This is a genomic window from Sinomonas humi (assembly GCF_000802235.1).
GTDB classification, from domain to species: Bacteria; Actinomycetota; Actinomycetes; order Actinomycetales; family Micrococcaceae; genus Sinomonas; species Sinomonas humi.
The window spans coordinates 54,739-147,627 of record NZ_JTDL01000098.1 but is presented as its reverse complement, the minus strand read 5'-3'; the positions used below and the strand labels follow the sequence as shown (position 1 = coordinate 147,627).

The following is a 92,889-nucleotide window of genomic DNA, read 5'->3' as shown; positions in this document are numbered from 1 at the left end:
CCTCAACGCACGCTACCGGCGCGCAGTCAGGGCCCGAGGCCACTTCCCCAACGACGCGGCGGCCCTGAAGTGCCTGTACCTCGTCACCCGGTCCCTTGACCCCACTGGGCGCGGCAGGGCACGCTGGGCCACACGCTGGAAGCCGGCACTGAACGCCTTCGCGATCGCCTTCGAAGGCCGCATCAACTAACCATGGGCCAAACCGAACCCACCGTTATTCGGACAGTCCCGACCCTGACGGTGAGGTCGGAATTGAGGGCTTTCTCCTCGGTCGGGGTTCTGCGGCTTTCCATGTTGTTGTGACCTACCGCGGGGCTCCCTTGGAGGGCGCAGAGGGCGGGCTCATCGGAACGATGGAGCACTCCGTGCTGGGCACCCGCTGGGTGTACGACGGACTGGCCGACCCAGTTGCCCTCGCTGCTCTGGCACGTGCGGTCAGGGGGCAGCAGGACCAAGCGGTGCTTGAGCTGCATTCCGGTGGAAAGGCCGTCGGCCGCCGGGAGCCGGATGTGCGGTTGCGCTCGTCGGCGGCGGGGATGCAGGCTGACCGCGCTGCCGCCTCGTCCGACGACGGTGCTGCCGCAGAGGTGTCCGTCGACGGCGCCACGCTGCGCATCGCGCGGGAACTCGGCGCCGAGATGCCGGAGGGCCCCTCGCTCATCGCCGAATGGGCGGGCGGCGAGGCCGTGCTCGCATGCCTCATGTAGTTCGTGTGGCTCGTTAGAGGGTCTGCTTGCCCGAGCCGCTTCTCGCGAGGAATTTGGTGAGGCGGAGTTGGCATACCCGTGTTGCTGGTGAGGCGGAGTTGGCGTACCCGTGTTGCTGGTGAGGCGGAGTTGGCGTACCCGTGTTGCTGGTGAGGCGGAGTTTCTGTACCCGAAACGGAAAGAGCGGGGGCGGGGGAGGCCCGGGGGCTGGGGGAGCGGGGGCGTCAGGTGGTCAGGGGTTCAGGCGGAGGGCCGTGCGCACTTCTTGGAGCACGTCCCGCATCGACGATTCGGCGCGGGCGGCGTCCCCGTCTCCGATCGCCTCGGCCACGTGCCGGTGCGCATCCAGCGCCTCGTTCCGCGGGTGGAACGGCATGAGTCCTTGGCGGGTCCGGCTCGTGAGCACCTCGGAGACCATTCCGTCGAGCGCCGCGAACATTTCGTTGCCGCTGCTGCGCAGGATGAGCCGGTGGAAAGCTATATCGGCCGCGAGGAAGGCCTCGAGGTCCCCGGCCGCGCCGAGCCGCTCGAGTTCGGCCGCCAAGCGTAGGAGCTCCATGCGCTGGTCGCCGCTCCCGCGACGCGCAGCACCTGCCGCCGCCACCGGTTCGACGGCGATGCGGAGCTCAGTCAACGAGGCGTACTGCTCGTCGCGCCGCTCCGAAGCCAGCCGCCACCGCACGAGCTGGGGATCGTAGACGTTCCACTTCGCCGCCTCCTGCACCACGATCCCGACCCGGCGCCGCGAGGTAACGAGGTTCATCGTCTCGAGCGCGCGCATCGTGTCGCGGGCCACGGTGCGGGAGACGCCGTGCTCGCGTTGGAGTTCCTCGAGGGTGAGCCGATGGCCGGGCGCGTAGCGGCCCGAGGCGATGGCTTCGCCAATGGAGTCGAGCATCCGGCGGTGGAGGCCGACGGCGTCGGGGGAAGCTGACGACGGCGGGGCGAGCCGCGCGTCGTCGACCGCGGCGTCCAGGACGGGTGCGCCGTCGTCGTTCGCCTGGGGAGTCGTCATCGGTCTCGACCTTTCGCGTGAGTAGCCTCACCTAAAAGTATTACCTATTTCACTCAATGGTGCTATCTTTGAAAGGCGGCGTTTGCCGCATTGGCGCTTCTTCGGAAGCCAACGACGTCTTCTGCGGAGGTAGCAATGGAATCCCTGCATGTCGTGGTCATGGGCGTGGCTGGAGCGGGCAAGACGACTGTCTCGGCCGCGCTCGCCGATCGTCTGGGCTGGGTCCTCGCCGAGGCCGATGAGTTCCACCCCCGGGCGAACGTCGAGAAGATGGCGAGCGGGGTTCCCCTCACCGACGAGGACCGCTGGCCCTGGCTCCGGAGCATCCGGGACTGGATGACCGCGCAGGCCGCCGTGGGCCGGAGCACGGTCCTGACCTGCTCCGCTCTCAAGCGCAGCTACCGCAGGCTCCTCACTCAAGCCGACGGGCACGTCGTCTTCGCGCATCTCGATGGCTCGCCCGAGCTTCTTGCGGAGCGCATGGCCAGCCGGAGCGGACACTTCATGCCGACCGGCCTTCTGCCGAGCCAGCTCGCCACGCTCGAGCCCCTCACTGCAGACGAGTACGCGAACGGAAGCCTCCGCCTCGACATCTCACACTCTCCTGAGAGCCTCGTCAAGGCGATCCAGGCAACGCTGCATGTGCCAGTCGGGTGAGAAGTCGCCACTGGTCCGGTGAGAAGTGCCACTCGTCGCTTAGTGGATGAGTTTTCGCGGAGGGACGCTGGGGTCGGCGAGAGCAGCCGGGTCCGGTGCGAGGCCGCGGTCCATGATGCGGCGTGCGGCGCGGATCAGGAGCGGGAAGCCGACGGCGGCCGCGCCGAGCAAGCGCCCGTCGTCGGCGAGGAGAAACGCTGCCTGGGGGAGCCCGTCGGCCTCCCGGAGGACGATGCGGCCCGCTGAGCGGGCGTCGAGCGTCCCTACCGCCTCGACGTGAGCGCCGTAGCGATCTGACCAGAACCAGGGTGCCCCGAACTCGGGAGCGGGCTCGCCCAGCATTCCCGCCGCAGCCGCCTGCCCGGACCGCACGGCCGCCTCCCAGTGCTCGGCTCGGCGAGCGAGTGCTCCGTCGGGATGCCGGAGGCGTGAGACGTCGCCCGCCGCGAACACCCCGGGGTTCGAGGTTGCGCCGGAGGCGTCGACGAGCACTCCGTCGTCGACCTCGATCCCGGCGTCAGCCGCGAGGGCTGAGTTGGGCACGATCCCGATCCCGGCCACGATGGCGTCGGCGGCCACGGCGGAACCGCCGGCGAGACGCACAAGGCACGCTCCGCCGTCGGACGCTGCAATCTCGACGGGCACCGAAGCGACGGTGCGCACACCATGCTCGCCGTGCATTTCGTGGAGCCGCCGCGCGAGCGCCTCGCCCACGGCGGGCACGAGTGGGGGGTCGATGGGGTCGACGAGCGTCACCTCTGCGCCGAAGCCGACGGCGGCCGAGGTCACCTCGGCGCCTATGAGCCCGGCGCCGACGACGACGACGCGCGCTCCCGGAGCGAGGGCCGCCCGGAGTGCGTCTGCATCCGCGCGGTCCCGGAGCGTGAGCGCCGCCTCCCCACCTGGAACGGCGAGGGGGCGAGGCCGAGCGCCCGTGGCGATCAGGACACGGTCAGCTCCCAGAGTCCTGCCGTTGCCCAGCTCCACGGAGGCCTCCGACGGCCGAAGCGCGGCCGCCCGCTCCGTGAGAACCTCGACCCCGTGCTCGGCGTACCAGTCCTCGGGAGCGAGGACGATCTTCGCGGCGTCCTCGCTGCCGAGCAGATACCCCTTGCTGAGGGGCGGCCTGTCGTAGGGAAGGCCTTCGGGGGAGAGGAGCGTCAGTGCGCCGTCGTACCCGCGGGCCCGAAGCTCGCTCGCGGCGCTGAAGGCGGCCACGCCTCCGCCGACGACCACTATCCGACGCGGGGCGCCAAGGTCCGGGCTCACGCCTCAGTCTGCGGTGCGGGCCGCGTCATCGGCGGGGACGCCCGGGTAGAGGACGACCCGCCCGTTCTCAACGGTGACTTTGTGCGTGGGCTCGTCGACGGTGGCCGGAAGGCAGAGCACCTTCCCAGTGCGGAGGTCGAAGCTCGAGGAGTGGAGGGGGCACTCGACGGTGTCACCCTCGATCCAGCCCTCGGCGAGCGATGCCTCCTCATGCGTGCACGTATCGTTGAGTGCGAAGAAGCAGCCGGACTCCGTGTGGAAGACGGCAATCGGTTCATCGACCCCTGAATCCTCAGGCTCAACGACCTTGGCCGTGCCCTCCTCGATCTCGTCCGGGCTGCCGACGTCGATTCCCTCACTCATGCAGTCCACTCTACCGACGGCAGGTCGGGCACGTCGGCGAAGGAGAACGGGGGCCACGGGCCCAGAAAGGTCACACGAACGCCAGGCTCCTCGGCCTCGATGTCCCCGAGCTCGGCGCCGATCGGGGTGATGCCCGCCTCGTCTGCGAGGACGGCGACGTTCAGCACGGTCACGCAGCCCTCCGGGGGGTGGCCCCGGACGTTCTCGGTGAGATCACGAGAGAGTCGGGCGAGCCGGCGCCGGTACTCGGGGTAGAGGCGGTCGGCAGTCTCCTCCGCAGTAGCCCTACGGAGCGACTCGAGCCGCCTCCGGAGCAGGCGCTGAACCCCCGCGGGCCGCTCCCGGAGGCTCTCTTCGAGCTCGCGCACCTCGGCGCTTCCGCTCCCGGCAGCATCCTCCTGCAGGGAGATCTCCACGCGCAGCTCGACGAGCCCGCGCAGGGCTTCGAGCCGTCGCGCCAGCGCGGGAGCCGAGCGGTTCAGCCACTCGGCGAGCCTTCCCTCCGCGGACGCGCCGTCCCCCGGAGTGACGATGACGTTGAACCCCATGGGCAATATTGCCTTGGTCGCCGCCCAACACCGCTCGACGACCTCGCTGTGCTCAAGCACCCGGCGCTCCGCAGCCTCGTCGGATCCGCTGTAGGGCGGCTCCGAGTGGCGATGGACGACGGCGGCAATCCCCTCCCGCGCCCGCACGAGTTCGAGCGCGGCTCCGTCGATGCCGCTGCCGAGGCGAGCGGGATCAAGGCCCGCGGTATCCGGGCCGGCGGGGACAATGCCGTACACGTACAGGTCCGTCACGGCAATTGCCCCCGGGCATCGTCCCAGCGGTCGGGGTTCGTCACCTTGTCGACGAGGTCGGCGACGACGTCGTCGAGGCCGCGCCGGAGTTCGTCGACCGCGTCGCTGATCCCGTGGTCGCGTTTGAGCTGGGCCATTGCTTCATCGAGTTCCATGAGCGCGTTCCCGAGTCGTTCCTGCTCCTCATCGGTCAGGGTCCCGCCCTCGATGCGGCGCGCCGCCTGCGTCTCGAGCGCCTCCTGGATGACCTCTACGAGCGTCACGACGAGCGTCAGGATGCCGTTCTTGAGGTTGTCCTCGTCGATCCTCAGAGTATTCACCGGCCCTCCTTGGGTCTTAGCTGCTCGGGTCTTGGCTGCTCGCGTCCTTGCTGCTCGAGCCAAGCGCGCCAGCGGGCAGGGTCCGCGGTCGCGAGCGGGATGTCGCCCCGGGCTGTTCTCAGGATGAACGGCTCGGCTTCCCCGGGGAGCCCCGCTGGCTGCGCCGCACTCTCCGAGGGGACGTCCCGGACCCCGTGAATCTCCGACGGTGCGACACGCACCGCTGGCCGTCGATCGCCGTCGCCCGTCCATGTGAACCCCTCGGCACTGTCCCAGCGCCCAATGCCCCGCCGCCACGCATGGCCCCCGGCCCGCGCCTCCGCGAACCAGAGCTCGCCCTCCTCTGCGGCCCCACTCGCCCCACTCGGCGGCCGAGCCTCCTCGCCGTGCGGCACCTCGCCGGCAGACCGTCCCGACGCACCCGTCAGCCCTGAGGCCATGCGTCCGGAGCGGGCTTCCGCGAGCCGATCCCGCAGAATCTCAGGCCTCGCGGCAGTGAGGCGAGCCGTGGCGCCGTCGTCCAGCATGACGGCGAGACGCTGGGCCTCCTCGCCGCCGACCGTCCGCTCCCGCACGATCCCGAGGTGGGCAATCGCGCTGATCGGCGCCTCCCACAGGAGCGTGGCGGGCTCGCTGCGGTAAACGAGGAGCCGTCGGGTCGTGAGGAACACGGTCCCTGGCTGCCACACGCCGTTCGGCAGCTCGTCCCGGAACGCAGAGCCGGGCATCCGCGTGATGATCTCCTCGTGCTCGTCCAGTTCGAGGCCGGACGGAAGCGATCGGCGCGCCCACGCACGGGTGCGCTCGTCCCAGTCGTCCATCATCCCGTACTCGAGCATCGTCTCCATGCCCGCAAGCACGGCTCGCAGGCTGATTCCGATGAGCGGTACCTCGGCCACCGTGACGATCGCGTCGAGGTCGAGGTACACCCCCTTGTTGAGGACCACGTCGAGGAGCCCGGACAGCGTTGCTTCGGAGTCGCGCCTCGGCGTCAGGGGTGGGCGCTGTGAGCGCTCGGGGGAATTGGCGGCCATTCAGCCCTCGGCCCCTTCGCCCTTGCCAGACTGACGCTTGGGTGCCTTGTCAGGCTCGCGGTCGCCGTCGTCGTTATGGGGGTCCTCGTTATGGGCGCCGTCGTTATGCGCATTTCCGCCCTGAAGCGCGAGCGCGCTCCGCCATCCGCACCAGGGGCAGAACTCGTAGAGGAGCTGATCGACCGGGGAGCTCTTGCCGCACTGCGGGCACGTCTCCTTCTGCTCCATCGCGTTGTCCCACGCGGACGTATTCCGGTTGGTGCCCATCGGGAAGTCGAGGCCATAGCGCGCGGCAGTCTCGAGCGAGGCGAGCGCCGCCCGGATGCGGATCCCCAGGAGCTCGACCCCCGCGAGTGAAACGGTGATGTCCGCATTGATGACGAGACCCTTGTCGAGCAGGGTCTCGATGAGGTGTTCGAGCGTGCCCTCGCGGCTCCGCTCGGGCTGCATCGGCTGGCGCGACGACCCCTGGCGTTGAGGGTAGGGCGAAGCGGCCTGGCTTCGGGAGGAATAGGGGACGACGTCGGAGCGCGGCGCCGAGGGGGAAGGTGCCGAGGGCGAAGGTGCCGAGGGCGAATTGGACTCGCGGGGGCCGGACGCGGACTCGGACCCGCGCTGGGAACCGGATCCGCGGCCGGGGCCGGGAGCTTCGCCGGACGCAGGAGGACTCGCGTCCGCCCTTGGCACGGACTGCCCTGGCTCGGAGCTTTCGCTTTCGCTGCTCATCCGACCGAATCCGCCTGTCTGGTTGCGCCGACTCCCACTCTTCTCTGACTGGCTATTGCTGATCGCCTGGTGTTGCTGGTCCGGGTTGTTGCTGATTCAGATGGTCTTCCGGCCTGGCTTACTTGCCGGCCTCGGCTCACTTGCCGGTAGGTCGGCCCCTCTGGTATCTGGGGCCTCTCGAGTAGCCCACAAGGTCCCCCTGAGGGTCTACCTCCACAGAGTACTCGGCCATGATGTCCGCCGAATCGGGGAAATGAGCGCTCTCCACCACCTCAAGAATCACCGTCAGGTTGCCGTTTTCGTTGCGGGACATCCCAACGACGGCCTCGATGTCACGCGTCGTCAGCTGCTGGAGCTGCGCGACCGCGCTCTGAGCCAGACGCGTAGTACTGAGGCCCTTCTTCGCGGGCTGCTCTCGCTCGCGATCCTGGTCCTCCCGCTCGTCGCGCTCATCTCGCTCGTCGCGGTCATCCCGCTCATTCCGGTCCTCGCGCTCGCGGCGGCGGGGCTGTTCGTCGCGCTGCTCCCGCTGCTCCCGCTCGTCCGGCTTGGGCCGGGGTCGGGTAGGCCTCTCGCCCGGTGGCCTCGTTCGGCGCGGTGGCCCTTCGCGGTCTCGATCACGCTCCCGCGGTGCCTCTTCGCGGTCACGATCACGCTCACCGCGGTGGGGCGGCGCCGCCCGCTGCTCTTCGTCTGCCATCAGCCGCCCTTCCGTCGTCGGGCGTTGCCCTCGAGGAGGCGGGCCACGAGCTCGCGCTCCAGCTCGGCCGCCTCCTCTTCCGAAATGCTGCCCTCGTCTCGCGCGGCGGCTACCGCTTGAAGGTCGCGCCGGATCGTGCCCGGGTCGTAATACTGGCGCTCTGCCTCCTCCTGCAGACGCTCGGCGACCCAGACAACCCCCCGCGCCGGAGCCAGCGGAAGTCCGAAGAGGCCCGAGATGAGACCCATCAGACCTCCCCCGTGAAGTCGTAGGGTGCCTGCGGCCCGATGAGGCGGAACGTGATACGCCCCGCGCCTTCTTGGGCCAACGCCTCAGCCGTCTGTTCGAACTCCGCCTGACGAGGTCTCTCGACCAGCACCGCGAGATCGAGGACGTCCTCGGCTTGGCTGGCCTCGCGCTCTACCGTCTCTCTGGCCAGGGGCTCGAGGGCGGAGCGGATGCGAGGAGCCTCGTCCGCGGCCTTTCGCTGGAGCCCTTGGACGATCAGTTCCCCGAGGCGAATCCGCTCGTTCCGGGTCTCATCCTCCGAGGTCCCGTAGATCGCCTCGCGAAGTGAGGCGATCTCCGGTTCCTCGTTGATGAGCTCGGCGAGGACTGCGTCACGGACGAATCGGGCTTGCAAGGAGAACTGGGCAGCATCGCCTATGCGCCGTAGGTTCTCCTCGTAGAGGCCGTACTGCGGATCGAGGACTTCGTCCGTAAGGGTCTCGGCGTTCGGGACGACCGTCCCGAAGACCATCGGAAGCACAGGTGCCGTCGCGGCGATCTGATCCAGGACCGAGCTATGCGCCATGAGGTCATCGGGAGTGCCGATCGTCTCCGGATCAGGGAGCGGTGACACGAGTGCCGCGTGCGCTTCGGAAGGCACCGTCACGATTTCTTCGCCCCGGAGGCCAGTGAGGCGAGGGATCTCGGCTTCGGCAGGGACGACCCCGTAGACGTACAGGTTCGTGGAAATCTCCGATGGATTCTCCATGCCTACCCTTCATCCCTCCGCCGGCGAGATGGACGCGCTTCTTCCTTGTCGCCGTCGTCCTTGTCCCGGTCGCCGACGAGCGCGTCCTTCACACCGCCGATCACGCCTTTGGTCTTGCCGTGCGATCCGCCCTCGGACATGTCCCCGATCATGTCGGGGAGGCCCTTGCCTCCTTGCTGCGCGAGGTCGAGGCGGTTCGTAGCCTCTGCGAAGCGCAGGTAGGTGTCCACGCTCGCAATGACGATCCTTGCGTCGATCGTGAGGATCTCAATGCCGACGAGCGATACGCGCACGTACGCGTCGATCACGAGGCCTTTGTCGAGAATGACGTTGAGGACATCGGCGAGGGAACTGGAATGCGGGCGGTCGAGGTAACCACCTCGTGGCTGCATGGCCGTGCTGCTCATGAATCCGCTCCTAGCTTGGCTCTAGACGGAAGGGTCAGGTTGGACATCATCGAATTCGCGGCACCGGTCATCGGCGCCCCTGGCTCCCGGACGGCTGGCGACTCTGACCGGCATCCCGGTCCTCGGCCTCGTCGTCTTCGGGCTCTTCGCCCTCGTCTTCGTCGTCGTACTCGTCCTCGGGCTCTTCGCCCTCGTCTTCGTCTTCCTCGTATTCGCCTTCGTCGTCGTACTCGTCCTCAGGCTCTTCGCCCTCCTCTTCGCCGCCCTCCTCTTCGTCTTCGTATTCGCCTTCGCCGCGGTTTTCGCCGCGGTCTCCACGGTCGGCCTGGTCTTGGTCGGTGCCTTCGTCGTACTCGTCCTCGGGCTCTTCCTCGCCCTCGTCGTACTCGTCCTCAGGCTCTTCTTCTTCGCCCTGCTCCTGGCCTTCCCGGTCCTCTCCCTCCTGGGGCTCTTCTTCTTCGGCGCGCCTCCGATCCTCGTCGGCCTGGCGCTGCTCCTCCTCCACGACTTCCTCGTGCGTGCGCACGATCTCGCCGTCGCGGATTTCGCCGCGCCACCCCTCGGTCCCCTCGGGGTCGAGGATTGTCGACGTCATGACGTGGCGGACATAGCGCTTGAGTTCAACTCGCACGCGTCTTCCTACGGCACGCCATATCTGTGCTGTCTTCTCAAAGAATCCTTGAGGGTAATACTCGACAACCGCACAGATTTTTGTCAGCTGAGGTCCGTACTCGTGGAATGTCACGGCGCCGTCAAGGTGACCTTTTTGCCCCTTGGACTTCCAGATGATCCTGGTGTCCGGAATCATCTCCTTGATTTGCGATTCCCAGGTGCGGTGGGAGAGGAATACCTGGCCCTTGAAGGAGACCTTTCCCTGGTCCTCGTCATACTCGACGTTCTTGACCTTCTTCATGAAGTCCGACCACTCTTCGAATTCGGTCCACTGGTTGTAGGCGACCTTGACAGGCACGCCCACGTCGACCCATTCGACGATATTGACCAGCTTCTGTTTCCGGCTGCCACGGCTCCCGCGGCCCGTGACCGCCTGAGCGGCGTCCTTCACCTTGTCCTTGACACCGCTGAATGCGCCACCGACCGCGGCGAGGGCCGGGTTCTTGCCCTGCACCTTCGCTTTGATGCCCTCGCTGACGGCTTTGTCCTTGATGCTCGGCCCCGAGGACTTGCCGTCGGTGAAGTCACTGAGCTTGTCGGTGATGCCCTCGACCTTGTCGCTGACCTTGCCAATGCCATTGTTCACGAGCGACGACGCGAAGCTGCCCGCCGCGTCCTTCAGGCCGCCCAGACCGAGCTTGTCGGTGAGCGTGCCGGAGTCTGCCTTTGCCTCCATGGCGTGTCTCCTCTGACGAGAGGTCTATTCGGACGACGGCTTCCCGGACGAACGGCCGGACGACGTCGCGCGCCGGGGAGCGCTGCGACGCTCACCACCGGGACGCGCCCCTGAGGGACGGGGGCGGGCTGGCCGTTGAATCGGCTTCTGACCACCCGAGCCGCCTTGGCTGCCCCCGGAGCCGCCCCGATCGGATCCTCCCCGATCCGAACCGCCGCGGTCCTGACGGGCGGCCGGTCGCTCAGGCTCCTCCTCCTCGTCCTCGGACCCTTGCTCCTCGTCCTCGCGCTGTTCGTCCTCGCCTTCGTCCTCCGACTCCTGGTCCTCGTCGTATTCGTCCTCGGGTTCCTGGCCCTCGGCTTCTCCTTCCGGCGACTCTTCCTGGGAGGTCTCCTCTTCGGGCTTGCCTCCCTTGGGCCGCTTGCGCAGAGCCGCGGTGGCCAGGCCCGCGGCAGAGCCGACGGTACCCGCCGCCTGTCCCGCGGTCTCCTTCGCCGTGCCGGCCGCCTGACCGGCGGCTTCCTTCGGCGCCTTGAGCTTTTCGGCCCGATTCTGCAGGTTCTCGCTGAGCGAGCCGACGCCCTTTGCTGCTGCCGAAATCGCCGCGCCGCGTGCCGCCTGTGCGAGTGTTCCAGTTACTTGCTCAACGAGGCGTTTCGCCTCCGGAGACGAATCCAAGGCCTTCGTGGCCCGGCCGATAATGTCTCCTCGATGGGTCATGAGTTGCCTGCCGCCGAGGGCGCCAGCAACAGTGATGGCCAGCTTCATTTTTCTGGTTCTGCCGAGCAGATAGCCGCCGAGCAATACGGCCACCAATTTCGCCCTACCGTCCACGGGAGCCTCCATCCGTGTTAAGGCTGAATTCAGATATACATTTGCTCCGGTCCCGAGCGGCGGCTCACTGGCGAGTCGGAGCTCCGAAGCCGGAGCGCTGCGCCGGAAGTCAATGACCTTCCCGGCGTGACCTCACGATCCCACAGGGCCTCGCTGCTCGCTAGGGTGCAAAAGCGAGCGGAGGGTCCTGACGGGCCTCGCGTGCATGGACCCCCATTACCCGCCCATGGTGAGCCGAATCACCCGATTTGTAGCGCGACGAGTATGGACTTTTCCCATGGCTGGGCTTATGCGTTTCGGGTACGCGAACTCCCCTCAAAATCCCATCTCGGGTACGCCAACTCACCCCAGAATCCGTCTCGGGTACGCCAACGGGCGGCGACTTCCCTGGAAGTGCCGCCCGCCGTCGTCGTCGGTCTCGCTGCTCACCCCGTGTAGGAGCCGCCGAACCTTGTGGGGAGGAGATCGGCCCGTTCCGCCCCCGAGCGCACGAGATCGAGGATGACCGCTGCGACCTCTTCGGGGGTCTGCGCCTGCGGCCCACCTTCGCGTCTCGCGGGGCCGGAGCCTGCGCGGAGGACTTGGTGGAACTCGGTGGCGGTAATGAAGGGGTAGACGGTTGAGACGGCGATGCCCGAGTCGGCGAACTCCGCCCGGGCGATCGCGGACAGCATGTTGAGCGCGGCCTTCGACGCCGCGTACGCCCCGGTGCCGGGAAAGGGCCGGAGGGTGGTGCCCGAGCTGACGTTGACGATGCTGCCGGCACCCTGTGCCCGCATCGTCGGGAGCACGGCCTGCATCGCGACGAGCGGGGCGACGGTGTTGAGCTCGAGGATGGCGCGGAAGTCCTCGGGATCCACGTCCTCGAGGGGCTCGTGCAGGCCCTGGCCTGCGTTGTTGATGAGAACGTCCACCCGCCCGTACCGCTCGAGAGCCACGTCCACGACGTTCCGGACCTGGGCCGGCTCGGTCACGTCGCATCGCACGGCGATCGCGTCCGCGAGCTGCTCCGCGAGTTCGCTGATCCGCTCGTGCCGCCTCGCCGCGAGGACCAGACGGGCACCCGCCTCGGCAGCCGCGCGCGCCGTCGACGCTCCGATCCCCGAGGAGGCGCCCGTCACGATCATCACCGCGTTGTTCAAGTCCATGTTCCGATCCTTGCGTCCGTCGTGTTCCGCACCTTCCGTCACAAGAGCGTACGACGACGGGTGGCGGCCTCCGCGAAGGAAGCCGCCACCCGTCGTCGTACGCCTTCTGCCGGCGACGCGCCCCTAGTTCTTCTCGGTGAGCTTTCCGCCCGCAATCCGCAGGCGCCGCTCCGCCCGGCGCGCGACCGAGGAGTCGTGCGTGACGAGCACGATCGTGAGGCCCTGACGCCACAGGCCCTCGAAGAGATCCATGATCTCGTCGCGCGTGCCCTCGTCGAGGTTGCCCGTGGGCTCGTCGGCGAGGAGGACCTTCGGCTGCTTGGCGAGCGCGCGCGCGATGGCGACGCGCTGCTGCTGGCCGCCGGACAGCTCGCCTGGGCGGTGACCCGCGCGGTCCGCGAGGCCCACGGAGGCGAGGGCCTGAGTGGCCCGCTCCGCACGTTCGGCCGGCTTGAGGTGCAGCGGCTCGAGGCCCATCTCGACATTCTCCTGAGCCGTGAGGGTCGGGATCAGGTTGAACGACTGGAAGACGAAACCCACCTCGGTCGCGCGGATGTCGGCGAGTTCGCGGTCGCGGAGACGCGAAATCTCGCGCCCCGCAAGCCGAACGACGCCCTCGCTCGGCCGATCGAGCGCACCGAGCATCTGAAGGAGGGTGGACTTTCCGCCGCCAGTCGGGCCCTGGATCGCGACTAGCTGGCCGGCCCCGATCGAAAGCGTCACGCCGTCGAGCGCGCGGACCGTGCGGTCGCGCTGCTTGTACGTCTTGCCGACGTTCTCGAGCTGGAACATGGGGACCTTCGCCGCCTGGCCTTCGGGAGCGGGCGTGACGGCTGGGCTCTGAACGCTGGTCTGTTCCTGCACAGGTTCCTCCGCTGCTTTGTTGTCGATAGTCATCAGGCCAAGCTCCTCAGCGCTTCAGCAGGCTGGAGGCGTGCAGCCCGCCAGCCGCCCACGACCCCCGCGACGAGGCCGCCGAGGATGGCGATGCCGACGGCGATGAGGATGAAGGAAGGCGCGACCGGAGCTCCGAGGGCGACGTGCGTCGCCGAGCTGCCGAGCCCACCACCGCCGCCGAAGCCGCCGCCACCGAAGCCACCGCCACCGCCGAAGCCGCCGCCACCGCCCGCCCCGTTCTGGGCGGCCCGGCCCGCTGCGCCTCCGGCTGCCCGGGCGGCACCGCCAAAGCCGCGCCCCGCGCCGGCGCCAGCCGTGAGCGAGGGGCTCACCATGTTGATGACGACGACGGCGATGAGGCCGACGGCGATGCCGACGACACCACCGATGAGGGACTGGACGAGGGACTCGCCCGCGACCTGCTGGACAATGCGGCCGTTTCGCCAGCCGATGGCCTTGAGCGTGCCGAATTCACGCGTGCGGCGCGAGACGCCGGAGAGCGTGAGGAGCGCCGCGAGCAGGAAGGCCGCGGCCAGGACGGCAACCGAGAGCCACGTGCCGAGGCCCGAGATGAGGCTGGACGCCGTGGAGAGCGAACCCGAAACGTTCGAGGCGAGGTCGGCCTGGGTGTTGATGGTTTGCGACGGGAGGGCCTTCTGGAGGTCCGTCTTGAGGTTCGCGACCTGATCCGAGGACGAGGCCTGGACGTAGACCGTGCTGATCTTGCCGGTCTCGGTCGAGAGGGTCTGGGCGACGTCGAGCGGAATGTACACGTCAGCGGCCGTCTGCGAGTCAGAGCCCGTTGCCGAGACGATGCCGACGATCGTGAAGTTCTGGCCGCCGACGTTGATCGTGCCGCCGAGCGAGAGGTTCGCCGTGGTCGCGTACGAGGAGTCGATCACAGCGTTGTGCTGGCCGACGTCCTGAGTGCCGAGCGCGCGACCCTTCGAGACAGTCGTCGCGGCGAGCGGGCCGACCTTGTCAGCGTTGCCGTCGATGCCGAGGACGCTGAACGAGTCGACGCCGAAGTTGCCGCCGAAGCCGAAGCGGCGTCCCGAGCCGCTCTGCGACTGGCCCGTCTGCGACGGAGCCGTCGGAGCCGCGCCGGTGCTGCCGTTCTGCTGGGCGACCTGCCCGTTGAGCGTGATGTTGGTGAGCGAGAGGGCCGCCGAGGCGGACTGCACACCCGAGGTCTTCTGCACGGTGGCGAGCGACGTCGAAGCGAAGGTCGCCGAACCGCGGCCCGCGATGAGGCGGGACTGGTTGACCGACGTCGAGGAGCCCTGATTATTGTCGGCGCCTCCGTTGAACTGGAATCGCGGCCCCTGTGTGCCGCCTGCGGTGGGCGCTGCGGGAGCCTGGGTGACGGTGATGTCAGTCCCGACTCCGTACACGGTTGCAAGGGCGGCCTTCTGCGCGTCGCGTACGCCAGCCGAGAGGGCGTTGACGACGATGACGAGGGCGATCGCCAATGCCAGGGCGATCGCGATGATGACGGTCTGTTTCCGTCTGCCTGACAGCTCGCGCCGCAGGTACCGAGCAAACATGGGTTCCTCCGTTGCGCGGACCCTCGCCGCGCCTACCGAGAACGTACAGAGGGACCCTATGGGGTGGACGAAAGGATCCTGTGCTCCGGCTGTGTCTGGCGTTTGGCTCGTGCGATGTCGGGGAGTTGGCGTACCCGGAAGGGCTGAGGGAGGGAGTTGGCGTACCCGGAACGGCTGAGGGAGGGAGTTGGCGTACCCGGAACGGCTGAGAGGGGGAGTTGGCGTACCCGAAACGATCAGGCGGGGGCGGGCGCCGTCGACTCCCGGACCACGAGCTGCGTCGCGAGTTCGACGCGGTGGGAGTCGAGCTGCTCGCCGCGTGCCTGTCGCAGGAGGGTCCGCAGGGCGGTCCGGCCCATGTCGTGCAGGGGCTGCGCGACGGAGGTGAGCGCGGGAACGGAATCCTCCGCGAGAGCTGTGCCGTCGAACCCGACAAGGCTGAGCTCTTCCGGCACGTGGATGCGGCGCTGCCGGGCTTCGCGCAGGACGCCGACAGCGATCGCATCGCTGCCAGCGAAGATAGCGGTGGGCCGCTCGTCGAGGGCCAAGAGGCCGGTGAGCCCTTCGACCCCGTCCTCGACGCGGAACCTCCCGTGCCGCACGAGACGAGGATCGACCTCGACGCCCCGGGACATGAGTGCGGAGAAGTAGCCGTGGAGCCTGGCTTGGCTGCACTCGGCGGATTCTGGGCCGCCGAGGTAGGCGATCCGGCGGTGCCCGAGGTCGAGCAGGTGTTCGGCGGCCGCTTTGCCGCCGGCCCAGTTCGTGGCACCGACACTCACGACGTCGGACGGCGGCGGGTTGAGGGGGTCAATGACGACGACGGGGACTCGGCGCCGATGGAAGGCGGCGAGGTGGGACCCGGTGAACGCGGATGTGACGACGATGATGCCGGACCGTTCTTCGTCGACCGTGCGCTGGGCCCTGCGCTCAAGGTCGATGCCTGCAGCGGGCACGCTCCCGGTCACGCTCAGCACCACCTCGACGCCCATGGCGGCGGCCTGCGCGAGGATCCCGTCGAGCAGGGCCGAGGCGTAGTTCGAGTTGATCGCGTCGAAGGCGACCTCGACGACGGCGGTGCGGCGCGTCGTCCTCCGGTGGGCGGGCGACTCGTACCCGGCTTCCTCGAGGGCGGCGAGCACCTTGGCGCGGGTCTCGGCGGCCACGTCCTCGCGCCCGTTGACCACCTTCGAGACCGTCGGAGTCGAAACGCCGGTGAGGCGCGCGATGGCGGCGAGGGTGGGCTTCCTGCCGGTGAGCGTCATGCCGGAGTTCCTGACTTTCGAAAGAATTTCGCTAGGGACAGTGTGCTGGGTCGGCGGCAAGCCGTCAATGCGCCCGCGCACTTTGGTTAAGGCTCTAAACTTTTTCCGCGTGACCCCTTGACCGTGACGCGAGTCACCTCCTAGCGTGAGTGCGAGCGATAACGCTACGAAATATTTCGAAGACCCTCAGCGGGGAGCCGAAATTTTGCAACTGCGACCGTCGGCTGTCCCCGAGCGAATCGGCGGCCAGCCGTCGCGAGAAGGGAGCGGGGCATGACAGAACCAAGACCTCTGCGCGTAGGCATGGTGGGCTACGCATTCATGGGCGCAGCGCACTCACAGGCATGGCGCACGGCGCCGCACTTCTTCGACCTGCCGCTGGCGCCGAAGCTCGCCGCCCTTGCAGGCCGGGACCCCGAGCGGGTGGCGGCGGCTGCAGAGAAGCTGGGCTGGGAGTCGACGGAGACGGACTGGCGCCGGCTGATCGAGCGCGACGACATCGATCTCATCGACATCTGCACCCCCGGCGACACTCACGCGGAGATCGCCATCGCAGCCCTCGAGGCGGGCAAGCACGTGCTGTGCGAGAAGCCGCTTGCGAACTCGGTCGCCGAGGCAGAGCGGATGACGACGGCCGCGGATTCGGCTGCCGCGCGGGGTGCCTTCTCGATGTGTGGGTTCTCCTACCGCCGCACGCCCGCGCTGGCCCTCGCCAAGCAGATCGTGGATTCGGGCGCGCTCGGCCAGATCCGGCATGTGCGGGCCCAGTACCTGCAGGACTGGCTCACGGACGAGAACGCCCCTTTGACGTGGCGGCTCGACAAGACGAAGTCGGGCTCCGGCTCGCTCGGGGACATCGGCGCCCACATCATCGACGCCGCCCAGTGGATCACCGGGCAGGACATTGCGGGGGTTTCGGCGCTGCTTGAGACGTTCGTGAAGGAACGGCCGGTGGGCGGCGACTTCGTTGGCCTGGGCGGGGCAGGCCAAACGGGCGGCCCGAAGGGCCCGGTGACAGTCGACGACGCCGGGATCTTCAGCGCGCGGTTCGACGGCGGTGCGGTGGGCGTCTTCGAGGCGACGAGGTTCGCGCTGGGCCGCAAGAACGCGATGCGGCTCGAGCTCAACGGCTCGAAGGCCTCGCTCGCGTTCGACTTCGAGGACATGAACTCGCTGTGGCTCTACGACGCCGCGCAGGAACCGAACGCCGGCTTCCGCAAGATCCAGGTCACCGAACCCGCGCACCCGTACACGGGCCATTGGTGGCCGGTGGGACACGGGCTCGGGTACGAGCACGCGTTCACCCATCAAGTGGTGGACCTCGTGGAGGCCATCGCGGCAGGGAAGCAGCCCGCGCCGTCGTTCGCGGACGCGCTCCAAGTTCAGCGCGTTCTGGAAGCTGTCGAAGCGAGCGCCGCGGACGAGAGCCGCTGGACAAAAGTAGAAGGAGCATGACCATGGCACCGCGACCGATTACCTTGTTCACCGGCCAGTGGGCCGACCTGCCGTTCGAGGAGGTCGCGCGGCTCGCAGGGGAGTGGGGTTTCGACGGGCTCGAGATCGCCTGCTGGGGCGACCACCTCGACCCGGTCCGTGCAGCCGAGGACGACGACTACGTCCAGGACCGGCTCGACATCCTCAAGCGCAACGGGCTCAAGGTTTTCGCGATCGCGAACCACCTCACGGGCCAAGCCGTGTGCGATGACCCGATCGACGAGCGGCACCGCGGCATCCTTTCCGACGAGGTCTGGGGCGACGGCGACCCGGAGGGCGTGCGGGGACGCGCGGCCGAGGTGATGAAGGCGACGGCGCGGGCCGCGGCGCGGCTCGGCGTCAAGACGGTCACCGGGTTCACGGGCTCCGCGATCTGGAAGACGGTGGCGATGTTCCCGCCGGTTCCGGACGGGATGATCGATGCCGGGTACCAGGATTTCGCGGATCGGTGGAACCCGATCATGGACGTCTTCGACGAGGTCGGGGTCCGGTTCGCGCTCGAGGTGCATCCGTCCGAGATCGCGTACGACTACTGGACCGCGAAGCGCACGCTCGAGGCCATGGCGGACCGGGAGAGCTTCGGGCTCAACTTCGACCCCTCGCACTTCATCTGGCAGGACCTCGACCCCGTGATGTTCCTTCAGGACTTCGCGGGGAAAATCTTCCACGTGCATGTCAAGGAGTCCATCCGACAGCTCAACGGGCGCAACGGTCGGCTCGGTTCCCACCTCGCGTGGGCGGACCCTCGCCGCGGATGGGACTTCGTGACGGCCGGCCACGGCCACGTGCAGTGGGAACCCATCTTCCGCACGCTCAACGCGATCGGCTACGAGGGGCCCACGAGCATCGAGTGGGAGGACGCCGGGATGGACCGCCTCATCGGGGCGCCCCAGGCACTCGCGCTCGTCAAGCAGCTCGCCCAGATCTCCCCGCCCGCCGCGGCCTTCGACGCAGCTTTCAGCAGCCGGTGACGGTCGGCGCCCAAGCGCGCACCCGCCGTCGTAAGCAGCCGACTGGAACGACAGAACCAAGCAAAGGACATCAGTGACAAGCAGCAAGAAGGCGCTCGTGGTGCGAGGGGGTTGGGACGGGCATCAGCCGGTGGAGGCCACGGAGCTGTTCATTCCGTACCTGAAAGACCACGGCTACGAAGTGCGGGTCGAGGAATCCCCCAAGGTCTACGCCGACGCCGAGTACATGGCCACCGTGGACCTCGTGGTCCAGTGCATGACGATGTCCACGATCGAGAAGGACGAGTTCGAGGGCCTGCGGACCGCGGTGGAGAACGGGACGGGCCTTGCGGGCTGGCACGGCGGGATCGCGGACTCGTACCGGAATACCTCGGACTACCTCCACCTGATCGGCGGCCAGTTCGCGTGCCATCCGGGCAAGCATCCGGACGAGCGGGTCGGTGAGCAGTCGGACAACTACGTCCCGTACACGGTGAACATGCTCCCGGCCGCAGCCTCGCACCCGATCACAGAGGGGATCGGCGATTTCGGGCTCGTGACCGAGCAGTACTGGGTCCTGGCGGATGACTACATCGACGTCCTGGCCACCACGACGCAGAAGGTGCGCGAATGGGATCCGTGGCACCGCGAGGTCACCTCGCCTGCCATCTGGACCCGCGAGTGGGGCAAGGGCCGGATCTTCGTCTGCACGCCAGGCCACCGGGTCGAGGTGCTCGAGGATCCGAACGTACGCACCATCATCGAAAGGGGCCTGCTGTGGGCGAGCCGGTGAACAGGGAGAAGCCGCTGAGGGTCGGCATCATCGGCTGCGGGAAGATCGTGGCCCAGTACCTCGAGAGCTTCCGCCGGCTCCAGGACGTGCAGCTGACGGCGGTGGCGGACATCGACATGGAGCGGGCCAACGCGGTGGCCGCGGAGTGGAACGACGGCGGCGCGGGCGAGGGCGGTGTGCGCGCGGTGGGTGTCGAGGAACTCCTGGCCGCACCCGATGTCGACCTGGTCCTGAACCTGACGATCCCGGCCGCGCATGCCGAGGTCGCCCTCGCGGCGATCGCCGCTGGCAAGGCGGTGTACGGCGAGAAGCCCCTGGCTGCGACGACGGCGGAGGCGCGCCGGGTGCTGGACGCGGCGCGGGAGGCTGGCGTCGTCGTCGGCTGCGCGCCGGACACCGTGCTCGGCACGGGCATCCAGACCGCGCGGAAGGCGATCGACGACGGGCTCATCGGCGCTCCCGTCGCGGCGACGGCGACGATGGTCACTCCGGGGCACGAACGCTGGCACCCGAATCCGGACTTCTACTACCTGCCCGGCGGCGGCCCGCTGCTGGACATGGGGCCGTACTACGTGACGGCCCTGGTGACGCTGCTCGGGCCCGTGGTCTCCGTGATCGGGGCGGCGAGCCATACGCGCGCCGAGAGGGTGATCGGATCCGGGCCGCGCGAGGGGGAGAGGATCCCCGTCGAGATCGACACGCACGTCACCGGTGTCCTCGTGCACGAGTCGGGGGTGCTCTCGACGCTCGTGATGAGCTTCGACGCCGTCGCGACGCACTCTTCCAACATCGAGGTCCACGGGCCGCAGGGGACCCTCGCAGTGCCGGACCCGAATCACTTCGACGGCGAGACCCGTCTGTTCCGCCTCGGCGGGTCGGAGTGGGAGACGCTGCCCGTCTCGGCCGGGTACGTCGGCTCTGGCCGCGGCTACGGCATCGCGGACCTCGCCTCGACCCCCGAGGGCCAGGAGCCGCGCGCGGGGGGCCTGCTGGCGTTCCACGCCCTCGATGTCATGGAGTCCCTTCTGGACTCGGCGCACAGCGGGAAATCGGTCGCGGTGACCAGCCGTGCCGAACGCCCCAGTGCCGTACCGCTTACGAGTCAGGAGGGCTGAATCACCATGTGATTGACCCTTTGGCATGTGAACTTCTCATCTTTTGCTTGCGCATCGTCAAAAGTCCTTCTAGGCTCTCTGTGAAGCAGCTCACAAGCCGCCTCCTTCCTCATCGGCAGGAAACGTCTCTCCATAGCCTCTTAGGTCCAACTCGATGCCGAACCAACCGGCTGAAAGGTGCAGAGCCCACGGGATCCTAAACAACTGGTTCTGATCAGCAGGAAAGGCCGGCCCCGTATTCGGCTCTTTCTCAAGACAGCGTAACGAAGCGCGTTTTATCTCAATGAAGAGTATGTAATCTGCGGCCTCGGCTGCTGATTTCCATTCGAAGGAGTCATCAATGGCTAATTCATTCACCGGCTCGAACTTCAGCCGCCGCGGCTTCCTCGGCCTCGCCGGCGCGGCCGCGTCGATCCCGCTCTTGGCTGCGTGCACCGGAGGGTCCAGCAGCGGAGGCGGCAGCAGCAAGACGCTCAAGTTCTGGAACATGCCGTGGGGCAACACAGCCTTCAACCCGCTCGACAAGAAGATCACTGAGGCCTACAAGCCAGCGAACGGTCTGCCGGCGGCCACCTACCAGGAAATCCAGTGGGCGAACTTCACCCAGACGTTCTCCTCTGCGGTCGCCTCCAACACCGGCCCGGCTGTGAGCTCCGGTGGTGGTACGCAGGCGTTCCAGTTCGAGTCGCAGGGCGCTATCGCGTACGCGGACAATCTGCTGAACAGCTGGAAGAACAACGGGCTGTACAACGACTTCCTGCCCGGCCTGCTCGACGCGATGAAGGTCCCGAAGGGCTACGCGGCTGTTCCGTACAACCTCGACATGCGTGTTCTGTGGTACAGCAAGTCGCTCCTTTCCCAGGCCGGGGCGAGCGTGCCGACCGACTGGCAGTCGTTCCTCGACACGTGCGCGGCGCTCAAGAAGATCGGCGTCTACGGCTACGGCACGAGCGCGGGTGCGGGCAGCTACACGGGCGGCCACATCCTGGTGAGCTGGATGATCAACAACGGCGGCGGCCTGTTTGATTCGAACCAGCAGCCGAACTGTGTCACGCAGGAGAACATCGATGCGATGAACTTCGTGCTCGAGTGCGTGAGCAAGGGCTACGTCGACCCGGCCAGCCCCACCTACACGAGCGCGAACGCCCAGTCGCAGTGGAAGGCGAAGAAGTTCGGCATGGGCTTCGACACCGCCGGTCTTGCGCAGAACGTGGGTGGCGATGCGCTCAACGACCTGGTGGTCGGCAGCCCGCTCACGAGCCCCAACGGGAAGAAGGGTGCCCTGTACTTCCCGAACAACATCATGATGTACAAGAACACCCCGAGCCAGCAGGGCTCCGAGGCGTTCCTCACGTACTACTACCAGAACATGAGCCCGCTGTGGACGCAGGCCACCGGCATCGGGCTGCCGCCGCTCAAGTCGATCACCCAGACGAAGGAGTTTCAGGCGAACGCCAACAACGTCAAGGTCATCAATGAGTGGCAGCCGATCTCGAAGACGTGGGCGGCACCGGGCGGCACGGCGCTGTTCCTCGGCGTCACGACCGTTGACGGTACCCCGGCAATGGACACGTTCACCCAGTCCATCCTGGGTGGCAAGACCGACGCCAAGACGGCGCTGACGACTCTCCAGAACACCATCAAGGCGAACATGAAGTCGTAGCCCGAAGGAGCGGGTTCCCCGGGAATTTCTCGGGGAACCCGCCCGGCCCACCGTCGCCAGAAAAGAGAGAAGCAATGTCGACAGACTCCATCGCCGACCAAATGGGCCCCGCAAAGCGCGGTGTCGGTGTCGCCGGCAGCGGCCGCTCGGCCGGGCCAAGAAAGAAGAATACGCGAGTTCGCGCTAAAGCCTGGACCTATATTATCTTCACGGCCCCGGCCCTTATTCTCCTGCTGCTGATCAACCTTTACCCGGTGATCTACGCGGCCTACCAGTCGCTGCGAAACGGCACCCTCATCCAAGGCGGGGATTTCGTCGGCTTCGCCAATTACATCAATACCCTCATCTCGGGGAACCTGACTCCCGCCTTCTGGCAGGCGGCACTGTTCACGCTCATCTTCACCCTGGTCGGTGTGTTCGGCAGCTGGGTGATCGGCCTTGTACTGGCGCTGCTGCTCAGAACGCGGATCCCCGCGGGCGGCGTGTTCAAGGTCCTTCTGCTGCTGCCGTGGATCGTCCCCGTCGTGGTCTCGGCCTTCTCCTGGAACTGGCTCGTGGCGACTCCGCAGAGCCCCTTCCCGATGCTCGCCCAGGCCCTCGGACTCGGCAACGTGCTCTTCCTGGCGAACCCGACCCTCGCCAAGATCACGGTCTGCGTCTTCAAGGTCTGGATCAGCTTCCCCTTCATGATGATGATGATGAGCTCCGCGCTCGCCTCCGTTGACAACAACGTCTACGAGGCCGCCAGAGTCGACGGGGCTGGGAGCTGGCAGACGTTCAGCCAGATCACGCTTCCGCTGATCTCACGCTCGACCTACATCAGCTGGATCCTGATGACCATCTTCTGCGTCAACGACTTCCCGACCATCTTCCTGCTGACCGGCGGCGGCCCCGTGGGCTCCACGACGTCGCTTGTCGTCCTCGCCTACCGCACGGTGTTCGAGAACTTCCAGGTTGGGCCGGGCGTCGCGATCGCCTTCATGACCACCATCGTCCTGATCGTGGTCTCCGTGATTCTCTATCGTCAGATTCGAAAGGCGAGCGTCGAATGACAGTCGAAACCGTACGCGCGTCGGCTCAGTCGACCCCACGCGGGCGCAACGCCTCAAGGCGCCGGCTCGAGGAAGCCGGGATGCGCGGGCGCTGGTGGCGCTTCCTGCTCATCCTGATCATCACCGCCGTCGTCCTCGTGCCGATCGTGGCCATCTTCTTCCTCTCACTGCAGCCCTCGCTCGGCAGCACGAGCACCTCGGCGTTCACGTTCGAGAACTTCACGAACGTGTTCACCCAGACGGGCGTGCTGACGTGGCTGGACAACAGCCTGCTGGTGACCGTCGTGACCGTCATCGTCTCGGTCGTGGTCGCCGCACCGGCGGGGTACGTCCTCTCTCGGGGCCGCAACAAGCTGGTCTCCGGATTCTCCCTCGTGCTGTTCATCGTGCAGTCGCTGCCGGTGGTCACCGCCGTCATCCCGCTGTTCATCCTGTTCGCCCAGCTCGGACTCGTAGACAACCTGACCGGCGTCATGATCATCTACGTCGGTTCCACGATGTCCGTCGCGATCTGGATGATGGCGGCCTACTACGACTCCATTCCGATCGCACTCGAGGAGGCCGCCTGGATCGACGGCGCCTCGGTGTTCGGCGGCTTCACCCGAGTGGTGCTGCGCAACTCGCTCCCCGGGATCCTCTCGACGGCGGTGTTCGCCTTCCTGCTCGCCTGGAACGACTACCTCGTGGCACTCGTGTTCCTGCGCTCCGACGCGAACTACACGTTCCCTGTCGGCCTCGAGACGTTCTTCCAGCAGAACGCCACCGACTGGGGCCCAGTCTCCGCTTGCGCGGTGGTCATGATGCTCCCGCCGATCATCCTGTTCTCCGTGCTGAACAAGTACTTCAGCGTGGGCGGCATTGGCGGGTCGCTCGCCGGGCGGTGACGCCGTCACGCCAGACGCTTTAGGTACGCACAAGAGAGCGGCTCCCCGCTGGAAGGCGGGGAGCCGCTCTCATGTGCTTTCTGCCGAGGTCTGGCGGGCTAGCGCTCGACCGTGCAGCTAGCGTTCGACGGCGCAGCTAGCGTTCGACGGCGCAGCTAGCGTTCGACGGCGAGAGCGGCGTCGTCGGCGAAGGCGGCAAGGTCTTCGCAGGCCTGCCCAGCGTCGGCGAGGGTATGAAGCCGTCGCCATGCCGCGCGATGCGAGGTCTCCCACAGGGTCGGCAGGAGGGTCGCTCCTTCCGGCCCGGAGACCGTGACTTTGCCCGGGGCCGCCGTCCCGGCGCCGGGCAGCGTGAGCGTCACTGCCGTCTTGGGCTTGATCATGCGCAGGGCTGCCGATCCAGGAATCGCATCCGTGAGGATCGCCGCGAGGCTTGCCCGGGCGCCGCTGACGAGCGTCGCGAGCGCGTCGTAGCCATGGCGGTTCCGCCTCGCGTAAGTGAGGCTTGCCACTGGACCGACAGCCGCGCGAATCAGGGCGAGCTGCGCGAGCAGCACTTGCTCGAGGTCCGCTCCCACGCGGGCGTTGACGCGCGCCTCGAGGAGGCTGTTCTCGTCGTCGAGCGAGGCGAAGTGCGGCGCCGCGGCGGCAACTGCCGGGTTGTGCGCCCATTCCGTGTCGATGACGACGGGCACTCCCAAGGTGTCCGCCCGCTTCTTCAGGCTGGCAACGTCGGCTGCGCAAGGCTCGATGATCATGAGACCTCGCGCACCGGAGGCAATGGCTCCAAGGGCGGACTCGGTCCAGCCCGGTGTGCCCGCGATCGCTACCAACGCCGAAGCCTCGGCATCGGAAAGGTGGAGCGAAACCGGCAGGGAAGCTACGACCTGATGAACATCGCCCTTGGCGTCCGCTTCGGGCGAGGACGTGACGGTGAGCTGCTGGGTCATACGGATGCCTCTTTCTGGGGAGCTGTGGTGGCCTTGGGAGCTGTGGTGGCGCGGACGGCAGCGGAGGCCGTGTCCGCCACTTCGAGGGCGAAGGTGAGGTCGTGGATGAGTTCGGTCACGTCCAGGGGCTGCGCTTTCCCCTTGGCCAGATCGGCGAGAAAGCGCCACTCCGCTTCATAGCCGTTGAAGGGGTACGGGCCGTACACCTCGGATTTGCCGCCGCGGCTGATCGTCGCCGTTGCCGAACCTGCTTGCACGTAGGAGGGCGTGAAGTCGATGCGGAGTGCTGCATCGTCACCGATCGCCTCGAAGATCCACTCGGGCTCCCAGCTTTGGGTGTTGATGCCGAAGACCTGCACATTCCGGTCGCCGATCCGGAGGTTGAGGAGGTACCCAGAGGGGTCGGGGACCTCGCACGAAAGGACGTGGAGGTCCGTGAAGTCCGGGCAGAAAGCGCGTACGAGGGGCAGGTCGTGGATTGCCAGGCCCATGATGCCGCCCCGAACCATCCCCGCCGCCACCTCCGGGTCGCGCCGATCCCGCGGCTGCGATTCGGGGCGCGTGATGACTTCCGTAGCGAAGTCTTCGAAGCGCGGATTGGGCGGGAGGACGATCGAATAGCGGATGGTGTGAGCTGTCTGGACCAGATCGCCCCAGTGCTCCTTCGCGGCTAGCCATCCCGGATCGAACGTGTGCATCGCGCCCACGATGATCGGCACGCCGGTCTCCTGTGAGACGGCCGCGATCTGCTCCGCTTCCGCTTGGCTCATTGCGAAGGGCTTCTCGCAGAGGATTGCCTGCTTCCCTGCACGGCAGGCTGCAATCACCTGCTCAGCATGGAACTGGTGGGGGCTGCAGACCACGACGATCTGTACTGACTCGTCTGCGAGCAGTTCGTCCATGCTCGTGGTCCAACCGGCTCCCACCCTTCCGGCCACGGACTCTGCGATCTTGGGATCGACGTCCATGACCTTCGCGACGTGGAAGACATCGCGGATCCGGGAGAGGGTTGGGAGGTGGATGGCCTGCGTGACTGGCCCGGCACCGAGGATGCCGACGCCCAACGTGGAAGTGCTAGAGTTTTCCATGTTCTAAAAGGTATGTAGGAATTTACCTTTAGCACAAGGGGTCGGCTTCCAGCTCTCCCTCCGGAGGTAGGCTCCAAGGCATGACGTCGCCCTCCCCGAAGCCCGGGGGCCCTTCTGAGCTCAGCCCTCCGGACCCCCGCAAGCGCAGCCCCCGGGGCCCTTATAAGAAGGGAATCGAGCGCCGCCGCGAGGTTGTCGCGGAGGCGATGGAGGTCTTCGGGCAGCACGGCTTCAAGGGCGGCACCCTCCAGCAGGTGGCCGAGCGCGTGGGCCTGACCCCGGCTGCGATCATCAAGCTGTTCGGCAGCAAGGAGGGGTTGCTTATCGCCGTCCTCGAGCATTGGGATGTGGTGACCTCGGAGGTCATGGGTTCCCCAAACCGCGGCTACGAGTTCTTGGAGGCTTTCAAGAAGCTCATGCGCTACCACACCCAACACCGCGGGCTCCTCGAGCTCTACACGACGATGGCGGCAGAGGCCACTTCCGCAGACCATCCGGCCCACGAGTTCATGACCCGGCGCTACGCGGCAACCCTCGACACGATGCGCCAACTCTTCCGCGATGCGATCGAGGACCGATACTTCCGTCCGATGGCCGAGGACGAGATCGAGGGTGAAGCCGAGTGCCTGCTCGCGACTATGGATGGCCTCGAGATTCAGTTCCTCCTCAACCCGTCCTTCGACCTCGAGCGCTCCTTCGCGGCCTTTCTCGATCGTCTGGTCGCGCGCCTCTCCCTCGACCGGCCGGATGGCTCCTGAGACGCCCTTCCCCGCAATCGGCGCCCTTCCCCGCTGATACGCGGCTGCCCGACCGCGCATAAGCGGGGAAGCCGCGCATATAGCGAAGCGAGGCGGCCCTACCCCAGCAGCGCGTATGGTGCCGCGAGTGCGCGCCGCACCGCCGCCCCGGCGGCGCCGCGGAGGGCCGCCGTCGTGCCCAGCTCGGAGAAGGCGACGGCATCGGAGGCAACGGCCCCAGGGGCAAAGGACCGGAGGCTCGCGAGCAGGGCTGGCCGAATCCAGGTCGCCAGGGCCGCGAAATGACCACCGAGCACCACGGCAGAGAGATCGATGAGTCGGGCCGCGGAGACGACGGCGATGCCGAGGTAGTGCCCTGCGCGTTCGACGGCGCTGATCGCCTGGGCGTCCCCCGCCTCAAGGGCCGCTTGCAGCGCCGCCATGCGCGCCGCCGTCGTGCTTCCGCCGTTCGTGATGCCCGCGGCGGCGAGAATCGCTTCTTGGCCCGCGACTGTCTCAAGGCACCCGCGCCCACCGCAGGAGCACTGACTTCCGGTGGGTTCGACGACGACGTGCCCTACCTCGCCCGCGTGTCCGCCCGGGCCGGCGAACAACTCGGATCCCATCACGAGCCCGCCGCCCACGCCAACCTCACCTGAGACGTAGAGGTACGAGCCGAGGGCTGCCCCGTGGCCGTACCAGAGTTCGGCGAGGGCCGCGCTGTCCGCCTCGTTGGAGAGAACGACGCCGAACGGTGCCTCGGGGACCAGCTCGGCCAGTGCGGCGGAGAGGTCCGCGTCGCGCCAGCCCAGATTCGGAGCACTGAGGACTACGCCCCTTGAAGGGTCCACGAGGCCCGGCACGGCGAGGCCCCCGCCGAGGAGCGTCACCCCGGCGTCGGCGGCCGCGGAGACGCAGCGGCCGACGAGCCGAGAGAGTTCCGCGACGACAGCTTCCGGCTCCCTCCCGCGATTCACGGCTTCCGCAACCTCGTGGAAGCGAAGCGCGCCGTGGAGGTCGACGACGCCGACCGCGAGGTAATCGACGTTGACCTCCGCGCCGAGGGCCCCACGCTGGGCGTCGAGTGCGAGGCCGACGCCGGGACGTCCGCGCTCGCCGGCACGGGTGAGGCCGACTTCCGCGACGAGACCTGTCTCGAGGAGTTCGGAGACGAGGCTTGAGACAGAAGCCTTGGTCAGACCGGTCGAGGCAGCGATGTCGGCGCGCGTCGCGAGGCTCTCGGGGCCGATGCTGCCGAGAACCAGCGCGAGATTGCGGCGCCGGACGTCGCCGACGCGACCCGGCGCCATGGTTGCCCCGCCGTCATGCTCGCGCATGCTCCTCCTTCATCGAAAACCATTGACCAAGTTCACCACGACCCATATAGTTCAGAACACATACTAATTCTTCTTCCGCCCCGAAACCTAGTCCAATGAGGTGCCTGACATGACGTTCACCCCCACCCCCGCTGACAAGTTCACCTTCGGTCTCTGGACCGTCGGCTGGACCGGAAACGATCCGTTCGGCGTTCCCACGCGCTCGGACGTCGACCCGGTCGAAGCCGTCCACAAGCTCTCCGAGTTCGGCGCCTACGGCATCACGTTCCACGACAACGACCTCATCCCGTTCGGTGCGAGCGCCAACGAGCGCGACCTCATCCTCAAGCGCTTCCGCTCCGCCCTCGAGGAGACGGGCCTCAAGGTCCCCATGGTCACGACCAACCTCTTCAGCCACCCTGTCTTCAAGGACGGCGGCTTCACGTCCAACGACCGCTCGGTGCGCCGCTTCGCCCTCGCGAAGGTCCTCCACAACATCGACCTGGCCGCCGAGCTCGGCGCCGAGACCTTCGTCATGTGGGGCGGCCGCGAAGGTGCGGAGTACGACGGCTCGAAGGACATCAACGCGGCTCTCGACCGCTACCGCGAGGGCGTGGACACCGCCGCCGCGTACATCAAGGACAAGGGCTACGGCCTCCGCATCGCCCTCGAGCCCAAGCCCAACGAGCCGCGCGGCGACATCCTCCTCCCGACCGTCGGACACGGCCTCGCGTTCATCGCGCAGCTCGAGAACGGCGACATCGTCGGCCTCAACCCCGAGGTGGGCCACGAGCAGATGGCCGGCCTCAACTTCACGCACGGCATCGCGCAGGCGCTGTGGGCAGGCAAGCTGTTCCACATCGACCTCAACGGCCAGCGCAGCATCAAGTACGATCAGGACCTCGTCTTCGGCCACGGCGACCTCACGAGCGCGTTCTTCACGGTCGACCTGCTCGAGAACGGCTTCCCGAACGGCGGCCCCCGTTACGAGGGCCCGCGCCACTTCGACTACAAGCCGTCCCGCACCGACGGGTACGACGGCGTGTGGGAGTCCGCGAAGGCGAACATGCGCATGTACCTCATCCTCAAGGAGCGGGCGACTGCATTCCGCGCCGATCCCGAGGTCCAGGAGGCCCTGCGCACCTCCGGCGTCTTCGAGCTGGGCGAGCCGACCCTCGCCGCTGGAGAGACGACGGCGGACCTGCTCGCCGATGCGTCGGCGTTCGAGTCCTTCGACACCCAGAAGGCCGCCGAGCGCTCGTACGCGTTCATCCGGCTCAACCAGCTCGCGCTCGAGCACCTCACGGGCGCGCGCTGACCCGACTGAGCTGACCCGCTCGCCCCACCACCCCGCCGGACAAACTCACCGCCGGACCTACACCGCCGCCTTGGAGGACGCGAACATGCCACTCGTAGCTGGAGTCGACAGCTCCACGCAATCCTGCAAGGTCGTGGTCCGCGACGCCGAGACCGGAGCGCTCGTGCGCTTCGGCTCGGCGCCGCACCCCGCGGGAACCGAGGTCCACCCGGACGCATGGTGGGAAGCCCTCACAGCGGCCATTACGGCTGCGGGGGGGATTGAGGACGTCGCCGCGATCTCCGTCGGAGGCCAGCAGCACGGCATGGTCTGCCTCGATGCGGACGGCGAGGTGGTGCGCCCCGCGCTGCTCTGGAACGACACGCGCTCGGCGGCCGCTGCGGCTGCACTGATCAAGGAGGCAGGCGCAGGGGAGACCGCGGCCGGGGACTCCGCAGCCGGCGCCCGCTGGTGGGCCGAGACCACGGGAACGGTTCCGGTCGCCTCGATCACTGCGACCAAGCTGCGCTGGCTCGCAGAGAACGAGCCGGAGAAGGCGGCTCGAACGGCAGCGGTGTGCCTCCCGCACGACTGGCTCATGTGGCGCCTCGGCGGGTATGGGCCCAGGAGCGAGGGATTCGACCCTGGCCTGAGCGCCCTCGCGACCGACCGCTCGGACGCATCGGGCACCGGCTACTTCTCGCCCATAACCGGCGAGTACCTTCCGGAGGTCCTCGAGCGGACGCTCGGCCACGTTCCGGTGCTTCCGAGGGTCCTCGGCCCGCTCGAGGCGGCGGGCAAGACCCCCGGCGGCGCGATCATCGCTCCCGGCGCCGGCGACAACGCCGGAGCCGGGCTGGGCGTCGGCGCCTCGGTAGGCGACGTCGTCGTCTCGATCGGCACCTCGGGGACCGTTTTCGCGGTCGCCGACCGCCCGACGTCGGACGCCACCGGGCTCGTTGCCGGCTTCGCGGACGCGACCGGCCACTACCTCCCGCTAGCCTGCACGCTCAACGCATCCCGGGTGCTCGACGCGACCGCCGTGCTCCTCGGCGTGACGCTGCCCGAACTCACGGCGCTCGCGCTCTCGGCTCCCATCGGGGCCGACGGACTCACCCTTGTGCCGTACTTCGAGGGCGAACGCACCCCCAACCTCCCGGACGCGACCGGCTCGCTGCACGGGATCACGCTCCGGAACTACACGCCCGCCAACCTTGCGCGGGCGGCAGTCGAGGGGATCGTGTGCTCCCTTGCCGACGGCCTCGCGGCGCTCACCTCGCTCGGCGTCGCCGCCGAGCGCGTCATTCTGGTGGGTGGGGCCGCTCGCTCCGAAGCGATTCAGCAGGCGATTGCCGGGATCTTCGGGCTGCCTGTGCTCGTACCCGAGCCGGGGGAGTACGTGGCCGACGGCGCCGCGCGGCAGGCGGCTGGCGTCCTCCTAGGCGCGTTCCCCCAGTGGGAGAATTCCGGCACGACGACGATCGATGACGGCGGTTCTGCCGCTCACGAAGCCGTTCTGGTTCGCTACCGCGCGGCCACCGCGACCGTTTATCCGAAGGGACTGCAGTGAAGAACTGGGCTGGGAATCTGGAGTACTCGTCGGGCTCGGTGGAGCGGCCGGAGTCCGTGGATGAGCTTTCGGCGCTAGTGGGCTCTGCCGAGCGCGTCAAGGCGCTGGGCTCGCGGCACTGCTTCAATGACGTCGCTGACACGGAGGGCGTGCAGGTCGTTCTGGACCGGCTGCCGGGCGGCGTCGAGGTCGACTCGGAGCGGCGCGTGGCCAGGGTTTCAGGAGGAATCACCTACGGGGATCTCGGTCTCGCGCTCGAGTCCCAGGGTTGGGCGCTGCACAACATGGCCTCGCTCCCGCACATCTCCGTGGCAGGCGCGGTGCAGACGGGCACACATGGCTCGGGCATCTCGAACCGGGCGCTGTCCTCGGCCGTGAAGGCCGTCGAGTTCGTTCGCGCGTCTGGGGAGGTGGACCGGCTCGAGGAGGGCGACGGCGACGAATTCTTCGGCAGCATTGTGGGCCTCGGTGCGCTCGGGATCGTGACGGCGCTCGAGCTCGCGGTGGAACCGACGTACAAGGTTCGGCAGCAGGTCTACGAGGATCTGCCGTGGGACACCGTGCTGGCCGACTACGACGCGGTGGCCGGTGACGGCTACAGCGTTTCGCTGTTCACCGACTATGCCGGTGACGCTGTGCCCCAGGTCTGGCGCAAGGTGCGCCTCGACGTCGAATCCGGGCCCGCGCCGTCGTCATTCCACGGTGCCAAGCCTGCAATGCGGCCGCGGCACCCCTTGCCCGAGATGGACGCCGTGAACTGCACGCAGCAGCTCGACGTCCCGGGGCCATGGCTTGATCGCCTCCCGCATTTCCGGCACGAGTTCACGCCGAGCGCCGGCGATGAGCTGCAGACCGAGTACCTGCTCCCGCGTGCTCACGCCGCCTCGGCGTTCGAGGCCGTACGCGCCCTCGCGGGGAAGTTTGCGCCGCTCCTCTTTGTCTCCGAGGTGCGGACCGTCGCGGCGGACGAGTTCTGGCTCAGCCCCGCGTACCGCCAGGACAGCGTGGCGCTTCACTTCACGTGGCGGCTCATGCAGGCAGAGGTCGAGGCGTTCCTGCCCGAGCTCGAGGCGGCGCTGGCTCCGTTCGGCGCGCGGCCGCACTGGGGGAAGGTGTTCTCGGTGGCGCCCGCCGATATCGCTGCCCTGTATCCGCGGTTCGCCGACTTCCGGGAGCTCGTCGCGAAGCGCGACCCGGAGGGCAAGTTCCGCAATCGGTACCTTGACCGCCTCCTCCCCTAATTCGTTTCGGGTACGGATACTCCCCTCCCTAGGCGTCTCGGGTACGGATACTCCCCTCCCTAGCCGTCTCGGGTACGCCAACTTCCCTCCCTAGGCGTCTCGGGTACGCCAACTCCTCAGCCATTGGACTTCCTCCTCGGGCGGAGTACTTTATGGCTCCGAGGAGGGTGATATGACGGGCAAAGCTAGGGACGCTGTGGCCTCCGTGAAGATCGCGGCGAGCCGCGAAGCGATCTGGAGCGCGCTGACGACTCCCGAAGAGATCAAGAAGTACTTTTTGGGCACCCAGGTCAAAACCACGTGGGAGGTGGGGAGCCCGATCTATTTCAGTGGGGAATGGCACGGAAAGCCGTACGAGGACCACGGCGTCGTCCTCGTCTTCGAGCCTCCGGAGATTTTGCGCGTGAGCCATTACAGCCCCTTGAGTGGCAAGCCGGATGTGCCAGAGAATTACCATACTGTCGAATATCGGATCAATGATGGCGACAATAATACTTCTTCTGTAACAATCACTCAGGGAAACAATACGAGCGAAGAGGAGGCTGCCGAGTCTGAGAAAACCTGGCGCCTGGTCCTCGATAGCTTGAAGGAACTGCTGGAAGCCTGAACTCGGCCCATTCACTTTCCGGAAGCGCCGGCCACCGCCTTGATCTCGGCGGCCACGGCAGTCCCCAGGGTCTGCGTGCTTCCCTGGCCGCCCAGGTCGGGAGTGACGATGCCTTGCTGCGCCTCGGCCAGCACGTTTTCGAAAGCGCGCTGCACGGCAGCGCCCGCATTGCGCTCGCCCAGGTGCTCGAGCATGAGGGCAGCACTCCAAATCTGGCCCACCGGATTGGCAATGCCTTTCCCTGCAATGTCGGGTGCCGAGCCGTGCACGGGCTCGAATAGGCTGGGGAAGCGGCGTTCAGGGTTGATGTTGGCGCTGGGGGCGATGCCGATGGTTCCGGTGCACGCCGGGCCCAAATCGGAGAGGATGTCGCCGAAGAGATTGCTCGCGACGACGACATCGAACCAGTCCGGGTGCATGACGAAATTGGCGGTGAGGATGTCGATGTGGAACTTGTCGACATTCACTTCGGGGTAGCGCTTCGCCATTTCTTCGACGCGTTCGTCCCAATACGGCATCGTGATAGAGATCCCGTTGCTCTTCGTTGCGGAGGTCAGGTGCTTCCGCGGGCGGTTCTGGGCCAGTTCGAAGGCGTATTTGAGGACCCGGTCTACGCCCGTGCGGGTCATGACGGTCTCTTGGATGACGGTCTCCCGATCGGTGCCTTCGAAGATCTTTCCGCCGATGCTCGAATACTCGCCCTCGGTATTCTCGCGGACCACATAGAAATCGACGTCCCCGGGTGCGCGGTCGGCGAGCGGGCTCTTCATTCCGGCCAGCAGTTTCACCGGTCGGAGGTTGATGTATTGGTCGAAGTGGCGGCGGAATTGAAGAAGGCTGCCCCATAGGGACACGTGGTCTGGGACGACCTCTGGCCAGCCCACTGCACCGAAGAAGATCGCGTCGAAGGTGCTCAGTTCGTCGAACCAGTCTTCGGGGAGCATCCGCCCGTGCTTGCGGAAATACTCGACGTTCGCATAGTCGAATTCGGTCGTTTGAAGGGCGAAGTCAAAGGCTTCCGACGCCGATTCCAGTGCTCGCAGGCCTTCGGGCATGACCTCTTGGCCTATGCCGTCTCCTGCAATCACGGCGATGCGGTGGGTCCTGGTCATGACTGCTCCTTCGCTTGATCGATTCGAGACGCCCCTCTCGTCCCCTCGTCAGCCTAGGAGAGAAAGTCCAAAGGGGTCGACGACGACGCCGGTTGGCCCCGCGTCGTCGTCGGCCGCTTGGGGAGCTCGCCAGTTCGCGTACCCGAGGTGACGTAGACGGAAAGTATCTGTACCTGAGACGGTGAAAGAGGGGGAGTATCTGTACCTGAGACGGCGAGAGGGGGGAGTATCTGTACCCGAGACGGCGAAAGAGGGGGAGTATCTGTACCCGAGACGGTCAGAAGTGGGCGTACTTTGCCCTTGCCGCCGAGTACACGCCGTAGCAGGCCAAGCCGATTGCGACGGCGCCCAGGATCCACCCGCCGAACGGCTGCCCCGCGAGGCTCTTGAGGGCGCCGTCGAGGCCGGTCTGCTGTTGTGGATCGTGCCGCGCGGTCGCGACAAGGACCAAGACCCCGAGGACGGCAAGCGCCACTCCCTTCGCGACATACCCGACGCTACCGACGATCTTCACCCAGCCGGGCACCGAGGGCTGAGGCTGGGCGTCCTTCCCCAAGAAGGACTGTGTGAACCCGCGGAAGCCGAAGTAGCCTGCCGCCCCGAGCAGCACCAGCCCCGCGATGATGAGGACGACGACGCCGAGCGGCGCCGCGAGGAGCGTGGCGGTGATCTCGCTGGACTGCTGGCTCGAATTCTTCCGATTGCCGAGCGCGAACGTCGCGAACAGCACGGCGAGGGCGGCGTAGGCGACGCCGGTCCCTCCCGGCCCGAGGCCCTTCGTCGGCTTTCCGTGGCGGCGCCATTCGGCGAAGAACTCGAAGAACATCCACAGGGCGAGTGCCGCGCAGCAGAGCGTCCCTCCTCCGAGGATCAATGGGCCGCCGGGGGCCGAGGCGATCTGTGCGACGGCCCCCGACTCGTCGGCGTTGTTGTTGCTCCCGCCCAGCGCCACCCGGACGGCGAGCCACGCGATAAGCACGTGGAGGAGCCCGACGAACACGAATCCGACGCGCGCCACCCCCGTGGCCCAAGGGGAGCGCGAGGCTTCCTCAGCCCCGCGCTCTACTGTGCGGGCGCCGTCCTCCGCTGCGTTGCGGGACTTGTCGCCCGGGCTCCGATGATCTTCCACCGATTTTCCCATGCGTGATGGTTCCCCCGTCTTCGGCACTTCATGCCGCGCTTCGGTAGACTTGGGTGGCAAGAGCCCCGGCAATCTTGCCGCGCAGCTTCATTGAGAGGTGCGCGTAAGAGACGGGGCTTTCGCATGAAGGCTGTCGGCCAGAGGGACCGTAGGCGTACCCGGGGAGGAATCCATGCCAGCAATCGTGATCGTCGGAGCCCAGTGGGGCGATGAGGGCAAGGGCAAGGCTACGGATCTGCTCGGGGGCCGCGTGGATTACGTGGTGAAGCCGAACGGCGGCAACAATGCCGGGCACACGGTGGTCGTCGGCGGCGAGAAGTACGAGCTCAAGCTCCTTCCCGCTGGCATCCTGAGCCCCAACGCGATCCCGATCATCGGCAACGGCTGCGTCGTGAACCTCGAGGCGCTCTTCGACGAGATCGAGGGCCTCGAGGCCCGCGGAGGCGACACGTCCCGCCTCCGTGTCTCGGCGAACGCCCACCTGGTCGCCCCGTACCACCAGACGCTGGACAAGGTGACGGAACGTTTCCTCGGCAAGCGCGCGATCGGGACCACTGGGCGCGGAATCGGGCCGGCCTATATGGACAAGGTCGCGCGTCTCGGCATCCGCGTGCAGGACGTCTTCGACGAGTCGATCCTGCGTCAGAAGGTCGAGGGTTCCCTGCACCAGAAGAACGAGCTTCTCGTCAAGGTCTACAACCGCCGCGCCGTGAGCGTCGACGAGACGGTCGACTACTTCCTCGGCTTCGCGGACCGCCTGCGCCCGCTCATGATCGACTCGACCTACGAGCTCAACAAGGCGCTCGACGACGGCAAGGTCGTCCTCATGGAAGGCGGCCAGGCAACATTCCTCGACGTCGACCACGGCACGTACCCGTTTGTGACGTCGTCGAACCCGACCGCGGGCGGGGCCTCGGTCGGCTCGGGGATCGGCCCCACGCGCATCTCCAGGGCCATCGGGATCATCAAGGCGTACACGACCCGCGTAGGCGCCGGTCCCTTCCCGACCGAGCTCTTCGACGAGATGGGCGAGTACCTCCAGAAGACCGGCGGCGAGTTCGGCGTCAACACCGGGCGCCCGCGCCGCTGCGGCTGGTACGACTCGGTCCTCGCGCGGCATGCCTCGCGCGTGAACGGCTTCACTGACTACTTCCTGACGAAGCTCGACGTGCTCACCGGCATCGAGAAGATCCCGGTGTGCGTCGCGTACGACGTCGACGGCGTCCGGCACGACGAAATGCCCATGACGCAGACCGAGTTCCACCACGCCAAGCCGATCTTCGAGTACTTCGACGGCTGGACCGAGGACATCTCTGGCGCCCGGACCCTCGACGACCTACCGGCAAATGCACGCGACTACGTCTTGGCCCTCGAAAAGCTTTCGGGCACGCGCTTCTCGGCGATCGGCGTCGGCCCCGACCGGGAGCAGACGATCGTGGTCCGGGACCTCATCGACTGACGCGGCGCGACGCGCCCGAGCTGCATTTCGAAAAATTCTCAAAAAATCTCGTACCCGCGTAACCCCCGGGCCTCCCGGAACGATGACATATGTGGAAGCCGGGCTGGAATCTGTCCCCCATCATGTTCCAGCCCGGCTTCTTTCATGTCTCCAGCAGTCGGGACGAGAACGCCTCCTTGCCCGTACACTGGGACGGCCAATGGGGAGTTCTCGACGAGAGCGGGGATCAGTGCCGGATTCGCTCACGGATCGCGACTTGATCGCGGGCGTTCTGCCGGAGACGGACCTCTTCGCGCGTGTCTACGAAAGCCTCGCCCCCGCGGTCCTCGGCTACTTCGGCGCCCGCGGCGTAGATGACCCCGAGGCGCTCATGCAGGATGTCTTCCTGAGCGTCCTGCCTCGCATCGGCGAAATCACGGGAGGCGTTGCCGGCCTTCGGACCTTCGTCTTCTCGGTCGCGCACGCGCGGGTGGTCGACTACTACCGCCGAGTCGAGCGACGGCCACGGAGCGTGGACTACGACCCGCTCCTGGACCTGCGCGCCGTTCCGTCAGCGGAGGCGGAGGCGCTCGTCCGGACAGGGCAGACGGACGCGCATCTGCTGATCGGGGCGCTCAAGCCTGAGCAGAGGGATGTCCTGATGCTCCGGATCGTGGGTGAACTCAGCGTCGAGGACGTCGCCAGTGTGCTCGGCAAGACGCCGGGCGCGGTCAAACAGCTTCAAAGGCGGGGCCTCAAAGCGCTACGCGAGATAGTTTCGGAAGGGGTGATGGCACAGTGAGCAGCGATTCGATGCGGGAGATGGTGGCGGAAATCCTCTCCGATGCCGGTCTGGCGGACGACGGCGCGCTCACCCGTACGCTTGAATCCCTCCAAACGATGTGCCCGGCTGAGGCGCCCGCGCCAACAGGCGCCCTCGCCGAGCTACTCGCACAGGGGACTGCTGCTTCGGGCGGCGTCGCCCCGAGCCGCGCCGCTACCCGGGCTGCCGAGGCAGCCATCGGGAAGCTCTCGCCGCAAGTGGCCCCCGTTGTTCCCTTCACCCTACGGAAGCGGCACCGGGGGGCCGCCATCAGTGCGGCGGTGATCGCCGGCGTCGGGCTCAGCGCCACTGGAGTGGCGGCTCTCGGCGGCGTGGACTACTCGGCGAACCCACCACAGGCCGGCGCCCGCAGCGCGATCGTTGCCCCCCAAGCGGGGGCTGACGCCGCGGCTCAGGGCGAGACATCCGAGGCTCCGGATCCCGTTGTGCGCGAGGCGCAGGCCTTCGCCGCCGCGGCAGGCGGAAGCCCTGTGGCTCACGCGGATCGCAGCCCGGCGCCCACCAGCGGGGGGAAAGACGCTCCGGCGAGCTCCGGCGTCGTCTTCCCCTCGGCGCCGCCCGCGCACGAGGCCCCCGCCGAGGCTGCGATCGCTCCCGCCGCCGCCCGCGTCGAGGACCCCTCCGCCGTCGCGCAGGACGCCGGTGCGGCGCTCTCGCAGCGTCCGGCCCCGCGGCACCGGGCAGAGCCGGTTGTGAACCGGGGCCGGCACATCGCCCAGGAAGCGGCTGCGACGGCTCAGGCCATTGCGGCCACCTTCGCCCCGGCGCCAGAGTCCACGGCCGTAGCCTCCCCGCCTGTCAAGGAAGCTGTGGCCGTGGCATCGGGAGCGGGGCAGCATGCCGCCTCGGCCGCCGCCGGTGCCCTCGGGCAGCAGCACGGCAATAGCAGCGGGCGAGCCCTCGCCGCGCTCGGCACCCGGCACTAGAGTGTCGCCATGGCGATCGCGCGACTTCCCAGCCTTGTCATCGACTGTCCAGACCCCGGCGCGCTAGCGAGGTTCTACGGCGCCCTCTTGGACTGGAAAGTGGACGTGGACAGCGATCTCCGCTGGGCCGAGGTGCGGGCCGATTACGGGGACTGCATCTGCTTCCAGAAGGTCGAGGACTACCAGCCTCCCCGCTGGCCGAGCCAAGAACTGCCCCAGCAGATGCATCTCGACGTGGTGGTCGACGATCTCGACGCCGCCGAATCCGCCGTCGTCGAACTCGGCGCCAGGAAGCACGAGCATCAGCCAGGGGCAACGTTCCGTGTCTTCCTCGACCCCGCTGGCCACCCGTTCTGTCTGTGCATGAGCTGACGAACTAGGGCTAGGCGGCTCGGGCTGGCCGGCTAGGTCTGCGCGGCCTAGGGTCTGCGCGGCCTAGGGCTGGGCGGCCTGTTCGGGCTGCTGCGGCTCGTCGACCTGCAGGCTCTCCGGCGCCCCGAACCGCTCGCTGACTTCGGTCATGGTGCGGCTCATCAACGCGAGCATGGCCTCGTGGGCGCCGTCCGGATCCGAGCGTTGGATCGCGACGGCCACGTTCATGTGGTGCTCGAGGGCTTCCTCGTGCGGGCGCTCGGGCATGAGCCCGTGGTGCGTCCGGCCCGCGAGGACCTCTTCGACGAGCGGGTACAGGGCTGCGAACATCTCGTTGCCGGAGGCGGCGAGCACCCGTCGGTGGAACTCGATGTCGAGCCGCAGGAAGCGTTCGCTGTCGGTGTCCTGCCCGGCCGCCCACAGTTCGCCGGCGAGCGCTACGATCTCCGCGGCGCGCTCCTGCGGCGCGCGGAGGGCGGCGAGGCGGGCGGCCGCAGGCTCGACGGCGCTCCGAAGCTCGATGAGCGAACGCAGTTGGGCGAAGCGATTCGAGGAGTCGAGCCGCCAGCGGATCACTTGCGGGTCGAAGACGTTCCAATCGCTCTTGGGCAGGATCTGAACGCCGATGCGGCGGCGCATCGCCACGAGTCCCATTGACGCCAGAACCCGTACGGCCTCTCTCACGACGGACCGCGAAACGGCGTAACGCTCTTCCAGTTCCTCGATCTGCAGGACGCTGCCCTCGGCGAGGGTGCCGTCCGCGATTGCGGAACCCATGCCGTCGAGGACCTTTCCGTGCAGCCCGCTGAGAACTGCGCCGGTGGTCTTAAGAGGGCCTGCTACCGGCATGGAAACTCCTGTAGATCAGCGACGATCGCGTGTCTACATCATAGCTGTTGCATAAGTCACGCTTTTAGATATGATCTATGACGCATCTGGGACACGAGAAGCAGATGTAAACCACCCCCATCAAGGAGTGACTATGGCGTCAACTCACACCGCCTCGCCGGCTGGTGCAGCGTGCGCCGGTTGCCAGCAAGAAAGGCGATGATGGATCAGACCACCATCCGACGGTTGTCCGACGAGGCAACCGAGGTCCTTCTGAACAAGGACGGCACCACGTCCAGCCGCCGCGGCGGCTGGATGATGATCGCCACGATCCTCATCGAGGCTTGGGATCTCTACGCGATCTCCTTCGTCCTCGTCTTCATCACGGCCGAGTACCACCCGACCGCGGTTGAGCTCGGCCTGGTCACGGCCGGTGTGCAGGGCGGCGCCCTCATCGGCGCGCTGATCGGCGGCTTCGTCGCCGACAGGTTGGGCCGCAAGCGCGTGTTCATCCTCACGATGGTCCTGTTCATCGTGCTCGCGCTGGTCCAAGGCTTCTCGACGAACATCTGGGACCTGATCATCGTCCGGTTCCTCATCGGCATTCCGCTCGGAAGCGACATCTCCAACGGCTACGCCTACATCATGGAGTCGATGTCCAAGGGCGCCCGCGAGGTCATGGGCAGCCGCTGGCAGTTCATGTTCGGCCTCGGCGAGGTCTTCTCGATCGTGGTCATCACGATCATGTACATGACCGGCATGGACCACGCCATCCTGTGGCGCGTCGCCCTCGCCGTCGGCGCGATCCCTGCCTTCATCCTCCTGCTCGCGCGCCTCGACCTGCCGGAGACCCCGCTCTCGCTCATCCAGCGCGGCCAGTTCGTCAAGGCCAAGGAAGTTTCCCAGCGTCTCTTCAACGATCCGCTCGAGATGCTCCCGAACCAGAACGTCGTCATGGAGAAGCCCAAGGTCGGCGACTTCCTCAAGGTCATCTGGGCTGACAAGACCAAGCGTCGGGCCACGATCTTCGGCTGGATCTCCAACGCCTGCCAGGGCGCCGAGTTCACGGCGTTCGGCTTCTACCTCCCGGTCATCCTCGTCACCGCCGGCGTCGGCGTGGCGGGCAGCGGCCACACGACCAACATCACGGGCACCAACTTCGTCACGGCCGCGATCTACGTCCTTGCGACGATCTCCGGCCTGACCGCCCCAATCATGATCTCGAAGATCGGTCACCGCGGCGTGGCGATGTGGGGCTACGGCCTCGCGTTCGCTGGCCTCGTGCTCGGCGCGTTCGCCCTCGGTGCCAACATCCAGTGGCTCATCGTCCTCGGCGCGTGCACCCTCATGTGGGGCCACTACTGGGATGCCTCGAACGGCATGACCATCACCTCGATGGTCGCCCCCGCGCGGTTCCGTGGCACGGCCTCCGGCTTCGGCTACGTGTTCGTGAAGGGTGCCTCGTTCTTCGGCGCGTTCGTGTTCCCGATCATGACCGCCTCGTGGGGCAAGGTGGGCGCGACGCTCGCCGTTGCCGTCCTCTCCCTCATCGGCTTCCTCTCGGCCAAGTTCATCCTCCCGGAGCTCTACGGCTACGTGGATCAGGAAGGGAAGGCTGTCGCGGAGGTCTAAGCCAAAGGCTTCAGCAGCAGTTCGACGACGGCGGTGTGGCTCCCAGCGGCCACGCCGCCGTCGGCGTTCCGGCGTAGAGTGGCTTTATGGGACATGTCAACGATCCCGCCGTCATCGAGCGACTCATGGACACGCCCGGCCGCTGGGCCGTCGTCGGACTCACCCAGAACCAATGGCGCGCCGCCTACTCGGTTTCCGAGTTCCTGCGGGACGAGCTCGGCCAGCAGATCATCCCTGTGAACCTCCGTGCGGAAGAAGTCCACGGGGAGAAGGGCTACGCAAAGCTCGCCGACATCCCCGCGGAACTGCACCCGATCGACGCCGTCGACTGCTTCGTGAACTCCCAGCGTGTGGGCGATGTGGTGGACCAGGCGATCGCCGTCGGTGCAAAGGCCGTCTGGCTCCAGCTCGGGGTGATAGACGAGTCTGCAGCGGCGCGTGCGAAAGCCGCGGGGCTCGACGTCGTCATGAATGCCTGCCCCGCGCAGGAGGCCTGGCGCCGCACCCACGGTCAGCGCGCCTCACGCCGCTAGGCTGAGGCGATGGACGCCGAGTCTGTGAGAGAGGTCTGCCTTTCGTTCCCGGGGCGTACGAGGACTACCCGTTCGGGCCTGGGATCGCCGTGTACAAGGTGCGGCCGCCGGCCTCAGGCGGCTCCGTCGTAGAGGGCAGGATGTTCGCGGCGCTCCCGCCCGACGCGCGTCCGCTCACCCTCTCGCTCAAGTGCGAGCCCGCCCTCGCCGTCCAGCTCCGTGCCGCACACCCCGAGATCACCGGCGCTTGGCACATGAACAAGAAGCACTGGAACGGCGTGCGGCTCGACGGGGACCTGGCCGACGAGACCGTGCGGGACATGATCGAGGATTCGTACGACCTCGTGGTCGCTTCGCTTCCCAGAGGGCAGCGCGAGGCGCTCGGCTGGGCCGGGCTCGTGCGCTGACGCTCGGGGGTTGGGGCCCGTTCGGTCGGTTAGTCCGATTTCCGCCGCTTGGGCCCCTTTCCGCCGGGAACAACCCCCGCCTTTCCGGCCAGCCCCCTTCCCCGGGGATGCGCGTCGTCGTACGCCGCCCCCTAGGTCGTAGGCCCGTCAGCTGGCAACCCTCAGTCGGCCACGTAGAACAGGCGCTTGTTGACGAATTCGTCCATGCCGAGGGGGCCGAGTTCGCGGCCGAAGCCGGAGCGCTTGACGCCGCCGAAGGGGATCTCTGCGCCCTCGCCCGCGGGGGTGTTGACGTTGGCCATGCCGACCTCGAGATGTTGGGCGAGGCGGGCTGCCCGGTCCCGATCGGTGGAGAAGACCGCACCGCCGAGGCCGTAGGGGGTGTCGTTGGCGAGGCGGAGGGCTTCGTCGTCGTCCGCTGCCTTGTAGACGACGGCGACCGGGCCGAAGAGCTCTTCGCGGTAGGCGCGCATCTCGGGGGTCACGCCCGTGAGGACCGCGGGGGAGTAGTAGGCCGCCTCGCCTTCGACGAGCTGCCCCCCGGCGTGAAGCGTCGCGCCCTTGGCGACGGCGTCCTGAACCTGTTCGGCGAGGGTTTCGGCCGCGGCTCGCGAAGAGAGCGGGGCGTAGGCGCCCTGTTCGTCGTTGCTGGGGTCACCGGGCTTGAGGCCCTGGGCGCGGGCGGTGAGCTGGGCGACGAAGTCCTCGAAGATGCCCTCGGCGACGATCATGCGCTTGTTGGAGTTGCAGGCTTGTCCGGTGTTCTCCATGCGGGTCTCCCACGCCGTGTCGGCAATGGTCCTGGGATCTTCGGCGTCGAGGACGACGAAGGGGTCGGAACCGCCGAGTTCGAGGACGGCCTTCTTGAGGTTCTTGCCTGCGAGTTCGCCGATGATGGCACCTGCGCGCTCAGAGCCGGTGAGGGAGACGCCTTGGATGCGGGGGTCGGCGATGATCGTGGCGATCTGGGCGTGGGTTGCGAAGAGGTTCGTGTAGGCGCCGTGGGGCAGGCCCGCGTCTTCGAGGATCTCGGCGATGGCCAGGGCCGAGCGGGGACACGTCTCGGCGTGCTTGAGGATGATGGTGTTGCCGAGCATGAGGTTCGGGGCGGCGAAGCGGGCGACCTGGTAGTAGGGGTAGTTCCAAGGCATGATGCCCAGAAGCGGGCCGATGGGCAGCTTCTGGACGACGGCGCGGCCTCCGGAGAAGGTCTTGATCTCCTGGTCGGCGGCGAGGGTGGGGCCTTCGGTGGCGAAGTAGCGGAAGATGTCCGCAGCGAACTCGGCCTCAGCCTTGGCTTGGGAGAGTGGTTTGCCCATCTCGGTGGTGATGATCTTGGCGAGCTCGTCGGCGCGTTCGGCGAACAGGTGCGCTGCGCGGGAAACAATCTTGCCCCGCTCCTCGATCGGGACGTCCTTCCAACTCTGGTACGCCGCCGTGGCCGCCGTGAGCGCGCTCTCGACGTCGTCGTCGGACGCGGAGGGGAAGGTCTCGACCAGCTCCCCGGTCGCAGGATTCAGGACTCGGTAGCCGGGCTCAGCGGAGTTGCTGTTCGTGGTCATGGGCTCGCTCCTTCTTGTCCCCGACGGGTCGACGTGGTCCTTACGCTCTATCAGCTTTGGCGGCTTCTGTCAGCAGCGGCGTGGGTGCGGCCACCGATACCTCGTAGCAGAATTCACGGAGCGAGCCGGGATCACGACTGGTACGAGGAGCACATTGTGCGCGATGCCTCGGGCCAGTACTCGATTCCGGAACCGGTCGTCGACGAGCTCCTCGGAGAGGCCTCCCGGCTCCTGGAGGGAATGCCGCGCCTCAAAGCCGACTCGTGGAAGATCGGCCTCAAGCCCATCCCCGGCGACGGCGAGCCCGTCTTCGGGGAACTCGCGAAGGTTCCGGGCTGTTACGTGGCTTTCACCCATTCGGGCGCGACCCTTGCGCTCATCGCCGGCGAATTGATCTCGCACGAGGTCGCTACAGGCGTTCGCCATCCGATGCTGGCCACATTCCGGCCGGAGCGATTCGAGGGCTGAGGCTTCTCTGGTGGCGGCAGGGCTGGCTTCAAATACACTGGCCACCCTGCCGCCTAAATCCCCAGAACCAAGGAGACGATCCACAGCCATGAAGGTTCTTGACCGATTCGACCTCTCCGGACGCACAGCCGTCGTCACTGGTTCGACGCGCGGCCTCGGTCGCGCCTTCGCCCAAGCGCTCTCCGAAGCGGGCGCGAACGTCGTCGTCGTCGGCCGCAGTGCGCCCGAGGCGGAAGCGGTCAGCGCAGAGCTCTCGGCTCAGGGCGCCCGATCCATCGGGGTCGCCGCCGACGTGACTTCGCGCGAGGACATCGAGCGACTGCTCGAACGGACCACCGCGGAGTTCGACCGGGCTGACATCCTGGTCAACAACGCCGGCGTGTGCATCCACAAGCCGGCGGTCGATGTCACCGACGAGGAATGGCGCCACGTCATGGGCGTGAACGTCGACGGGCTCTGGATGGCAAGCCAGGTGTTCGGGCGGCACATGATCAGCCGTGGGGGCGGATCGATCATCAACATCGGGTCGATGTCCGCGTCGATCGTGAACCGACCGCAATGGCAGCCTGCGTACAACGCGTCAAAGGCGGCGGTGCATCACCTCACCCGCAGCCTGGCCGCGGAATGGGCGCCGCACAACGTCCGCGTCAATGCGCTCGCTCCCGGCTACATGCGCACGGACATGTCGCCTATCGATGACCCCCAGTTCCATCGGTACTGGATCGAGGACACGCCTCAGCAGCGGGCCGGCGAGCCGGAAGAGCTGGGCGGGGCAATCGTCTTCCTGGCCAGCGCGGCGTCGAGCTTCATGACGGGTTCCGTACTCACGGTCGACGGCGGGTACAGCGTCTTCTAGCAGGGGCCCCTCGTCGTGGGGAGCCTTGATCATGCCCTGCCAGAGCCCTATAGTTCAGAAAGTATACTAATTCGCTTTCACTCGATCTGGGTGCGAGAGAGGAAGACCATGGAATTCAGGTACCTCGGCAACTCCGGCTTCAAGATCTCCGAGATCATCTACGGAAACTGGCTCACCCACGCGTCCCAAGTCGACGACGCCACCGCGGGCAAGAGCATCCACGCGGCCCTCGACGCGGGCATCTCGAGCTTCGACACCGCCGACGCCTACGCCAACACGGCCGCTGAGGTCGTGCTCGGTGACGCTCTCAAGGGCGAGCGCCGCGAGAGCATCGAGATCTTCACGAAGGTGTATTGGCCCACGGGCCCCGGCGGCAAGAACGACACCGGCCTCTCGCGCAAGCACATCATGGAGTCCATCAACGGTTCGCTCAAGCGGCTCGGCACCGACTACGTCGACCTGTACCAGGCGCACCGCTTCGACTACGAGACGCCGATCGAGGAGACGATGCAGGCCTTCGCCGACATCGTCCGTCAGGGCAAGGCGCTCTACATCGGGGTGAGCGAGTGGAACGCGGAGCAGATCCGCGCCGGGCACAAGCTCGCCACGGAGCTCGGGTTCCAGCTCATCTCAAACCAGCCTCAGTACAACATGCTGTGGCGCGTCATCGAGCGCGAGGTCGTTCCCACTTCCGAGGAACTCGGCCTTTCGCAGATCGTGTTCTCGCCGATTGCCCAGGGCGTCCTGACAGGCAAGTACGTGCCAGGCCAGCCCGTGCCGGAGGGATCGCGGGCGACGGATGAGAAGGGCGGCAAGAACATGATCTCGCGGTGGATGCGAGACGACATCCTCTCCGCCGTGCAGAACCTCAAGCCCATCGCCGACGAGCTCGACCTCACCCTGGCGCAGCTCGCCGTGGCGTGGGTGCTGCAGAACCCCAACGTGGCCGGCGCCATCGTCGGAGCGAGCCGTCCCGAGCAGATCGCGTCGAATGCGGCCGCCGCGGGCGTCAAGCTCGAGGCTTCAGTGCTGGCGAAGATCGACGAGGTCATCGGCTCCGTGGCCGAGACCGACCCGGCTCAGACCCAGTCCCCGGCCAGCCGGGTGGCCTGAGCCCGGAAAGGGAAATACAGGCCGCCGATCCTTCAGTAGGCCTGCCAGTCAGGTTTCTGGGCGAGGGTGTACTCGTAGTACTCGCGGTGCTGGAGACGGGAGGCTGCGGCTTCGTCGACCAGAACGGTCGTGTGGGGGTGGAGCTGGAGGGACGACGCCGGGCAGGCGGCGGCGAGGGGGCCCTCGACGGCGGCGGCGATCGCCTCGGCCTTGGCCTCGCCGAGGCCGATGAGCAGGAGATGGCGGGCGTCGCGGATGGTGGCCAGGCCCTGGGTGAGGACGTGGTGTGGGACGTCCTCCTCTGAGGGGAAGAAGCGGGCGTTGTCGCGCCGGGTCTGCTCGGTGAGGGTCTTGATGCGGGTGCGGGAGGCGAGCGAGGACATCGGCTCGTTGAAGCCGATGTGCCCGTCGGTGCCGATGCCCAGGATCTGGACGTCGATGCCGCCGGCGTCGGCGATGGCGGCATCGTAGCGGGCTGCTTCGGCCACCGGGTCGGGGGCGTGGCCGTCGAGGCTGTGGACGGCGCCGTCGGGGAAGTCGACGCTGTCGGTGAACTCGCGCCGGATCACGGAGCGGTAGGACTCGGGGTGGTCCGGTGGGAGGCCGAGGTACTCGTCGAGGGTGAAGGCCTGCGCGCGGGCGAAGGAGAGGCCCTCCTGACGGTGGCGGCGGATCAGCTCACGGTAGGCGCCCAAGGGGGTCGAGCCGGTCGCGAGGCCCAGGACCGCCCCGGGTCCGTCGTCGGCCCTCCCGGCTCCTGTCCGCTCGATGCATCCTTGGACGACGTCAGCAGCTGTTCGGGCCACAGCGTCGGTATCAGGCAGGATCACGATCTCCACGGGGGCCTTTCTGCTGGGTCAGCCGACGATGTGCGCGCGCTCGGCCGCGCGGACGAGGTCGGTTGTGAGGGCGTATGTGTCGGTGACAGCTCGGCCGACCACGATTGCCAACGCTCCGGTGCCCAGTCCGTCGGCGATGTCGGATGGGGTCGCATAGCGGCCCTCGCCGATGACGAGGTAACCGGGATGGGCTTCGACCAGCGCCTTGAGCGCTGCCAAGTTCGGCCCGTGTGGCCGGACGTCCTCGCCAGACTCGGGCACGAGGGTAGTGGCGAGGATGTCCGCCCCGGCCTCGAGCGCGCTTGCCCCTTGGTGAGGGTGGCTCAGGTCGGCCATGACCGTGAGTCCTCGGGCTTTGGCATGGGCGATGACGTCGGTCAGGCTCTCGCCGCCCGGTCGCGGACGGTCGGTGGCGTCAAGGGCCACGATCTCCGCGCCAGCATCGGCGACAAGGTCAACATCATGCCTAGTGGCGGTGATGTAGACCTCGCTGTCGGGATAGTGGTGCTTCCTGATCCCGATGATGGGAAGGCTGCAGGAAGCTCTGATGGCGGCGATATCGAGCGCTCCCTCGGCTCGGATCGCGACGGCACCTGCCTTCTCTGCTGCCTGGGCCATGCGCGCCATCACGTGGGGGTCGCGCAGAGGGCTGTCTTCGGGGGCCTGGCAGGAGATGATGACTCCGCGGCGGAGGCCGAATTCCTTGTCCAAGTGGATTCCTTCCGTTAGGCCTGTGTTGTCTCGGTAGCGAGAGGAGACAGAGGTTCGAGGGTGTCAAGGGCGACGAGCCTCTCGGCGCCGTCGAGGGATGTGCCAACGGGGGCTGTGCGCGTGGCGCCGGGGAGGTCGTCTTGCAGGCGTCGGCTAAGTGTTGGTTCGAGGAGGTCGATTGCCGCTGCGATTCCTCCGAGCAGCGTGTAGTCGCAGCGCGGGCCCAAGCCCGCTCCGCGCGCGGCGGCGGAGATAGCTGCGGCGATGTGCTCTCCGGCCCGCGCCCAAATTCGCCGGGCGACGTCGTCGCCTTCACGTGCTGCTTGGGCTACCGCGGGGGCGAAACTGGCAACGAGGGCTATAGGAGAGGGCGCGGCGGCAATGAGGGTCGGCAGGGCTCCGACTGGGCCGTAAAGCTCTTCAACTGCGGCGAGAAGGGCTTTCGAGCTGGGGCGGCGTCCGTCGGAGGCGCTGATGGCCGCGATGAGCCCTTGGCGTCCGACCCACCAGCCGGAGCCCTCGTCCCCGACCATCGCCCCGGCGCCGTCGACACGGGCGGCTCGCTTTCTCGGGGCATAACCGAGGGCGACAAGGCCCGTGCCGACAGCGGCGATGACGCCTTCATGGTTGCCTCGCGCACCGAGGTAGGAGGTGAGGGCGTCGTCGGCGAGGACGAGCCGCCGGGTCCCGAATCGTTCCTTGAGGGGTGGCAGAAAGTCATGGGGGTCAGGGGGATGGCCGTGAACCCCAGTCAGGCCGCCCGCGAGCGTATCGAATCGCCGGCTTCCGGATGCTTGGGCTGCGCGCTCTGCGAGATCTAGCAGGAACTGAGCGATCGGCTGCCCGGGCAGGTAGCCGGGGCCCGTGAACTCGCATTCGAGGTCGGAACCCGAGCGCAGGCGCGCTCGCAGTCCTCCCTGCCCGAGGTCGAATGTGAGGATCCTCGATGACGCGCTGGCGCCTTCCGTCGCGCGGTCCGGGTCTCTGTCCCGTGTCATGGCGTCTACTTGATCGCGCCCGCGGAAAGGCCGCGGACGAGGTAGCGCTGCGCGAAGAAGGCGAAGCAGAGCGGGATGATCACCGACACGACGGTCACAGCGGCGAGATTGCCCCAGGCGATTCCTGCGCTGGTGACGAAGAAGGCCGCGCCAACAGTTACGGGTACTGCGTTGGAGGCCGAAAGGATGACCGCGAAGAGGTAATCGGACCAAGAGAAGACGAAGACCAGGATGCCTACGGCGACCAGTCCCGGCGCGAGGAGCGGGAGCACGATCGAGAACAGGCTCCGGAAGGGGCCAGCGCCGTCGATTTTAGAAGCTTCCTCGATCTCGACGGGGAGTTCCCTGAGCGTGCCGCAAATGATGAGCAGGGCCAGAGGAAGGTTGATGAAGGCGTTCGCTAGGACCAGACCCACGATCGTGTCGTAGACCCCAAGCGAGGAGAAGATCAGGAAGAAGGGGATGGCGAAGAACATTGCAGGCACCAGTCGCAGGCTGGTGATGATCTGCAGGAGCCAGCTGCCTCCGAACCCCATACGAACGATCGCGTAGCTAGCAGGCACAGCGACGACCATGATGAGCAGGACTGATCCGAGGGAGATCTGGGCGGAGTTCGCCAAGAACCCGATGAAGTTGTACTTGGTGCCGCCGAGAATCGCGCTGAAGTGGTCCAGCGTCAGGCCCCCACTGAAAGAGAACGGGGAGAGGCCGATCGCGGCGTCGGTCTTGAAAGACGTGATGAGAGCGTTGATGAGCGGCAGGTTGATCAGCAGGGCGATCAGTCCAATCACAGCCGTCCGCCACCAGGGTGCCGGCTTGCGCTGCCTCGGCAAGGCAGGTGCTTGGCTCATGAGACTGCTCCTCGGGTAATGCGGCGGACGACGATAGGTACCAACGGCAGCATGATCAGCGCCACGAGCAGTGCTGCGGCCGACGCCGTGCCGAAGTTGCCTGCCGAGAGAATCTTGTAGATATAGATGCTCAGCGTTGTGGTGTTGTCCCCTGGGCCTCCTGAGGTGAGGACGTTGATGGTGTCGAAGGTCCTGAACGCGTCGATGGCACGCAGGAATCCGGCGATGAAGATCGTCGGCGTCATGAGCGGAAGCAAGATCGAGCTGACGAACCGGGGGTAGCTGGCCCGATCGAGCTGGGCGGCTTCGTGAAGTTCGCCTGGGACCGACTGGAGGGCCGCATGGAAGAGCAGGAAGGTGAACGGAGTCCACTGCACTACGTCCAGCGCCATGAGCATGGGGATGACGACTCCGGCGCTCAGCAGCGGGGTGTTGATGCCTACGGCGTGCAGGAAGCCCGGGACGAGACCGATGTTCGCGTTGAGGAGGAGCCTGAACATGATGCCCATCAGAGCCGGGGCGATCATGATCGGGAGGATAACCGAGCTGAGGAGAAACTTCTTGCCCGGGAACTCCTTGTCGAACAGTAGCGCCAGCCCGAATCCGAGGACTAGCTCGACAGCGGTTACGACCACCGTGTACACGAGGGTGAACAGCACCGAGTGCCAGAATCCGGTGTCGGTCAGGACAGTGGCGTAGTTCCCGAGCCCGACCCACGCGGGCGTTGGGTCCAGCAGGGTCCTGGAGGTAAGTGAGGACTGGATCCCGTAGATGATCGGGAACACCACCAGCAACGCGAGGAAGACCAGCAGGGGCGCAGCCAGGACCCACCGCACCGGGCCCCGGCCGAGGCCGGGGCGCCGGCGGCGGCTCCCCTTCGCTGCCACATCCGCGGAGCGGGTCGCCACAGACGAGGGAGACGTCATAGTTCGGTTACTTCCCCGCCAGCTTCGCCACGTCGGCGTTGGCCTTCTGCAAGGCCGAGGTGACGTCGCCCTGCCCGACCCAGGCTCCGGAGAGGTCGTTGGCGAGCGCGGTATAGATGTCGAATGCCTTCGGCAGCGCGGGCTCGGAGAAGCTGCCATCCGAGAGGACCTTGTTCAGTGCGGCGGTGTTCGGGTCACTCTTGCTGGCCAGGGCCTTCGGCATTGATGCGATGCCGCCGTCCCCCACGTAGGCGGCCATGGTCGCCTCGTCGTCGAGGTACTTGATGAACTCCTCTGCCTGGGCCTTGTGCTTGCTGTCCTTATTGATTCCCAGAGAGAGGACGTGCGTGTGGGACTTGTTGCCGGGGACTGGGGCGATGCCGATCTTCCCAGCGGTCTTGGGGGACTTGGACGGGTCGTTGAGTTGGTCGTAGCCCGCGTTCCACTGGATCGCGAATGCTGCGTTGCCGCTGCCGAGCGCCGCCTCGGTCTCCGGGAACTCCGCCTGATCTGAGTCAGGCGAAGTGAGACCTTTGGTGTAGATGGTGCGGTAGATGTTGACCGCATTCTGCGCTGCAGGGCTGGTTAGGTCCGGCTGGCCGGAGGAGTTCAGCCAGTTCCCGCCAGAGCCCCAGAGGACGTCGTCCCAGACCATGGCGTTGTAGAGCAGGTTCTTCGCCTGCAGTTCCGTGCCATAGGCGGTGGGGGAGTTGGGGTTGTACTTCTTGGTGAAGTAGGCCGCGGACGCGATGTAATCGTCCCAGTTCCACTGGTCCGGGCTCTTGGGCTGGAGCGTCTTGCCGAGGACCTCCTGGCTGATCTTCTCGAACGTCGGGGCGTCCTTGAGCATCTGGTCGATCAGGTCAGTGCGGTAGTAGACGAGATTCACGCTGGGATCCAATGGGATCCCGTACTGCTTGCCGTCCACTTGGAGCGAGTCGAGGGCGACCTTGAAGTAGTTGTCTCCATTGAGGGTCAGCGGTTCCAGATAAGGAGCATGCTGAGCGATCAGATAGCTGGTGGTGCGGTAGATGTCGTAGTCCGAGGAGTTAGTGGACATCAACGCTGCTTCCTTCGCGAAGGTGTCCGTGCGGCTGAGCTGATCGATTTCGACATGGATCTTGTCCTTCGAGCCCTGCCCAGAGTTGAAGGAGTTCACCAGCTTAGACATCGAGTCCGCCTCCGGCCCCGGCTCCATGATCATCTTCACGGTGGTCGTGCCGTTGGCGCTGCCGGAGGTGGAGCCGGAAACACCGCATCCGGCAAGTGACATGCCCAGTGCTGCGACGGCGATCGAGGCGAGTGCGGCGTGCCGGGGGAGGGACTTTCGAATCATGGTCTTCTCCTCATCGAGAGGCATTTTTGGTTCGTACCAAAAGGTCCTAGGTCCGGACCTGTGGTGTTACCGTAGCAGTGTACTTCGCACGTGGTCAATGGATCCGGGAAGATAGGTTCGCGGAGCCCACGCCGGTGCGCTAGGGCGCGGAGGCGCCGGCAGAGAGGAAGGGGCGATGGTGACGACGACTCGCGTCAAGCACGAATGGGTGAGGGAGGAAATCCTTCAGCACATGTCGGGGCTCGCCCCGGACGCCCCTCTGCCCCAGGAACGCGAGCTGGCCGAACGCTATGAGGTCAGCCGTTCCACCGTCCGGCAGGCCCTGAAGGGCCTCGCCGACGAAGGGCGGATCTACTCAGTACGGGGCCGCGGCACCTTCGTCGCCGCCCAACGGATCTCCAAGGACAGCCGCCTGACGTCGTTCTCCGAGGACATGCAGGCAAGGGGGCTGCGACCCGGAACCCGCCTGTTGCACGTCGATCAAGGCCCAGCGGACGCCGAGGCGACCGAACGGCTCGAGCTCGCCCCCGGCAGTGCCGTGCTCCATCTCGAGCGGCTGAGGCTCGCCGACGGTTTCCCCATGTGCTTCGAGGACATCCGGCTTCCCGCGCACCTGTACCCCGGCCTCCTGCACCAGGACCTTGAGCGGCCCCTCTACGGCATCTTCGCCTCCAGCTACAACATGCGCATCGAGCGAGCTGAGCAGAAGATCTCGGCCCAGATTCTCCAAGGCCGCATCGCCGACCTGCTGAATGTGCCCCACGGCTCTGCTGCCCTCCTCGTCGTCCGAAGAGGGTTCGACGAGAAGGGACGAATCGCCGAATATGCCAGAAGCTTCTATCGTGCGGACAGGTACGACTTCGAGCTCACCGTCAGCAGGTCTGGGTGAGTCGACCTCGGGGCTGCAAGCGCCTTGCGTTCACGCGAGGATGCTATGTCAGCGAAGACCCGAACGTTCGCCGGACGGCTAGGCGAGCCATTCGAAGGCGAGCGCAGGGTCGTCGGGGAAGTACTCGAGGCCGACCGTCCCTTCGTAGCCTGCTTCCCGGGAGGCGGCGAGCCAGGAGCAGAGGGGCAGGCCGCCGCTGCCGGGATGTCCGCGTCCGGGCGCATCGGCGATCTGGATGCGGACGAAGTCCTGGCCGTACCGACGGATGACGTCGAGCAGATCCTCGTCGCTGTGGCTCAGATGGTAGAAGTCGGCGAGCATCCCGATGGCCGGGCTCCCAGCTTCGCGCACTCTCTCCACGATCCGCATGGTCGCTGCTGCCGTGGTGAGGGGGTAGTCGGGAATACCGCTGAGGGGTTCGAGCGCAATTTGTGCACCGATCTCAGCCGCCTTTTTCGCCGCGAGCGCGAGGTTCGCGACGGCGGCGCGCTCCTGCTCGTCGGGGCTCGCCTCCGCGACCGCGAGCCCATACATGGGGTTGAAGGCCCCTACCCCGAGCCGCTTGCCGAGACGGAGGGCGCCTTCCATGGCGGCGGAGAACTCCCGCTCGCGGCCCGGTTGGCAGGCGAAGCCGCGCTCGCCTGAAGCGAGGTCCCCTCCATGGAAGTTGAGCAGTCCCACCCGCACTCCGGCTTCCTCGACGGCTGCAACGAGCTCGTCTGCCTCTTGCGTGCTGGGTTCGGAGCCGGGATAGGGCCACCACAGCTCGATCTCGTCGAACCCCGCCGCCGCGGCCGCCGCGGGCTGCTGCAGCAAGGGCAGATGGGCGAGGACGCTTGAGGTATTCAGGGCCAGGCCCATTCCATCGCTTTTGACAGCCACGCTTATTCGCTTCCTTTGGATGTCAGCCGGATCGGTTGCGTCAGCTGTGGGCGGGAGGAACCGCGGCTGGTTGGCCGAGCGTCCAGTGCCGCCCGTACTTCCCGGCGAGGCGGACCGCGGTCTCCTGGCTGAGCAGCCGCTTGGGGAGGCCCGCGGTGCGCAGGAGCGTGTCGCAGACCTGTTCGAGTTCGACGGCGGTGTCCACGGCTTCCGCGAGGTCGCGCCCGACCGTGATGGCTCCGTGGTTCTGCAGGAGGACGGCGTGCAGGGGAAAGGGGATCGCCTCGATCCAGTCGGCTTGGCTCGGATCTCCGGGGTCGGCGTAGGGGACCAGCGGAGTCTGTCCGACCCGCATGACGAAATAGGGGGTCAGCGGCGGAATGGCGCTCCACTCCGTCCACGGCTCAAGGCAGGATACGGCCATGGCTGCGGGGGAATGGACGTGCACGACGGCGTTCGTGCTGCGGTCCCGGCGGTAGAAGGCGCGGTGGAAGGGGAATTCTTTGGACGGACGCGGTCCTTCCAGCAGATTCCCCTCGAAGTCGAGGACCGAGAGGGAGGCTGCCACGAGGCTGCCGAGGTCCGATCCGGTGGGCGACATGAGGAGATGGTCGCCCTCACGCACGCTGAGGTTGCCGGCAGATCCGCGGCTGAGGCCGTTCGCGGTCAGGCTCCTGCCGGCGAGCACGAGCTCTTCCCGAGGCCCTGCCGTAGCTTCTGTGCTCGTCACTTCTCTTCGGTTCCTTCCCCGAGGTGTGCTGCGCCCTCAAGGGCCGACCATGCTGTGGTGAACATATCGCGCTCGCCGAAGTTCCCGGACTTGAGGGCGAGACTGAGGCTAGTGCCATCGGCGGCGGTGGCGTTGGCCCACGCGACGCCCGGGCTGATGGCGGGCCCTATCCGCAGGGCCTTGACGCCGAGTTCCTGCACAACCCGCCCTGAGCTCTCGCCCCCGGCGACGACGAGTTCGCGGACGCCCTCGCCGATCATGCCTGCGGCGATCGCGGCCAGGGCCTGTTCGACGAGCGAGCTCACGTTGTCCCTGTCCTCGGCCAGGTCCTCGATGCTCTCCGCAGAGAAAACGAGAGGAACTGCTGAGGAATCCTTCGACCAGAGGTCCCGCGCCCAGTCGATGATCCGCCCCGCCTCGGCCACGACGTCGCTGCGGAGCGCATCGAGGTCGAGCTTCCGGAAGGGGAGGAGGGCCTTGCCGGACGCGATCTGCTCTCGCGTCCGTGCCGAGGCGCTTCCGCACAGGACGGCCCTGCGGCCCGGCGTGAGGGGTATGCGTCGGGCCTCGGCCTCGTCCCCGGCAGGGATGCCAAGAGCCAGGCCCGAGCCGCCCGTGACGACTTTCAGGCCCGCTGCGGCTTCCATGATGACGGCGAGATCCTCCCTCTCGAGGGCGTCCACGACGGCGAGCATGGGCCGCTCTCGGTCTGAGCCGATGAGGCGGAGCAACTCCTCGCGCACGGCCTCGGCTCCTTGATGCACGGTCTGGAGCGGGACGAGCGAGACATCGCTCTCCGTCTGCGGCTCCAGAAGGCGCATGAGGCTCGAATCGCGCATCGGAGTGAGCGGGTGGTCGCGCATCGGGCTCTCGTCGAGCGGGTCGCTTCCAACGAACAGGCGGCCCTGGTACACGGTCCTCCCGGTGTCCGGGAAGCTGGGCACGACGACGGTGCCTGGCTCCCCGAGCCGGCCCACCACGGCGTCGATGACTGGGCCGATGTTCCCAGATGGTGTGGAGTCGAAAGTGGAACAGTACTTCACATAGAAGCGCTCCGCGCCAGCCTCCGCGAGCGCATCGAGCGCGGCGAGAGACTCCCTCACGGCATCCGCGGGAGGCGCGGTCCGTGACTTGAGCGCGACGACGAGCACCTCCAAATCCTCGAACTCGGCGATGTCTCCGGGGCTTGGGACGCCGAAATGCACCGCGGCCGTGAGGCCACGGCTGACGAAGGCCGTGGCAAGGTCAGTGGCGCCGGTGACGTCGTCGGCAATGCAGCCCCATCTCATCGGCTGGCTCCTTTGTTCGGGACGGTCCATCTGGTCGGAGATGGTTCACCCCATGTTGTCACGTGTGAATCTGTGGAACGAAACTTGACGCTTGTGTGAAACAGGCATAGCGTGCTGCACATCACAGACGAAGCTTGGCTGGCGGTCACGAGGGCCGCTGAGAGGAATCCATGAACGCATCAGAGAAGGCCATCCAGCGGGTCGCCGTCGTCGGCTCCGGCTACATGGGAGGGGGCATCGCTCAGGTGCTCGCCCTGGCGGGCCGCGACGTCGTGCTCGGCGACGTGGATGGTGAGCGTGCCGCTCAGGCGCGCGAACGCCTCGTGACGCAGGCAAGCCGTTTTGAAGAAGACGGCCTGTTCCGCGCGGGGGCTGCAGAGGAGATCGCCGCGCGCCTCAGCTCGGCGGAGAGCGTCGAGGCTGCCGTCGAGGGCGCGGACTACGTGACGGAAGCTGTTTTCGAGCGCCGCGACGTCAAGGCCGAGGCCCTCTCCCGGATCTCCGCCGCGGCTCCTGCCGACGCCGTCATCGGCTCCAACACCTCGGCGATCCCGATCGCCGAACTGGCGCAGTCCGTCGTCGGGCCCGAGCGCTTCCTGGGAGTCCACTGGATGAACCCGGCCCCGTTCATCCCCGGCGTCGAGCTCATCCCTCACCCGGGAACCGTCGAGTGGGCAGTCTCATCCTCGGAAGCCCTCATTCGGGAGGCCGGCAAGCAGCCGGGGCAGGTCGCAGATTCGCCGGGCTTCGTCGCCAACCGTCTCCAGTTCGCCCTCTTCAAAGAGGCGGTGCGGATGGTGGAAGAGGGGCTCGCGACCCCGGCACAGATCGATACCGTGGTCAGCAACGCCTTCGGCTTCCGCCTGGCGCTCTTCGGCCCGTTCGCGATCGCCGACATGGCGGGGCTGGATGTCTACGACATGTCGTACGCGAGCCTCGAGGCGGAATATGGCGAGCGTTTCACGTCGCCCCAGATGCTCCACTCGATGGTCGAGAAGGGGCGTTTGGGCCTCAAGTCCGGGGGCGGATTCCTCGACATCCCGGCCGACGAGGCCCCGGATCTGGTTGCATATCGGGACAAGGCCTACGCCGCTCTGAGCGCCCTGCGCAGCGAGCTCGGGCCGGCCCCGGCACTCTAGAGACGAGCGGAGACCGACGATGACCGAAGCGCCGATGCCCGAAGAGGGGATCCTCATCCCCGATCAGCGGCGAGAGAAGCTCATGCGGGCCCTGCGACGCGACCACGTTCTCAGCGTCGCCCAGCTCACCGAGCTCCTCTGCGTGTCCCACATGACCGTTCGGCGCGACATCGCCGTGCTCGAGCGGGAAGGACGCGCGGTATCGGTGCCTGGAGGCGTGCGTTTGGCGAGCGGCATGCGCCTCGAGCCGGCGTTCGGGGACAAGACGGCATCGGAGCGGGACGAGAAAGCCGCCATCGCAGGGGCCGCCGCCGGGCTCCTCTCCGACGGCATGGTGCTCTACCTGGACGCAGGCACCACCACCGGTGCCCTCGTTCCCGCAATCCGGCAGCGGCACGGCATGACGGTCGTGACCAACGACTTCGCGATCGTCGAGCAGCTGACCGACGCCCCCCACGTGGAGACCATCCACACGGGGGGCCGGCTCGAACACTCGAACCGTTCCGCCGTCGGCAGTCTGGCAGGCGAAATCCTCCGCCGCATCAATACGGACATCGCGTTCATCAGCGCGAGCTCCTGGGACCTTCGCCGTGGGGTCACCACGCCTACCGAGTCGAAGGTCCCTGTCAAGACAGCGGCCGTCGAATCCGCCTCCACCGCCGTCCTCATGGCCACGAGCACCAAGTTCGGGACCTTCGGGATGTACGACGTCTTTCCGCTCGAGCGCTTTGACCGCATCATCACCGATGCCCGGCTGCCGCATGCGGCAGCGGACGGCATCCGGGACCTCGGGGTCGCCCTCGACCTCCCCTCGTCCTCTGAAGGGCCGGGGGAGGCCGTGACCTCCCAGCCGCACGGGGCGTAAAGCCACCCCTCGCGGCTCGATCAGGGACAGCACCACCGCAGCACCCATGCCCTTGGACCGACGGCGCCGAACGCGCCGCCCGGCCCTGCTCGCGTCCAGCCAAAGGCGGGAGTCCGAAGGCCCTGCAGGGCTCTCCTGCAGACATCAGGATCTGCAGGAGACACCTGCACAACCAGAACAGGACGTCATGACAGAAACGGCTCAACGAGGAACCAAGACCCGCAGATTCACTCTGCCGTCGCTGCGGTGGTGGATGTTCGGGTTCTTCGTCCTCGTCATGGTTATCAACTACATCGACAGGGCGTCGCTCTCGATCGCGATGCCGCTCATCGGCAAGGAGTTCCACCTCACCCCGGCCGTCGAAGGCCTGCTCCTGAGCGCCTTCGGCTGGACCTATACGCTCATGCAGCTTCCGGGCGGCTGGCTCGTGGACAAGATCAAGCCCCGCAAGATCGTCACGGGCAGCCTCATCGGGTGGGGCATCGCCGAAGCCCTCACCGGCCTCGCGACCGGCGTCACCGCGCTGTTCGGCATGCGTATGCTCCTCGGCGTCTTCGAGGGCCCGGTCCAGAACGGTGCCAACACTTCCCTCACCCGCTGGCTCCGGCGCAGTGAACGTGCCCGCGGCAGCACCCTCGTCGACGGTGGTGGTCCCCTCGGCACCGCTCTCGGAGGCCTCCTGATCACCGGACTGATCATCGGTCTGGGCACCTGGCGGCTGGCCTTCGGGGTCGTCGGCCTCATCACCGTGCTCATCGGGGTCATTGCGTGGCTGTTCATGCGGGACAATCCCGCCGCACACCCTCTCATCCGCGACAAGGAACGCGAATACCTCGCCGCGATCGACACCGAGGTGGCCCCCGCCGAGAAGCGGACGGCAGCTGACTACCTGCGCTCGCGCAGCACCTGGCTGCTGCTCGCCGCGTTCTTCGGCTACGACGCCGTCGTCTACGGCCTGCTCACCTGGGCCCCGAGCTATGTCAGCCAGCAGCAGCACGTCTCGACCGCCCTGATCGGCGCGTGGACCTTCGTGATCTTCGGCGTCGGCTTCGTCGGCGAGATCTTCGCCGGCCAGCTCGCCGACCGCCTGATCCGCCGAGGCGCCAAGCCCAACCGGGTCCTGCGCTGGATGCTCGGGATCGCCGGGTTCGGCGTCGCCGTCGCCATCCTCCTGGTCAACGTCGTCGGGTCTCCCATCGCGGCACTGATCCTGATCAGCGCGGCCAACTTCTTCCTGCGCTGGGGCGGCCTCTACTGGGCAGTCCCCGCTCGGATCGCGCACCCGGGCGACGTCGGGAAGATCAGCGGCGCGATGAACTTCTCGGGCAACGTCGCGGGCATCCTGATGCCGATCCTCATCGGCCTCATCGTGCAGGCGACCTCGAGCTTCGCCGTCGTCTTCGTCGTCTTCGCGGTCGCCGGGGTCATCATGGCCCTGTCCTCGATTGGCATCCACTACGGAGACTCTCCCGAGGTTCCGGCGCCGGCCACCCTCGCCGAGGGCTAGGAGCCGAGCGGGATCAGTCCTCCCTGCAAGAGCCGAATGCGGCGCCCAGAAGGCAACTTCTGGGCGCCGTCGTGCTTCCCGGGTTGGCCGAAAGTGCAATGAACGCGCAATGCGAGGCCCCAAGAAGCCCGGTGTTAGCCTGAATTGACCTCGCTCCTGCGCTGTGTAAGCATTTACTTGCGTACAAAACGCAAGAATGTCGACAGGAGAGGTCAGACCATGTCGCCGAGAATGAAGCCAGAGCGTAGCCTCTGATGCCCAATCTCGTCATCGTTGCCGACGATCTGACCGGCGCTGCAGATTCCGCCGTCGCGTTCGCCGCGCATTCACGCACAGCTGTGATCACCAACCCCGAGGCCGCGTGGCCTGAGGCGGATGTTCTCGCCGTCTCTACCGAGAGTCGTTACCTCCCTGGCGGCAAGGCGCAGGACCGCGCTCGGGCAGTGGCCGAGCAGGCCATGCTCTCGGGGGCCCGCGTCTTCAAGAAGATCGACTCGCTCATGCGGGGCAACGTCGGGGCCGAAGTCGCGGGGGTCCTCGAGGCTGTCTCGTCGGCCAAGCCGACTCTGGCCGTCGTCGCCCCCGCCTTCCCGCGCACCGGACGGACAACCGTCGGAGGCGTAGTTCACGTGGAAGGTGCGCCTCTCGCCGTGGAGGGCGACGTCGTCAGGGCGCTTGGCGCTGCAGGCCTCACCACTCGCCTCATCAGCCGGGGCGATTGGCAGGATGGGAATGCCTTGGCCGGACTCTTCCGAGCGATTGCGGAGGCCGGAATCCAGGCCGCCGTGGTCGACGCAACCGAGGAAGAAGACCTTGCTGCGATCGCGTCAGCCGCAGAAACGCTCGGGCAAGAAGGCATCCTCGTCGGAACCGGAGGAGTCGCGGCGCACATTGGCACCACCTCGCGCGACTCCGCGGCGTCCAAGGCGGCCGAGGGGCTGCCGCTGCAGCGTACTGGCGGTCGTTCAGACGCCGCCGGGCCGCTCGTCGTGATCGGCAGCTATTCGCAGATTGGCCGAGGCCAGCTGCAGAACCTCATCGCGAACGGCGTCCAGCATGTCGAGCTTCCGCCGCTGGCGGCGGACGACGACGGGCGGGACGCGCGCGCCGCCCTGCAGCAGGCCCTCGCCGTCGGCGGAGCGGTCCTCACCCCCTCCCTCGCCGATCCCCTCGACAAGTCCCAGGCCGCACGCGTCTGCGCCGCCCTCGCAACCACCGCCGCAGCGGCGACGGACACCGCCTCTGCCCTCGTCGTCTCGGGAGGCGAGACCGCGGCCGCCGTGCTTGAAGCCATCGGTGCCCCGCATTTCTGGCTTCGCGCGGAACTCCTTCCCGGGGTGGTCCTCGCCGACCTGCCTGGCAACCCCATCCCCTTCGTCCTCAAGTCGGGAAGTTTTGGAGACGCCCAGACGCTCTCCGCCGTCGTCGGGCGCCTCTCGCACCCGCAAACAGCCGTTCCCACCCACGCCAACAAGGAGCAGAACTCATGAGCCTTCCCATCGTCGCAGTCACCATGGGCGACCCCGCCGGCGTCGGCCCCGAGGTCATCGCCAAGGCGATGGCAGACCCAGGCGTCCACGAGCACGCCCGTGTGCTCGTCATCGGCAGTCTCGACAGGATCCGCAAGGCGATGGAGATCGTCGGGAGCACGCTCTCCGCGCGCGCCATCGCCACCGTCGCTGACGCCGGGTTCGAGCCCTCGACGATCGACGTCCTCGACATCCCCGGCCTCGACCCCGACCTCCCGTGGGGGCAGCTTTCGCCGGAGGCCGGCCACGCCGCGTACCTCTACGTCGAGAAGGCCGTCGAGCTCGCGCTCGCAGGCGAAATCGATGCGATCTGCACGGCCCCCCTGAACAAGGCCGCACTCCACGCGGCTGGCCACAACTATCCCGGCCACACCGAGCTCCTGGCCGAGCTCACCGGAACCCCCGAGGTTTCGATGATGCTGACGGCGCCCCGCATGCGCGTCATCCACGTCACCACGCACATCGGGCTCGTGGATGCTATCGCCAAGATCGACGGGCCGCTCGTCTACCGCACGATCCGCCGGGGCTACGACCTGCTCGTGCGGGCCGGCATCGAAAACCCCCGCATCGCCGTCGCCGCGATCAACCCCCACGCCGGGGAGAACGGGCTCTTCGGCCACGGTGAGGAGGCAGAGAAGATCGCCCCGGGCATCGCTCAGGCCCAGGCAGAGGGGATCGACGCCCAAGGACCGCTTCCCGCCGACACACTCTTCTTCAAGGCGGGCCGCGGCGACTACGACCTCGTTGTGGCGATGTACCACGATCAGGGCCACGGCCCGGTGAAGGTTCTCGGCCTGGAGAACGGGGTGAACATCACGGTCGGCCTCCCCGTCGTGCGCACGTCTGTGGACCACGGCACCGCCTTCGACATCGCCGGGAAGAATCTCGCGGACCATGCGTCGATGCTCGAGGCGCTCAAGGCCGCCGTCGACCTCGCCGGAGAGCGGGCGGCGTCCACAGAAGGGTAGTCCAGCCGATGAATGCCAGTGGACGGCGCTCTCGGATCGCCGAGACCCTTGAGGCCCGCCCCGCGACTGTCGAGGAACTCGCGGACGAATTCGCGGTCTCACCCTCCACTATCCGGCGCGACCTGGACCGGCTCGTCGCGAGCGGGCGGATCCTCCGTACCTACGGAGGAGCCGCTCCCGCAGGGAGCGGGAGGGAACAGAGCCTGAGGGAACGGGAGATGGTCGCCGGCGAAGCGAAACAGGCCATCGGGCGCCACGCGGCCTCCCTCGTGGCCCCCGGCTCGGTCAACATCCTCGATGCTGGCACTACCGTGGGGATGCTCGCCCGCTGCCTCTGCTCGCGCTCGGACATCACCGTGATCACCAACGGAATGACCACCGCGAGGACCCTCGAACACGCCGAAGACGTGGAGCTCGTGATCCTCGGAGGGCGCCTCCGGCACATCAGTTCCGGAACAGTGGGGCCCCTGGCCGAGGCGGCCCTCTCCACCCTGACGGCCGATGCCGCGTTCCTCGGCGCGGACGGAGTGAGTGCCGAGCGCGGGCTCAGCGAACAGACTGACCAGCAGGCGTCCCTCAAGCGTGCGATGATCCGGGCGGCCGCGGAGCTCTACGTCCTCGCCGATTCCAGCAAGCTCGCCGCCAGCTCGGCGCACTGGTGGACGCCGATCGAGCGGCCCTGGACCCTCATCACCGACGCCTCGGCCTCAGAGCGGCAGCTCGAGCCTTTCCGGGCCAGCCCCTACGTCACCGTGGTCGTGGCAGAGCAGGGGGCGGCGTAGGGCGGGTGCGGGTGGCCCTGATAGCCAAGAGTGCAGTGAGTAGCGCCGCCGCAACATGAGCGACCACCAGCAGGTGGGGATCCATCGCCGCCGAAGTTCCTTCCTGGACCGGGACGGGAAGCGGGGTGGGGGATCCATGATGGGCGTGGCCGGACGACGGGAAGAGCGGGCCGTCCGGCCCCGCCAACGCAGTGAAGAGGAGATGCAGCGCTTGCTGCAGGACACCACTGCCTAGGCCCAGGGCCCACGCCGGGGGCCGCCTCGCGTGGACCGCCGCCGTCGCCAGCAGGCTCGCCACGGCGGTGAGGGCAACGACGACGGAGAGCGGTGGGACTGCTCCGCCTGAAATGAGATGCGCTGCGAGACCAAGGCCGACTGCCGCTGGGCCGAGGAAGAGCATCCCCGGGCGGCTGTAGGTGGCGTGCAATCGGTCCGCCTCTTGGTGACGGCCGCCACTCAGCGGCGGCCCAGAGCCGCCCTGCGGCCGAGTGCGAGCCCGAGAACGAGCATTCCGACGCCGAGGATTAGGTGCAGGAAGTTGTCGGCCACGTTGACCGGGACGAAGTTCGCCCCGGTGTCTCCCGTGAAGATGACGCCGTAGACAAACAACACGAGGTAGATGGCGCCGCCCCACGTGAGGTAGGACTTGGCCGTTGCCCTCGACCGGCCGAGGGCCAGGCCGGCGATGCCGAACAGAAGATGGACAACGTTGTGCAGAACCGAGACTCGCTCGTCGTCCGGCAGTTGGGTTTGAAGGCTGCCGGTGCGGGGTGCCCGCACAGACTCTTCGGAACAAGGACGTGGCCGGATTGGGTTTTGCGGGATGAGAGTTCAACAACCAGCCGTGGGCGGGGCGGTGGTCGCGCGGGCAATGAGCCGGGTTGGCATCCTGAGATGAGTCGCCTCGGGGGTCTCACCGTTCATGAGGGCGACCACAAGATCGGCTGCGGCCGCCCCGATCTGGCCCATGGGCTGGCGCACGGTCGTGAGCGGAAGGTGGTAGCGCGAGGCTTCCGGGACATCGTCGAACCCCACGACCGAAAGGTCACACGGAACCTCCAGCCCAAGTTCCCGCGCGACTTCAATGACCACGATGGCGGAGAGATCGTTGGCTGCGAAGACCGCCGTCGGACGGTCAGGTTGGGTGAGCAGTCGCCGGGCGGCTTCTCGGGAGCACTCCCGTTCGTAATTTCCGACGACGACGCATGCCGGGTCGAAGGGGAGCCCGGCCTCGGTGAGCGCCTTCCGGTAGCCGCCCTCCCTTGCGGCGGCTGAACGGAGATCGGAACGCCCCGCAACGAAGCCGATCCGCCGGTGGCCGAGGCGGATGAGGAAGTGCGCGGCATTCCGCGCACCGCCGAAGTTGTCGGTCTCGACGGTGGGTAGATCGACATGGCCCGTATGAGGGTCGACGGCGACGACTGGCACGTCGGCGTGGACGTTCACGACTGTCGGTGTCACCATGATCGCGCCGTCGATGAGCGTGCCGCTCAACCGGCTGAGCGAGCGGCGCTCCCAGCCTTCGGCCGAGAGCTGGTGGGACCCGCTGTAGGCAAGAAGATCGTAGCCGGAGCAGCTGAGCGCGGCGCCGACGCCTTTCAGGATCTCGGCGCTGAACGGTTCGAAGCCAGCCACCAGGACTCCGATGACGCCGGTCTTCCTAGAGCGCATGCTGCTGGCCACCAGGCTCGACTCATAGCCGAGCGCTCGCGCAACTTCCAGGACGCGTTCCGTTGTCTCGACACCGACTCCATACCGCCCATTGACAGCTTTGGAGACAGTGGAGACCGAGACTCCAGCTGCTTTGGCCACGTCGTGGATGGTCGGACGCGCTTTCATATGCCCGGAGCCTACGGGAAAGAAACCGTTTTCGAAAACGTTTGACGAGTCCCGTCGTGCTTGGGAAGCTCAGGCCTCAGTTCAATCCCTTTTGGTCGCGACTGCGCCATTCTTCACCGAGGCACCGAGCACTTCTCGAACACAAAGGAGTATTCATTGGCTATTCGACGTTCCCTTCTCATCGGCGCGCTCGGCCTTTCAGCCGCACTCGCGACTCCCGCAGCCGCCGTGGCAGCCTCTGGGCCTTCCGACGTTCCTGGTGCCTCGCAGCAGGGAGGCTCGCTGCGCGCACTCGGCGCGAACATCGGCTTGCGCATCGGAACGGCTGTCAACACGGACCAACTGGGAAGCAACGCGGCCTACACGAGCATCACCAACAGCCAGTTCTCGACGGTTACGCCGGAGAACGTCATGAAATGGCAGCTGGTCGAACCCACGCAGGGCACCTACGATTGGAGCGCAGCAGACCGGCTGGTGGCGTCCGCAGAGGCCAACCATCAACTCGTTCGCGGGCACACCCTCGTCTGGTACAACCAGCTTCCCGATTGGCTCACGGCCGCAGCTCCGAGCATGAGCGCTGATCAGCTGAGGGACATCCTCCACAAGCACATCACCGATGAAGTGAGCCATTTCAAGGGAAAGATTTGGCAATGGGACGTTGTCAACGAAGCATTCAATGACGACGGAACCCTCCGCAATACAATCTGGCTCCAGAAGCTCGGCCCCAGCTACATTGCTGATGCCTTCCGCTGGGCCCATGAAGCTGACCCCCAAGCCAAACTCTTCTACAACGACTACAACATCGAATTCACCGGCGCGAAGAGCAACGCCGTCTACGCGTTCGTCAAGAACCTGCAAGCGCAGGGCGTGCCCATCGATGGCGTAGGTTTCCAGACCCACTTGGACACGCAGTACCCCCTCCCGGATCTCCAGAACAACCTCCAGCGATTCGCCGACCTGGGCCTCGACGTAGCCGAGACCGAAGTCGACGTGCGCACCACGCTTCCCGTCACAGCCACCGAACAGTCGGCCCAGGTGGCCGCGTACTCCCAGACCCTGCAGGCCTGCATTGCGGTGAGAGCCTGCATCTCCTACACCGTCTGGGGCTTCGGCGACGCGTACTCGTGGGTTCCCGGAGTCTTCCAGGGGGAGGGCGCCGCCGACATCTATGACGAGAATCTCCAGCCCAAGCCTGAGTACTACGCCCTCCAGCAGGACCTCGCCCAGGCAACCGGCGCATCGCACAGGACCGGCCGGGGTGCCGGCCGAGACTGACAATCGAGACAGGAGCACGATGATCAACAGGTTGGTTAGGCACGGCGCAGCCGTGGTCGGTGCGGCCGCCGCCCTTGCTATTCCCCTTGCCGTGGCGTCGCCCGCGCTCGCGAGCACGAGCGGAGCGCTGCCCGCAGGGACCCAGTTCTACACGCCGCCCATCCCTGACGGCGCACAGGCGCAGATCGCCCAGCTCACGAGCAGCGGCGACAAAGCGGACGCGGCTCTCATCCGCGATGAGGTGAACACCCCGCAGGCCGCCTGGTTCACCGGCGGCACCCCGAGCGAGGTGCAGCAGCAAGTCCGGCAGGTCGCACAGGAGGCGGCGGGCAAGAAGACCGTGCCCACGCTCGTGGCCTACAACGTGCCCGGCCGCGACTGCTCCCAGTATTCAGCGGGAGGGGCCGGCAGCGACGCGGCGTACCAGGCCTGGGCGGACGGCTTTGCGGCCGGGTTGACGAAGGACCAGAAGGTGATCGTCGTCGTCGAGCCCGACGGCCTCGCCAATCTGCCCGCCGACTGCCCCTCCGCCTACCCGAACCCCGGAAGCTACCCGAACCCGGCGCCCGGAACGGCCACAGCGGGCCGCATCGCGGACATCAAGTACGCGGCCCAGGCCGTCGCGGCCGCCGACCCCTCGGCGCTCGTCTATCTCGATGCCGGTCACAGCGCGTGGCACAGCGCCGGGGACATCACGAGGCGGCTCGAGGACGCTGGCGTCGGCGCCGTACAGGGCTTCTCCCTCAACACGTCGAACTACCAGTGGACCCCGAACCTCTCGCAGTACGGCACCTGGATCTCGGACTGCATCGCCTACACCACGAAGGTGGCTCCCGGCGATTTCGGCAGCTGCGGCGACCAGTACTGGAGCGGGGGGCCAGCCAACCAGTGGCAGGGCACTGCCCTCAGCGCTGCGAAGCAGTGGAGCGACACCGCGCCCGACGCCGACGCGAACACGGCGGGCATCAACAGCCGCTACGCCCAAGAGCTCGGCGGCACTGCGCCCGCGGCCCACTTCGTGATCGATACGAGCCGCAACGGCCAAGGCCCCTGGACCCCGCCGGCGGGGAAGTACGCCGGCGACCCCCAGACCTGGTGCAACCCGCCGGGTGCCGGCCTCGGCGCTCGCCCGACCGCAGCCCCGGACCCATCGGCCTTCCCCCTGCTGGACGCCTACCTGTGGGTGAAGACGCCGGGCCAGTCGGACGGCCAGTGCAACCGGAGTGTTCCCGGAAGCACGACTGACCCCGAGTGGGGCGGCATCACCGATCCAGCAGCAGGTGCCTGGTTCCCGCAGCAGGCACTCGAGCTCGCACAGAACGCGGTGCCGGCCCTGTAGCCGTCACCTGCGCTGGCCCTGATCCCGTACGACGACGGCCGGTCGCCTCCCCGCGGAGGCGGCCGGCCGTCGTCGTACGCTGCAAAGGCTAGGCGAGCACCTGGCGCTTGCTCGAAATGACACCCGTGTTGAAGCCCGCAAGGTGCAGGCCCCCGTGGAAACGCGCATGCTCGATCTTCACGCAGCGGTCCATGACGACATTCATCCCCGCCGCCTCAGCGTCCGCCGCGACCCCCTCGTGCCAGGAGCCGAGCTGGAGCCAGATCGTCTTCGCCCCTACCGACTTGGCCTCGTCGAGGACGCCGGGGAGGTCGTCGTGCTTGCGGAACACCTCGACGAGGTCCGGCGTCTCGGGAAGCTCGGCGAGCGAAGGGTAGACGGGCTGGCCGAGGATCGTCTTCACGACCGGATTCACGAAGTACACGCGGTACTTCGTCGAGGAGAGCAGGTACGTCGCGACGAAATAGCTCGCCCGGCTCGGCTTGTCCGAGGCCCCGACGATCGCGATGACCTTCGTCTCCCGCAGGATCCTCAGGCGCTCCTGAGCCGAGGGCCCAACCCACGTGCGCTGGCTGACTGCGGCGCTCATTCGGCGCCTCCCTTCGAAACGGCCGCCCCGGATCCGGCGACACTAGGCAGGGAGCACGCCTCGCCGTCGTACGTTGGAGCCTCGAATTCCGCTTCGAGGTCCGCGAACTGCGAAGCCTCCAGGGCCTGGTCGAGATCCCAGATGATGTCGTCGACGTCCTCGAGCCCGACCGAGAGCCGGATGAGGTCCTCCGGGACACCCGCCGCGACGAGCTGCTCGGAGGAGAGCTGCTGATGCGTCGTCGAACCCGGGTGGAGGACGAGTGTGCGTGCGTCGCCGATGTTCGCGAGATGGCTCGCAATCTGGAGCGCCTCGATGAAGCGCGCGCCTGCCTCGCGGCCGCCCTTGACCCCGAAGCTGAACACCGAGCCGACGCCGAGCGGCAGGAGCTCCTTCGCGCGCTCGTGCTGCGGATGCGAAGGGAGCCCAGCGAAGTTCACATGCGTGACGCGCGGGTCCGCCGCGAGCCACTCGGCGACGCGCTTGGCGTTCGCGAGGTGCGCGTCCATGCGCTGGGGGAGCGTCTCGACGCCCTGCAGGAGCTGGAACGCGGACTGCGCCGGGAGCGAGGGCCCGATGTCCCGGAGCTGCTCGGAGCGCAGCTTCGTGAGGAAGCCGTACTCGCCGAAGTTGCCCCACCACGAGACGTTGCCGTAGCTCGGCACGGGCTCCGTCATGGAGGGGAACTTGCCGTTGCCCCAGTTGAACGTCCCGCTTTCGACGACGACGCCGCCGAGCGTCGTGCCGTGGCCCCCGAGGAACTTGGTCGCGGAGTGGATCACGATGTCCGCGCCGTGCTCGATCGGCCGCAGGAGGTACGGGGGAGTGAGCGTCGAATCGACGACGAGCGGGATGCCGTGCTCGTGGGCGACGGCGGCCAGCCCGGGGAGGTCCGCGATGTCGCCGGACGGGTTCGCGACGACCTCGGTGTAGATCGCCTTCGTGTTCTCCCGGAGCGCGGCCTTGAAGTCCGCCGCCTCCGTGCTGTCCACGAACGTCGTGTCGACGCCGAAGCGCCGCAGCGTCACGTCGAGCTGGGTGATCGTGCCGCCGTAGAGCTTCGAGGACGCCACGATGTGGTCGCCCGCCTGGGCGAGCGCGGCGAACGTGATGAACTCGGCGGCCATGCCCGACGACGTCGCGACCGCGCCGATGCCGCCCTCGAGGGACGCGATGCGCTCCTCGAAGGCCGCGACCGTCGGGTTGCCGATGCGCGAGTAGATGTTGCCGTACTTCTGGAGCGCGAAGAGGTTCGCGGCGTCGTCCGTGTCCTTGAAGACAAACGACGTCGACTGGTAGATCGGGACGGCCCGCGCCCCGTGCTCGGCGTCCGGCGTGCCGCCGGCGTGCAGGGCCCGGGTGCGGAAGCCGAACTGGCGCTCTGCCATCAGGCGCCCGCCCCAGCGAGGTTCGCAGCGTTGAGCTCGCGTACCGCGTCGAAGTTGGTCACCGGGAGCAGCTCGGTGTTGAGCTCGGTGCCGTTCTTGCGGGCCAGATCGGCCTCGAGCTCGCGCACGATCGGGAGCACGTCGCGGCCGAACGCCTCGACCTCCTCCTGGAAGTGCAGGTAGCAGGTGAGGAGCAGGTTCACGCCGATCTTCTTGTACTCGACGATCCGTTCGGCGATCTGCTCGGGCGTGCCGATGAGCTTCGTGCGGAAGCCGTCGTTGTACTGGATGAGGTCCTCGAACGTCGAGTCCTCCCACATGCCCTTGCCGTCCTTCGTGGACTGGCCGGCCTCCTTGACGGCGGCGGCGAAGCCCTCGACGGCGGGGCGGTGCGCCTTGGCGACGATCTCGCGGAGGGTCTCGTGCGCTTCCTTCTCGGTATCCCGCGCGATGACGAAGCCGTTGAGCCCGAAGCGCGGGGCGGCGGGGGCTGTACGGCCCTCCTGTGCTGCGGCGAGGACGCCTGCGATGTTGGCCTTGAAGCCCTCGATGTCGCGCCCGTTCGAGAAGTACCAGTCGGCGGTGCGTCCGGCGGCGGCCTGCGCTGCCGTCGAGTTGCCGCCGAAGAAGATCTCGGGGTGCGGACGGCCTTCGACGCTCACCGGTGCCGGGTTCAGCGTGAAGTCCTTGATGTTGTAGTACTTGCCGGACTGCGAGTAGCCCTGCTCGGTCCAGAGGCCGCGGAGCACGTTGATGAACTCCTCGGTGCGGACGTAGCGCTCGTCATGCTCGAGCCACTCGAGGCCGAAGTTCACGAACTCGTCCTTGAGCCAGCCGGAGACGATGTTCACGGCGGCGCGGCCGCCTGAGAGGTGGTCTGCCGTGATGATGAACTTCGCGAGCACGCCCGGGTGCCACATGCCAGGGTGCACCGCGGCGATGACCTTGAGGCGCTCGGTCGCACCGAGGAGCGCGAGCGAGAAGGACGTGGCCTCGTGCTGCTTGTCCGCACCGTAGCTCGCGGCGTAGCGGGTCTGGGTGAGGGCGTATTCGAAGCCGGAGTTCTCCGCGATCCGTGCGAGGGTGCGGTTGTAGTCGAACTCCCAGTTGGTGCGCTGCTCGATCGTGGAGACCACGAGGCCTCCCGAGACGTTGGGCACCCAGTACGCGAACTTGAGGGGGGTCTCGAAATCAATGACGTGGTTGGACACGGCTGCGCTCCTTAACTCGGGCGCGACGAGAGCGGGGGGCACTCACCATCGCTTCTGGCAGTAGCACCTTTGGCGGGCCGATTTCGTGCTGACGGCGGGCCAGGGTTGCTGCGGCGTCACAGATCCAGATCTCTCAGCCGCTCGGGATGGGTCACTGCGATTCTGCGCGGAGGGCTGTAACGATGCAAATTATTTCGTCATAGAGGGAGGCGACTTGCGTTTGCCGAAGCTTCTTCGATTCGGCCGAGGGTGGCCCCGCCGCTCGTCCCCGGCTGCGCCCCACGCTTGGGCCGTCACATCTGCGGGGTTCGTTGGGGCCGCCCCTCGGATTCCGACCGGCTTCGAAGGGGCAATCGAGGCCCGAGCGGCGTGTCGCGGCGGGGCGCGCCGAGGAAGAGGTTCAATCCTGGTCGGAATCGGTGGAGCGGACTGGCGGGTGCCGCGAGGTGGCGGGGTGGGGCGGCGAGCGGACGACGGCGGTCGGGCGCCGTCGTCGTCCACTCGCCTTAATGGCTGCCTTTGAACTCAGTCCTTGCACTATGCAAGACTTGTCGTATGACAAATCCTCTCGACGCCCAAGTCGACGCCCTCCAGCGAGCCACGCGCGATCTGCTCGCCGTCGCCATGCGGAGCGTCGACGAGGTCACCGAACTCTCCCTTCCGCAGATGCGAATGCTCTTCGCCCTCCACGACCACGGAACGGTCCCGAGCGGCGCGTTGGCTCACATCCTCGAGGTCTCAGGTTCCTCGGTGACCCGCTTGGCTGACCGCCTGAGTACAGGAGGCTACGTGCAGCGCACCCAGTCGCCCGAGAACCGAAGCCTTGTGCTGCTCTCCCTCACTGAAGCCGGGGACGCGGCCGTCGAGGCGGTTCTCCGGCGGCGCGACGAGGAGTTCCGGGAGGCGCTCGACCACCTTGAGCCGGGGCAGCGCGAGCAGCTCGCCGCCGGGCTGGGTGCGCTCCACGAGCATCTTTCGGCTACCTCGCTGAGCAGGGCGGTGGTCGCATGACGACGCATCGCGGCCACGAGTTGAGCGACTTCGCCGTCGACAAGCGCATGATCCTCGTCGCGGCCCTCGCGCTCCCCGTCGGCGCATTCGGGGCGCTCGCGGCGTGGGCCCTTCTCCGGCTGATCGGCCTTGCCACGAACCTCTTCTTCTACGGCAGGATCTCGACGAGCCTCATCGCCGTTGGCGGCGGGCACCCGTGGTGGCAGGTGCTTCTGCTGCCCGTCGCGGGCGGACTCGTGATCGGCCTCATGGCGCGCTTCGGCTCCGAGAAGATCCGGGGCCATGGAATGCCGGAGGCAATCGAGTCGATCCTCATCGGCGGCAGCCGCGTCGATCCGAAGGTCGCTGTGCTCAAGCCGATCTCGGCCGCGATCAGCATCGGCTCGGGCGGCCCGTTCGGCGCGGAAGGCCCGATCATCATGACGGGCGGGGCGATCGGTTCGATTCTCGCCCAGCACCTTCACCTGACCGCCGACGAGCGCAAGACCCTTCTGGTCGCGGGTGCGGCATCCGGCATGGCGGCCACATTCAACTCGCCGCTCGCAGCCATCCTGCTGGCGGTCGAGCTGCTCCTGTTCGAGTGGCGGCCGCGCAGCTTCATCCCGGTGGCCGCGGGCGTCGCGGTCTCGACCGTCGTCCGGAGCGTCATCCTCGGGAGCGCCCCGATCTTCCCTGTCGCAACCACCGGCCTCCACCTGACGCCCGGCATCGAGGCGCTCGCCGCCGTCGTCGGCCTCAGCGGTGCCATCGTCGCCGCGGGCGCGACCTGGCTCGTGTACCGCGCGGAGGACGCCTTCTCCCGCCTGCCGATCCACTGGATGTGGTGGCCCGCGATCGGCGGGCTGATCATCGGGGCCGGGGGCCTCATCGAGCCGCGCGCCCTCGGTGTGGGCTACGACGTGATCGACCAACTGCTCACCGGCCAGGCGACGACCGGCCTCATCGTCGGCATCCTGGTCGTGAAGACGCTCATCTGGTCGCTGTCCCTTGGCAGCGGAACCTCGGGCGGCGTCCTTGCGCCGATCTTCATGATCGGCGGAGCGCTCGGTGCAGCTGCAGGCCTCGTGCTCCCGAGCGTCATTCCGGGGTTCTGGGCGCTGCTCGGGCTGACCGCCGTCGTCGGCGGCGTCATGCGTTCGCCGCTCACCGGCGTCGTCTTCACGCTCGAGCTGACCCATGCGTGGGCTGTCGCGCTTCCGCTGCTCATCACCTCTGTTGTCGCCTACGGCGCGTCCGTCCTGCTGCTGCGCCGCTCGGTTCTGACGGAGAAGATCGCTCGCCGCGGGCTCCACCTGACCCGCGACTACACGACCGACCCGCTTGAGACGTTCTTCTGCGAGGACATCATGCGCGCGCCGGCGGTCCAGCTCCCCGAGGGCGCACCCGTGCTCCATCCGCGCGACACGGTGCGGCACGCCGCGTATGTCCTTGCGCGTTCCGGCGCACAAGATGCGGCGGTCATGGACGACGCCGGCGCGTACCTTGGGCTGATCGGTCCGGCCGACCTGCTGGTCGCGCGATTGCACGACCTCACCGAGGCCACAGACCGAGACCGCACCCTCCGGTACCTCACGCGCAGGAGCCGGCCCGCGGCGCCCGCGCGGCTGCACGCCCGCGTCGGCAGCTCCTCGCCGAGCGCGCCCCGCTGACGGCGGGCCGGGTGAGATGTGGCCACTCGTCGTGGAGGGGGCGACGAGTGGTCAGCGCGCTCCTAGGACCTTCTCGATCTCCGCGATGCACGGCTCGTTCTGGAGGCTCGTCGTGTCGCCGAGCGCGGTGCCCTCGAAGAGCTGCGTGAGCAGCCGCCGCATGATCTTCCCCGAGCGGGTCTTGGGCACGTCAGGAACGACGACGACCTCCCGCGGCTTCGCGATCGGCCCGATCTCCTTCGCGACGTGGGCGCGGAGAGCGTCCGCGACTGAGAGGGCCGGCACGTCGGCGACGCTCCCGCCGTCGGAGGTTGCGCCGTCCTCCGCGTCCCGCGCCAGATGCGCTCGCGCAGCCTCCGCCGTGAGCACGACGAACGCCGCGATGGCGTGGCCGGTCGTCACGTCCGAGACCGGGCACACACCCGCCTCGACGACCGCTGGATGCGACACGAGCGCTGACTCGATCTCGATCGTGGACATGCGGTGGCCCGAGACGTTGAGCACGTCGTCGGTGCGCCCGAGGATCCAGGTGTCACCGTCGTCGTCGAACTTCGCCCCGTCGCCCGCGAGGAACCAGCCCTGCGCGGCGTACTTGCGCCAGTACGAGTCGAGATAGCGGCGCGGGTCGCCCCAAACGGTCCGCGCCATGGCGGGCCCGCTCTCGGTGACCACGATGTTGCCCTGGATGCCCGGCGCGACGCGGATGCCGTCGTCGTCCACGATGTCCGTGGCGAGCCCCGGCAGCGCCCTTGTAGCACAACCGGGCTTGAACGTGGCGTCCGTCGGCCTCGGTGATAGCACGGTTGCGCCAGTCTCGGACTGCCACCAGGTGTCGACCATCGGGACGCCCCTGCCCGCGTCCCCGCCCGAGTCGCGCCCCAGGTTCGAACGCAGCCACCGCCACGCCTCCGGGTTCACGGCCTCGCCCACGGTTCCGAGGAGACGGATCGAGGCGAGGTCGTACTGCGCCGGCACCCCGTCCGGGAACCAGCCCATGAGCGAGCGCACCAAGGTCGGCGCCGTGTAGTAGCTGGTGACGCCATACCGCTGGATGATCTCGAAGTGCCGCCCAGGGTGCGGAGTGTTGGGCGTCCCCTCGAAGATGACCTGCGTGACGCCGTTCGAGAGGGGCCCGTAGATCTCGTAGGTGTGGGCGGTGACCCAGGCGAGGTCCGCGGTGCACCAGTGGACGTCGCTCTCGCGCAGCGAAGGGTCCGGGTTCGAGAAGAGGAACTCATGGCTCCACGAGGCCTGGGTGAGGTAGCCGCCCGTGGTGTGGACGAGGCCCTTGGGCTTCCCCGTCGTGCCGGACGTGTACATGATGAACAGCGGCGTCTCGGCCTCGAACGCCTCGGCCTCGTGGGTCTCGGGCTGCACGTCGACGAGCTCGTGCCACCACACGTCCCGCCCGGGCGTCCACGCGATCTCCGAGCCGGTGCGCCGGATCACGAGGACGTGCTCGATGGCGTTCTCGCCCTCCGCAGCGCCGCCGCGGACGGCCGCGTCCGCGTTCTCCTTGACCGGCACGGCCTTCCCGCGGCGGAACTGGCCATCCGTGGTGACGAGGAGCTTCGCCCCCGTGTCCTCGACCCGAAAGCGCAAGGCCTCTGCCGAGAACCCGCCGAACACGAGCGAATGCACCGCGCCGATGCGCGCACACGCGAGCGTGATCACGACCGTCTCGACGAGCACCGGCAGATAGACGACGACGCGATCCCCCTTCCGCACGCCGAGCGCCTCGAGCGCGTTGGCTGCCTGAGCGACGCGACGCGCAAGGTCGGCGTATGTGACGGCGAGGCGGTCGCCCCGCTCGCCCTCGAAGTGCAGCGCGACCTTCTCGCCACGGCCCGCCGCGACGTGGCGGTCCACGCAGTTCACTGCCGCGTTGAGCTTGCCGCCGTCGAACCAACGAATCTCCGGGGGAGTGGCCGCCTCGAGATCCGCGGGAGTGCACGAATGCGCCGTATGCCAAGGCTCTGCCCATTCCAGTCGGCGCGCGGCGTCCTCCCAGAAGGCGATGCGATCAGGGGTTGCAGCGGTCATGAGGGAACTCCTTGGAGGGTGGGGATGCCTCCACTAAACGCCCGCCGGAGTCCAGCGGCCAAAGGCTCGCGTGAAACAGAACGTCACGCGAAGTCATGACTGGACGGGCACCAAGTTGTGTGTCCGTGTTACGGACAGGCTTTACTGCCTAAAGAAGCGTTCCGTAGGCTCATTAGCAGGATCAAGAGTCCCGGCGTGAAGCTCTGGCTGGCCGGGCGGCAACCCTCTCCCGTAGTGGGGTGCCCCAGATGAGGATCCGGTCGCGGCGAACGTCCGCGGCAAGTACGGCGCCCGGAACCGGGTGTCCGGCCGATTGCTGGAGGAACGCCATGACCATCCCATACGTGGATCAGGCCGTCACGGGGGCGGAACTTCGCCGCGCCATGGGGCATTGGGCCACGGGGATCTCGGTCATCACGACCCAGAGTGAGGGCACCTTGGCCGGCCTCGTGAGCAACTCGTTCACGTCGGTCAGCCTCGAACCCGCCCTCGTCTCGTGGGCTGTGGACAAGCGTTCGTCGTCGTTCGATGTGTGGAACACGACCGACAACTTCGCCGTGCACATCCTGTCCGAGTCGGACCGGGAGCTCGTGCAGCGTTTCGTGGCGAAGGGGACGGAGAAGTTTGCGGGACTGGCCTGGAAGCCCGGCGTGCTGGGTTCGCCGATCCTGGCCGCCGACGTCCCGCGCATCGAGTGTCGGCTCTGGCAGCGGGTGGACGCGGGGGACCACGTGATCCTGATCGGCGAGGCAGTCAGCGTCTCGGATCCGGAGAGCTTCCGTCCCCTGACCAATCACGTCTACTGGGGCAAATAGCCCCACCGCCCGTGGCCGGGACGAGGGCGCCCTCGTCCCGGCGCGGAACGGCGTTGCCGATCACCCCCCGACTGGGCCACGCTGGAGGCGTGAGCCTCGATGTCCTCTCGCCCTTGCGGCGCCGCCTCCAGCTGACGTTCTCAGGTCAGGCCGAAGGCATCCCCGAGTGGGAGCTTGCCCTCGAGGAGGGCGACGACGCCGGCTACTTCCTGCCCGACTCCCTCACTTGGCGGGTCAACGGGGGCATGACGCCCATCATGGGCGGCATCCGCGCCCTCCTGACGCAGGCGCTGCATCCCGGTGTCCTGGCGGGCGTCGTAGACCACTCGCACTATCGCGAGGATCCCCTCGGGCGCCTTGCTGGGACCATCCGCTGGATCTTCAGTGTGACGTACGGCGATACGGCCACCGCCGAGCGCGCGTGCGCCTATGTGCGGCGGCTCCACGAGGCCGTGGTCGGCGAGTACGTCGACGGCCGTGGCATTCCCCGCAGCTACGCCGCCAATGATGCCGAGCTCGCTGAGTGGGTTCACATCGCCTTCACCGACGCCTTCCTCGGCTCCTATGAGTACATCCGCGGCCCGCTTCCGCCTTCCGCGGCGGACGCTTACGTCGCCGAATGGGCGCGGGCAGGCGAGCTCATGGGCGTTCCGGAGCCGCCGCGCTCCGTGGCTGCGCTCCGTAGGCGGATGGCAGAGTACGACGACGCCGCGCACCTCGCAGGCGGCCCGCGCGTCGACGACGTGGTTGGCTTCCTCAAGCACCCGCCGCTCGACCCGATGCTTGCCCCTGGGTACAAGCTGCTGTTCGCAGCAGCTGTCGATTCGATGAGCGATCGGCATCTCGAACTGCTCGGGCTGCATCGCCTGTCCCTTGGTTCCCTCCAGCTGCCCGTCCGCCCCGCAGCCCGGGCGACGCTCGCCGTCGTCGGCCGCGCCCTGGGGAGCACCGGCCCGAGCGAGGCGGCCGCCCGCCGCCGTGTGGCCCGCCTAGGCACCCCCTAACCCCCCACCCGCGTCTCGGGTACGCGAACTGACGCTCTCAGCCGTCTCGGGTACGCCAACTGGCGCCCTCAGCCGTTCCGGGTACGCCAACTGGCGCCCTCAGCCGTTCCGGGTACGCCAACTCGCGACGCCCGGGAAGAATAGCCTCATGTGGATCGCGTGGATCGAGTTCGACATCCTGCTCGGCGACGTGCACTCGCTCAAGGAGAAACGCGCCGTCGTCCGCCCGATCGTGGGGGAGCTCAGGCGGCGGTTCGAGGTCTCGGCCGCGGAGGTGGACAACCAGGACCTCCACCGACGGGCCTCGATCGGCGCCGCCCTCGTCTCAGCGGACGGCGCGCACGCAGTCGAGGTGCTCGACGCCGTCGAACGTTTCGTCGCGGGGCGACCCGAAGTGGACCTTTTGAGCGCACGCCGGAGGGAACTCCACAGCGAGGATTAGAACCTCGCCAGGACGCCGAGCACCATCCCCCGCCGTCCGGAAAGGGGAATGCCCCGTCCTTCGGACCCGCCGCTTTCGCGGGGTGGGTCCGAAGGACGGGGCACCGGGCCTCGTGGCTGGCCTAGCCGAAGTACTTCGGCAGCGTCCCCTCGTGGGCCTCGCGGAGCTCGTTGATCGGGAGTTCGAAGAGGCCCTGCACCTCGAGCGAGGTCGCAAGGACGTCGACGACGCCGAGGCGCACCACCGGGAACTGGCGGGCCGCGGCCATGTCGTTGAAGCGCACCTCCTCCGAGCGCGGGACGGCGACGACGGCGCGTGCCTGGGACTCGGAGAACAGCGCCGTGAAGGCGTCGACCCCGTCACGATCGCACAGGTCGCCGAGCGCCACTCGGGCGCCGACGCCGAAGCGAAGCACCATCTCGGACAGGGCAGCGGCGAGGCCGCCTTCCGAGACGTCATGGGCGGAATCGACCATGCCATCGCGTGAGGCGTTGATGAGGATCGCGCCGAGCGTCTTCTCCGCCTCCAGGTCGAGCTTGGGCGGGAGGCCGCCGAGGTGCCCGCGCAGGTTCGCGAACTCGGAGCCGTCGAGCTCGTCGCGCGTCGTGCCGAGAAGGTAGATCGCCTGGCCGTCCGCGTTCTGCTGCCAGCCCGACGGCGTGCGCCGGGCTACGTCGTCGAACTTGCCGAGGACGCCCACCACCGGGGTGGGGTGGATCGCCGTCGTTCCCGTCTGGTTGTAGAGGGAGACGTTGCCGCCGGTCACCGGGATGCCGAGCGTCTGGCACGCGTCCGCGAGGCCGCGCACGGCCTCGGCGAACTGCCACATGACCTCGGGGTCCTCGGGCGAACCGAAGTTGAGGCAGTCGGTGACCGCCATCGGGACGGCGCCCGACGTCGCGACGTTCCGGTACGACTCCGCGAGGGCGAGCTGCGCCCCCGTGTAGGGGTCGAGGTAGGCGTAGCGGCCATTAGCGTCTGTGGAGATGGCGACGCCGAGGCCGGTTTCCTCGTCGACGCGGATCACGCCGGCGTCGTCGGGGGAGGCGAGCGTCGTGTTGCCGCCGACGTAGCTGTCGTACTGCTTCGTGACCCAGGACTTGTCGCACATGTTCGGCGAGGCCATGAGCTCGAGGACCGCGGCCTTGAGCTCCTCCCCGCTCGACGGAAGGTCCTTGCCGGCGGCCGACGCGCGGAACGCGTCCTTCTGGACGCCGTCGAGCCACTCAGGCCGGTTGAACGGCCGGTTGTAGACCGGGCCTTCGTGTGCAACGGTTCTGGGATCGACGTCGACAATCGTCTCGCCGTCCCACGTGATGATGAGCCTGCCCGAATCGGTGACCTCGCCGAGCCAGGAGAACTCGACGTTCCACTTCTCCATGACCTTCTCGAACGCGGCCACGTTCTCCGGAGTCACGACCGCCATCATGCGTTCCTGCGACTCTGACATGAGGATCTCGCCCGGGGTCAAAGTGGGGTCGCGCAGAAGCACATTTGTCAGCTCGACGCGCATCCCGCCGTCGCCGTTCGAGGCCAGCTCCGAGGTCGCGCAGGAAATGCCGGCCGCGCCGAGGTCCTGGATGCCCTCGACGAGCGAGTGCTTGAAGAGCTCGAGGCAGCACTCGATGAGCACCTTCTCGGCGAACGGGTCGCCGACCTGGACGGCGGGGCGCTTCGACGGCTTCGTATTGTCAAAGGATTCGGACGCGAGCACGGACGCACCGCCGATGCCGTCGCCGCCCGTGCGGGCGCCGAACAGCACAACGCGGTTGCCCACGCCTGAGGCGTTCGCGAGGCGGAGATCCTCGTGGCGGAGGACGCCGACGGCGAGCGCGTTCACGAGCGGGTTGGCCTGGTACACGGAGTCGAACACGACCTCGCCGCCGATGTTCGGCAGGCCGAGCGAGTTGCCGTAACCGCCGATGCCGGAGACGATCCCGTGCACGAGGCGCGGGGTGTCCGGGTGGTCGATCGCGCCAAAGCGCAGCGGATCCATGACGGCCACGGGCCGCGCACCCATCGAGATGATGTCTCGCACAATGCCGCCGATGCCCGTCGCCGCACCTTGGTACGGCTCGACGAACGAGGGGTGGTTGTGGGACTCGACCTTGAACGTGACCGCCCAGCCGTCACCGAGGTTGGTCACACCGGCGTTCTCGCCGATGCCGACCATCATGTCCTTCTTCATCTCGTCGGTGAGCTTCTCGCCGAACTGGCGGAGATGCACCTTGGAGGACTTGTACGAGCAGTGCTCGCTCCACATGACCGAGTACATCGCGAGCTCGGCGGCCGTGGGGCGCCGTCCGAGGAGCTTGACGATCTCCTCGAACTCGCCTCTCTTGAGGCCGAGCTCGGCCCACGGCAGCTCTACGTTCGGGGTTTCCGCAGCGTGCTCGACCGTGTCGATGTTGAACTTGGGGGTGGTCTGGGTACTCACTTTGCCTCCACCAGCCGGCTCAGGACGGACGCGAAGAAGCCGAGCCCATCGGTGCTGTAGTGTCCGTCGGCGCCGAGGGGGCCGAAGCCGGGCTCGACGGCGTGCTCGGGGTGCGGCATGAGGCCGACGACGTTGCCCGCCGCGTTCGTGATCCCCGCGATCCCGCGCCTGGAGCCGTTCGGGTTCCAGCCGACGTAGCGGAACGCGACGCGCCCCTCGCCCTCGAGCTCGTCAAGCGTCTTCTCGTCCGCGACGTACTGGCCGTCCTGGTTCTTGAGGACCACGGTGATTTCCTGGCCCTCGTCGAACTGGTTGGTCCATGCCGTCTGGTTGTTCTCGACGCGGAGCGTCTGGTCCCGGCAGATGAACTTGAGGTGGTCGTTCTTGATCATCGAGCCGGGCAGAAGGTGCGCCTCGGTGAGGATCTGGAAGCCGTTGCAGATGCCGAGCACGGGGAGCTTCGCGTCCGAGTTCGCCGCATCGACGATCTTCGCCATGAGCGGCGCGAACCGGGCGATGGCACCCGCGCGCAGGTAGTCGCCGTAGCTGAATCCGCCGGGGAGGACGACGGCGTCGACATCGCCTAGGTCAGAGTCCGCGTGCCACAGCGGGATCGGCGTGGCACCGGCGAGCTTGACGGCGCGGGCAGCGTCGCGGTCATCGAGCGTCCCCGGGAAGGTGATAACCCCGATGCGGGCGCCGGAAAGCGGTGCGCCGGGCGTTCCGCCCAGATCGCCGATCAGAGGGGTCTCGCTCATGCCTACTCCGCCTCGGTGGGAGCGGCAAGGTCCTCGGCAGCGGCTTCGCTGCCCGCGTCCTCGGCGAGGACTTCCACGTTCACGACGTCCTCGATGACCGGGTTCGAGAGCATGGTCGCAGCGGCCTCGCGCGCCTGCTCGAGGATCTGGTCCGTGACGGGGCCCTCGACGGTGAGCTCGAAGCGCTTGCCCTGCCGCACACCACCGAACGCGGTGAACCCGAGCCGAGGGAGCGCCCCGACGATCGCCTTCCCCTGCGGGTCGAGAATCTCAGGTTTCGGCATGACATCGACAACGATCCGGGGCATCAAAGGGCTCCTGTGATTGAGGGGAGTTGCATCCTGATTCTACCGGAGCCCCGCGATGGGGCTTGAATCGCGGCGCTAGTGTAGCCCCATGACCACCGATCCCGGTGCACGCTGCCCCTGCGGAAGCGGCGACACCTACGGAGACTGCTGCGGCCGCTTCCACGGTGGCGACGCCGCGCCGACCGCCGAGGCACTCATGCGCTCGCGTTTCAGTGCCTTCGCCACGGGCGGCCCCGAGATGGAGGGCTACCTCCTTGCCACGTGGCATCCGTCCACCCGACCGACCACCCTCGAACTCGACGGCAGCACGCGCTGGCGGCGCCTCGACGTCGTCCGCACTGAGGCCGGTGGCCCCTTCGACGACCGCGGGATCGTCGAGTTCGCGGCCCACTATACGGACGACGACGGCCGCGGGGTCATGCGCGAGACGTCCCGGTTCGTGCGTGAGGACGGCCGCTGGCTCTACGTCGAGCCGCTCGCCTAGCCGAGCCGTTCGTCTGCGCTGCGGCCCACCTAGGTGAGGACGCCCACGAGAGGGGCGATCGCCGTCGTCAGCCGCTCCCGCAGCGCCGCGGCCTCCGCGGCGAAGGCCCGCTGCTTCTCGACATACGCCGCCTTGCCCGCCGGCGTCTCGATCGGAATGGGCTTGTAGCCCCATTCGGCGAGATCGTACGGCGAGGCCTGCATGTCCATCTCCCGCACACGCCACGCCAGCTCGAAGCAGTCCATGAGCAGCTCGCCCGGCACGGCCGGCCCCAGCTTGTACGCCCACTTGTAGAGGTCCATGTTCGCGTGCAGGCACCCGGGCTGCTCGAGGACCCGCTGCGTCTCGCGCGTGGGCTGCAGCTCGTTGCGCGGCGCGGCGTCCGGCGTGTAGAAGCGGAACGCGTCGAAGTGCGTGCACCGGATCCGGTTCTCCTCGACCACCCGATCCGTGCCCTCGGCACCGAGCCGGAGCGGGAGGTACTCGTGGCGGATCCCGAACTTTTCCGAGTGGTACACCATCGCCCACTCGTGCAGGCCGAAGCAGCCGAACTGGGCGGGCCGCTCCGCCGTTCCGCGCAAGATCAGGGCGCAGAACCGCACGGTCTCCTCGCGCTCGCGGAGGTAGCCTTCGGCGTCGAGCACGACGGCGTGCTGCCCCTCGGCGACGCCCGCCGCCTCTCGCTCCGCGTCCGTGAGCGCGCGGTAGTGCTTCCAGCCCAGCCGCTCGGCCGCGGCTTCGCCGACGAGGACGACGCCGGCGCCCGGGTGCCAGCGCCCGAGTTGGCCTGGCTTGTGGGTGTAGTACGTGAAGAGGAAGTCCTCGACGGGGTGCTTCTTCCGTGCGTTCCGGCGCGCTATGAAAGGCTCCGCGAAACGCGCCACCCGCTCCGAGTGAGCCCGGGCGCGCGGGAGCCACTCGTCCTCGGTGAGGACAAGGCGCGGGACGACGACGGGAGCAGCCTGGGCGCGGAAAGGCACCGATCCATTATCCCCGGGCTTCCGGCCTCGGGGGAGGGCCGCGAAGGGCTCAGCCACGCTTAGCCGAGTCTCCATCCCTGCTCGCCTGCGCTGCGGCGATGAGCTTCATCATCGACCGGTGCAGATCCTCTGCATCCTCGCGGGTGATGCCGAGCCGGGCCATCATCGTCCCCGGAACCGCGAGGGCCTTCTCGCGCAGCGCCTTGCCGGACGGGGTGAGGGCGACGTCGAGGGCCCGCTCGTTGCCTGCCTGGCGCGAGCGAGTTACGAGTCCGGCCTCCTCGAGGCGCTTGAGAAGGGGCGTCATGGTTGCGGGTTCGAGGAGGAGCGCATCGCTCACGTCTCGCACCGTGCGCGGACTCCGCTCCCAGAGGGCGAGCATCACGAGGTACTGGGGGTGGGTCAGGCCCATCGGTTCGAGCACAGGCCGGTAGGCGGCAACGACGCTCCGGCTCGCGACGCTCAACGCGAAGCAGAGCTGCCGTTCGAGGAGAAGGTCGTCTTGGTGTTCGGGGTTTTCTGCCCTCTCCGGGGTGGCGCTCGTGTGCTGCTCGGTCGATGTGCTCACGACTTCCTCCCGCGGGGACTTCCTGGTAGTTAGTGATAGTTAGTGCGCTAATAATCAGGGTACTATGGTTACTCGTTCGGGATGAACCCGCGTTTTGGATGGAAGGTAAGGGACCATGGCCGACGAAAACTTCGCCCAGCGGTTCATGCGCGTCACCGGCAAGCTCCGCTACTTCTTCGGTCCCGCCCATCGCGGCACGACCCAAGGCGACATGACGGCCGCCAACAAGGCCCTCCTCGCTCAGCGCGAAGCCGAGGCGCAGCAATGGGAGACAGTGACCCGTCCGGACGGCAGCACTTACGTCGTCGCGAAGGATCCGACAGACCGCTCCCTGCGCTGATGATTTGGTGCGTTCACCCCTGAGACGCGGATCACTGCGGGCGTAAAATGGCCCGCAGCGGAAGGGGGTGAGAACATGCCCAATTCGCACGAAAAGCACGAAAAGAAGGCCGAGACGCCGAAGGTGCATGAGCACCACGCTCTCGACAAGTTCATGCATGCGACCGACCGCGCGGTGAAGATCCTGGTTCAGCCACACCGCGGAGACATCAATTCCCCCGTGGTCCACAAGCACGACGCCTTCGAGGACGCGTCCGAGGAAGACCTCCGTGGTTTCGAAATCGTCGAGGACGCAGAGGGCCATCACTACGCAGTGAGGAAAGAGCACCACTGAGGCGCTCCTGATCCGCGAGACCTCAGTAACGAGACCTCAGTAAACGGACGAGACCGCAGGTGAGCACCTGCGGTCTCGTCCGTTTGCTCGGGTCTCGGCGCCTTGGCCTAGCGGCCAGTGCCGCCGTAGACGGTCGCCTGCGTGTCGACGTCGAGGTCGAACGCGGTGTGGATCGCCCGGACCGCGGCGTCGAGCAGGTCCGCGCGGGTCACGACCGAGATGCGGATCTCCGACGTCGAGATCATGTCGATGTTGATTCCGGCGTCTGAGAGAGCCTTGAAGAACGTGGCCGAGACCCCAGGGTGCGAGCGCATTCCGGCGCCGATGAGGGAGAGCTTGCCGATCTCGGCGTTGTACTCGATGTCCTCGAAGCCGATCTCATTCTGCGCGGCCTTGAGCGCGTTGAGCGCGTTGGCGCCCTCGATGATCGGAAGCGTGAACGAGATGTCCGTCTTGCCGCGCCCGAAGGTCGAGACGTTCTGCACGATCATGTCGATGTTCGAGTTCGCCCTCGCGATGACCTGGAAGATCGCGGCCGCCTTGCCCGGGATGTCCGGAACGCCGACCACGGTGACCTTGGCCTCGGAGCGGTCGTGCGCGACGCCGGAGATGATGGGCTGTTCCAAGGCGACTCCCTCGCTGATCGTGAACTTGTCCTCGGGGGAGGGCAGCACCCACGTCCCCTCGTTGTGGCTGAACGAGGACCGCACGTGAAGCGGAACCCCGAAGCGGCGCGCGTACTCGACGCAGCGCAGGTGAAGGATCTTGGCGCCCGAAGCTGCGAGCTCGAGCATCTCCTCGCTCGAGATCGTCTCGATCTTCCGGGCGGAGGGGACCACGCGCGGATCCGCGGTGTAGACGCCGTCGACGTCCGTGTAGATCTCGCACACGTCGGCCTCGAGCGCAGCGGCGAGCGCGACCGCCGTCGTGTCCGAGCCGCCGCGGCCGAGCGTCGTGATGTCCTGGCTCTCCCGGCTCATGCCTTGGAAGCCGGCGACGATCGCGATGTTGCCCTTGTCGAGAGACGTGCGGATGCGGTGAGGATCGACGTCGATGATGCGCGCCTTGCCGTGCGTGCCGTCCGTGATCATCCCGGCCTGGGAACCCGTGAACGACTGCGCCTTGTGGCCGAGCTTGTTGATGGCCATCGCAAGGAGGGCCATTGACATGCGCTCGCCCGCCGAGAGCAGCATGTCCATCTCCCGAGCGGGTGCGCTGTCGGTGATCTCGGCGGCGAGATCGAGGAGTTCGTCGGTCGTGTCGCCCATCGCGGAGACGACGACGACGACTTCGTGCCCAGCCTCGTGATAGTCCACGACCCGCTTGGCGACCCGCTTGACACCCGCCGCGTCCGCAACGGACGAGCCGCCGAACTTCTGGACGACGAGTTGCTTGGCGGGCAGCACAGGCGGCAAGGACATGCGGGCACACTCACAGGTGATGTAGGAAGCGACGGAGATTCGCGGAACATTCTATCGCCACGCCCGCATGCCCTTGCCTACTGTGACGTCAGCTGACCAGCTCCGGGTAGTGCAGGCGCGCGGTCTCTGGATGTGCGCGCAGCCAGCCCTTCAGGACGTTCTCCCCATAGGTGGAGAGCATGGGATTCTCGGGGTCGTCCGAGACGCCTCTCGCCTCGGCGGCGAGCTCTGCCGGAAGTTCGACCTTGTCGATGACGGCGTCGAGGCGCGGCGACCAGAAGAACGGCACCGAGTAGCGGTCGACGTCGGCGGGCGGCGCGGTGACGCGGTGGATGGTCGCCATGAGGTAGCCGTCAGTAGCGACCTCGAGCATTTCGCCGAGGTTGACGACGAGCGCGCCGGGGGTCGGCGGCACATCGATCCATTCGTCCTGGCCGTAGGGCTTGACCTCGAGGCCGCCCACGGAGTCTTGGAGCAGCAGGGTCACGAAGCCGTAGTCCGCGTGCGAGCCAACGCCCTGGTCGCCCGCCTCGGGCACGAGGCCGCTGCCCACGTAGTGCACGAGCTTGCCCATCCACGCAGGGCTGCCCGAGAACTTCTCGGCAAAGTAGTCCTCGGGGAGCCCGATGGCGACCGAGATCCCGGCGAGCAGCTCGGCTCCAACGCGGGACATGAGCTCGGCCCACTCCATGGCTGCCTTCTCGAGTTCGGGGTAAGCCGCTGGCCACTGGTTGTGGCCCTGCAGCCGCAGGTACGGCTGATCCTTCGGCACGTCGGAGAGCGGCTCCCGGTCTGGCCCGTAGTCGATCTGCTCGCGGGCGTCAGCTCGACCCTGAGTCACCTCGGTCCCGAGCCGGGTGTACCCACGGAACTGGGCGGAGGAACGGTTGTCGAGCGCGAGACGGTCCTCGAGGGGGAGCCGGAAGAACTCCGCAACGGTATTCAGGAGTTCCTGGTCTTGGCCCGGGCGCCCGCCGTAGCCGATCACTTGGAAGAAGCCGACGTTGTGGGCGGCGTCGCGCAGGGCATCGAGGAAGGCTGGCGTGAACTGCCCCTTCTCGTCCTTCGCGGTGGCGAGGTCGAGGATGGGCACGGATGTGCGTGGTGTGCTCATGCTTCCAGCATGCTCCTGCCCCAGTTGGGGCCGTAACGTTCTGTCACACAGGATTGGGCGCCAGAGGGGAATTGGGGGAGAGGCGTCAGCCGATCGCGCTGCGCCTGCCCTCGAACGCCCGCCCGAGAGTGATCTCGTCGGCGTACTCGAGGTCTCCGCCGACGGGGAGCCCTGAGGCGAGACGGGTCACCTTGATGCCGATGCTCTGTAGCATCCGGGCGAGATAGGTAGAGGTCGCCTCTCCCTCGAGGTTGGGGTTGGTCGCGATGATGATCTCGATGACGGCGTCGTCGTTGAGGCGGCCGAGGAGCTCGCGGATGCGGAGCTGGTCGGGCCCGATTCCGGCGATGGGGTTGATCGCCCCTCCTAGCACGTGGTATCGGCCGCGGAACGCTCGCGTGCGTTCGACCGCCACCACGTCCTTCGATTCCTCGACGACGCAGATGACGCTCGGATCCCGGCGCGGATCGCGGCAGATCGAGCAGGTCTCCTGCTCCGAGACGTTGCCGCAGATCTGGCAGAACTTGACCCGCTCCTTGACGGTTGTGATCGCTGCGACGAGCCGCTTCATGTCGTCGCCGTCCGCCTCCAGGATGTGGAAGGCGAGCCGCTGAGCGGATTTCGGTCCGATGCCGGGGAGCCTGCCGAGCTCGTCGATCAGATCCTGAACTGCGCCTTCATACACCCCACTACGCTACCGCCTCCGGGTCGCGCCTGAGCGCGGGCGCTAGCGCGGCGGGAGGACAGAGCCGTCAAGCGATCGCTCTTCGAGGAGCTTCCCGCCGAGAATCCGCTCGACCGCGGCGCGACCGAACAGGCCGGACGCTTCGACCGTCTCGTCGTCCGCACTCGGGATGTCTTCCATGACCGGCTTCGTCTGGACATTCGCCGTCTGCGCCTTGGCCTGCTCCTGTGCCTGTTGCGCCGCTCGCCGCGAAAGCCGCTGGTACATGCTCAGGTTCTGCCCGGCGTCGTCCGGTGAGGCCGCCGGCTGGGAGGGTTGGGGCGCCTGAGCCGGGGCGGGCCGAGGGGCCGCTGGCGGCTGCGCGGCCGCGGGAGCGTACGACGGCGGGACCTCGCGCTGCGCCGAGGGCGTCGCCTCGTGCGAGGCGGCGCCGGTGTTCGGCTCGCTGCCCACCGCCCAGACTCCGGGGGATGACTCCCTCGCGTACGCCCAGGGATCACGGCCCCGCTCGCCTGCGGCTGCCGCGGCAGGTGGGGTCTCCCGCGGGCTGGACGGACGACGACGGCCATCGTCCTCGGGGAGCGACTCTTCCGGCAGCGGCTCGTCCCACTCGGCTGCTGGCTCTTCGTCGTCATAAGGGATGTCAGCGTAGGGGTCGTCGGAGGCTTGAGCGGACGCGGACGCTTCAGCCGGCGCGGGCGCTTCAGTTGCCGCCGACGCTTCAGTCGCCGCCGACGCTTCAGCAGGCACGGACGCTTCAGCCGGCGCGGGCGGTTGGACGGAAGCTGACGGTTGGGTGGCCGCGGAGGCTGACGGTTGGGCGGAGGCGGAGACTTGACCGGTCTCGGACGCTTGATTGGACGCGGAGGGGCCGGATTCCGGCCGCTGCGGCCCTTGGTCGTTCCGCTCCCCCGGGTTCGTTTCGGGTACGCCAACTGTGCGGGGCGGGTTCGTTTCGGGTACGCCAACTGTGCGGGGCGGGTTCGTTTCGGGTACGCCAACTGTGCGGGGCGGGTTCGTTTCGGGTACGCCAACTGTCCGGGCCGGGTTCGTTTCGGGTACGCCAACTGTTGAAGCCGGAGCCGGGGCTAGGCCCCAAGCTATATCGGCGGCCGTAGGGGCCGGCGGGGTGACAGGTTCGGCGGGCGAAGTCGGGCGCGCTGTTGGTTGCGCAGTGGGTGCAGCATGCGCAGTTTGGGCCGCAGGCGCAGTCGACGGGTCGGTACGACGAGTTTCGGGTACGCGAACTGTTTCGGGCGCGTGGGATTCCCTGGGACTATCAGCCGGTGCTTTTGGGCCAGGCTCAGCTCCCCTCGCAGCTGCGGGAACAGGACCGTTTCCGCCGGTCGTGGCGTCGATCTGGACATCCACGCCAAGAACCTGCTGCACGGCGCGTCGCACATTGTCGGGGTGGTCGCCGCGTGAGAATGAGTTGGCGGACCCCGAATTGGCGAAGGCGAGGGTGAGCGTCCGACCGTCGAACCCTGCCACGTTGGCGTTCTGGCTCACGAGAATCCACGTCAGGCGCTTGATCGCAGTGAGCGCTTCCAAGACCTCGGGCCACGCACGCCGGAACATTTCAACGCTGCCCGAACCACCACTTGTCGCTCCGGTCTGTGGGCGCGGTTCCGAACTGGCTTGACGGGGCTGCGGGGTCCGGACGTGCTGCGGAACCTCGGCGCGCTGCGGAACCTCGGCGCGCTGCGGAACCTCGGCGCGCTGCGCCGGCTCTGCCATCGGCGCGGCCGGCTCCGGCTCGGCCTTGACCGGGTGGGGCGGCGCGGCCGGCTCCGGTTCAGAGACGGACGCGGGCTCCGAGACAACCAACGGCTCCGAGACAGCCAACGGCTCGGGCCCGCGCTCCTTAGCAGGCGCAGGCTCTGGGGAGGCGAGAGTTGGCTTCGCGGGCGCGGACGCCTCAACCGGTGCAGCAGCGGTTGGCTCCCCGGCGGGGGCTGCTCCGCGGTTCGCGCCGGCGTCGGACGCGGCGCTCGCAGCCCCGTGCTCGAAGGAGAGCCGCCGCTCGAGCCGATCAAGCCGGGCAGCCAGGCCCTGATCGCTGTCGGCGCCCGGGAGCATGAGCCGTGCGCAGAGCAGCTCGAGATGGAGGCGGGGAGAGGTCGCACCGGTCATCTCGTTGAACGCCGCGTTCGTGATGTCCGCGGCCCGCGAGAGCTCCGCCGCCCCGAGCGATTGGGCTTGAGTCCGCATGCGGGCGAGCTGGTCGGCCGGGACGCCGCGGAGAATCGCCTCGGCGGCTTCGGGGAGCGCCTGGACGATGATGAGGTCGCGGAACCGCTCAAGGAGGTCCTCAACGAACCGTCGCGGGTCGTGGCCGGTCTGGATGACACGATCCACGGCCCGGAACACGGTTCCGGAATCTCCCGCCGAGACGGCGTCCACAACGTCGTCCAAGAGCGCGGCATGCGTGTACCCGAGAAGGGCGACGGCGAGTTCATAATTGATCCCGCTCTCGCCCGCGCCCGCCATGAGCTGATCGAGCACCGAGAGCGAGTCGCGGACAGACCCTCCGCCGGCCCGGACCACGAGCGAAAGCACGCCCGGCTCGACTGCCACATGCTCCTCGGCGCAGAGCTTCTCGAGGTAGGCCATGAGCGGCTCAGGCGGCACGAGCCGGAACGGATAGTGGTGCGTCCGCGAGCGGATCGTGCCGATGACCTTGTCCGGCTCAGTGGTCGCGAAGATGAACTTGATGTGCTCCGGCGGCTCCTCCACGATCTTGAGCAGCGCGTTGAAGCCAGCCGACGTGACCATGTGGGCCTCGTCGATGATGAAGATCTTGTAGCGGTCGCGCACAGGGGCGAACGTCGCCCGCTCGCGGAGGTCCCGCGCGTCGTCCACGCCCCCGTGGCTCGCGGCGTCGATCTCGATGACATCGAGCGAGCCTGAACCACCCCGCGCGAGTTCCACACAGCTGGGGCAGACGCCGCACGGTTCGGGAGTCGGGCCCTTCTCGCAATTGAGGCAACGGGCGAGGATGCGGGCCGAGGTCGTCTTGCCGCAGCCGCGAGGACCGGAGAAGAGGTAGGCGTGGTTGACCCGATCCTTCCGGAGCGCGGTCATGAGCGGCTCGGTGACGTGCTCCTGCCCGATCACGTCTTGGAACGTGTCCGGCCGATACCGGCGATAGAGGGCAGTCGGAGAACTCACGGAGAAAACCCTACCAATCTGGACCGACACCCGAAGCGGGTTATCCACAGGTACGAAAAGGCCCCTCATGCACCCGCCAGAGCCCACCTACCCTTGCTACCTTCCGGTCCTGGGGGAGTTCAGCAGGATGACGCCACATGAGGGGCTGGGCTCCATCTTAGCGGAGTTCCACGGGCGCCTCGAATCGGCTCGTCAGCTCCCGGTCGTCGCGCTCGGGGAGGGGGCGTTCGTCGCCGGAGCGCTCGGGCTCGGAGTGCTCGGCGCCGCGCTCGGCTTCGGAGTCTTCGCCGGTGCTTTCTGAGCCGGTGCCTTCTGAATGGCCTGGGCGAGCTTCTGCACGGCCGCGCCGTAGGTGCCGTTGAGCGCGTTGTTCTTGACGTTCTGCGCGTCCGAGACTTCCTGGCCAGCCGGCGCGCCCGCGAGGGTCCAGAGGTCCTGCTGCATCTTGGCGGGCAGGTGCCGGAAGGCGGCCGGGAAGCGGTTGACGGCGGCTCGCGCAGCCTTCTGCGCGTTCTGGCCGTACTGAGCCGTGCCGTCCTGCCGGATGATGACGGCGAGCACCCGCCGCAGCGCCGCCCGCGCGGGGTGCTTCGCGGTGGCCGACGACGGCGCCGGCGTCGCGTTCGCCGCGGGGGCGACGACGGCGGCGGGCTGGGCGGTGACGTCCGCTCCCAGGCCGTCGAGCGAGGTGAGGCTTGCGAGCGAGTCATCGGCAGGCTGAGTGGCGCTGGCAGTGCCGGCCGCCGGCCCCTGGTGAGCCTCCACGGCGACGGCGATGCCGCCACCGGCGAGGAGGGCAGCGGCGAGCGCGGAGGCTGCGCCCGCCATCCAGCGCCCAGAGCGCTTCGGCTTCGGGGCGTCCCACGGCCTCTCGGTCGTCCTGAGGTCCATGACGTTCCTTTCTGAGCGACTGCCCGGCACGGTTCTCCGGGCTACAGACCCATGTTCGCCGGGCATCACAAGGACACTGTTCGGGCTTTGTTCGAGGAATGTAAAGTCTCCGGGACGCCTCGCCCGCCCGGGCCGGCGGCCGTCGTCGTGCGCTTGAATGGTGGCGTGGACAACTCCGGCGAGGGGCGCGGGCTTGTGCTCGTGGTCGAGGACGAGCATGCGATTGCTGACCTCGAACGCCTCTACCTGGCTCGCGCCGGCTTCGGCGTGCACGTCGAGCGGGACGGAGCTGCCGCGCTTTCGCGGATTCGGCAGCTGCGGCCGGTCGCGATCGTCCTGGACGTGGGGCTGCCGGGGATCGACGGCGTCGAGATCTGCCGGCGGCTGCGCGAAGAGGACGACTGGACGCCCGTGATCTTCGTGACCGCCCGCGACGACGAGGTGGACCGGGTCCTCGGCCTCGAACTCGGTGCGGACGACTACCTCACCAAGCCCTTCTCGCCCCGCGAGCTGGTCGCGCGCGTCCGCAGCGTGCTCCGGCGCGCGGCCGGTCCTCAGGCGCCGCGCGTCCTTGCCGTGGGCCGCATCCGGCTGGATCTCGGCCGGCGCACCGCGGAGGCCGACGGGCGCGCGGTGCAGCTCACGGCACTCGAATTCGACCTGCTCGCCCACCTCATGAGCCAGCCGGGGCGCGTGTTCAGCCGCGAGCAGCTCCTCTCGGCCGTGTGGGGCCAGGCGGACTACGGCGGCGGCCGTACCGTCGACGTCCACGTGGCGCAGGTCCGCGCGAAGCTCGGCGACGCGAGCCCGCTCAGGACGACGCGCGGCGTCGGCTACAGCGCCTCGGCAGAAGGCGGCGCTGGGACGTGAGGAACGCGCCATGAGGAAGTGGCTGCGCTCGCTCTACGCGCGAGTGACTCTCGTGACGGCCGCCGTAGCCGCGGTGGCGACGCTCGTCGCAGGGCTCGTCGGCGCGCAGCTCATCCGCTCGGCCGCCGTCGACCAAGCTCGCGCAAGCCTCGCTCGCCAAGCGCAAGCACTCAGCGTTTCCGGGTCCGTGACCAACCTCGCCTCCCTCCGCGAACTCGCCGTCGGTGAGGCGGGGCGCATCGCACTTGTGAGCCCGGACGGCACCGTGAGCGGGGCGGGCCGCAAGTACGTGAGCCGGGCCGCTGTTTCCAAGGTCCTCTCCGGCGGGTCCTTCTCGCAGACCGAGACCGTGAGCGGGACGCCGGTGGTCGTCGAGGCGCGGCCGCTCTCAGGTGGTGGCGGGCTTGCGCTCGTCGAGCCGGTCTCGGCCGTGAACCAGGCCGCGGGCCCCCTGGTCGCCCGCCTCCTCTGGGCCCTGCTAATAGGCTTCGCTTGCGCGGTTGCGGGGGGCGCGCTCGTCGCGAGCTGGGTAGCGCGCCCGCTTGTTCACGTCGCCGGCGCTGCACGGCAGCTCGCCGGCGGGGAACGGGGGGTGGCGGTCGACGGCGGCGGGCCGGCTGAGGTCGAGCAGGTCGCCCACGCGCTCGGAGCACTGGATGCCTCGCTGACCGCGAGCGAGGGCCGGCAGCGCGAATTCCTGCTCTCGGTCTCGCACGAGATGCGGACGCCGCTCACGGCCCTTAGGGGCTACGCCGAGGCGCTCGCGGATGAGATGATCCCGGCCGAGGACATCCCTCGCGTGGGGCAGACGCTCGGCGCCGAGGCCGGCAGACTCGACCACTTCGTGAGCGACCTGCTCGAGCTCGCGCGGCTCGAGGCCGACGACTTCAGGGTGGACCTGCAGCCCGTCGACGCCGCCGCCATTCTGCCTGCGGTTGTCGAGGCGTGGCGGGCTGTCGCGGAAACAGCGGGGGTGGTCTTGCGCGCTGAGGTTCCCGCGCCGCTTCCCGTCGTGACGGACGCTCGCCGCCTGCGGCAGCTCCTCGACGGCCTTGTCGAGAACGCCCTGCGAGTCGCTCCCGTCGGAGCGCCCGTGGTGCTTGCCGGACGCTGGGAGGGCGCCGGCGTCGTCCTCGAAGTGCGCGACGGCGGCCCCGGCCTGAGCGAGGACGACCTGGCCCACGCCTTCGAACGGGGCGCGCTGCATTCGCGTTACCAGGGGGAGCGGCCGGTGGGGACGGGGCTTGGGCTCTCGATCGCGCAGCGCCTCGCGGGCCGGCTCGGCGGGGAACTCGCGGCCGGGAGGGCGCCGGAAGGCGGGGCGTGTTTCGCGGTCAGGCTTCCGGCGGGAGGCTGATGTCCACCGGGAAGGTCATGAAAGCCGGCGTCTCGTAGGGGTGCGCCGCGATGAGCGCCCGGACGACGGCGTTGCGCTCTCGCCGAGGGTAGATCGCCTCGATCCGCGTCTCGGGAACCTGTTCCGGCTCGCCGACCGCCCCGATCGTCGGCTGCGCCCCGTCGAGGGGAGTGAAGCGCCCGATCCCTTCGACGCTGAAGCTGCACGCCGCGTAGTTGCCAAGCCGGCCCGCTCCGGCGTCTGCGATCGCGCTTCGGAGGCCGTCGGCGTCGGCAGTCGGGACGTAGACGACAAGGCAGTCGA

General features: G+C 67.7%; 93 protein-coding genes, 1 other RNA gene, 2 pseudogenes and 2 riboswitches (1 of these 98 only partly in view). Of the genes and pseudogenes, 44 read left to right on the top strand and 52 right to left on the bottom strand.

Features of this window, described 5'->3' with window-relative positions:
• Together LK10_RS09170 and LK10_RS09165 are read left to right on the top strand one after the other, a co-directional pair.
• The coding region (locus LK10_RS09170; protein ID WP_043122613.1) for a transposase at positions 1-190 on the top strand (190 nt) is incomplete at its 5' end.
• A 46-nt stretch (positions 191-236) separates the two neighbouring features.
• Positions 237-707, top strand: a pseudogene (locus LK10_RS09165) (maltokinase N-terminal cap-like domain-containing protein); the annotation flags it as partial.
• Positions 708-939: 232 nt separating this feature from the next.
• On the opposite strand, the gene LK10_RS09160 reads toward LK10_RS09165, so the two are convergent.
• Complete coding sequence (locus LK10_RS09160; RefSeq protein ID WP_052207140.1) at positions 940-1,722, bottom strand: FadR/GntR family transcriptional regulator; 783 nt, start codon at positions 1,720-1,722, stop codon at positions 940-942.
• 135 nt (positions 1,723-1,857) lie between these two features.
• Here LK10_RS09160 and LK10_RS09155 point away from each other — a divergent pair, with 135 nt between their 5' ends.
• On the top strand, positions 1,858-2,379 hold the full coding sequence (locus LK10_RS09155; RefSeq protein WP_043122611.1) for a gluconokinase: 522 nt from the start codon (positions 1,858-1,860) through the stop codon (positions 2,377-2,379).
• 39 nt (positions 2,380-2,418) lie between these two features.
• Here LK10_RS09155 and LK10_RS09150 read toward each other — a convergent pair whose 3' ends face one another.
• From LK10_RS09150 to LK10_RS09075, 16 genes are all read right to left on the bottom strand, one after another.
• Positions 2,419-3,648 (bottom strand): NAD(P)/FAD-dependent oxidoreductase, encoded by a 1,230-nt coding sequence (locus LK10_RS09150; RefSeq protein WP_043122610.1) that lies wholly within the window; start codon positions 3,646-3,648, stop codon positions 2,419-2,421.
• Positions 3,649-3,651: 3 nt separating this feature from the next.
• Entirely contained in the window at positions 3,652-4,011 is a 360-nt protein-coding gene (locus LK10_RS09145) for a non-heme iron oxygenase ferredoxin subunit (RefSeq protein ID WP_043122608.1), read from the bottom strand.
• Entirely contained in the window at positions 4,008-4,811 is an 804-nt protein-coding gene (locus LK10_RS09140) for a GvpL/GvpF family gas vesicle protein (RefSeq protein ID WP_043122606.1), read from the bottom strand. The genes LK10_RS09145 and LK10_RS09140 overlap by 4 nt, the downstream gene beginning before the upstream one ends.
• The gene (locus tag LK10_RS22260) at positions 4,808-5,131 is read right to left on the bottom strand and encodes a gas vesicle protein K (protein WP_231567695.1); all 324 of its coding nucleotides are present in this window, start codon (positions 5,129-5,131) and stop codon (positions 4,808-4,810) included. Before LK10_RS22260 ends, LK10_RS09140 begins: the two co-directional genes overlap by 4 nt.
• Positions 5,128-6,165: a gas vesicle protein gene (locus LK10_RS21270; RefSeq protein ID WP_081998402.1), complete on the bottom strand. Its 1,038-nt coding sequence runs from the start codon at positions 6,163-6,165 to the stop codon at positions 5,128-5,130. Before LK10_RS21270 ends, LK10_RS22260 begins: the two co-directional genes overlap by 4 nt.
• Positions 6,166-6,615, bottom strand: coding sequence for a gas vesicle protein (locus tag LK10_RS22830; protein WP_052207139.1), 450 nt, complete (start codon positions 6,613-6,615; stop codon positions 6,166-6,168).
• A 412-nt stretch (positions 6,616-7,027) separates the two neighbouring features.
• The gene (gene gvpO, locus LK10_RS09120; RefSeq protein WP_052207138.1) at positions 7,028-7,591 is read right to left on the bottom strand and encodes a gas vesicle protein GvpO; all 564 of its coding nucleotides are present in this window, start codon (positions 7,589-7,591) and stop codon (positions 7,028-7,030) included.
• On the bottom strand, positions 7,591-7,839 hold the full coding sequence (locus LK10_RS09115) for a gas vesicle protein GvpG (protein WP_043122605.1): 249 nt from the start codon (positions 7,837-7,839) through the stop codon (positions 7,591-7,593). The genes gvpO and LK10_RS09115 overlap by 1 nt, the downstream gene beginning before the upstream one ends.
• Positions 7,839-8,588, bottom strand: a complete 750-nt coding sequence (locus LK10_RS09110) for a GvpL/GvpF family gas vesicle protein (protein WP_043122604.1) — start codon at positions 8,586-8,588, stop codon at positions 7,839-7,841. The genes LK10_RS09115 and LK10_RS09110 overlap by 1 nt, the downstream gene beginning before the upstream one ends.
• Before the next feature lie 2 nt (positions 8,589-8,590).
• Positions 8,591-8,995 (bottom strand): gas vesicle protein GvpJ, encoded by a 405-nt coding sequence (gvpJ, locus tag LK10_RS09105; protein ID WP_043122602.1) that lies wholly within the window; start codon positions 8,993-8,995, stop codon positions 8,591-8,593.
• A gap of 67 nt (positions 8,996-9,062) precedes the next feature.
• On the bottom strand, positions 9,063-10,343 hold the full coding sequence (locus LK10_RS09100; RefSeq protein ID WP_043122601.1) for an SRPBCC family protein: 1,281 nt from the start codon (positions 10,341-10,343) through the stop codon (positions 9,063-9,065).
• A 24-nt stretch (positions 10,344-10,367) separates the two neighbouring features.
• Positions 10,368-11,111: a hypothetical protein gene (locus LK10_RS09095; RefSeq protein WP_043122598.1), complete on the bottom strand. Its 744-nt coding sequence runs from the start codon at positions 11,109-11,111 to the stop codon at positions 10,368-10,370.
• 491 nt (positions 11,112-11,602) lie between these two features.
• Positions 11,603-12,325, bottom strand: a complete 723-nt coding sequence (locus LK10_RS09090; protein WP_043122702.1) for an SDR family NAD(P)-dependent oxidoreductase — start codon at positions 12,323-12,325, stop codon at positions 11,603-11,605.
• Between the two features lie 123 nt (positions 12,326-12,448).
• Positions 12,449-13,117 carry an ABC transporter ATP-binding protein gene (locus LK10_RS09085; RefSeq protein ID WP_043122700.1) on the bottom strand — a complete coding sequence of 223 codons (669 nt, stop codon included), beginning with the start codon at positions 13,115-13,117 and terminating at the stop codon, positions 12,449-12,451.
• Positions 13,118-13,221: 104 nt separating this feature from the next.
• Positions 13,222-14,769 (bottom strand): ABC transporter permease, encoded by a 1,548-nt coding sequence (locus LK10_RS09080; RefSeq protein ID WP_043122596.1) that lies wholly within the window; start codon positions 14,767-14,769, stop codon positions 13,222-13,224.
• Positions 14,770-15,005: 236 nt separating this feature from the next.
• On the bottom strand, positions 15,006-16,034 hold the full coding sequence (locus LK10_RS09075) for a LacI family DNA-binding transcriptional regulator (protein WP_043122593.1): 1,029 nt from the start codon (positions 16,032-16,034) through the stop codon (positions 15,006-15,008).
• Between the two features lie 273 nt (positions 16,035-16,307).
• Here LK10_RS09075 and LK10_RS09070 point away from each other — a divergent pair, with 273 nt between their 5' ends.
• The 7 genes from LK10_RS09070 (at position 16,308) to LK10_RS09040 (ending at position 23,985) form a co-directional block, all read left to right on the top strand.
• Positions 16,308-17,489, top strand: a complete 1,182-nt coding sequence (locus tag LK10_RS09070) for a Gfo/Idh/MocA family protein (protein ID WP_043122589.1) — start codon at positions 16,308-16,310, stop codon at positions 17,487-17,489.
• 2 nt (positions 17,490-17,491) lie between these two features.
• On the top strand, positions 17,492-18,499 hold the full coding sequence (locus tag LK10_RS09065) for a sugar phosphate isomerase/epimerase family protein (RefSeq protein ID WP_043122587.1): 1,008 nt from the start codon (positions 17,492-17,494) through the stop codon (positions 18,497-18,499).
• Between the two features lie 73 nt (positions 18,500-18,572).
• The gene (locus LK10_RS09060) at positions 18,573-19,271 is read left to right on the top strand and encodes a ThuA domain-containing protein (protein ID WP_043122584.1); all 699 of its coding nucleotides are present in this window, start codon (positions 18,573-18,575) and stop codon (positions 19,269-19,271) included.
• Complete coding sequence (locus LK10_RS09055) at positions 19,256-20,386, top strand: Gfo/Idh/MocA family protein (RefSeq protein ID WP_043122581.1); 1,131 nt, start codon at positions 19,256-19,258, stop codon at positions 20,384-20,386. Before LK10_RS09060 ends, LK10_RS09055 begins: the two co-directional genes overlap by 16 nt.
• Positions 20,387-20,726: 340 nt before the next feature.
• Positions 20,727-22,049, top strand: coding sequence for an ABC transporter substrate-binding protein (locus LK10_RS09050; protein WP_043122578.1), 1,323 nt, complete (start codon positions 20,727-20,729; stop codon positions 22,047-22,049).
• 74 nt (positions 22,050-22,123) lie between these two features.
• A complete protein-coding gene (locus LK10_RS09045; protein WP_043122576.1) occupies positions 22,124-23,101 on the top strand; it encodes a carbohydrate ABC transporter permease in 978 nt (325 codons plus the stop codon).
• Positions 23,098-23,985: a carbohydrate ABC transporter permease gene (locus LK10_RS09040; protein WP_052207137.1), complete on the top strand. Its 888-nt coding sequence runs from the start codon at positions 23,098-23,100 to the stop codon at positions 23,983-23,985. The genes LK10_RS09045 and LK10_RS09040 overlap by 4 nt, the downstream gene beginning before the upstream one ends.
• A 155-nt stretch (positions 23,986-24,140) precedes the next feature.
• Here the strand turns inward: LK10_RS09040 and LK10_RS09035 are convergent, their stop codons facing one another.
• Both LK10_RS09035 and LK10_RS09030 read right to left on the bottom strand, forming a co-directional pair.
• Positions 24,141-24,935 carry a hypothetical protein gene (locus LK10_RS09035; RefSeq protein ID WP_052207136.1) on the bottom strand — a complete coding sequence of 265 codons (795 nt, stop codon included), beginning with the start codon at positions 24,933-24,935 and terminating at the stop codon, positions 24,141-24,143.
• Positions 24,932-26,023, bottom strand: coding sequence for a Gfo/Idh/MocA family protein (locus LK10_RS09030; protein ID WP_043122572.1), 1,092 nt, complete (start codon positions 26,021-26,023; stop codon positions 24,932-24,934). The genes LK10_RS09035 and LK10_RS09030 overlap by 4 nt, the downstream gene beginning before the upstream one ends.
• A gap of 80 nt (positions 26,024-26,103) precedes the next feature.
• Between LK10_RS09030 and LK10_RS09025 the strand changes: the two genes are divergently transcribed.
• Positions 26,104-26,781 (top strand): TetR/AcrR family transcriptional regulator, encoded by a 678-nt coding sequence (locus LK10_RS09025; RefSeq protein ID WP_081998401.1) that lies wholly within the window; start codon positions 26,104-26,106, stop codon positions 26,779-26,781.
• 98 nt (positions 26,782-26,879) lie between these two features.
• Here the strand turns inward: LK10_RS09025 and LK10_RS09020 are convergent, their stop codons facing one another.
• A complete protein-coding gene (locus tag LK10_RS09020; RefSeq protein ID WP_043122570.1) occupies positions 26,880-28,097 on the bottom strand; it encodes an ROK family transcriptional regulator in 1,218 nt (405 codons plus the stop codon).
• 109 nt (positions 28,098-28,206) lie between these two features.
• Here LK10_RS09020 and xylA point away from each other — a divergent pair, with 109 nt between their 5' ends.
• From xylA to LK10_RS09000, 4 genes are all read left to right on the top strand, one after another.
• Positions 28,207-29,394, top strand: coding sequence for a xylose isomerase (gene xylA, locus LK10_RS09015; protein ID WP_043122568.1), 1,188 nt, complete (start codon positions 28,207-28,209; stop codon positions 29,392-29,394).
• A gap of 85 nt (positions 29,395-29,479) precedes the next feature.
• A complete protein-coding gene (locus tag LK10_RS09010; protein ID WP_043122565.1) occupies positions 29,480-30,943 on the top strand; it encodes an FGGY family carbohydrate kinase in 1,464 nt (487 codons plus the stop codon).
• Positions 30,940-32,184 (top strand): D-arabinono-1,4-lactone oxidase, encoded by a 1,245-nt coding sequence (locus LK10_RS09005; RefSeq protein WP_043122562.1) that lies wholly within the window; start codon positions 30,940-30,942, stop codon positions 32,182-32,184. The genes LK10_RS09010 and LK10_RS09005 overlap by 4 nt, the downstream gene beginning before the upstream one ends.
• Before the next feature lie 172 nt (positions 32,185-32,356).
• Positions 32,357-32,791 carry an SRPBCC family protein gene (locus tag LK10_RS09000; protein ID WP_043122559.1) on the top strand — a complete coding sequence of 145 codons (435 nt, stop codon included), beginning with the start codon at positions 32,357-32,359 and terminating at the stop codon, positions 32,789-32,791.
• Positions 32,792-32,802: 11 nt separating this feature from the next.
• Here LK10_RS09000 and LK10_RS08995 read toward each other — a convergent pair whose 3' ends face one another.
• Together LK10_RS08995 and LK10_RS08990 are read right to left on the bottom strand one after the other, a co-directional pair.
• Positions 32,803-33,903: a tartrate dehydrogenase gene (locus LK10_RS08995; RefSeq protein ID WP_043122555.1), complete on the bottom strand. Its 1,101-nt coding sequence runs from the start codon at positions 33,901-33,903 to the stop codon at positions 32,803-32,805.
• Between the two features lie 277 nt (positions 33,904-34,180).
• A complete protein-coding gene (locus LK10_RS08990; protein ID WP_043122691.1) occupies positions 34,181-35,032 on the bottom strand; it encodes a DUF1206 domain-containing protein in 852 nt (283 codons plus the stop codon).
• A gap of 184 nt (positions 35,033-35,216) precedes the next feature.
• On the opposite strand from LK10_RS08990, the gene LK10_RS08985 reads away from it, so the two are divergent.
• The 4 genes from LK10_RS08985 to LK10_RS08970 all read left to right on the top strand — a co-directional run bounded on the left by LK10_RS08985 (position 35,217) and on the right by LK10_RS08970 (position 38,624).
• A complete protein-coding gene (locus LK10_RS08985; RefSeq protein ID WP_043122552.1) occupies positions 35,217-36,503 on the top strand; it encodes an adenylosuccinate synthase in 1,287 nt (428 codons plus the stop codon).
• Between the two features lie 229 nt (positions 36,504-36,732).
• A complete protein-coding gene (locus LK10_RS08980) occupies positions 36,733-37,284 on the top strand; it encodes an RNA polymerase sigma factor (RefSeq protein WP_043122550.1) in 552 nt (183 codons plus the stop codon).
• Entirely contained in the window at positions 37,281-38,252 is a 972-nt protein-coding gene (locus LK10_RS08975; RefSeq protein WP_043122548.1) for a hypothetical protein, read from the top strand. The genes LK10_RS08980 and LK10_RS08975 overlap by 4 nt, the downstream gene beginning before the upstream one ends.
• Positions 38,253-38,261: 9 nt before the next feature.
• Positions 38,262-38,624, top strand: coding sequence for a VOC family protein (locus tag LK10_RS08970; protein ID WP_043122545.1), 363 nt, complete (start codon positions 38,262-38,264; stop codon positions 38,622-38,624).
• Positions 38,625-38,687: 63 nt separating this feature from the next.
• Here the strand turns inward: LK10_RS08970 and LK10_RS08965 are convergent, their stop codons facing one another.
• Complete coding sequence (locus tag LK10_RS08965; RefSeq protein ID WP_052207134.1) at positions 38,688-39,473, bottom strand: FadR/GntR family transcriptional regulator; 786 nt, start codon at positions 39,471-39,473, stop codon at positions 38,688-38,690.
• A gap of 198 nt (positions 39,474-39,671) precedes the next feature.
• Here LK10_RS08965 and LK10_RS08960 point away from each other — a divergent pair, with 198 nt between their 5' ends.
• From LK10_RS08960 to LK10_RS08950, 3 genes are all read left to right on the top strand, one after another.
• Positions 39,672-41,084: an MFS transporter gene (locus LK10_RS08960; RefSeq protein ID WP_081998399.1), complete on the top strand. Its 1,413-nt coding sequence runs from the start codon at positions 39,672-39,674 to the stop codon at positions 41,082-41,084.
• An 86-nt stretch (positions 41,085-41,170) separates the two neighbouring features.
• Positions 41,171-41,617 (top strand): CoA-binding protein, encoded by a 447-nt coding sequence (locus LK10_RS08955; RefSeq protein WP_043122543.1) that lies wholly within the window; start codon positions 41,171-41,173, stop codon positions 41,615-41,617.
• Between the two features lie 89 nt (positions 41,618-41,706).
• Complete coding sequence (locus LK10_RS08950; RefSeq protein WP_331377454.1) at positions 41,707-42,024, top strand: MmcQ/YjbR family DNA-binding protein; 318 nt, start codon at positions 41,707-41,709, stop codon at positions 42,022-42,024.
• 161 nt (positions 42,025-42,185) lie between these two features.
• On the opposite strand, the gene LK10_RS08945 is transcribed toward LK10_RS08950, so the two are convergent.
• Positions 42,186-43,586, bottom strand: coding sequence for an NAD-dependent succinate-semialdehyde dehydrogenase (locus tag LK10_RS08945; protein ID WP_043122541.1), 1,401 nt, complete (start codon positions 43,584-43,586; stop codon positions 42,186-42,188).
• A gap of 129 nt (positions 43,587-43,715) precedes the next feature.
• Here LK10_RS08945 and LK10_RS08940 point away from each other — a divergent pair.
• The 3 genes and pseudogenes from LK10_RS08940 to LK10_RS08930 form a co-directional block, all read left to right on the top strand.
• A pseudogene (locus LK10_RS08940) lies at positions 43,716-44,054 on the top strand (FAD-dependent oxidoreductase); the annotation flags it as partial.
• An 88-nt stretch (positions 44,055-44,142) separates the two neighbouring features.
• Positions 44,143-44,910, top strand: coding sequence for an SDR family NAD(P)-dependent oxidoreductase (locus tag LK10_RS08935; protein ID WP_043122536.1), 768 nt, complete (start codon positions 44,143-44,145; stop codon positions 44,908-44,910).
• Positions 44,911-45,018: 108 nt separating this feature from the next.
• A complete protein-coding gene (locus tag LK10_RS08930) occupies positions 45,019-46,023 on the top strand; it encodes an aldo/keto reductase family protein (RefSeq protein ID WP_043122534.1) in 1,005 nt (334 codons plus the stop codon).
• 32 nt (positions 46,024-46,055) lie between these two features.
• On the opposite strand, the gene nagB is transcribed toward LK10_RS08930, so the two are convergent.
• Genes nagB through LK10_RS08900 form a run of 6 tightly spaced genes read right to left on the bottom strand, consistent with a single transcriptional unit; the run spans position 46,056 to position 51,684 of the window.
• Positions 46,056-46,862 (bottom strand): glucosamine-6-phosphate deaminase, encoded by an 807-nt coding sequence (gene nagB, locus LK10_RS08925; RefSeq protein WP_043122533.1) that lies wholly within the window; start codon positions 46,860-46,862, stop codon positions 46,056-46,058.
• 18 nt (positions 46,863-46,880) lie between these two features.
• On the bottom strand, positions 46,881-47,573 hold the full coding sequence (locus LK10_RS08920) for an N-acetylmannosamine-6-phosphate 2-epimerase (protein WP_052207132.1): 693 nt from the start codon (positions 47,571-47,573) through the stop codon (positions 46,881-46,883).
• 14 nt (positions 47,574-47,587) lie between these two features.
• Complete coding sequence (locus LK10_RS08915; protein ID WP_052207131.1) at positions 47,588-48,571, bottom strand: N-acetylglucosamine kinase; 984 nt, start codon at positions 48,569-48,571, stop codon at positions 47,588-47,590.
• A gap of 5 nt (positions 48,572-48,576) precedes the next feature.
• Positions 48,577-49,422 carry a carbohydrate ABC transporter permease gene (locus LK10_RS08910; protein ID WP_052207130.1) on the bottom strand — a complete coding sequence of 282 codons (846 nt, stop codon included), beginning with the start codon at positions 49,420-49,422 and terminating at the stop codon, positions 48,577-48,579.
• Positions 49,419-50,348 (bottom strand): carbohydrate ABC transporter permease, encoded by a 930-nt coding sequence (locus LK10_RS08905; RefSeq protein WP_052207129.1) that lies wholly within the window; start codon positions 50,346-50,348, stop codon positions 49,419-49,421. Before LK10_RS08905 ends, LK10_RS08910 begins: the two co-directional genes overlap by 4 nt.
• Positions 50,349-50,355: 7 nt before the next feature.
• Complete coding sequence (locus tag LK10_RS08900) at positions 50,356-51,684, bottom strand: ABC transporter substrate-binding protein (protein WP_052207128.1); 1,329 nt, start codon at positions 51,682-51,684, stop codon at positions 50,356-50,358.
• Positions 51,685-51,859: 175 nt separating this feature from the next.
• Between LK10_RS08900 and LK10_RS08895 the strand changes: the two genes are divergently transcribed.
• A complete protein-coding gene (locus LK10_RS08895; protein WP_043122531.1) occupies positions 51,860-52,573 on the top strand; it encodes a GntR family transcriptional regulator in 714 nt (237 codons plus the stop codon).
• A gap of 78 nt (positions 52,574-52,651) precedes the next feature.
• Here the strand turns inward: LK10_RS08895 and LK10_RS08890 are convergent, their stop codons facing one another.
• From LK10_RS08890 to otnK, 3 genes are read right to left on the bottom strand one after another with little or no spacing between them, the layout of a single operon-like run.
• The gene (locus LK10_RS08890; protein WP_231567694.1) at positions 52,652-53,455 is read right to left on the bottom strand and encodes a TIM barrel protein; all 804 of its coding nucleotides are present in this window, start codon (positions 53,453-53,455) and stop codon (positions 52,652-52,654) included.
• A 40-nt stretch (positions 53,456-53,495) separates the two neighbouring features.
• Positions 53,496-54,185 carry a class II aldolase/adducin family protein gene (locus LK10_RS08885; RefSeq protein WP_052207127.1) on the bottom strand — a complete coding sequence of 230 codons (690 nt, stop codon included), beginning with the start codon at positions 54,183-54,185 and terminating at the stop codon, positions 53,496-53,498.
• Positions 54,182-55,474 (bottom strand): 3-oxo-tetronate kinase, encoded by a 1,293-nt coding sequence (gene otnK / locus LK10_RS08880; protein ID WP_052207126.1) that lies wholly within the window; start codon positions 55,472-55,474, stop codon positions 54,182-54,184. Before otnK ends, LK10_RS08885 begins: the two co-directional genes overlap by 4 nt.
• Positions 55,475-55,644: 170 nt before the next feature.
• On the opposite strand from otnK, the gene LK10_RS08875 reads away from it, so the two are divergent.
• The 6 genes from LK10_RS08875 to LK10_RS08850 all read left to right on the top strand — a co-directional run bounded on the left by LK10_RS08875 (position 55,645) and on the right by LK10_RS08850 (position 62,264).
• Complete coding sequence (locus LK10_RS08875) at positions 55,645-56,613, top strand: 3-hydroxyacyl-CoA dehydrogenase family protein (RefSeq protein WP_043122525.1); 969 nt, start codon at positions 55,645-55,647, stop codon at positions 56,611-56,613.
• Positions 56,614-56,632: 19 nt separating this feature from the next.
• Complete coding sequence (locus LK10_RS08870; protein WP_052207125.1) at positions 56,633-57,478, top strand: DeoR/GlpR family DNA-binding transcription regulator; 846 nt, start codon at positions 56,633-56,635, stop codon at positions 57,476-57,478.
• A gap of 187 nt (positions 57,479-57,665) precedes the next feature.
• Positions 57,666-58,985, top strand: a complete 1,320-nt coding sequence (locus LK10_RS08865) for an MFS transporter (protein WP_043122523.1) — start codon at positions 57,666-57,668, stop codon at positions 58,983-58,985.
• 254 nt (positions 58,986-59,239) lie between these two features.
• Entirely contained in the window at positions 59,240-60,475 is a 1,236-nt protein-coding gene (locus LK10_RS08860; protein ID WP_043122522.1) for a four-carbon acid sugar kinase family protein, read from the top strand.
• Entirely contained in the window at positions 60,472-61,482 is a 1,011-nt protein-coding gene (gene pdxA, locus LK10_RS08855) for a 4-hydroxythreonine-4-phosphate dehydrogenase PdxA (protein ID WP_043122520.1), read from the top strand. The genes LK10_RS08860 and pdxA overlap by 4 nt, the downstream gene beginning before the upstream one ends.
• An 8-nt stretch (positions 61,483-61,490) precedes the next feature.
• The gene (locus tag LK10_RS08850) at positions 61,491-62,264 is read left to right on the top strand and encodes a DeoR/GlpR family DNA-binding transcription regulator (RefSeq protein WP_043122516.1); all 774 of its coding nucleotides are present in this window, start codon (positions 61,491-61,493) and stop codon (positions 62,262-62,264) included.
• Here LK10_RS08850 and LK10_RS21825 read toward each other — a convergent pair.
• The 3 genes from LK10_RS21825 to LK10_RS08835 are packed head-to-tail and all read right to left on the bottom strand — an operon-like array spanning position 62,230 to position 64,103.
• Positions 62,230-62,691, bottom strand: coding sequence for a hypothetical protein (locus tag LK10_RS21825; protein WP_156144102.1), 462 nt, complete (start codon positions 62,689-62,691; stop codon positions 62,230-62,232). The genes LK10_RS08850 and LK10_RS21825 overlap by 35 nt on opposite strands.
• A gap of 29 nt (positions 62,692-62,720) precedes the next feature.
• Positions 62,721-63,044 carry a DUF4383 domain-containing protein gene (locus LK10_RS08840; RefSeq protein WP_052207124.1) on the bottom strand — a complete coding sequence of 108 codons (324 nt, stop codon included), beginning with the start codon at positions 63,042-63,044 and terminating at the stop codon, positions 62,721-62,723.
• A gap of 51 nt (positions 63,045-63,095) precedes the next feature.
• Positions 63,096-64,103, bottom strand: a complete 1,008-nt coding sequence (locus LK10_RS08835; protein WP_043122509.1) for a LacI family DNA-binding transcriptional regulator — start codon at positions 64,101-64,103, stop codon at positions 63,096-63,098.
• A 156-nt stretch (positions 64,104-64,259) separates the two neighbouring features.
• Between LK10_RS08835 and LK10_RS08830 the strand changes: the two genes are divergently transcribed.
• Positions 64,260-65,378 carry an endo-1,4-beta-xylanase gene (locus tag LK10_RS08830; RefSeq protein ID WP_231567693.1) on the top strand — a complete coding sequence of 373 codons (1,119 nt, stop codon included), beginning with the start codon at positions 64,260-64,262 and terminating at the stop codon, positions 65,376-65,378.
• 19 nt (positions 65,379-65,397) lie between these two features.
• Complete coding sequence (locus tag LK10_RS08825; protein ID WP_043122507.1) at positions 65,398-66,717, top strand: glycoside hydrolase family 6 protein; 1,320 nt, start codon at positions 65,398-65,400, stop codon at positions 66,715-66,717.
• A gap of 88 nt (positions 66,718-66,805) precedes the next feature.
• Here the strand turns inward: LK10_RS08825 and LK10_RS08820 are convergent, their stop codons facing one another.
• The 3 genes from LK10_RS08820 to sfnG are packed head-to-tail and all read right to left on the bottom strand — an operon-like array spanning position 66,806 to position 69,905.
• Positions 66,806-67,306, bottom strand: a complete 501-nt coding sequence (locus tag LK10_RS08820; RefSeq protein ID WP_043122504.1) for a CoA-binding protein — start codon at positions 67,304-67,306, stop codon at positions 66,806-66,808.
• Positions 67,303-68,694 carry an O-acetylhomoserine aminocarboxypropyltransferase/cysteine synthase family protein gene (locus tag LK10_RS08815; protein WP_043122502.1) on the bottom strand — a complete coding sequence of 464 codons (1,392 nt, stop codon included), beginning with the start codon at positions 68,692-68,694 and terminating at the stop codon, positions 67,303-67,305. Before LK10_RS08815 ends, LK10_RS08820 begins: the two co-directional genes overlap by 4 nt.
• Positions 68,694-69,905, bottom strand: a complete 1,212-nt coding sequence (sfnG, locus tag LK10_RS08810) for a dimethylsulfone monooxygenase SfnG (RefSeq protein WP_197061895.1) — start codon at positions 69,903-69,905, stop codon at positions 68,694-68,696. The genes LK10_RS08815 and sfnG overlap by 1 nt, the downstream gene beginning before the upstream one ends.
• A gap of 42 nt (positions 69,906-69,947) precedes the next feature.
• A riboswitch (SAM riboswitch) is annotated at positions 69,948-70,058 on the bottom strand.
• Positions 70,059-70,460: 402 nt separating this feature from the next.
• Between sfnG and LK10_RS08805 the strand changes: the two genes are divergently transcribed.
• A complete protein-coding gene (locus tag LK10_RS08805; protein ID WP_043122499.1) occupies positions 70,461-70,916 on the top strand; it encodes a MarR family winged helix-turn-helix transcriptional regulator in 456 nt (151 codons plus the stop codon).
• Positions 70,913-72,565, top strand: a complete 1,653-nt coding sequence (locus LK10_RS08800; RefSeq protein WP_052207123.1) for a chloride channel protein — start codon at positions 70,913-70,915, stop codon at positions 72,563-72,565. The genes LK10_RS08805 and LK10_RS08800 overlap by 4 nt, the downstream gene beginning before the upstream one ends.
• A 51-nt stretch (positions 72,566-72,616) precedes the next feature.
• On the opposite strand, the gene acs is transcribed toward LK10_RS08800, so the two are convergent.
• Positions 72,617-74,608, bottom strand: coding sequence for an acetate--CoA ligase (gene acs / locus LK10_RS08795; protein ID WP_052207122.1), 1,992 nt, complete (start codon positions 74,606-74,608; stop codon positions 72,617-72,619).
• A gap of 179 nt (positions 74,609-74,787) precedes the next feature.
• Positions 74,788-74,899, top strand: a riboswitch (SAM riboswitch).
• Positions 74,900-74,937: 38 nt separating this feature from the next.
• Between acs and LK10_RS08790 the strand changes: the two genes are divergently transcribed.
• The 3 genes from LK10_RS08790 to LK10_RS08780 all read left to right on the top strand — a co-directional run bounded on the left by LK10_RS08790 (position 74,938) and on the right by LK10_RS08780 (position 76,869).
• Positions 74,938-75,423, top strand: coding sequence for a flavin reductase family protein (locus LK10_RS08790; RefSeq protein WP_081998393.1), 486 nt, complete (start codon positions 74,938-74,940; stop codon positions 75,421-75,423).
• An 89-nt stretch (positions 75,424-75,512) separates the two neighbouring features.
• A complete protein-coding gene (locus LK10_RS08785; protein ID WP_043122498.1) occupies positions 75,513-76,427 on the top strand; it encodes an oxygenase MpaB family protein in 915 nt (304 codons plus the stop codon).
• 148 nt (positions 76,428-76,575) lie between these two features.
• Positions 76,576-76,869 (top strand): DUF503 domain-containing protein, encoded by a 294-nt coding sequence (locus LK10_RS08780; RefSeq protein WP_043122494.1) that lies wholly within the window; start codon positions 76,576-76,578, stop codon positions 76,867-76,869.
• A 121-nt stretch (positions 76,870-76,990) separates the two neighbouring features.
• Here LK10_RS08780 and purL read toward each other — a convergent pair whose 3' ends face one another.
• From purL to purS, 3 genes are read right to left on the bottom strand one after another with little or no spacing between them, the layout of a single operon-like run.
• Entirely contained in the window at positions 76,991-79,306 is a 2,316-nt protein-coding gene (gene purL, locus LK10_RS08775) for a phosphoribosylformylglycinamidine synthase subunit PurL (RefSeq protein WP_043122492.1), read from the bottom strand.
• Positions 79,303-80,064, bottom strand: a complete 762-nt coding sequence (gene purQ, locus LK10_RS08770) for a phosphoribosylformylglycinamidine synthase subunit PurQ (RefSeq protein WP_043122490.1) — start codon at positions 80,062-80,064, stop codon at positions 79,303-79,305. The genes purL and purQ overlap by 4 nt, the downstream gene beginning before the upstream one ends.
• 2 nt (positions 80,065-80,066) lie before the next feature.
• Complete coding sequence (purS, locus tag LK10_RS08765; protein WP_052207121.1) at positions 80,067-80,372, bottom strand: phosphoribosylformylglycinamidine synthase subunit PurS; 306 nt, start codon at positions 80,370-80,372, stop codon at positions 80,067-80,069.
• Between the two features lie 88 nt (positions 80,373-80,460).
• Here purS and LK10_RS08760 point away from each other — a divergent pair, with 88 nt between their 5' ends.
• Positions 80,461-80,856, top strand: a complete 396-nt coding sequence (locus tag LK10_RS08760; protein ID WP_043122487.1) for a YchJ family protein — start codon at positions 80,461-80,463, stop codon at positions 80,854-80,856.
• A gap of 29 nt (positions 80,857-80,885) precedes the next feature.
• Here LK10_RS08760 and LK10_RS08755 read toward each other — a convergent pair whose 3' ends face one another.
• Both LK10_RS08755 and LK10_RS08750 read right to left on the bottom strand, forming a co-directional pair.
• Positions 80,886-81,836, bottom strand: coding sequence for a hypothetical protein (locus LK10_RS08755; RefSeq protein WP_043122650.1), 951 nt, complete (start codon positions 81,834-81,836; stop codon positions 80,886-80,888).
• A gap of 49 nt (positions 81,837-81,885) precedes the next feature.
• Positions 81,886-82,404, bottom strand: coding sequence for a MarR family winged helix-turn-helix transcriptional regulator (locus LK10_RS08750; RefSeq protein ID WP_043122484.1), 519 nt, complete (start codon positions 82,402-82,404; stop codon positions 81,886-81,888).
• 115 nt (positions 82,405-82,519) lie between these two features.
• Here LK10_RS08750 and LK10_RS08745 point away from each other — a divergent pair, with 115 nt between their 5' ends.
• Both LK10_RS08745 and LK10_RS08740 read left to right on the top strand, forming a co-directional pair.
• The gene (locus LK10_RS08745) at positions 82,520-82,744 is read left to right on the top strand and encodes a hypothetical protein (RefSeq protein WP_043122481.1); all 225 of its coding nucleotides are present in this window, start codon (positions 82,520-82,522) and stop codon (positions 82,742-82,744) included.
• Between the two features lie 75 nt (positions 82,745-82,819).
• On the top strand, positions 82,820-83,077 hold the full coding sequence (locus tag LK10_RS08740) for a hypothetical protein (RefSeq protein ID WP_408021448.1): 258 nt from the start codon (positions 82,820-82,822) through the stop codon (positions 83,075-83,077).
• Between the two features lie 107 nt (positions 83,078-83,184).
• Here LK10_RS08740 and LK10_RS08735 read toward each other — a convergent pair whose 3' ends face one another.
• The 6 genes from LK10_RS08735 to LK10_RS08715 form a co-directional block, all read right to left on the bottom strand.
• Positions 83,185-84,498 carry an aspartate kinase gene (locus LK10_RS08735; protein ID WP_043122478.1) on the bottom strand — a complete coding sequence of 438 codons (1,314 nt, stop codon included), beginning with the start codon at positions 84,496-84,498 and terminating at the stop codon, positions 83,185-83,187.
• Between the two features lie 88 nt (positions 84,499-84,586).
• A complete protein-coding gene (locus LK10_RS08730; protein WP_043122475.1) occupies positions 84,587-85,612 on the bottom strand; it encodes an isopenicillin N synthase family dioxygenase in 1,026 nt (341 codons plus the stop codon).
• 85 nt (positions 85,613-85,697) lie between these two features.
• On the bottom strand, positions 85,698-86,297 hold the full coding sequence (gene recR / locus LK10_RS08725) for a recombination mediator RecR (RefSeq protein WP_043122472.1): 600 nt from the start codon (positions 86,295-86,297) through the stop codon (positions 85,698-85,700).
• Between the two features lie 42 nt (positions 86,298-86,339).
• Positions 86,340-89,468, bottom strand: a complete 3,129-nt coding sequence (locus tag LK10_RS08720; protein WP_043122646.1) for a DNA polymerase III subunit gamma and tau — start codon at positions 89,466-89,468, stop codon at positions 86,340-86,342.
• Between the two features lie 54 nt (positions 89,469-89,522).
• Positions 89,523-89,617, bottom strand: an RNA gene (ffs, locus tag LK10_RS21265) — signal recognition particle sRNA small type.
• A 43-nt stretch (positions 89,618-89,660) separates the two neighbouring features.
• On the bottom strand, positions 89,661-90,359 hold the full coding sequence (locus LK10_RS08715) for a hypothetical protein (RefSeq protein WP_043122469.1): 699 nt from the start codon (positions 90,357-90,359) through the stop codon (positions 89,661-89,663).
• A 165-nt stretch (positions 90,360-90,524) separates the two neighbouring features.
• On the opposite strand from LK10_RS08715, the gene LK10_RS08710 reads away from it, so the two are divergent.
• Positions 90,525-91,229, top strand: coding sequence for a response regulator transcription factor (locus tag LK10_RS08710; protein ID WP_043122466.1), 705 nt, complete (start codon positions 90,525-90,527; stop codon positions 91,227-91,229).
• 10 nt (positions 91,230-91,239) lie between these two features.
• Entirely contained in the window at positions 91,240-92,586 is a 1,347-nt protein-coding gene (locus tag LK10_RS08705; RefSeq protein ID WP_043122464.1) for a sensor histidine kinase, read from the top strand.
• Here the strand turns inward: LK10_RS08705 and LK10_RS08700 are convergent.
• On the bottom strand, positions 92,564-92,889 hold the 3' portion of the coding sequence (locus LK10_RS08700) for a hypothetical protein (protein WP_043122644.1). It continues 10 nt past the right edge of the window; only the last 326 of its 336 coding nucleotides appear in the window; its start codon lies off the right edge, out of view; its stop codon occupies positions 92,564-92,566. The two genes, LK10_RS08705 and LK10_RS08700, sit on opposite strands and share 23 nt — an antisense overlap.

Coding starts and splice junctions, on each gene's coding strand:
- LK10_RS09160 (WP_052207140.1), bottom strand. CDS start 1,722: ATGACGACTCCCCAGGCGAACGACGACGGCGCACCCGTCCTGGACGCC.
- LK10_RS09155 (WP_043122611.1), top strand. CDS start 1,858: ATGGAATCCCTGCATGTCGTGGTCATGGGCGTGGCTGGAGCGGGCAAG.
- LK10_RS09145 (WP_043122608.1), bottom strand. CDS start 4,011: ATGAGTGAGGGAATCGACGTCGGCAGCCCGGACGAGATCGAGGAGGGC.
- LK10_RS21270 (WP_081998402.1), bottom strand. CDS start 6,165: ATGGCCGCCAATTCCCCCGAGCGCTCACAGCGCCCACCCCTGACGCCG.
- LK10_RS22830 (WP_052207139.1), bottom strand. CDS start 6,615: ATGCAGCCCGAGCGGAGCCGCGAGGGCACGCTCGAACACCTCATCGAG.
- gvpO (WP_052207138.1), bottom strand. CDS start 7,591: ATGGCAGACGAAGAGCAGCGGGCGGCGCCGCCCCACCGCGGTGAGCGT.
- LK10_RS09115 (WP_043122605.1), bottom strand. CDS start 7,839: ATGGGTCTCATCTCGGGCCTCTTCGGACTTCCGCTGGCTCCGGCGCGG.
- LK10_RS09110 (WP_043122604.1), bottom strand. CDS start 8,588: ATGGAGAATCCATCGGAGATTTCCACGAACCTGTACGTCTACGGGGTC.
- gvpJ (WP_043122602.1), bottom strand. CDS start 8,995: ATGAGCAGCACGGCCATGCAGCCACGAGGTGGTTACCTCGACCGCCCG.
- LK10_RS09100 (WP_043122601.1), bottom strand. CDS start 10,343: ATGGAGGCAAAGGCAGACTCCGGCACGCTCACCGACAAGCTCGGTCTG.
- LK10_RS09095 (WP_043122598.1), bottom strand. CDS start 11,111: ATGAAGCTGGCCATCACTGTTGCTGGCGCCCTCGGCGGCAGGCAACTC.
- LK10_RS09090 (WP_043122702.1), bottom strand. CDS start 12,325: ATGGACTTGAACAACGCGGTGATGATCGTGACGGGCGCCTCCTCGGGG.
- LK10_RS09085 (WP_043122700.1), bottom strand. CDS start 13,117: ATGTTCCAGCTCGAGAACGTCGGCAAGACGTACAAGCAGCGCGACCGC.
- LK10_RS09080 (WP_043122596.1), bottom strand. CDS start 14,769: ATGTTTGCTCGGTACCTGCGGCGCGAGCTGTCAGGCAGACGGAAACAG.
- LK10_RS09075 (WP_043122593.1), bottom strand. CDS start 16,034: ATGACGCTCACCGGCAGGAAGCCCACCCTCGCCGCCATCGCGCGCCTC.
- LK10_RS09070 (WP_043122589.1), top strand. CDS start 16,308: ATGACAGAACCAAGACCTCTGCGCGTAGGCATGGTGGGCTACGCATTC.
- LK10_RS09065 (WP_043122587.1), top strand. CDS start 17,492: ATGGCACCGCGACCGATTACCTTGTTCACCGGCCAGTGGGCCGACCTG.
- LK10_RS09050 (WP_043122578.1), top strand. CDS start 20,727: ATGGCTAATTCATTCACCGGCTCGAACTTCAGCCGCCGCGGCTTCCTC.
- LK10_RS09045 (WP_043122576.1), top strand. CDS start 22,124: ATGTCGACAGACTCCATCGCCGACCAAATGGGCCCCGCAAAGCGCGGT.
- LK10_RS09040 (WP_052207137.1), top strand. CDS start 23,098: ATGACAGTCGAAACCGTACGCGCGTCGGCTCAGTCGACCCCACGCGGG.
- LK10_RS09035 (WP_052207136.1), bottom strand. CDS start 24,935: ATGACCCAGCAGCTCACCGTCACGTCCTCGCCCGAAGCGGACGCCAAG.
- LK10_RS09030 (WP_043122572.1), bottom strand. CDS start 26,023: ATGGAAAACTCTAGCACTTCCACGTTGGGCGTCGGCATCCTCGGTGCC.
- LK10_RS09025 (WP_081998401.1), top strand. CDS start 26,104: ATGACGTCGCCCTCCCCGAAGCCCGGGGGCCCTTCTGAGCTCAGCCCT.
- LK10_RS09020 (WP_043122570.1), bottom strand. CDS start 28,097: ATGCGCGAGCATGACGGCGGGGCAACCATGGCGCCGGGTCGCGTCGGC.
- xylA (WP_043122568.1), top strand. CDS start 28,207: ATGACGTTCACCCCCACCCCCGCTGACAAGTTCACCTTCGGTCTCTGG.
- LK10_RS09010 (WP_043122565.1), top strand. CDS start 29,480: ATGCCACTCGTAGCTGGAGTCGACAGCTCCACGCAATCCTGCAAGGTC.
- LK10_RS09000 (WP_043122559.1), top strand. CDS start 32,357: ATGACGGGCAAAGCTAGGGACGCTGTGGCCTCCGTGAAGATCGCGGCG.
- LK10_RS08995 (WP_043122555.1), bottom strand. CDS start 33,903: ATGACCAGGACCCACCGCATCGCCGTGATTGCAGGAGACGGCATAGGC.
- LK10_RS08985 (WP_043122552.1), top strand. CDS start 35,217: ATGCCAGCAATCGTGATCGTCGGAGCCCAGTGGGGCGATGAGGGCAAG.
- LK10_RS08970 (WP_043122545.1), top strand. CDS start 38,262: ATGGCGATCGCGCGACTTCCCAGCCTTGTCATCGACTGTCCAGACCCC.
- LK10_RS08965 (WP_052207134.1), bottom strand. CDS start 39,473: ATGCCGGTAGCAGGCCCTCTTAAGACCACCGGCGCAGTTCTCAGCGGG.
- LK10_RS08960 (WP_081998399.1), top strand. CDS start 39,672: ATGATGGATCAGACCACCATCCGACGGTTGTCCGACGAGGCAACCGAG.
- LK10_RS08955 (WP_043122543.1), top strand. CDS start 41,171: ATGGGACATGTCAACGATCCCGCCGTCATCGAGCGACTCATGGACACG.
- LK10_RS08945 (WP_043122541.1), bottom strand. CDS start 43,586: ATGACCACGAACAGCAACTCCGCTGAGCCCGGCTACCGAGTCCTGAAT.
- LK10_RS08935 (WP_043122536.1), top strand. CDS start 44,143: ATGAAGGTTCTTGACCGATTCGACCTCTCCGGACGCACAGCCGTCGTC.
- LK10_RS08930 (WP_043122534.1), top strand. CDS start 45,019: ATGGAATTCAGGTACCTCGGCAACTCCGGCTTCAAGATCTCCGAGATC.
- LK10_RS08915 (WP_052207131.1), bottom strand. CDS start 48,571: ATGACACGGGACAGAGACCCGGACCGCGCGACGGAAGGCGCCAGCGCG.
- LK10_RS08910 (WP_052207130.1), bottom strand. CDS start 49,422: ATGAGCCAAGCACCTGCCTTGCCGAGGCAGCGCAAGCCGGCACCCTGG.
- LK10_RS08905 (WP_052207129.1), bottom strand. CDS start 50,348: ATGACGTCTCCCTCGTCTGTGGCGACCCGCTCCGCGGATGTGGCAGCG.
- LK10_RS08900 (WP_052207128.1), bottom strand. CDS start 51,684: ATGATTCGAAAGTCCCTCCCCCGGCACGCCGCACTCGCCTCGATCGCC.
- LK10_RS08895 (WP_043122531.1), top strand. CDS start 51,860: ATGGTGACGACGACTCGCGTCAAGCACGAATGGGTGAGGGAGGAAATC.
- otnK (WP_052207126.1), bottom strand. CDS start 55,474: ATGAGATGGGGCTGCATTGCCGACGACGTCACCGGCGCCACTGACCTT.
- LK10_RS08875 (WP_043122525.1), top strand. CDS start 55,645: ATGAACGCATCAGAGAAGGCCATCCAGCGGGTCGCCGTCGTCGGCTCC.
- LK10_RS08870 (WP_052207125.1), top strand. CDS start 56,633: ATGACCGAAGCGCCGATGCCCGAAGAGGGGATCCTCATCCCCGATCAG.
- LK10_RS08865 (WP_043122523.1), top strand. CDS start 57,666: ATGACAGAAACGGCTCAACGAGGAACCAAGACCCGCAGATTCACTCTG.
- LK10_RS08860 (WP_043122522.1), top strand. CDS start 59,240: ATGCCCAATCTCGTCATCGTTGCCGACGATCTGACCGGCGCTGCAGAT.
- pdxA (WP_043122520.1), top strand. CDS start 60,472: ATGAGCCTTCCCATCGTCGCAGTCACCATGGGCGACCCCGCCGGCGTC.
- LK10_RS08850 (WP_043122516.1), top strand. CDS start 61,491: ATGAATGCCAGTGGACGGCGCTCTCGGATCGCCGAGACCCTTGAGGCC.
- LK10_RS08835 (WP_043122509.1), bottom strand. CDS start 64,103: ATGAAAGCGCGTCCGACCATCCACGACGTGGCCAAAGCAGCTGGAGTC.
- LK10_RS08825 (WP_043122507.1), top strand. CDS start 65,398: ATGATCAACAGGTTGGTTAGGCACGGCGCAGCCGTGGTCGGTGCGGCC.
- LK10_RS08820 (WP_043122504.1), bottom strand. CDS start 67,306: ATGAGCGCCGCAGTCAGCCAGCGCACGTGGGTTGGGCCCTCGGCTCAG.
- LK10_RS08815 (WP_043122502.1), bottom strand. CDS start 68,694: ATGGCAGAGCGCCAGTTCGGCTTCCGCACCCGGGCCCTGCACGCCGGC.
- LK10_RS08805 (WP_043122499.1), top strand. CDS start 70,461: ATGACAAATCCTCTCGACGCCCAAGTCGACGCCCTCCAGCGAGCCACG.
- LK10_RS08800 (WP_052207123.1), top strand. CDS start 70,913: ATGACGACGCATCGCGGCCACGAGTTGAGCGACTTCGCCGTCGACAAG.
- acs (WP_052207122.1), bottom strand. CDS start 74,608: ATGACCGCTGCAACCCCTGATCGCATCGCCTTCTGGGAGGACGCCGCG.
- LK10_RS08790 (WP_081998393.1), top strand. CDS start 74,938: ATGACCATCCCATACGTGGATCAGGCCGTCACGGGGGCGGAACTTCGC.
- LK10_RS08780 (WP_043122494.1), top strand. CDS start 76,576: ATGTGGATCGCGTGGATCGAGTTCGACATCCTGCTCGGCGACGTGCAC.
- purQ (WP_043122490.1), bottom strand. CDS start 80,064: ATGAGCGAGACCCCTCTGATCGGCGATCTGGGCGGAACGCCCGGCGCA.
- purS (WP_052207121.1), bottom strand. CDS start 80,372: ATGCCCCGGATCGTTGTCGATGTCATGCCGAAACCTGAGATTCTCGAC.
- LK10_RS08760 (WP_043122487.1), top strand. CDS start 80,461: ATGACCACCGATCCCGGTGCACGCTGCCCCTGCGGAAGCGGCGACACC.
- LK10_RS08745 (WP_043122481.1), top strand. CDS start 82,520: ATGGCCGACGAAAACTTCGCCCAGCGGTTCATGCGCGTCACCGGCAAG.
- LK10_RS08740 (WP_408021448.1), top strand. CDS start 82,820: ATGCCCAATTCGCACGAAAAGCACGAAAAGAAGGCCGAGACGCCGAAG.
- LK10_RS08735 (WP_043122478.1), bottom strand. CDS start 84,498: ATGTCCTTGCCGCCTGTGCTGCCCGCCAAGCAACTCGTCGTCCAGAAG.
- LK10_RS08730 (WP_043122475.1), bottom strand. CDS start 85,612: ATGAGCACACCACGCACATCCGTGCCCATCCTCGACCTCGCCACCGCG.
- LK10_RS08715 (WP_043122469.1), bottom strand. CDS start 90,359: ATGGACCTCAGGACGACCGAGAGGCCGTGGGACGCCCCGAAGCCGAAG.
- LK10_RS08705 (WP_043122464.1), top strand. CDS start 91,240: ATGAGGAAGTGGCTGCGCTCGCTCTACGCGCGAGTGACTCTCGTGACG.